The organism is Serratia sp. K1WW1, from assembly GCF_055790865.1.
Genome location: NZ_CM147697.1, coordinates 4032572 through 4147914, shown reverse-complemented (window position 1 = coordinate 4147914; position 115343 = coordinate 4032572). Strand labels below are relative to the sequence as shown.

Annotated in this window: 102 protein-coding genes and 1 pseudogene (2 of these 103 running past the window's edge); 64 read left to right on the top strand and 39 right to left on the bottom strand. The window is 53.7% G+C overall.

Features of this window, described 5'->3' with window-relative positions; all coding sequences use genetic code 11:
- Positions 1-902 carry the 5' portion of an MFS transporter gene (locus ACX9GU_RS18715; RefSeq protein WP_473192526.1) on the bottom strand. Its footprint begins 283 nt before the window's first position, so only the first 902 of its 1185 coding nucleotides appear in the window; its start codon is at positions 900-902; its stop codon lies off the left edge, out of view.
- 550 nt (positions 903-1452) lie between these two features.
- Here ACX9GU_RS18715 and ACX9GU_RS18710 point away from each other — a divergent pair.
- Positions 1453-2730, top strand: coding sequence for a PTS ascorbate transporter subunit IIC (locus tag ACX9GU_RS18710; RefSeq protein ID WP_473192525.1), 1278 nt, complete (start codon positions 1453-1455; stop codon positions 2728-2730).
- Here the strand turns inward: ACX9GU_RS18710 and ACX9GU_RS18705 are convergent.
- The gene (locus ACX9GU_RS18705; protein ID WP_473192524.1) at positions 2723-2860 is read right to left on the bottom strand and encodes a hypothetical protein; all 138 of its coding nucleotides are present in this window, start codon (positions 2858-2860) and stop codon (positions 2723-2725) included. The genes ACX9GU_RS18710 and ACX9GU_RS18705 overlap by 8 nt on opposite strands.
- A gap of 339 nt (positions 2861-3199) precedes the next feature.
- On the opposite strand from ACX9GU_RS18705, the gene ACX9GU_RS18700 reads away from it, so the two are divergent.
- The 5 genes and pseudogenes from ACX9GU_RS18700 to ACX9GU_RS18680 all read left to right on the top strand — a co-directional run bounded on the left by ACX9GU_RS18700 (position 3200) and on the right by ACX9GU_RS18680 (position 14131).
- Entirely contained in the window at positions 3200-3850 is a 651-nt protein-coding gene (locus ACX9GU_RS18700) for a LuxR C-terminal-related transcriptional regulator (RefSeq protein WP_473192523.1), read from the top strand.
- A 616-nt stretch (positions 3851-4466) separates the two neighbouring features.
- Positions 4467-9395: pseudogene (locus tag ACX9GU_RS18695) on the top strand (ESPR-type extended signal peptide-containing protein); the annotation flags it as partial.
- Positions 9396-12341, top strand: coding sequence for a YadA family autotransporter adhesin (locus ACX9GU_RS18690; RefSeq protein ID WP_473195215.1), 2946 nt, complete (start codon positions 9396-9398; stop codon positions 12339-12341).
- 149 nt (positions 12342-12490) lie between these two features.
- Positions 12491-13240, top strand: a complete 750-nt coding sequence (locus ACX9GU_RS18685; RefSeq protein ID WP_473192522.1) for an OmpA family protein — start codon at positions 12491-12493, stop codon at positions 13238-13240.
- Between the two features lie 18 nt (positions 13241-13258).
- On the top strand, positions 13259-14131 hold the full coding sequence (locus tag ACX9GU_RS18680; RefSeq protein WP_473192521.1) for a hypothetical protein: 873 nt from the start codon (positions 13259-13261) through the stop codon (positions 14129-14131).
- A 44-nt stretch (positions 14132-14175) separates the two neighbouring features.
- On the opposite strand, the gene ACX9GU_RS18675 is transcribed toward ACX9GU_RS18680, so the two are convergent.
- On the bottom strand, positions 14176-15108 hold the full coding sequence (locus ACX9GU_RS18675) for a LysR family transcriptional regulator (RefSeq protein ID WP_473192520.1): 933 nt from the start codon (positions 15106-15108) through the stop codon (positions 14176-14178).
- A 434-nt stretch (positions 15109-15542) separates the two neighbouring features.
- On the opposite strand from ACX9GU_RS18675, the gene ACX9GU_RS18670 reads away from it, so the two are divergent.
- The 3 genes from ACX9GU_RS18670 (at position 15543) to ACX9GU_RS18660 (ending at position 17541) form a co-directional block, all read left to right on the top strand.
- Positions 15543-16187 carry a response regulator transcription factor gene (locus ACX9GU_RS18670; protein ID WP_473192519.1) on the top strand — a complete coding sequence of 215 codons (645 nt, stop codon included), beginning with the start codon at positions 15543-15545 and terminating at the stop codon, positions 16185-16187.
- Between the two features lie 35 nt (positions 16188-16222).
- On the top strand, positions 16223-16840 hold the full coding sequence (locus ACX9GU_RS18665) for a hypothetical protein (RefSeq protein ID WP_473192518.1): 618 nt from the start codon (positions 16223-16225) through the stop codon (positions 16838-16840).
- Positions 16841-16947: 107 nt separating this feature from the next.
- Entirely contained in the window at positions 16948-17541 is a 594-nt protein-coding gene (locus ACX9GU_RS18660) for a LysE family translocator (protein WP_473192517.1), read from the top strand.
- Here ACX9GU_RS18660 and ACX9GU_RS18655 read toward each other — a convergent pair.
- Positions 17517-18332 carry an AraC family ligand binding domain-containing protein gene (locus tag ACX9GU_RS18655; RefSeq protein ID WP_473192516.1) on the bottom strand — a complete coding sequence of 272 codons (816 nt, stop codon included), beginning with the start codon at positions 18330-18332 and terminating at the stop codon, positions 17517-17519. The genes ACX9GU_RS18660 and ACX9GU_RS18655 overlap by 25 nt on opposite strands.
- Positions 18333-18410: 78 nt before the next feature.
- Here ACX9GU_RS18655 and ACX9GU_RS18650 point away from each other — a divergent pair, with 78 nt between their 5' ends.
- On the top strand, positions 18411-18875 hold the full coding sequence (locus ACX9GU_RS18650) for a methyltransferase family protein (protein ID WP_473192515.1): 465 nt from the start codon (positions 18411-18413) through the stop codon (positions 18873-18875).
- 326 nt (positions 18876-19201) lie between these two features.
- Here the strand turns inward: ACX9GU_RS18650 and ACX9GU_RS18645 are convergent, their stop codons facing one another.
- The gene (locus ACX9GU_RS18645) at positions 19202-20053 is read right to left on the bottom strand and encodes a PA4780 family RIO1-like protein kinase (protein WP_473192514.1); all 852 of its coding nucleotides are present in this window, start codon (positions 20051-20053) and stop codon (positions 19202-19204) included.
- A gap of 123 nt (positions 20054-20176) precedes the next feature.
- Complete coding sequence (gene amyA, locus ACX9GU_RS18640) at positions 20177-21667, bottom strand: alpha-amylase (protein WP_473192513.1); 1491 nt, start codon at positions 21665-21667, stop codon at positions 20177-20179.
- A gap of 247 nt (positions 21668-21914) precedes the next feature.
- Between amyA and ACX9GU_RS18635 the strand changes: the two genes are divergently transcribed.
- Positions 21915-23213: an SLC13 family permease gene (locus ACX9GU_RS18635; protein WP_473192512.1), complete on the top strand. Its 1299-nt coding sequence runs from the start codon at positions 21915-21917 to the stop codon at positions 23211-23213.
- 51 nt (positions 23214-23264) lie between these two features.
- On the opposite strand, the gene bhsA is transcribed toward ACX9GU_RS18635, so the two are convergent.
- The gene (gene bhsA, locus ACX9GU_RS18630; RefSeq protein WP_021805178.1) at positions 23265-23522 is read right to left on the bottom strand and encodes a multiple stress resistance protein BhsA; all 258 of its coding nucleotides are present in this window, start codon (positions 23520-23522) and stop codon (positions 23265-23267) included.
- Positions 23523-23954: 432 nt separating this feature from the next.
- Between bhsA and ACX9GU_RS18625 the strand changes: the two genes are divergently transcribed.
- Positions 23955-24602 carry a TetR/AcrR family transcriptional regulator gene (locus tag ACX9GU_RS18625; RefSeq protein ID WP_179249677.1) on the top strand — a complete coding sequence of 216 codons (648 nt, stop codon included), beginning with the start codon at positions 23955-23957 and terminating at the stop codon, positions 24600-24602.
- Between the two features lie 47 nt (positions 24603-24649).
- On the opposite strand, the gene ACX9GU_RS18620 is transcribed toward ACX9GU_RS18625, so the two are convergent.
- Complete coding sequence (locus ACX9GU_RS18620) at positions 24650-25093, bottom strand: acetyltransferase (RefSeq protein WP_473192511.1); 444 nt, start codon at positions 25091-25093, stop codon at positions 24650-24652.
- 107 nt (positions 25094-25200) lie between these two features.
- Between ACX9GU_RS18620 and ACX9GU_RS18615 the strand changes: the two genes are divergently transcribed.
- From ACX9GU_RS18615 to trpS, 4 genes are all read left to right on the top strand, one after another.
- Entirely contained in the window at positions 25201-26085 is an 885-nt protein-coding gene (locus ACX9GU_RS18615) for an oxygenase MpaB family protein (protein ID WP_473192510.1), read from the top strand.
- A gap of 127 nt (positions 26086-26212) precedes the next feature.
- Positions 26213-27316: a suppressor of fused domain protein gene (locus tag ACX9GU_RS18610; protein ID WP_473192509.1), complete on the top strand. Its 1104-nt coding sequence runs from the start codon at positions 26213-26215 to the stop codon at positions 27314-27316.
- Positions 27317-27362: 46 nt separating this feature from the next.
- Positions 27363-27890, top strand: coding sequence for a cysteine hydrolase family protein (locus tag ACX9GU_RS18605; RefSeq protein WP_418348955.1), 528 nt, complete (start codon positions 27363-27365; stop codon positions 27888-27890).
- Positions 27891-28093: 203 nt separating this feature from the next.
- A complete protein-coding gene (gene trpS, locus ACX9GU_RS18600; protein WP_021180458.1) occupies positions 28094-29101 on the top strand; it encodes a tryptophan--tRNA ligase in 1008 nt (335 codons plus the stop codon).
- Positions 29102-29137: 36 nt separating this feature from the next.
- Here trpS and ACX9GU_RS18595 read toward each other — a convergent pair whose 3' ends face one another.
- Together ACX9GU_RS18595 and ACX9GU_RS18590 are read right to left on the bottom strand one after the other, a co-directional pair.
- Entirely contained in the window at positions 29138-30367 is a 1230-nt protein-coding gene (locus ACX9GU_RS18595; RefSeq protein WP_438272322.1) for an MFS transporter, read from the bottom strand.
- Between the two features lie 317 nt (positions 30368-30684).
- Entirely contained in the window at positions 30685-31590 is a 906-nt protein-coding gene (locus ACX9GU_RS18590; RefSeq protein WP_473192508.1) for a GntR family transcriptional regulator, read from the bottom strand.
- A gap of 149 nt (positions 31591-31739) precedes the next feature.
- Here ACX9GU_RS18590 and ACX9GU_RS18585 point away from each other — a divergent pair, with 149 nt between their 5' ends.
- The 9 genes from ACX9GU_RS18585 to ACX9GU_RS18545 all read left to right on the top strand — a co-directional run bounded on the left by ACX9GU_RS18585 (position 31740) and on the right by ACX9GU_RS18545 (position 41636).
- Positions 31740-32765, top strand: a complete 1026-nt coding sequence (locus ACX9GU_RS18585; RefSeq protein ID WP_473192507.1) for a zinc-binding alcohol dehydrogenase family protein — start codon at positions 31740-31742, stop codon at positions 32763-32765.
- Between the two features lie 71 nt (positions 32766-32836).
- Positions 32837-34291, top strand: coding sequence for a tagaturonate reductase (locus ACX9GU_RS18580; protein WP_473192506.1), 1455 nt, complete (start codon positions 32837-32839; stop codon positions 34289-34291).
- Positions 34292-34440: 149 nt separating this feature from the next.
- A complete protein-coding gene (phnC, locus tag ACX9GU_RS18575) occupies positions 34441-35274 on the top strand; it encodes a phosphonate ABC transporter ATP-binding protein (protein ID WP_473192505.1) in 834 nt (277 codons plus the stop codon).
- 37 nt (positions 35275-35311) lie between these two features.
- Positions 35312-36244 (top strand): phosphonate ABC transporter substrate-binding protein, encoded by a 933-nt coding sequence (gene phnD / locus ACX9GU_RS18570; protein ID WP_422528055.1) that lies wholly within the window; start codon positions 35312-35314, stop codon positions 36242-36244.
- A 336-nt stretch (positions 36245-36580) separates the two neighbouring features.
- Positions 36581-37716, top strand: a protein-coding gene (locus tag ACX9GU_RS18565) for an IS3 family transposase (RefSeq protein ID WP_473192504.1) whose coding sequence is annotated in 2 segments (ribosomal slippage) — positions 36581-36842 and positions 36842-37716 — 1137 coding nt in all. Because the reading frame shifts where the segments join, the coding sequence is not laid out codon by codon here.
- Positions 37717-38216: 500 nt separating this feature from the next.
- Positions 38217-39080: a phosphonate ABC transporter, permease protein PhnE gene (gene phnE, locus ACX9GU_RS18560; protein WP_024486430.1), complete on the top strand. Its 864-nt coding sequence runs from the start codon at positions 38217-38219 to the stop codon at positions 39078-39080.
- On the top strand, positions 39080-39967 hold the full coding sequence (phnE, locus tag ACX9GU_RS18555) for a phosphonate ABC transporter, permease protein PhnE (protein WP_202670800.1): 888 nt from the start codon (positions 39080-39082) through the stop codon (positions 39965-39967). Before phnE (ACX9GU_RS18560) ends, phnE (ACX9GU_RS18555) begins: the two co-directional genes overlap by 1 nt.
- A gap of 130 nt (positions 39968-40097) precedes the next feature.
- Positions 40098-40562, top strand: a complete 465-nt coding sequence (locus ACX9GU_RS18550; RefSeq protein ID WP_021180467.1) for a YehS family protein — start codon at positions 40098-40100, stop codon at positions 40560-40562.
- Positions 40563-40697: 135 nt separating this feature from the next.
- Positions 40698-41636, top strand: a complete 939-nt coding sequence (locus ACX9GU_RS18545) for a cation diffusion facilitator family transporter (protein ID WP_473192503.1) — start codon at positions 40698-40700, stop codon at positions 41634-41636.
- Here ACX9GU_RS18545 and ACX9GU_RS18540 read toward each other — a convergent pair.
- Both ACX9GU_RS18540 and sseA read right to left on the bottom strand, forming a co-directional pair.
- The gene (locus ACX9GU_RS18540) at positions 41631-42143 is read right to left on the bottom strand and encodes a GNAT family N-acetyltransferase (RefSeq protein ID WP_473192502.1); all 513 of its coding nucleotides are present in this window, start codon (positions 42141-42143) and stop codon (positions 41631-41633) included. The genes ACX9GU_RS18545 and ACX9GU_RS18540 overlap by 6 nt on opposite strands.
- Before the next feature lie 13 nt (positions 42144-42156).
- Complete coding sequence (gene sseA, locus ACX9GU_RS18535; RefSeq protein ID WP_473192501.1) at positions 42157-43017, bottom strand: 3-mercaptopyruvate sulfurtransferase; 861 nt, start codon at positions 43015-43017, stop codon at positions 42157-42159.
- A 94-nt stretch (positions 43018-43111) separates the two neighbouring features.
- Between sseA and ACX9GU_RS18530 the strand changes: the two genes are divergently transcribed.
- Complete coding sequence (locus ACX9GU_RS18530) at positions 43112-43534, top strand: NUDIX hydrolase (RefSeq protein WP_473192500.1); 423 nt, start codon at positions 43112-43114, stop codon at positions 43532-43534.
- On the opposite strand, the gene ACX9GU_RS18525 is transcribed toward ACX9GU_RS18530, so the two are convergent.
- Positions 43505-44017 carry a 2-thiouracil desulfurase family protein gene (locus ACX9GU_RS18525; RefSeq protein ID WP_473192499.1) on the bottom strand — a complete coding sequence of 171 codons (513 nt, stop codon included), beginning with the start codon at positions 44015-44017 and terminating at the stop codon, positions 43505-43507. The two genes, ACX9GU_RS18530 and ACX9GU_RS18525, sit on opposite strands and share 30 nt — an antisense overlap.
- 256 nt (positions 44018-44273) lie before the next feature.
- Here ACX9GU_RS18525 and ACX9GU_RS18520 point away from each other — a divergent pair, with 256 nt between their 5' ends.
- The 7 genes from ACX9GU_RS18520 (at position 44274) to ACX9GU_RS18490 (ending at position 51753) form a co-directional block, all read left to right on the top strand.
- A complete protein-coding gene (locus ACX9GU_RS18520) occupies positions 44274-45404 on the top strand; it encodes a Gfo/Idh/MocA family protein (RefSeq protein ID WP_473192498.1) in 1131 nt (376 codons plus the stop codon).
- A gap of 162 nt (positions 45405-45566) precedes the next feature.
- Positions 45567-46598 carry a fatty acid desaturase gene (locus ACX9GU_RS18515; protein ID WP_473192497.1) on the top strand — a complete coding sequence of 344 codons (1032 nt, stop codon included), beginning with the start codon at positions 45567-45569 and terminating at the stop codon, positions 46596-46598.
- A gap of 29 nt (positions 46599-46627) precedes the next feature.
- Complete coding sequence (osmF, locus tag ACX9GU_RS18510) at positions 46628-47557, top strand: glycine betaine ABC transporter substrate-binding protein OsmF (protein ID WP_473192496.1); 930 nt, start codon at positions 46628-46630, stop codon at positions 47555-47557.
- A 554-nt stretch (positions 47558-48111) separates the two neighbouring features.
- Positions 48112-49266: an ABC transporter permease gene (locus ACX9GU_RS18505; protein WP_473195214.1), complete on the top strand. Its 1155-nt coding sequence runs from the start codon at positions 48112-48114 to the stop codon at positions 49264-49266.
- Entirely contained in the window at positions 49263-50198 is a 936-nt protein-coding gene (locus ACX9GU_RS18500) for an ABC transporter ATP-binding protein (protein WP_473192495.1), read from the top strand. The genes ACX9GU_RS18505 and ACX9GU_RS18500 overlap by 4 nt, the downstream gene beginning before the upstream one ends.
- The gene (locus ACX9GU_RS18495; RefSeq protein WP_473192494.1) at positions 50195-50965 is read left to right on the top strand and encodes an ABC transporter permease; all 771 of its coding nucleotides are present in this window, start codon (positions 50195-50197) and stop codon (positions 50963-50965) included. The genes ACX9GU_RS18500 and ACX9GU_RS18495 overlap by 4 nt, the downstream gene beginning before the upstream one ends.
- A gap of 5 nt (positions 50966-50970) precedes the next feature.
- Positions 50971-51753, top strand: a complete 783-nt coding sequence (locus tag ACX9GU_RS18490) for a phosphate/phosphite/phosphonate ABC transporter substrate-binding protein (protein ID WP_473192493.1) — start codon at positions 50971-50973, stop codon at positions 51751-51753.
- 6 nt (positions 51754-51759) lie between these two features.
- Here ACX9GU_RS18490 and ACX9GU_RS18485 read toward each other — a convergent pair whose 3' ends face one another.
- The 3 genes from ACX9GU_RS18485 to ACX9GU_RS18475 form a co-directional block, all read right to left on the bottom strand.
- On the bottom strand, positions 51760-51936 hold the full coding sequence (locus tag ACX9GU_RS18485) for a hypothetical protein (RefSeq protein WP_164721870.1): 177 nt from the start codon (positions 51934-51936) through the stop codon (positions 51760-51762).
- 186 nt (positions 51937-52122) lie between these two features.
- Complete coding sequence (gene yedA / locus ACX9GU_RS18480; protein WP_473192492.1) at positions 52123-53034, bottom strand: drug/metabolite exporter YedA; 912 nt, start codon at positions 53032-53034, stop codon at positions 52123-52125.
- Positions 53035-53174: 140 nt separating this feature from the next.
- On the bottom strand, positions 53175-53828 hold the full coding sequence (locus ACX9GU_RS18475) for a helix-turn-helix transcriptional regulator (protein WP_473192491.1): 654 nt from the start codon (positions 53826-53828) through the stop codon (positions 53175-53177).
- A gap of 103 nt (positions 53829-53931) precedes the next feature.
- Here ACX9GU_RS18475 and ACX9GU_RS18470 point away from each other — a divergent pair, with 103 nt between their 5' ends.
- Positions 53932-55377 carry an MFS transporter gene (locus tag ACX9GU_RS18470; RefSeq protein ID WP_473192490.1) on the top strand — a complete coding sequence of 482 codons (1446 nt, stop codon included), beginning with the start codon at positions 53932-53934 and terminating at the stop codon, positions 55375-55377.
- Between the two features lie 28 nt (positions 55378-55405).
- Here the strand turns inward: ACX9GU_RS18470 and ACX9GU_RS18465 are convergent, their stop codons facing one another.
- Complete coding sequence (locus ACX9GU_RS18465) at positions 55406-55624, bottom strand: hypothetical protein (protein ID WP_473192489.1); 219 nt, start codon at positions 55622-55624, stop codon at positions 55406-55408.
- A 6-nt stretch (positions 55625-55630) separates the two neighbouring features.
- Positions 55631-55999, bottom strand: coding sequence for a hypothetical protein (locus ACX9GU_RS18460; RefSeq protein WP_473192488.1), 369 nt, complete (start codon positions 55997-55999; stop codon positions 55631-55633).
- 511 nt (positions 56000-56510) lie between these two features.
- Here ACX9GU_RS18460 and ACX9GU_RS18455 point away from each other — a divergent pair.
- The 3 genes from ACX9GU_RS18455 to ACX9GU_RS18445 all read left to right on the top strand — a co-directional run bounded on the left by ACX9GU_RS18455 (position 56511) and on the right by ACX9GU_RS18445 (position 58442).
- Entirely contained in the window at positions 56511-57356 is an 846-nt protein-coding gene (locus ACX9GU_RS18455; RefSeq protein ID WP_473192487.1) for an AraC family transcriptional regulator, read from the top strand.
- Between the two features lie 70 nt (positions 57357-57426).
- The gene (locus tag ACX9GU_RS18450; protein ID WP_074028029.1) at positions 57427-58134 is read left to right on the top strand and encodes an AzlC family ABC transporter permease; all 708 of its coding nucleotides are present in this window, start codon (positions 57427-57429) and stop codon (positions 58132-58134) included.
- On the top strand, positions 58131-58442 hold the full coding sequence (locus ACX9GU_RS18445) for an AzlD domain-containing protein (RefSeq protein ID WP_021805142.1): 312 nt from the start codon (positions 58131-58133) through the stop codon (positions 58440-58442). The genes ACX9GU_RS18450 and ACX9GU_RS18445 overlap by 4 nt, the downstream gene beginning before the upstream one ends.
- A 45-nt stretch (positions 58443-58487) precedes the next feature.
- On the opposite strand, the gene ACX9GU_RS18440 is transcribed toward ACX9GU_RS18445, so the two are convergent.
- Positions 58488-59324, bottom strand: coding sequence for a GNAT family N-acetyltransferase (locus tag ACX9GU_RS18440; protein WP_473192486.1), 837 nt, complete (start codon positions 59322-59324; stop codon positions 58488-58490).
- A gap of 192 nt (positions 59325-59516) precedes the next feature.
- Positions 59517-60611 (bottom strand): porin OmpC, encoded by a 1095-nt coding sequence (gene ompC, locus ACX9GU_RS18435; RefSeq protein WP_473192485.1) that lies wholly within the window; start codon positions 60609-60611, stop codon positions 59517-59519.
- 365 nt (positions 60612-60976) lie between these two features.
- Between ompC and dinG the strand changes: the two genes are divergently transcribed.
- Complete coding sequence (gene dinG / locus ACX9GU_RS18430; RefSeq protein WP_473192484.1) at positions 60977-63178, top strand: ATP-dependent DNA helicase DinG; 2202 nt, start codon at positions 60977-60979, stop codon at positions 63176-63178.
- On the opposite strand, the gene ACX9GU_RS18425 is transcribed toward dinG, so the two are convergent.
- Positions 63179-64009 (bottom strand): helix-turn-helix transcriptional regulator, encoded by an 831-nt coding sequence (locus tag ACX9GU_RS18425; protein WP_473192483.1) that lies wholly within the window; start codon positions 64007-64009, stop codon positions 63179-63181. It lies immediately after the preceding gene.
- A 98-nt stretch (positions 64010-64107) separates the two neighbouring features.
- On the opposite strand from ACX9GU_RS18425, the gene ACX9GU_RS18420 reads away from it, so the two are divergent.
- Entirely contained in the window at positions 64108-65526 is a 1419-nt protein-coding gene (locus ACX9GU_RS18420) for an MFS transporter (protein WP_473192482.1), read from the top strand.
- Between the two features lie 39 nt (positions 65527-65565).
- On the opposite strand, the gene ACX9GU_RS18415 is transcribed toward ACX9GU_RS18420, so the two are convergent.
- From ACX9GU_RS18415 to ACX9GU_RS18405, 3 genes are read right to left on the bottom strand one after another with little or no spacing between them, the layout of a single operon-like run.
- Complete coding sequence (locus tag ACX9GU_RS18415) at positions 65566-67566, bottom strand: DUF2207 domain-containing protein (RefSeq protein WP_473192481.1); 2001 nt, start codon at positions 67564-67566, stop codon at positions 65566-65568.
- A 43-nt stretch (positions 67567-67609) separates the two neighbouring features.
- Positions 67610-69694 (bottom strand): DUF2207 domain-containing protein, encoded by a 2085-nt coding sequence (locus tag ACX9GU_RS18410; protein WP_473192480.1) that lies wholly within the window; start codon positions 69692-69694, stop codon positions 67610-67612.
- A 4-nt stretch (positions 69695-69698) separates the two neighbouring features.
- Positions 69699-70241 carry a LemA family protein gene (locus ACX9GU_RS18405; RefSeq protein ID WP_473192479.1) on the bottom strand — a complete coding sequence of 181 codons (543 nt, stop codon included), beginning with the start codon at positions 70239-70241 and terminating at the stop codon, positions 69699-69701.
- 182 nt (positions 70242-70423) lie between these two features.
- Between ACX9GU_RS18405 and ybiB the strand changes: the two genes are divergently transcribed.
- From ybiB to ACX9GU_RS18340, 13 genes are all read left to right on the top strand, one after another.
- The gene (ybiB, locus tag ACX9GU_RS18400) at positions 70424-71377 is read left to right on the top strand and encodes a DNA-binding protein YbiB (protein ID WP_473192478.1); all 954 of its coding nucleotides are present in this window, start codon (positions 70424-70426) and stop codon (positions 71375-71377) included.
- Between the two features lie 444 nt (positions 71378-71821).
- Positions 71822-72355 carry a hypothetical protein gene (locus ACX9GU_RS18395; protein ID WP_473192477.1) on the top strand — a complete coding sequence of 178 codons (534 nt, stop codon included), beginning with the start codon at positions 71822-71824 and terminating at the stop codon, positions 72353-72355.
- Positions 72346-73152 carry a cellulose biosynthesis protein BcsQ gene (bcsQ, locus tag ACX9GU_RS18390; RefSeq protein WP_473192476.1) on the top strand — a complete coding sequence of 269 codons (807 nt, stop codon included), beginning with the start codon at positions 72346-72348 and terminating at the stop codon, positions 73150-73152. Before ACX9GU_RS18395 ends, bcsQ begins: the two co-directional genes overlap by 10 nt.
- 17 nt (positions 73153-73169) lie before the next feature.
- Entirely contained in the window at positions 73170-75281 is a 2112-nt protein-coding gene (bcsA, locus tag ACX9GU_RS18385; RefSeq protein WP_473192475.1) for a UDP-forming cellulose synthase catalytic subunit, read from the top strand.
- Complete coding sequence (gene bcsB, locus ACX9GU_RS18380) at positions 75278-77716, top strand: cellulose biosynthesis cyclic di-GMP-binding regulatory protein BcsB (protein WP_473192474.1); 2439 nt, start codon at positions 75278-75280, stop codon at positions 77714-77716. Before bcsA ends, bcsB begins: the two co-directional genes overlap by 4 nt.
- Before the next feature lie 36 nt (positions 77717-77752).
- On the top strand, positions 77753-81742 hold the full coding sequence (locus ACX9GU_RS18375; protein ID WP_473192473.1) for a cellulose biosynthesis protein BcsC: 3990 nt from the start codon (positions 77753-77755) through the stop codon (positions 81740-81742).
- 2 nt (positions 81743-81744) lie between these two features.
- Positions 81745-82230, top strand: a complete 486-nt coding sequence (gene bcsD, locus ACX9GU_RS18370; RefSeq protein WP_473192472.1) for a cellulose biosynthesis protein BcsD — start codon at positions 81745-81747, stop codon at positions 82228-82230.
- Positions 82231-82232: 2 nt separating this feature from the next.
- On the top strand, positions 82233-83327 hold the full coding sequence (locus tag ACX9GU_RS18365; RefSeq protein ID WP_473192471.1) for a family 8 glycosyl hydrolase: 1095 nt from the start codon (positions 82233-82235) through the stop codon (positions 83325-83327).
- Positions 83328-83495: 168 nt separating this feature from the next.
- Positions 83496-84455: an IS110 family RNA-guided transposase gene (locus ACX9GU_RS18360; protein WP_473192326.1), complete on the top strand. Its 960-nt coding sequence runs from the start codon at positions 83496-83498 to the stop codon at positions 84453-84455.
- 484 nt (positions 84456-84939) lie between these two features.
- Positions 84940-85905, top strand: coding sequence for a 23S rRNA (adenine(1618)-N(6))-methyltransferase RlmF (gene rlmF / locus ACX9GU_RS18355; protein ID WP_473192470.1), 966 nt, complete (start codon positions 84940-84942; stop codon positions 85903-85905).
- A 284-nt stretch (positions 85906-86189) separates the two neighbouring features.
- The gene (locus ACX9GU_RS18350; RefSeq protein ID WP_473192469.1) at positions 86190-87494 is read left to right on the top strand and encodes a methyl-accepting chemotaxis protein; all 1305 of its coding nucleotides are present in this window, start codon (positions 86190-86192) and stop codon (positions 87492-87494) included.
- A gap of 207 nt (positions 87495-87701) precedes the next feature.
- Positions 87702-88235, top strand: a complete 534-nt coding sequence (locus ACX9GU_RS18345; RefSeq protein ID WP_473192468.1) for a hypothetical protein — start codon at positions 87702-87704, stop codon at positions 88233-88235.
- Positions 88210-88440 (top strand): hypothetical protein, encoded by a 231-nt coding sequence (locus tag ACX9GU_RS18340; RefSeq protein WP_473192467.1) that lies wholly within the window; start codon positions 88210-88212, stop codon positions 88438-88440. Before ACX9GU_RS18345 ends, ACX9GU_RS18340 begins: the two co-directional genes overlap by 26 nt.
- Before the next feature lie 33 nt (positions 88441-88473).
- On the opposite strand, the gene glnQ is transcribed toward ACX9GU_RS18340, so the two are convergent.
- From glnQ to ACX9GU_RS18310, 6 genes are all read right to left on the bottom strand, one after another.
- The gene (gene glnQ / locus ACX9GU_RS18335) at positions 88474-89196 is read right to left on the bottom strand and encodes a glutamine ABC transporter ATP-binding protein GlnQ (protein WP_021180508.1); all 723 of its coding nucleotides are present in this window, start codon (positions 89194-89196) and stop codon (positions 88474-88476) included.
- Entirely contained in the window at positions 89193-89852 is a 660-nt protein-coding gene (gene glnP, locus ACX9GU_RS18330; protein WP_021805129.1) for a glutamine ABC transporter permease GlnP, read from the bottom strand. Before glnP ends, glnQ begins: the two co-directional genes overlap by 4 nt.
- A gap of 114 nt (positions 89853-89966) precedes the next feature.
- Complete coding sequence (gene glnH, locus ACX9GU_RS18325) at positions 89967-90710, bottom strand: glutamine ABC transporter substrate-binding protein GlnH (RefSeq protein WP_141131717.1); 744 nt, start codon at positions 90708-90710, stop codon at positions 89967-89969.
- Between the two features lie 337 nt (positions 90711-91047).
- The gene (locus tag ACX9GU_RS18320) at positions 91048-91314 is read right to left on the bottom strand and encodes a DksA/TraR family C4-type zinc finger protein (RefSeq protein WP_473192466.1); all 267 of its coding nucleotides are present in this window, start codon (positions 91312-91314) and stop codon (positions 91048-91050) included.
- Between the two features lie 154 nt (positions 91315-91468).
- Positions 91469-91972: a DNA starvation/stationary phase protection protein Dps gene (gene dps / locus ACX9GU_RS18315; RefSeq protein ID WP_024484568.1), complete on the bottom strand. Its 504-nt coding sequence runs from the start codon at positions 91970-91972 to the stop codon at positions 91469-91471.
- A 362-nt stretch (positions 91973-92334) separates the two neighbouring features.
- The gene (locus tag ACX9GU_RS18310) at positions 92335-93342 is read right to left on the bottom strand and encodes a LacI family DNA-binding transcriptional regulator (RefSeq protein WP_473192465.1); all 1008 of its coding nucleotides are present in this window, start codon (positions 93340-93342) and stop codon (positions 92335-92337) included.
- Positions 93343-93587: 245 nt separating this feature from the next.
- On the opposite strand from ACX9GU_RS18310, the gene ACX9GU_RS18305 reads away from it, so the two are divergent.
- From ACX9GU_RS18305 to ACX9GU_RS18285, 5 genes are all read left to right on the top strand, one after another.
- Entirely contained in the window at positions 93588-94829 is a 1242-nt protein-coding gene (locus ACX9GU_RS18305; RefSeq protein ID WP_473195213.1) for an oligosaccharide MFS transporter, read from the top strand.
- 18 nt (positions 94830-94847) lie between these two features.
- Positions 94848-96281 (top strand): glycoside hydrolase family 32 protein, encoded by a 1434-nt coding sequence (locus ACX9GU_RS18300; RefSeq protein WP_473192464.1) that lies wholly within the window; start codon positions 94848-94850, stop codon positions 96279-96281.
- A 181-nt stretch (positions 96282-96462) separates the two neighbouring features.
- On the top strand, positions 96463-97830 hold the full coding sequence (locus ACX9GU_RS18295; protein ID WP_473192463.1) for a carbohydrate porin: 1368 nt from the start codon (positions 96463-96465) through the stop codon (positions 97828-97830).
- Between the two features lie 23 nt (positions 97831-97853).
- The gene (locus tag ACX9GU_RS18290; protein WP_473192462.1) at positions 97854-98816 is read left to right on the top strand and encodes an aminoimidazole riboside kinase; all 963 of its coding nucleotides are present in this window, start codon (positions 97854-97856) and stop codon (positions 98814-98816) included.
- Between the two features lie 66 nt (positions 98817-98882).
- Complete coding sequence (locus tag ACX9GU_RS18285) at positions 98883-99452, top strand: (d)CMP kinase (protein ID WP_473192461.1); 570 nt, start codon at positions 98883-98885, stop codon at positions 99450-99452.
- Positions 99453-99467: 15 nt separating this feature from the next.
- Here the strand turns inward: ACX9GU_RS18285 and nanQ are convergent, their stop codons facing one another.
- Both nanQ and rhtA read right to left on the bottom strand, forming a co-directional pair.
- Positions 99468-99935 carry an N-acetylneuraminate anomerase gene (nanQ, locus tag ACX9GU_RS18280; protein WP_473192460.1) on the bottom strand — a complete coding sequence of 156 codons (468 nt, stop codon included), beginning with the start codon at positions 99933-99935 and terminating at the stop codon, positions 99468-99470.
- A 133-nt stretch (positions 99936-100068) separates the two neighbouring features.
- Entirely contained in the window at positions 100069-100956 is an 888-nt protein-coding gene (gene rhtA / locus ACX9GU_RS18275) for a threonine/homoserine exporter RhtA (protein ID WP_065686855.1), read from the bottom strand.
- 393 nt (positions 100957-101349) lie between these two features.
- Here rhtA and ompX point away from each other — a divergent pair, with 393 nt between their 5' ends.
- The gene (gene ompX / locus ACX9GU_RS18270) at positions 101350-101868 is read left to right on the top strand and encodes an outer membrane protein OmpX (RefSeq protein WP_473192459.1); all 519 of its coding nucleotides are present in this window, start codon (positions 101350-101352) and stop codon (positions 101866-101868) included.
- A 112-nt stretch (positions 101869-101980) separates the two neighbouring features.
- On the opposite strand, the gene ACX9GU_RS18265 is transcribed toward ompX, so the two are convergent.
- Positions 101981-102982 (bottom strand): nitrilase family protein, encoded by a 1002-nt coding sequence (locus ACX9GU_RS18265; protein WP_473192458.1) that lies wholly within the window; start codon positions 102980-102982, stop codon positions 101981-101983.
- A gap of 93 nt (positions 102983-103075) precedes the next feature.
- Between ACX9GU_RS18265 and ACX9GU_RS18260 the strand changes: the two genes are divergently transcribed.
- Positions 103076-103951, top strand: a complete 876-nt coding sequence (locus tag ACX9GU_RS18260) for a LysR family transcriptional regulator (protein ID WP_473192457.1) — start codon at positions 103076-103078, stop codon at positions 103949-103951.
- Here the strand turns inward: ACX9GU_RS18260 and ACX9GU_RS18255 are convergent.
- From ACX9GU_RS18255 to ltnD, 6 genes are all read right to left on the bottom strand, one after another.
- Positions 103934-104464, bottom strand: coding sequence for a GNAT family N-acetyltransferase (locus tag ACX9GU_RS18255; protein ID WP_098928031.1), 531 nt, complete (start codon positions 104462-104464; stop codon positions 103934-103936). The genes ACX9GU_RS18260 and ACX9GU_RS18255 overlap by 18 nt on opposite strands.
- Positions 104465-104563: 99 nt before the next feature.
- Positions 104564-105934, bottom strand: coding sequence for a GntP family transporter (locus ACX9GU_RS18250; protein WP_166734556.1), 1371 nt, complete (start codon positions 105932-105934; stop codon positions 104564-104566).
- Between the two features lie 111 nt (positions 105935-106045).
- Entirely contained in the window at positions 106046-106822 is a 777-nt protein-coding gene (locus tag ACX9GU_RS18245; protein WP_473192456.1) for an HPr family phosphocarrier protein, read from the bottom strand.
- A gap of 3 nt (positions 106823-106825) precedes the next feature.
- Positions 106826-107458: a 3-oxo-tetronate 4-phosphate decarboxylase gene (gene otnC, locus ACX9GU_RS18240; RefSeq protein WP_037375203.1), complete on the bottom strand. Its 633-nt coding sequence runs from the start codon at positions 107456-107458 to the stop codon at positions 106826-106828.
- A gap of 2 nt (positions 107459-107460) precedes the next feature.
- The gene (otnK, locus tag ACX9GU_RS18235) at positions 107461-108723 is read right to left on the bottom strand and encodes a 3-oxo-tetronate kinase (protein WP_473192455.1); all 1263 of its coding nucleotides are present in this window, start codon (positions 108721-108723) and stop codon (positions 107461-107463) included.
- On the bottom strand, positions 108723-109637 hold the full coding sequence (gene ltnD, locus ACX9GU_RS18230) for an L-threonate dehydrogenase (protein ID WP_473192454.1): 915 nt from the start codon (positions 109635-109637) through the stop codon (positions 108723-108725). Before ltnD ends, otnK begins: the two co-directional genes overlap by 1 nt.
- A 260-nt stretch (positions 109638-109897) precedes the next feature.
- Between ltnD and ygbI the strand changes: the two genes are divergently transcribed.
- From ygbI to ACX9GU_RS18205, 5 genes are all read left to right on the top strand, one after another.
- Entirely contained in the window at positions 109898-110662 is a 765-nt protein-coding gene (gene ygbI / locus ACX9GU_RS18225) for a DNA-binding transcriptional repressor YgbI (protein WP_422528102.1), read from the top strand.
- Between the two features lie 727 nt (positions 110663-111389).
- The gene (locus tag ACX9GU_RS18220; protein WP_473192453.1) at positions 111390-112178 is read left to right on the top strand and encodes a winged helix-turn-helix domain-containing protein; all 789 of its coding nucleotides are present in this window, start codon (positions 111390-111392) and stop codon (positions 112176-112178) included.
- A gap of 960 nt (positions 112179-113138) precedes the next feature.
- Positions 113139-113729 (top strand): common pilus major fimbrillin subunit EcpA, encoded by a 591-nt coding sequence (gene ecpA, locus ACX9GU_RS18215; RefSeq protein ID WP_447877987.1) that lies wholly within the window; start codon positions 113139-113141, stop codon positions 113727-113729.
- A gap of 77 nt (positions 113730-113806) precedes the next feature.
- Entirely contained in the window at positions 113807-114475 is a 669-nt protein-coding gene (locus tag ACX9GU_RS18210) for an EcpB family pilus assembly chaperone (protein ID WP_473192452.1), read from the top strand.
- A 115-nt stretch (positions 114476-114590) separates the two neighbouring features.
- On the top strand, positions 114591-115343 hold the start of the coding sequence (locus ACX9GU_RS18205) for a CS1-pili formation C-terminal domain-containing protein (protein WP_473195212.1). The gene runs 1731 nt beyond the window's last position; the window shows 753 of its 2484 coding nt (coding positions 1-753); its start codon is at positions 114591-114593; its stop codon lies off the right edge, out of view.

The window sequence follows — 115343 nt, the reverse complement described above, 5'->3', positions numbered from 1 at the left end:
GCTCCAGGGATCCCGCTGAGGAAGGGGGAAACAATCAGGATACTGGCCAACATGGCGGTGATCAGGATAAAGGTGGCGCGCAGGCTATGTTCCGCCAACCGCTCACCCAGGAAAGTGCCAAGCAGGCCGATAGCGCCATAAGCAAGGAGTTGTAACGAAATCGCTGAAGGGCTGAGGACAAACACCTGCTGCAACAGTGGGCGCAGGTAGGTATAGGCGGCAAAATGGCCGATAAACAGCAGCACGATGGCAATTAATCCTATGCGCGCCATTGGCAGGCGCAGCGGTGATAGTAGATCGCTCGGGGTCACCGGGCGGCTTGCAGGCACCGACGAGAGCAGACGCATTTGTGCCAACAATACGATGCCAGCCAACACCGAGCTGCCAAAGAACGCCGCACGCCAGCCGAACAAATCGCCGATCAATGCCCCGGCGGGTACGCCACAGACAGCACCGACCGAGATGCCGCTCAGGATCAGCGCTGTCGCCCGGCCCTGGCTGGCAACCGGCACCAGATGGCGGCCATAGTTGGCGGCGAAGGACCAGAAACCACCAACGCAGACCCCCAGAAGCACGCGGCCAAGCAGCATCATCGGGAAGTTCACCGCCAATGCGGAAACCAGGTTGGAAATAATCAGCAGTGCGGACAGGCCCAGCATCAGCAACCGCCGATCGAGTCGCCCAGAGAGCAGGCTTAGAACCGGAGCGGCCACGGCGGCAACCACGCCGGGGATGGTGACCATCAGACCCGCTTTACCGGTGCTGACATCAAGGGAAGGGGCGATATTGGTGAGTAGCCCGATGGGTAGAAATTCGGTGGTAACCATGACAAAACAGGCGACCGTCAGCGAGAAGATCGCCAACCACGGTGATGATGCAGGTTTATCTTTATTATTCAGCATAGTAGCACTCATCTCAGGTGAATATGCACGTCGTACGACAGTTGTACGAGTGATCGGGATCACAATTTACGCAGCGATACCCGGCGGATAAATCCATCAGTGGTGGTTACACTGTTTCCACAGGGGAATAATCATCTGAAGCAAGTGTTGGCGTGGGTTTTCGGGTGGGGGAAGGGAAAAAGACATTTTCGCATAAGCTTATACTCTGAGCGACTAAACCGCTGCCAGGATGGTTAGTTAGACACACCATGCTCAAATCTGTCACAAGGCTTCTCATCGGTAAAAACTAAAAATGAAAAGCCGTTTTACAAATATAAAACAATGTTTCATTTTTCGTGATTGAGATCTCGAATCAATCATGTGACAGCAGTAAAAAAAAAGCCTGCGTGGTATCACTGTGCCTATCGAAGGCTCATTGCTCCCTTCACCTTTCAAGCTAAAGCACCGTAGGTCAGGGCGTGTTTTGTCCTTGCAAACTGCGGCTTGGGATCTATTGGGTAACAAGAAATTCGTCCTTCCTGCATAAATAATGTAAATATTGAGGGATATCGTGGACATATTGCTTAGTTTGGTAAAAACACCATCGGTCATCATTGCGATCGTCGCCTTCCTGGGGCTGATTTTTCAACGAGCACCGATTTCAAGGATAATCACCGGGACCTTACTCTCCTTCATTGGCTTTACCATGATCAAGGTTGGCGGCAGCATATTGATGAAGGTGCTGACCGCATTTAGTTCACTGTTTTCTAACGCATTTAATATTGTTGGCGTGGTGCCGAGCAACGAAGCTATCATGGCGGCGACCATCGATAAACTGGGGGCGACAGCGGCGGTGATCCTGCTGTTCTCAATGGTGCTGAATATTCTGCTGGCGCGTTTTACCCGCTTTAAAAATATCTATCTTTCCCTGCACCTGGTGCTGTTTATGGCCTTTGCGCTGACGGCGGTGCTGGCCGAACTGGGCTATAGCCATGTTGCTATCGTGACCATCGCTTCAATCTTCATTGGTTGTTACATGGCGATATCACCGTATATCTTGAGCAAGTTCAGCCGGGATATTATTGGTTCGAATGATTATGCCATTTCCCATGCGGCGATCTCCTCCTATATTATCGGTTCTTATATGGGGAAATGGTTCGGTAATAAAAAGCACGATACCGAACACGTGGTGATCAGCAACAAGTTTGACTTTATCCGCGAGCCTAACGTCGCTACGCTATTGACGATGTTAATCCTGCTGGTCATCTCCAGCATCTTCGCCACACAACCGCAGGTTAAGGATGCCATGGTCATGGTTTATGGTGCCGGGGCTGCGGATAAAAACGTGCTGATCTTTGTGTTGGAACAGTCGGCGATTTTTGCTTGCGGCCTGTATATGGCCAAGGCTGGCGTCAACATGTTTACCGCAGAGATCGTGCCAGCGTTCAAAGGGTTTGCCAAAGTGTTCGCCCCAGGAGCTGTGCCGGCAGTGGATGTGATGGTGCTGTTTACCAAAGCGCCTAATGCCACCCTGATCGGCTTCCTGGTCAGTTTCCTGGTAGAACTGATTTGTATCCTGATTTTCCCGTTTATCGGTTTGCCGATTATCGTGCCCGGCATTATGGCCAGCTTTATTACCGGCGGCGCGGCGGCGATATTCGGTAACGCGACCGGCGGGTTCCGTGGGGCCATCATTGCCAGTACCATCAACGGCCTGCTGTTGTGCGTATTCCCGGCGCTGACGCTGCATCTGTTTGCGGGCCTGGGGGCCAATGGCGTGACCTTTGCCGACCCGGACTTCACCATTTCATCGCTGTTGGTCAACACCGTGTTTGGGTGGTTTAAGTAATCATCCCCTCTAGCTTCCCTTCTTGCAGCAAACTTGCAACCACCCTTTCTGGGTGGTTGCTGATATCTAGCCAATCGGCAACATATAAGTTATTAAAACGTTGCGTCAGCATAGAGATGATGTTACTCATGCTATTCTTAAGTGATATTAGCTACCATTCTGATTGGCATTTTATTAGTGAATTAAGAGTAGATGAGTGAAACCGAACTTTATTCCTAATTTTCAATAAGATGCATCTTAAATGAATGTTTTAAATGATGTTGATTAAATAGGTAAAAAATACATTTTAGAGACTTTTCTTATAAATTATAAACTTTGTCTTACATATTCCTAAAGTGTCTTCCTATCTAATAACTTCAGTTGCACAGGTGGCTAAGGCATCATCTAACCAGATAGCTAAGAAAACAGGCTACCAACACTGCTGAAGGATCTCTGCTTTTGAGAATTGCACGAAAAAATGGACTTTATTATGAACCAGCTAAGGATTGCTTGTATTACCAGTAATTACTTTTTAAAGTTGGCATTACTCTATACTTCGTCAAAGTTAACAAGAGAACGTGTTTATTTACCAGAGGTAAAGCTCGTTTTTTTCAGTAACTACCGTGCGTTTAAAACCCGGCTAAATAACAACTATTATTATAATGGCGTCGTGATTGATAGTTGCGGTAATTTCTTTGACTTAGTCAGGCTTTTTGAAAGCCTTCCTCAGCAGTTTATTGATGAAGAAGCAATCAGTCATTGTGCCTTTTTGCATGATAAAAAATATCTGACGTCATTAATGAATGATACTCAGGATGAGTCTATCGTTTGCATCGATAAAGATGATGATATTGTTTTATTTGGACGCCAATTCTTTGTCTTTATAAGAAGATTAGAACAGGCAATGAGCGCTGGAATACGACCTGATCGCTACAATAGCCTCAGGTGCTGCGATTTTTATAAGCGTAAGTTGACCTCCTCGGAATTAAATACCTTTAACGATATAATGAGGGGGATCCCTCTCATTGAGATTGCCTTTACACGTAACCGCAGTGTTAAAACTATCAACAATCATAAAATAAACGCTTTAAAAAAGTTGGGTGTGAAAAGTATGTCTGATTTGTTAGTTAGGCGCCAATGACGAGAAGACTGATTTCACATGAAATTGTTAGTAAGTGAGCACTGGGTGTCTAGGTAGCTATCACTGAGTTCGCATCGGCAAAGCTAAATAAACATGAAAAAACGTAGCGTTTCTGATAATAGAACAAGGACGTTTTCATAATTTTTTTGTTTAACCATATGATTTTTAATCTTTTTTTGTAAATTCAAAAACACATTTCTACCTACTGGTTTGCCGTAAAGGTCTTTTTTCCGTTTAATCAAATCATCGAAAACGGTAACTGATGGGGGGGGTAATACCGATGTTATGAATTTATAAAATAAGAGTAATCATGTCTAAATTGATTTTCTTGAATGATTGCATGCGAGATGTATCTATGGTCGATGTCTTATTAACACGTAATTGAAGTGTTAAAGCTATAACCAGCCCTAAGGTAAGCGCCTTAAACAAACTTGGAGTAAAAAGATGCCAAGTTTTTAGTAGGACGCTAACAACGTGATGGGAGGATTTAAGAAGGAATTTAGAGTGAGTGATCTACATCCAGGGAATCTAATCTGAAGAACAATCTTGATTGTACAGTACTAGATAATCACGCGAGTCACTGCGCGTACAAAATACTTTTTATTGGAACAAGCTTATGAATACGATATACCGTTTAGTTTGGAGTGCCGCACAGCAGGCCTGGGTTGTTGCCAGCGAATTCGCGTCGGCCAAAGGTAAAGGCAAGGATGGCAGTTCCACCCGTCGCGCTCGTCGTGCATTGATGCGTGCTGGTGGTATGGCCGGTGCGTTTGCAGCTGCTTTAGTCAGTATCGAGCCAGCAGAGGCCTGGACAGTTGACCCTACCAATGTTCTCAACGGTGGCACCGCAGCTTCTGATAGTACAGTAGCAAGCAATACGGCGATTGGGAATGCGGCTGTTGCAAGTAATAATGGCTCGACTGCTATAGGTTCAAGCGCTCAGGCGCTGGGATGGAATAACGTAGCAGTGGGGGCTGGTAGCTTAGCTAATGGGGTCGGATCCTCTGCATTCGGTAACCTGGCCAGCGCAACAGGGGAGGGTTCCCTGGCTACAGGTCTCTCCGCCAATGCGTCTGGTGGTAGTTCAATCGCGAGTGGCGAAAACGCAAGTGCGACAGGTTATGGTTCAGCGGCTATTGGCCGTGGCGCTCAAGCTCTGAGCGTTGGTGCTTATGCTTTCGGGTGGGACTCCAGTGCGACAGGTTTAAGTTCTCTAGCATTTGGTTCAATTGCTAGAGCCGTGGGTAACTATTCGGTAAGCATAGGTCCTGGTTCCTCAGCGAATAGCTATGGTGCCACTAGTGTTGGTAATAATACTTCCGTCGAAATTAATGCCGATTTTGGTACCGCTCTGGGAAACAACTCGAGTGTTAGTGCTGCCAATGCTGTGGCTGTGGGCCATACTGCGGTGGCAAGAAACATTGATGCCGTTGCGCTAGGCACGGATTCTTGGACTTCAGACGCGGTGGCTACAACCAGCATGACTATCGCTGACAAGACCTATACCGATCTTGCAGGGACGGCACCAACCAGCACTGTCAGTATTGGTAAACAATACCACGAACGCACCATCACTAACGTCGCCGCAGGTCGCGTTAACACCACCAGTACCGATGCCATTAACGGTTCACAACTGGCAGCGACCAATCAGGCCATCAACGATAATAAAACCCACTACTACAGCTTGAACGATGCTGAGACTCAAGAAGGCAATTACAACAATGACGGTGCTACGGCCGCTAGAGCGCTTGCGGCTGGTGTTAATGCCAGCGCCGCAGGTATTTCCTCAACGGCGATTGGCGAAAACTCTCAAGCCTTGTTGGGGGCGGATATTGCAATAGGCGCGGGCAGTTTGGCCAGTGGCAGCAACAGTGTAGCATTGGGGACATTTGCCAAAGCGACGAACGGTAATGATGTGAGTGTCGGCTTTAATGCCAAGGCATCTGGAGGAAATTCCGGGGCCTTCGGTAATGCATCCAATGCCTCCGGTCAGTCCGCATTTGCCTTGGGCGGCGCAGCACAAGCATCAAATAATTACTCTCTGGCAGTTGGCGTGCTGGCAAATTCCTCAGCGTCCAAATCTGTCGCCCTTGGCTACAATGCTGTCGCCGATGTGGAGAGAAGTGTTGCGCTGGGTGATGGAGCAAAAACCAACGCTGTCGTCGCGACGACAGGGGCACAGATTGCAGGGAATGACTATGCGTTTGCGGGTGTATCCCCTGTTGGAACCGTCAGCGTGGGTGATGCCAATGCAGAACGTACCCTCACCAACGTAGCCGCAGGCCGTCTGAATGCGGACAGTACTGATGGGGTGAACGGTTCACAATTGTTTGCCACCAACCAGTCCATCGATACGTTGGGCACTCAAGTTGATACTAACACGACCAACATCGCCAACAACACCACCAACATTAATGGGTTGAAGGAGGATGCGCTGCAGTGGGATGCGTCGCTGAATGCCTACAGCGCCAACCATAAAGGCAATGGACCGGCCAAGATCACTAACGTGAGCGCCGGTGATCTGACAGATACCAGCACCGATGCGGTGAACGGCTCACAGTTGTTTGCCACCAATAAGGCGATTGAAGATTCAGCAAGCCATTACTTCAGCGTTAACGATGATGGGACGCAGGGGGCCAACTACAATAACGACGGTGCAACGGGCGCTAGAGCGCTTGCCGCTGGCGTTAATGCCAGCGCCTCTGGTGTTTCCTCGACGGCTATTGGCCATGACTCTCAGGCATTATCGGGAGCGGATATTGCAATAGGTGCGGGCAGTCTGGCCAGTGGCAGCAACAGTGTAGCATTGGGGACATTTGCCAAAGCGACGAACGGTAATGATGTGAGTGTCGGCTTTAATGCCAAGGCATCAGGAGGAAATTCCGGGGCCTTCGGTAATGCTTCCAACGCCTCTGGTCAGTCCGCATTTGCCTTGGGCGGCGCAGCACAAGCATCAAATAATTACTCTCTGGCAGTTGGCGTGCTGGCAAATTCCTCAGCGTCCAAATCTGTCGCCCTTGGCTACAATGCTGTCGCCGATGTGGAGAGAAGTGTTGCGCTGGGTGATGGAGCAAAAACCAACGCTGTCGTCGCGACGACAGGGGCACAGATTGCAGGGAATGACTATGCGTTTGCGGGTGTATCCCCTGTTGGAACAGTCAGCGTGGGTGATGCCAATGCAGAACGTACCCTCACCAACGTAGCCGCAGGCCGTCTGAATGCGGACAGTACTGATGGGGTGAACGGTTCACAATTGTTTGCCACCAACCAGTCCATCGATACGTTGGGCTCTCAAGTTGATACCAACACGACCAACATCGCCAACAACACCACCAACATTAATGGGTTGAAGGAGGATGCGCTGCAGTGGGATGCGTCGCTGAATGCCTACAGCGCCAACCATAAAGGCAATGGACCGGCCAAGATCACTAACGTGAGCGCCGGTGATCTGACAGATACCAGCACCGATGCGGTGAACGGCTCACAGTTGTTTGCCACCAATAAGGCGATTGAAGATTCAGCAAGCCATTACTTCAGCGTTAACGATGATGGGACGCAGGGGGCCAACTACAATAACGACGGTGCAACGGGCGCTAGAGCGCTTGCCGCTGGCGTTAATGCCAGCGCCTCAGGTGTTTCCTCGACGGCTATTGGCCATGACTCTCAGGCATTATCGGGAGCGGATATTGCAATAGGTGCGGGCAGTCTGGCCAGTGGCAGCAACAGTGTAGCGTTGGGGACATTTGCCAAAGCGACGAACGGTAATGATGTGAGTGTCGGCTTTAATGCCAAGGCATCTGGAGGAAATTCCGGGGCCTTCGGTAATGCATCCAATGCCTCCGGTCAGTCCGCATTTGCCTTGGGCGGCGCAGCACAAGCATCAAATAATTACTCTCTGGCAGTTGGCGTGCTGGCAAATTCCTCAGCGTCCAAATCTGTCGCCCTTGGCTACAATGCTGTCGCCGATGTGGAGAGAAGTGTTGCGCTGGGTGATGGAGCAAAAACCAACGCTGTCGTCGCGACGACAGGGGCACAGATTGCAGGGAATGACTATGCGTTTGCGGGTGTATCCCCTGTTGGAACAGTCAGCGTGGGTGATGCCAATGCAGAACGTACCCTCACCAACGTAGCCGCAGGCCGTCTGAATGCGGACAGTACTGATGGGGTGAACGGTTCACAATTGTTTGCCACCAACCAGTCCATCGATACGTTGGGCACTCAAGTTGATACTAACACGACCAATATCGCCAACAACACCACCAACATCGCGACCAACACCACCGATATCACCAATCTGGGCGATACCGTAGACAACATCTACAACACCGGGACCAAGTACTTCCACGCCAACTCCACCGGTACCGACTCTGTCGCGTCTGGTTTGGATGCGGTTGCGATTGGTATGGGTGCTATCGCCAGTGCCGATGGCAGCATCGCTCTGGGTGCCGGTTCGCTGGCAGACGGCAGCACCTTGTCGCATGAAGCTTATCTGGTTGGTGGGATTGCGAAGGGTGAATTGAACGTGGGCGATCGTCGTATCACCGGGCTGGCTGCCGGTGCGGACGATATGGATGCGGTCAACGTAGCACAGTTGAAAGCCACGGCTGCGAGTTCTGTCGCTGATGCGGTGATGTATGACAACAGCACCCACAACAACATTACCCTAGGTGGCAATACTTACGACAACAATACGCACACCGGTGGTACCACTATCACTAACGTGGCGGATGGCGTCGCACCAAGCGATGCGGTGAACTATTCACAACTGACCGAAACCAATAATCAGGTGACTACCAACACCACCAACATCGCCAACAACACCACCAACATTAATGGGTTGAAGGATGATGCGCTGCAGTGGGATGCGTCTCTGAATGCCTACAGCGCCGACCATATGGGCAATGGTCCAGCCAAGATCACCAACGTGGCAGCCGGTGACCTTACGGATACCAGTACCGATGCGGTCAACGGTTCACAGCTGAAAGCGACCAACGATCAGGTGGATATCAACACTACCACTATCGCGGGTAACACCACGGCGATCACCAACCTGGGCGATACCGTAGACAACATCTACAACACCGGGACCAAGTACTTCCACGCCAACTCAACCGGTACCGACTCTGTCGCGTCTGGCCTGGATGCGGTTGCGATTGGTATGGGTGCCATTGCCAGCGCTGATAACAGCGTAGCCTTGGGTGCGGGTTCTCTGGCCAACGGCAGCACCTTGTCTCACCAGGCTTATCTGGTCGGCGGAACCGCAAGAGGTGAAGTGAACGTGGGCAATCGTCGTATTACCGGGCTGGCTGCCGGTGCAGACGCAACGGATGCGGTGAACGTAGAGCAACTGACCTCGGTCATGAACCACTACTACAGCTTCAATAACGTTTCAATGTCTGATGCCAACTTCAACAACGACGGTGCTACCGGAGCCAACTCCATTGCGGCAGGTATCAACGCAGCAGCGAGAGGGGTAGGTGCTGTTGCGACCGGTGTGAATGCAATGGCAAATGGCGATCATTCAATCAGCCTGGGCTACAGCACCGTGGTTAACGGTGCACGTTCGGCGGCGATTGGTGACCCAACGGTGGTCAACGGTGATGACAGTTACTCACTGGGTAACGATAACCGCATCGACGCCAACAAAGTCTTTGTCATAGGTAGCAACGTGACGGTCGACGCTGGATTAGATGGCTCGGTCGTCCTGGGTGATGGCTCAACTGCCAGCGCTGCTGTGGCGACGGCGGGTGTAACCCTGAATGGTAAAGACTATGTCTTCGCCGGGACTACACCGACCAGTTCGGTTAGCGTAGGCGCAGTTGGGGCGGAGCGTACTATCACCAACGTGGCCGCAGGTCGTCTGAATAAAGACAGCACTGATGCCATCAACGGTTCACAACTGTTTGCCACCAACCAGGCGATCGATGGCCTGCAAGGAGGCAGCGTTCAGTATGATAAAAATACTGATGGTACCGTGAACTACAACAACGTGACCCTGGGTGGCGACACTTATGACAACAGCACGCATACCGGTGGCACCACTATCACCAACGTGGCTGATGGCGTAGCGCCAAGCGATGCGGTGAACTACTCACAACTGACCGAAACCAATAACCAGGTAACGACCAACACCACCAACATAGCGGGTAACACCACGGCGATCACCAATCTGGGCGATACTGTAGACAACATCTACAACACCGGGACCAAGTACTTCCACGCCAACTCAACCGGCACGGATTCTGTGGCCTCGGGTATTGATGCGGTGGCAATCGGCATGGGTGCAGTGGCCAGTGCGGATGGCAGTATTGCTCTGGGTGCAGGTTCGCTGGCCGACGGCAGCACGCTGGCGCATGAAGCCTATCTGGTTGGCGGCACGGCGAAGGGTGAAGTAAACGTGGGGGATCGTCGTATTACCGGGCTGGCTGCCGGTGCGGACGATGCGGATGCTGTTAACGTGGCACAGCTGAAACAAGTGGCCACCGAATCGGTAGCCGATGTTGTCAAATATGACAACAGCACCCACAACAACATTACCTTGGGTGGTGATACCTACGACAACAGCACGCATACCGGTGGCACCACTATCACCAACGTGGCTGATGGTAGCGCGCCAAGCGATGCGGTGAACTACTCACAGCTGACCGAAACCAACACCAATATCACCAACCTGGGTGATACGGTGACCAACATCAACAACAAGGGCACCAAGTACTTCCACGCCAACTCTACCGGCGCGGATTCTGTGGCCTCTGGTCTGGATGCGGTAGCAATCGGTATGGGCGCAGTGGCCAGTGCTGATGGCAGCATCGCCCTGGGCGCCGGTTCTCTGGCCAATGGCAGCACCTTGTCTCACCAGGCCTATCTGGTTGGCGGCACGGCGAAGGGTGAAGTGAACGTGGGTGAGCGTCGTATTACTGGGTTGGTTGCCGGTGCAGACGATATGGATGCGGTGAACGTGGCGCAGTTGAAGCAGGTGGCCACCGAATCGGTAGCCGATGTCGTTAAATATGACAACAGTACCCACAACAGCGTGACCCTGGGTGGCGATGCTTACGACAACAGCACGCACACTGGCGGTACCACCATCACTAACGTGGCGGACGGTAAAGCACCAAGCGACGCGGTTAACTACTCTCAACTGACCGAGACCAATAACCAGGTGGCCATCAATACCACCAATATCACCAACAACACCAATGATATTAATGGATTGAAGGATGATGCGTTGCAGTGGGATGCCAAAGCCAACGGGGGCAAAGGGGCTTACAGTGCCAACCATATGGGTAATGGCCCCGCCAAGATCACCAACGTCGCTGCAGGGGATATCAGTGCCACCAGTACTGATGCGGTGAACGGTTCGCAACTGTTTGGCTTGCAGACTGAAATCACCAACATCACTAACAATGGTGTCAAGTACTTCCACGCCAACTCAACGGCGGCTGACTCCAAGGCTGTGAGTGCCGAGTCAATTGCGGTGGGTGGTAATGCACAAGCTTCCGGTGTGAGTTCCATCGCCATGGGCAGCAATGCTCAGACTAGCACTGACCATTCAGTGGCTATCGGTGGTTCAAGCAGCGTGACCGGTAAGACCGGTACGGCAATCGGTGATGGTTCCATTGTAACGGCGGATAACGCTGTGGCGTTGGGTGCTGGCTCGGTTGCGGATCGTATGAACTCGGTTTCTGTGGGTTCCAAAGGTCACGAGCGTCAAATCACCAACGTGGCTGCTGGGACTGAGGATACCGATGCGGTGAACCTGGCTCAGTTGAAAGAGGTATCGGGCAATATCACCAATATCGACAACTCAGTGAAGCAGAACAGCACGGATATCACCAATATCCAGAACGGTACCGACGGCATGTTCCAGGTTAAAAATACTGACAACCTGCCGAAACCGAGTGTGACCGGAAATAACTCGGTAGCCGGTGGTGCGGGCTCCAAAGCGTCAGGTAACAGCAGCATGGCGGTGGGGACATCATCCACTGCGTCAGGTGCCAACTCCGTCGCGCTGGGTAACTCGTCTTCTGCGACTGCGGATAACTCGGTTGCTCTGGGCTCTGGCTCGGTCGCCGATAGAACCAACAGCGTATCCGTTGGTTCTGCGGGTAACGAACGCCAGATCACTAACGTGGCAGCGGGTACCAAAGGCACGGATGGCGTTAACGTCAACCAGTTGACCAGCGGTATCAGCGAGTCGAAAGACTATACCAACAGCAAGTTTAGCGACCTGAAAAACCAGGTTGATAAGCAAAACGACAAGCTGGAAGGCGGGATTGCCGGTGCGATGGCGATGGCGAGTATGCCACAGCCATACTCAGCAGGGGCCAGCATGTTCAGCATGGGCGGAGCCAGCTACGGTAGCCAGGGTGCAGTAGCAATGGGCGTGTCAACTATTTCCGATAACGGCAAGTGGGTGACCAAACTGCAAGGGACCACGACCACGCAAGGGGATGTAGGTGTCGCAGTAGGGGTGGGTTATCAATGGTAACAAGTTGATTTAATCGATAACCGTAATGTGCAAGCTCTGGTGGCAGTAACGCCACCAGAGCAACAGTAAAAACTCCTAAACTAGGCGGACTTATGTTTTCTCGTGCAAAAAGTACTCGTGTTGTTCTGGCAATTGCCATTGTGCTCTCCATGTCAGCATGTACTAGAAGTATCAGCCAGGTAGACGATGCCGGGCATACCGCAAGCCCGGTATTCCCACAGCTGGACAAGGCAACCCGTAAAGAGGGCAGCTACGTGAATCTGGATAACCTCAATATGATCAAGCCGGGCATGACCAAAAACCAACTCTATCAGTTGATCGGCACGCCTCACTTCTCTGAGGGCGTGTTCGGTGTGAAAGAGTGGGATTACATCCTGAAGTTCAGAATGGCTAGCGGTAATGACTTGGTTTGTCAGTACAAAGTGGTGTTCGATAAGGAGCTTATTGCTCAGTCATTCTTCTTCCAACCAGAAAACTGCCTGGATAAGTTGAAGGCGGCTCCACCTGTAGTTAAGCATAAGGCTCCATCCTCACCGGTGACCTTCAATGCCAACATGCTGTTTGGTTTTAACAGCGCGGTATTGTCGGCGGCAGGGGTTAATGAACTAACGGGATTTGCTAACAAAATCAAGCAAACCAACCTGAATGAAAACAGCATCATTATTATCGGGCATACCGATCGTCTGGGTAGTGCAGCTTACAATCAGCGGCTCTCTTTGAAGCGTGCCGAGTCTGTGCGCGATCTGTTGGTATCAAACGGCATCAGCCGCCAGATTATTCAGGTAGATGGCGCGGGATCCTCTCAGCCGTTAGTCGCTTGCCCAGGTAAAAAATCGGCGCAGGTGGTCGAATGTTTGGCTCCCAACCGTCGGATCGTGATTGAGTTCACCAGCAAATAAGCTATTCAGGACAGAAAGATGAAATCGAAATTTTTAGCCAGGTCTGTCGTATTATTACTAGCCAGCGTTTGGGGTTTTAGTGCTCAGGCAGCGAGCAGGGATTATGTTGTTTCTTATCCTACGTCATCATTAATCAGCGAAACGCTGCTGGAAATGACGCCATCGGTCAATAATGAGCGTAATGATCTGATGATGAAGTTGGTGTGCGATCTGGCTAGAAATGAGAAAAGTCAGGCTGAGGTAGAGACCTTCCTGCAAAGAAACGGTGTCGACGTCAGCCAAATTCCTGCAAGCGGTAACGCCTTGTCGTTGCTGGTTAATGGTGAAACCCAGAAACAGAAAGCCGCGTGTGCCAGCTATATTGCTACTTCGGTGATCTTGCCAGGGGATAATAAAGACTTGTTCAAAGAGGTCAATGTCACCAATAAAGAAAAGAAGATTAGTGTTAAGCAAGAGGTTGATCAAGACAAACTCAATCAGATCATGCGTACTCGGATGTCTGTTGCTGAAGCCAATGCCGAGTTTTATTCGTTGATGGCCAACGCTTTGGCTGATAAGGGGAAGGTGAGCTACGCTACGTATAAAAACCAGATATTCGACATGTTTACCGAATTAGCCCCGTTCTACCTGGATCGTGTTAAACAACTCTATGCTGGCAAGAAAGGAAATATTACCATACTCAGCCTGTCAAACACTGATTACCGTGTGATGGATGACAAGGGCTACGTAATGTCTTTCTCACAAGGGGCGTTTGAATTGGATGTTAAAGGCGTTAGCTGGTTTGGCAAAGGCAAAATGTTAGGTAAAGCATATTACGTTGATGTGCCCTACTTTAGTCAACCGGCGGCTAATGCTGAGCCTAAAAGTAAGTCATTAAAAAAACGGAAGTGAATTCAGGTTTATCGAGATGCGGTGATTAATCGCCGCATCGCTGTCTATCTATTGGTCATAATATTGATGATATCATTGAGTATGGGGTCATCTTTATTTTTTTTATGGATGTGGCAGTAGACGGTGTATTTGTCATTTTCGAAAACATCACAATATAGGAATTGCATAGAAAATAAATCACAAAATAGAGGCGCAACAAACTCAGGGACAATAGTGATGGCATCAGAGTGGGCTGTGTGTAAAACGGCGTTAATCAGTGATTCACTCAGGTAGGCTCTACGGATATTTTTTTCCGTAAACCAGGAAAGTAAAGGGTTTTCTGCCATGTTTCTACCATTACGACTAATCCAGCCAATTTTTTTTTCCTGCGCTAATTGTTCTATAGTGACATCTTTATGAATCCTGGGATGCCCTTTCCTAAACAACACGACTAATTTGATCGCGGGTAAAGGTTTTTTGATGATAGCTCGGTCATTGCCTAGATGAAACCCAATATCCATATCGATCTGTTTATTTCTTAAAAGTTCTAGGCATTGTTCTGCATTGTTAGGTAGGGAATAGAATTCAAAGTTAAGGTTATTTTGATATTTTTTATGATTAATCAAATGATGGGAAAGCCAAAAATCAAAAACTGAATTGGTTCTGATACGGATAGTTCTTGAGTTGTGCTGCGGGTTGGCACTTTCTACAACATCGATCGTTTTCAACGTCATGTTGAGTTCATCAAGTAATGGCTGAGTGTTGTTGTAGAGGTTCATCGCCAGTAAGGTAGGCTTTACACCACTATTGGTGCGGATGACGATAGGATCGGAAAAATGTTGCCTGAGTTTGTTGAGCGCGTAACTGATTGATGAACTGCTAAGCCCAAGCCGTTCTGCTGCGAGCGTGGCACTACCCATTTCTATCACCGCATTCAGGATGGTTAACAGGTTCAAGTCTAATCCAGGATTTTTATCACTGTTTGTATTGATCACCATAGACCTTACTTTGTTATTGCTGCGAGATCTGCTCGCACGCGGTTGACGAAAAAAAAGTATAGCATCAAAACTGGTAACTTTATGAAATTATTACTTACATCCTAAGGCTGTAACGGATGGCACTGAGAAGAAGGATTTTAGGATGTTTGCATGGGTGAGGATTATCAGTCGTTATAGTTGATGTTTTAATATCTAAGTAAAGGTTAGATACATATTTTATTATCTTGTTTTCCGTTGGAGGCACTTTGACGTTTAATGATGTCATCAAATATCCCGACTAATAGTAGTTTTATTTATGGGATTTTACTTATTTTTAATAAATTAATTCTTACTGACTATTTTTACTAATTAAGAGATAGTGTCGAAAATGAAGGATATACTGCAATGAAATTTCTTCGTTAGCCAGGATGCACAGTTTTACGGAAAATGGAAAGATGATGATAAATATTATCATATTCAGTGATTGTGAACTCATTCGCTATGCATTTAATAAGCTTGTTGATGATTTAGTTTCCTCAAGTAATTATCTTGGCAAAGAGGTCAATCTTACTCTTTGCAAGAGTATCTCCAGTGTGACTGATGAAGTGATACAAAAAGAGAAATCCATGGTTATTTTAGATATGGATGAAATATTTTACTCAGAACGTATTGACTTTATTAATAAGCTAAAAGGCAACAACCAAGGTAGTGTTATTGTAACACTATGTAAAGATGAAGATGAGAGTGATAATTATCAAATTTTGTCACTTTTCTCTGATGTGGTATTGAAGAAAAAATCTGATATTGAAACTATTACACGTACCATAGAAAAAATCCTGACTAAAATGGGTAGCCAATTTGGCGAGATTCATAATGTTATCAGTCACATAGGAAATATGCGTTTCTTCGCGTTGACGAAGAGGGAAAATGACATTTTGAAAAGGATTTTATCTGGTATGAAAAATAAGGAAATTGCTGAGGAGTTATTTATTAGCAGCAAAACAGTGGGGACGCATAGGTCTAATATTTATAGTAAATTTCATGTTAGAACTATCACCGAGCTTTATTTTAAATTGAAATCAGATTCATTGATTAGGTAACCAGTGATGTTATTGTTAATCCGAGAGGAAAGGAAATGAAAAGCCTGATGATCTTCAGTCGTTGCCAATACTTATCACTAGGCATGAAATGTTTATTTCAAAATAATATCGAAGGGGGTGGTGGGATTATTGTATACCATTCATTAAAAGGATGTAGGAAATGTAACATTAAAAATACACTGGTGATCGTTGATATTCGTGATGACTACTTTGAATCTTTCTGTTTGCTGCAGGCTTTTCGTTGTAAGAATCCCGATGCGAAAATTATCGTGATTTTATCCTGTCATTCAAGTGTTTACTTTAAACTGACCGGTAATGGGCTGGCCAACGGAATTGCTACCATCAAAGATCCGATCGATGAACTAGTTGAACTGATTTTCTGCTTATCGAAAAGCGAAAGCATGATAACCAAGGGTATTTTGCAAGAGAGAGACAGTTCCATTTATGAACAAGTGGATAAAATCTCTATAACACATTGCGAAATGACGATTTTTGACTGTGTGATGAAAGGCGTTAGTTTAACTACGCAGGCATATATTGATGGCCGGAGCATAAAAACACTCAGTCATCATAAACGTAGCTTGATGAGAAAGTTCGGTATTATTACCAATATGGAGCTGTATCGCTTGGCAAAGGATCGCTTAAGAATCTGAACGCCTCAGCAGGGAACCAAGGCGAAGAAGAAGGGCGATTTTGTTCAATACACTTCCGCTGTAACCCGGCACGCTGGCACCTGTAACCCACTTTACAGGTGCTGACTATGACGCTTTACCTCTCTATGGCCGCTTTTGCGTTGGCCTCCTCTATTACTCCCGGTCCGGTAAACATCGTGGCACTTAGCTGTGGAGCGCAGTTTGGTTTTACGACCAGCCTGCGGCATGTAACCGGTGCGACCTTGGGTTTCACGTTATTACTGGTGTCGGTTGGCTTGGGAATGCATGAAGTGCTTACCTTATGGCCGGGGCTGACTACCGTGATCCTCTGGGGTGGCGTGGCCTTTCTGCTCTATATGGCCTATCAGCTTGCAGCGGATGACGGGAAACTGAGCCAGGGCAATCGACAACAAACGCCTTCTTATTGGTATGGTGCCTTGCTGCAATGGCTGAACCCCAAGGCTTGGCTGGCTTCTGTTGCCAGTATGGGGGCCTTTGTTGGCGATGGAGACATGCATCTGTTGTGGCAATTTGCCGGGCTCTATTTTGTGATTTGCTTCCTGTCGATAGCCTGTTGGGCCTACGCTGGGGCGATGCTGAGCAGCCTGTTGCAGCGGGCGCACAATCTGCGGCGCTTCAACCGCCTGATGGCGCTGCTGCTGGCGTTCAGCGCCTGTTACTTGCTGGCAGAGGGGATCTGATACTGGCCGGGGGTAGCTGCCAGCAGCTGTTTGAAGGTGCGCTGAAAGTGCGCCTGATCGGCAAACCCGCTTTCGTTGGCGGCGGCGGCAATGGAGAAGCCCTGTTTCAGTAGCCGCTGGCCGTGTTGGACGCGCTGATTGACCAGATAGGCATGAGGCGTCATGCCGTAGCGCTTCTTGAATGCGCGGATCAGGTAGGAAGGGGAGAGGGCAGATGCTTGGCAGATCGCCTCTAACGTCAGCGACTGGGTACAATGAGTGCGGATAAACGCCGCAGCCATTTCCAATTTAGGGGTCATATCCTGCTGTGGAACCGGAGATTCGCCGAGTAACTGCGGCAGGTTACTGAAGTAATCCACCAGGGCGATCTGCTTTTCCAGATGGCAACAGAGCGGATCGATCAGTACCCCATACAGCTGATTCAGACCGTTAAACAGCGCCTTATCCTGGCTGATAATCTGCTTGAATGGCACAAAGCCTGCGCCAGGGTCCTGTTGAAGCGTTGCCAACCAGTGCTGGTCAATATAAAACATGGTATAGGCCCAGCGTTGGTCGCCAATGGGATTGCAGCCGTGCGCCTGCTGCGGGTTGATGATCACCACGTCACCGGTTTTAACCTGTAGGTGTTGGTCGCCGTTAACATAGGTGCTGGTACCGGCGGTGATGGTGCCAATACAGAAGAACTCGTGGCTGTGCAGCGCATAACAGAGCTTGCGGCCATCTTCGACGGCGCGGGCCTCTACGAACGGCAGGCGTTCATCGCGCCAGAATTGTGGGGCATATTGGCTCATCGTCTCTTCTCTGGCGTCGTTACAGGGAGAGTTTGTTATATCGCAAATAGCATTGCGTGGTCGAGAGGGAATAGGAAAATGGTAGCGTGGTTGCAGCGGCTGGCTTTGCCGCCGGTGGTGATGGCGGTTTGTGCTGCGGGGATGGCGGCAACCCGCTGGCTAACTGGGAGGGACTGGCAAGATAGCCTGCTTATTCTCTTGGCCGCAGGCGTATTGGCGGTAGCTTCTGTGATGATTATGTTTAGTGCCAGTTATGCTTTTCACCGGGCTGGCACTACGCTGCATCCACAAAAATTTCAGCGGGTCAGCGCGTTGCTGGTTAACGGAGTTTTTCGTTTCAGCCGTAATCCGGTGTATCTGGGGCAGATCCTGCTGTTGGCGGCCTGGGGGCTATTGCTGGGCGGTATCGGCGTCTGGTTATGGTGGGGGCTGTTTTTTGCCTATCTGGATCGCGTGCAGATCCCGCGCGAAGAGGCGTTCCTACGTACCAACTTTGGGCAAGACTACGAGGCGTTTTGCCGTCGGGTAAGGCGTTGGCTTTGAGGCCCCTCACCCCAACCCTCTCCCACAGGGAGAGGGAGCTGATTCTGCGTTGTCGTCAGGTACTGCGAACAAGCTATTTCACTGCAACAGAGAGCTGATTTAGTGCCGTGATTAGGACTGATAGCGAACTCGATCGGTCCCCTCTCCCACAGGGAGAGGGAGCTGATTCTGCGTTGTTGTCAGGTACTGCGAACAAGCTATTTCACTGCAACAGAGAGCTGATTTAGTGCCGTGATTAGGTAAATTTCTATACTGATAGCGAACTCGATCGGTCCCCTCTCCCTGTGGGAGAGGGTTAGGGTGAGGGGTCATTTTGATGCTGAATATCAATCTTCTTCTTCGTTACGAGCCATCAGTTGCCGCTGGTGCTCATCACTGGCCGCCTGGATCTCTTCCAGCACCGAGCCAACATCGGCCCGCTTGCTGGTTTCAACAAACTTACCGGTCAACTCCGTCTCTGGCGTCAGGTTGCCTTCCTGGTACAGCGCCCAAATCTCTTTGGCATACTTGCTGCCCAGCAGCTGCGGCGCATATTGGCCGTAGTAGTGAGTCATATTGTTGATATCGCGTTCAAACATGCTTTTGGCATGGTTGTTGGCGGCGGCATCTACTACCTGCGGCAGATCGATAATCACCGGCCCGTCTTTATCCATCAGCACGTTGAACTCTGACAGATCGCCGTGAACCAGCCCAACACAGAGCATGCGCACGGCATAGTTCATCATCAAGGCGTGATCGTTCAACGCCTGTTCCGGCGTTAACGTGACGTCGCTCAGGCGTGGGGCTACCAGCCCTTCTTCATCGGTGATCAGCTCCATCAGCAATACACCGTCCAGGCAGATATCCGGCTGTGGCACACGTACGCCAGCCTTGGCCAGCAGGTATAGCGCGTCCACTTCGGTATTCTGCCAGGCCTCTTCCTGCTGTTGGCGGCCAAATTTGGAGCCTTTACTCATGGCGCGAGCGTCGCGGCTATTGCGCACCTTGCGGCCTTCCTGGTAGTTCACGGCCTGCTTGAAGTTGCGTTTATCGGCTTCTTTGTACACTTTGGCGCAGCGGATCTCTTTACCGCAACGCACGATAAATACGTCGGCTTCTTTGCCACTTTTCAAACGGCGGATGACGTCGTCGATTAAACCATCATCTACCAATGGCTGGAGTCGTTTTGGAATTTTCATGCAGCCTTGTACCCTATTTAGGCTCCGCTGTGAATATTTGCTTATGGTCTTAATGAAAAATCAGACCAAAAAGGCAAAAATGGGTTTTGCCGCCGGGGTGGTACATTGCCTCCCCGGAGGTCCTTATTCTGCTTCGGCCATGACCCAGACGCTAACGCTGCCGCCGTTGACCGGGAAGGCTGCGCTGCCGTGCTCATCCGTCATGATATCGTCCTGGCGGTTGCCGAGGAAGTCACGCCAGGATTTATGCGCAAAATTTTCGCCCAGCGCGACGGTTTTACTGCTTTCGGCCCCGTTGGTCATCACCACCACGCAACCTGGTTGCTCGGCAGTGCCACTGCGGCTGAAGGCGATGCAGTGCGGATCGTCAAAATAGTCGTGCTGTTCGCCGTTGGCAAAGCGTTGACGCGCCTGGATCAGCTTCTCCAGTTCGGCAATCACCGGCATGTCAATCTGGTATTCCTGGCCGTCATCGCCTTGATCGCTATAGCTGGCACCGTACAGATCCGGGTAAAACAGGCAAGGAACGCCTTGTTCACGCAGCAGGATCAGGGCATAGGCCAGCGGTTTGAACCAGGGTTCGACCGGCGCTTCGAGCGATTGCAGCGGCTGAGTATCATGGTTTGCCACCAGAGTTACCGCATGGGCAGGATCGACGGCGACCAGCGTATCGGTAAACAGCTGCGACATATCGTAACTATCGCCCTGTTTTGACGCCAGATGGAATTTCAGCTGTAGCGGCACGTCGAACAGCATCACCTTACCATCGACCAGTGCTAAATACTGTTGTAATGCCGCCAGATCGTGTGACCAGTATTCGGCCACGATAAACAGATCGCGCTGTGCCGCATCGCGCACGTGATCTGCCCAGTCTTTAAAGAACCAGGCTGGGATATGTTTGGTGGCATCCAACCGGAACCCGTCGCAAGGCAGGATTTCCATCAACCAGCGTGCCCAGTATTTTAGCTCCTCGACGACGGCTTGGTTACGAAACTCCACGTTGGCGCCCATCAAATAGTCAAAGTTGCCGTTTTCGTCGTCAACCTGATCGTTCCACCCCTCTTCGCCGTAGTCATTGGCAATTTTGAAGATGCCTTTGTCATCCGGTTGCTCGATGTAATCGACGCCGCTAAAGCAGGTGTAGTCCCAGATAAATTTGGAATAGGCCCCTTGCCGTCCAGGGAAGGTAAAGCGAGTGTAGGCCAGCGCGTCGATGCCAACCTCTGCGATATCGTTACGGTTATCTTCATCTACCTTATAGACGTGCACCTGCTCTTTTTCATCGGCGCCAATCTTGTGGTTGAACACCACGTCATAGATCACCCGGATTTGCTGTTCGCGCAGGCTATTAACGGCCTGCGTCAACGCCTCTTTGTCGCCATATTTGGTGGCGCGGGTGCCTTTTTGATCAAACTCCCCCAGATCGAACAGATCGTAGCTGTCATACCCCACCGAATAGCCACCCGCAGCCCCTTTATAGGCCGGTGGCAGCCAGAGATCGGTTACGCCCAGCTCGGCCAGGGCAGGGGCACGTTCGGTGACCTCCTGCCATAGCTTGCCGCCATCCGGGTAGTACCAATGGAAAAACTGTAACAGCGTGGTCTTTTTCGTCATCAGTCAGTACCCCGGTTCGTCAGTAAACGTGTGCCAAATGCTCGACCCCTCTAAGCATGGGCCACTTTTGGCAAAAGGGAAAATAGGTGGCGTTAGCCTGCAACCAGAGTAGCCTCTTGGCGCAGGGAGAGTATGGCCGATTTGGCCGCCGCCCGTGAACTGTGAGCCGTTTCACCGTTCGGGCGTTTGCGATATGTGAAGATATAACCAGTTGATAACAAAAAACTAACGATGACAGGGAGTGGGGATGATGGATTACCCGATGGGCGTTTCCGCGCTGGTGACTTTGGTGGTGATCGCTTTATGGGCAACGTCGCGTTTGCCGGAGTATCTGGTTGCGCTGCTGTTTTTTGCTGCGGTGATGGTGTTACAGCTAGCGCCGACGGCCGTGGTGTTTTCCGGCTTTGCCTCATCGGCATTCTGGCTGGTATTGAGCGGCTTTGTGCTGGGAACGGCCATTCGCTCTACGGGGCTGGCCGATCGGTTAGCCAATCGTATTTTGCCGCTACTGGCAGGATCCTGGCCGCGGTTGGTGGGCGGAGTGGTGGCCATCAGCTATGCGCTGGCCTTTGTCATGCCGTCGAATATGGGGCGTATTACCCTGTTGATGCCGATCATCATGGCGTTGGCCGAACGTGCCGGGTTGTCTGAAGGATCGCGTGGCCGTTATGGCCTGGCGTTGGCGGTGGGGTTTGGCACCTTCCAGCTTTCGGCAAGTATTTTGCCTGCCAACGTACCTAATCTGGTGATGAGCGGGGCGGCAGAAAGCGCCTATGGCATTCACTTCACCTATCTGGCTTACTTGCTGCTGCACGCGCCGATCCTGGGGTTGGCAAAAGGCGCGTTGCTGACGTTATGCATCTGCTGGTTGTTCCGCGCCAAGCCGCAGCCGGTGGAAAAAACCGCCGAGCAGAGAGCACTTAGCGTGGCGGAGTGGCGGTTGATCGCGCTGTTGCTGGTCACGGTGCTATTGTGGATCACCGATAGCTGGCACGGCATCGCTCCCGCCTGGGTGGGGTTGGCTGCCGCCTGCGTTTGCCTGTTGCCGCGTATTGGTTTCCTGACGGGGGAGCAGTTTGCAGCCGGTGTCAACATTCGCACCTGTCTCTATGTGGCGGGGATCCTTGGGTTGACGGCTTTGGTGAGCCACTCCGGGTTGGGGGATTGGTTAGGCAATGCATTGCTGAACGTCATACCGCAAACCCAGGATCGGCCATTTACCGCTTTTGGCATGTTGATCGGTATTACGACGCTGTTGAATTTTGTGGTGACGGCCAATGGCGTACCCGCGTTGTTCACGCCGCTGGCGCAGGTTCTGTCAGAGGGGAGCGGCTTACCGCTAACCACGGTATTGATGACGCAGGTGATTGGCTATGCCACGCCGCTACTGCCGTACCAGGCATCACCGATTGTGGTGGCAATGGGGATGGGGAAAGTTCCTCCGCGCGAAGGACTGAAACTGTGTCTGCTGCTGGCCCTGTTAACCTTTGGGCTGTTGGTACCGTTGGATTATCTGTGGTTCGGGTTATTGGGCTGGTTTGGCTGACGAGCAAAAGGCGGCACCAGGGCCGCCTCTTTGCATAAAACCGTTTAACGATTAGTTATAGATAATCGCGGTGCCGTGCAGTTTGTTGCTGCCGGTTGTTGCGATGATCTGGAAGGATTTGGCGCCGGCTGCATCCGCTTTTGCCGCCAGTTTATTTTCCAGCGATGACAGGTCAGAAGCGCCACTCACGGTGATCACGCCTGATTGTTGCAGATCGGCCGGTTGGCTGCTGACCAACTCTGCGGCGAAGCTACCGAAAGAGACAGAAGCTAGTGCGATGGCGGCGAGGGTCATTTTCAGGTTTTTCATAATGGTTTCCTATCTCTAGATGAGCAATAAAAGTTTTTGTGTTATCCCGTTTAATTACTTAACGGTCGATAACTTAATGTTAGGCTCCTGCCCGAACGATTGCAAATGTTTTTTTAGTGGTCGTTAATTAATTCGTGCTATTCCACTTAAGCCGTAAGCTGCCAGGTAAGGCGTTTTATGGCTTTATTTTAATATAATTAATTGTTATTTAATGGTTTTAGTTGAAAGTGGTGACAGATATCGCCTGCTTTGTAGCCAGACGCAACCCGGATTGGATGCTGTTTTTTGCCCGACAGGGAGCGCCATTGGCGGCAATGCTTACCGATCGCTAATTAAAAGTTGCTCGCTTATCATCGGCGGCGTACTATTTTTTGTACCGATCGATAATTTATTTATTGCGCCCGAGTTGGGCTGCCGGGAAAGTGAGGGTCTATGAGTATCAATAATGAAGACGCATGCGCGAAGAAATCACGCGGCAGGCCGAAGCAGTTTGATCGCGATCAGGCCGTTGAGCAGGCGCTTGAGCTGTTCTGGCGCCATGGCTATGATTCCACCTCGTTGGCCGATCTGGTGGAGGCGACCGGGGCTAAAGCGCCTACGCTGTATGCGGAGTTTGGTAACAAAGAGGGGCTGTTTCGCGCCGCGGTTGAGCGCTATCTGAGCCGCTACGTGGAATGTTACAACCGCCTGCTGGCCCAGGAGTTACCGATCGCCGATATCGTCGAAGCCTATCTGCGCACCTCGGCAGAGGTATTTACCGATCCGGAAAACCCTAGCGGCTGTTTTATGGTATGTGCCAACGCCGCTTTGTCCTCCTCTTCAAACGATCTGGCCGAGATGCTGCGCAACAAGCATTTTGCGCAGGAAACCAGCCTGAAAGCCTGCTTTGACCGTAAGGTGCAGCAAGGGGAATTGCTGGCTCGCACCGATACCGCATTGTTGGCGAAATACATTATTTGCCTGATTGAAGGCATGTCCGCCCAGGCGCGTGAAGGGGCCAGCCGTGAAGATTTGCTGCGGCTGCTGGATACCACCATGATGGTGTGGCCGCGTTTGAGCCAGGTGGGTAACAAAGTCTGATCTGCCGCTAGACAGCCCCTCTCTCATTGCGGGAAAGGGGCCAGTTTTTACCGCGTTGCCCGCATCATATGCAGTAATGGGAAAGGCTTGCCTTGGCCATCCAGCTCGCTGCGGCCCGTCACCACAAAACCGTAATGCTGATAAAACGCCAATGCCTGCGGATTCTGCTCGTTGACGTCCAGCAGCAGTTCCTGATGCATGGGCTCAACCTCAGCCAGCAGGGCCTTGCCAATACCTTCGCCACGCCGATCGGCATCAATAAACAGCATTTCCACTTTGTTGCCATCCAGGCCGATAAAACCGCATAGCTGCCCGGCAACATCTTCGGCAACCCAGACGCTGACCGCCGGGAGATAGTCGTTGAGGATCAGCGGATACAGGCGCGCAATATCCTCTTCGGCCAGGAAGTGATGGGTGGCGCGCACCGAACGCTGCCAGATTTCTACCAGCTGCGCGTTATCTGTAGCCACGCGTGTTCTTATCGTTATCATCGAAATTCTCAATCTATTGTCATTGTTCGTTAAGCTATCCACCTGGCGAGTTGAGCAGTCTCAGCCCCTCACTATGATAAACTGCGCCATAGGCCGTGGACAGGGGGATGGAAGTGATACGCGCAGCGATAGAGAAACAGGTGCTCAGCCTGACCGGGCTGGCACTCGGCGGGATTGATTTTGAAAATCCGGCTGGCGATCCGGGGCTGTTTGGCCCGCAGTCGGTCACCTGGCAAGTGCATGGTGACTTTACCTCCATGCTTTGTGGCGGCGTCAGTGCGCTGCTGTTGCAGATGCTGCACCCGTTGGCCTTGGCGGGCGTGTGGGATCATTCCAACTTCCGCGAGGATATGCTGGGCCGCCTGCGTCGTACCAGCCAGTTTATCTCTGTCACCACGTTTGGCCCCAGTGCAGAGGCGCAACGCCTGATCGCCAAAGTCAAAGCTATCCATTTACAGGTCAACGGCACCGACAATAACGGACAGCCTTATGCTGCCAGCGATCCGCATCTGCTCACCTGGGTCCATGTCGCCGAAAGCAGTCGTTTCCTGGCCTCGCACCTGCGTTACCGCAATCCGCATCTGTCTCTTGCTCAACAGGATGCCTATTACCGTGAAGCGGCTCGCGTCGCGGAAGCCTTGGGCGCGCGCGATGTCCCAAAATCCTGTGCGGCGGTTGACGATTATCTGCAACAGATGCGCCCGCAGTTGGTCTGCGATGAACGCACGCTGGAAGTGGCAAGCATTCTGCTGGCGGCCCCGGCTCCCAGCACACTGGCGCGGCCATTCGGTGCATTGGTGATGCAGGCAGGGATCGATCTATTGCCGGATTGGGCACAGCAACAGTTGGGATTCGCCCCTGGGGCGACCCGGCGGCGGTGCGTGCGTATTGGCGTTGGCGGCGTTGGACGGGTGCTGCGCGCTTCGGTGCGTAATGGCTCTTACCATCGGGCTATGCGGCGCATGAATAAGAGCGTATCAGCGCAATGTTAGCCAGCGCTGCCACTTTTGAGACTATTGCCCGTGATCCCGATTGATGATGCGTTCTACACTGGCCCAGAGAAATATTCTATTTTTAGCGTACAGCCTATTTGTGCGCCAGCAACCCCCTTGAGGTGATATGAACGAGTCAAACGTACTTGCTGAAGTGAATAACGAGAATCAAACGCTGGTCGCGGTGGTTCAGCAAGATAGCCGGGCCGCCTATTTTTATATCTACCCAACGGAAGAGTACAGTGAACGTTTTCAGGTGCGCGCCTGCTGGCTGCGCAACCTGGCTACGGCTCCGCAGCAGGAAGATCGCGCCGCTATGGAAGCCGGTCTTCCCCCGATGTTGGCGGCCGAGTATTGCCGTAATCTGGAAGGCGAAGCGCCATTGGATCCCGCAGGGCTGATGGTGATCTGGACGGAAAGCGACGACGGGGCTGCCCTGTGGTATCACGGGCAACTGCTAGCGGTGATCCCCGGCTGGAGTTTATATATCGATCACTCGGTCTGCTATTCCGCCAGCTGCATCAAAGAGAACCCATTGGCCTACCCGCTCGGCTCCGCATCTACCAATACGCAATATGCGCTGGCGGAAAATACCCGGCAGTTCTGGCGTAGCTGGCAGCGGGAAGAGGGGAATCCCTGGCCAAAAATGCAGAGTGAGTTCCAGGCACAGTACGAACAACACTTTGGCCCTTCGGTGAAGTATTACGCTATCGATCAGGGGAAATGGCCGCCGATGGCCATCACCCAGCATGAGCGCGACGGGGTTTACTATTTCCTGACCATGGGGGCCAGCATCCGGCCGATGCCGTGGGTAGAGATTTTGTTCAACGACGATGCCGCCAGGTTCCGCCGAATGGAGATGGCAATCGCCATTGATGGGCAGTATATGACCGAAGAGAACGCGGTGCAGATGGCCAGCGCGTTAGCGGGATTTGCCCATGTACCCTGGGCGAACATCACCTGGTTTGGCGAAGGGCATACGCTGGCGTCGGCGGTGGCTCCGCAGGGCTATGAAGGCTATGTACTCTCTTCGTCATTTTATCCCTATAGTGAGCACTTGGTATTGCCTAAACAATACGGTGATACGGTGAATATTTTCTGGGCCAGCCCGGTGTTTGCCACCGAGCGGGAATTGGCGCAGGCCACGCCCAACGGTGGCCACGATTTGGTAACCAGGCTGCGTGAACAGGGCGTTGACCATATCTTCCGTCCACGCCAGCCTCTCGTTTAACGAGGGTGGGGTACTGTCTATTTAACGATCGCTTTTGGAGCCAGCTATGAAGTCAGCGTTGTTAGTTATCGATGTGCAGCAGGGCTTGTTTAATCCCCCGCCAGCAGAGGCAGAACAGGTCCTCACGCGGATTAATCAACTGAGTGAACGTGCTAGACAGGCTGGTGTGCCGGTGATTTTTATTCAGCATCAGACAGCTCATGAAGAGCTATCAGCAGGCAGCGCAGCCTGGCAGATCCATCAGGGATTACAGGTAAAACCGGGGGATCATCGGGTTGATAAAACCACGCCAGACTCCTTTTTACGTACCAATCTTGGCAAGCTGCTGATTGCTGAAGGGGTGACACAGTTGGTGATCTGCGGCTATTCCACGGAATACTGCGTCGATACCACCACCCGCCGGGCCGCTGGCCTGGGTTACCCGGTGGTGCTGGCGGCAGATGCACATACCAGCCATGACAAACCCCACGCCAGTGGGCTACAGATCCGTACTCACCATAATGCCACCTTGTCGAGTATCGAAAGTTTTGGTGTGGCGATCCGCGCCGTGCCTACAGCCGAAGTGAGTTTCTGAGCCAGATGTCGCCCTTGACGCGGTTCTGAGCGGGGTGTACCGTAGCCGAATGAATATCTTCCCGCAGTTCACATCTTGTTTTAGCTGGTGGCGCCTTTTCTAAGGGCGGCACGGGTATTCATCCCTCTTTTTTAATGCCGCCGGTTTTGGCGGCATTTTTATAGCGTTGATCCGGCGGTCTGTTTACTTCCAGGAGCAAGGCTATGAGTTACACCATTCTGACTGGCGATCGCGCCACCGGTTCACTGCATTTGGGTCATTACGTCGGTTCACTGCGCCAGCGCGTTGAGCTACAGCATCATCATCAGCAAACGGTAATGGTGGCCGATCTGCAAGGGTTGACCGATAACGGCAGCAATCCGCAAAAAATCAGTGCCAACGTGCTAAACGTGGTGGCCGATTATCTGGCGGTGGGGATCGATCCTGCCAAGACTACGCTGTGCCTGCAATCGGCGCTCCCGGCGCTGGCAGAACTGACGATGTATTACCTGAATCTGGTCACCGTCGCCCGGCTGGAACGTAACCCAACTGTGAAAAGTGAAATCATCGAGAAAGACTTTTCACGCAGCCTGCCTGCCGGATTCCTGATTTACCCGGTCAGCCAGGCGGCGGATATCACCGCTTTTGGGGCGACTCACGTGCCGGTCGGCGAAGATCAGTTGCCGATGCTGGAGCAGACCAACGAGATTGTCCGGCGCTTTAACCGTATCGTCGATCGCGAGGTGCTGGTGGAGTGCCAGCCGTTGCTGAGCCGCGTAGGAAGGCTGCCGGGGCTGGACGGGCAGGGCAAGATGTCGAAATCACGCGGCAATACCATCATGCTGGGGGCCAGCGCTGATGAAGTGCACAAGGCGGTAATGAGCATGTTTACCGATCCCAACCACCTGAACGTCAGCGATCCCGGCCAGGTGGAAGGCAATATGGTGTTCACCTATCTGGACGCGTTTTGCGAGGATGCCGCGCTGGTGGCACAGCTGAAGGATCACTATCGTCAGGGTGGGTTGGGGGATGTGAAGATTAAACGGTTGTTGGAGGATTGCCTGCAAACCCTGCTGGAGCCTATCCGCACCCGGCGGGCCGAGTATAGCGCCGACAAGGGCGAGCTGATGCGCATTCTGAAAGAGGGCAGCCAGCGGGCCAATCAGGTGACCCAGGGCACCTTGGCACAGGTCAAGTCTGCTCTGGGTCTGGATTTTTTTGCCTTGGATTGACTATCCCTCTCCGGTTGGAGAGGGATAGTCTGACGATCAAGCCGCGCTGTCGGTGATCGGGTGTTTGACGATAAACACGTAAGACAGCGCCCCGATCAGGGTAACGCAGGAACAAATGGTCAGTGCCAGGCTGAATGAGTTGGTGGTATCCAGGATCCAGCCGGTGATCACCGGGGCAAACGAAGCGAACACAAAGCTGGCAAAGTTTTGAATGCTGCCCACCGAGGCGGTCATACGGGACGTGACCGCCACGTGGATCAGCCCCCAGCAGGAGGTGCCGGCAAAGTGGATACAGAACAGCGCCATACTGATTAATGCCACCGCGCTGGTGGTGGTGGTGGCCTGTGCCACGACGGAGGTAAAGCCTGCGGAAAGCAGCATACCGGCAACGATACAGATTTTACGGCTCTTGAGCGGAGCCATGCCTCGGCGTACCAGGAAGTCGGTGACAAAGCCGTTTGACAGCATGCCCGCCGCACCAAACAGGAACGGGATTGCCGCCAGCATACCGGTACTTTTCAAATCCAGATGGTAAGTGGTCTGCAGGTAGCCCGGCAGCCAGGCCAGATACAGCCAGGCGGTGTAGTTGATGCCGCTAAAGCCGATCATCATCCCCCACATGGTGCGGTTCTTGAACAGCGAACGCCATTCCTTGAAGTTCATCGGTTCACGGCGCGCGCTGACGCTACCGGCGTTGAGATAGCTTTGCTCCTGCTCGGTGAGTTTGATGTCTTCACGGTTGCGATATAGCATGTACCAACCAATGGACAAGGCAATGCCAAGTAAACCAATGGTGATGAACATCCCGCGCCAGCCTAACACTAGCATCATGGCGGTGAGGATTGGTGGGCTGATGGCTAACCCGATGGTGGAGGCCGAGTTAAAGATCCCCATCGGCATGCCGCGATCTTTGATGTTGAACCAATCGTTGATGACTTTCACGCCGCAAGGGTTCATTGGCGCTTCGCCGATCCCCAGGCCGATACGCACCCAGATAAACTGGGTAAAGTTGTGGATCATGCCCGACATCGTCTGGAACGCAGACCAGATAAACATCCCCAGACCCAGCATGATACGCGGGCCTTTGCGATCCAGCAGCGGTCCACAGGGTAATTGAGCAATCCCATAGGCCAGCGAAAAGGCGGAAAGTAGCAGGCCGATCTCGGTACCGCTCAACCCCATTTCTTCACGAATGGTGGAGTTGGCGACGGACAGCGAACTGCGATCGAGAAAATTAATCACGGCAGCAAAAAATAACAGGATCATTGCCGTAGTCTGGATTTTTTTAATTCTTGCAGAGCGCTCCGCTATGCCGCCTTTAGGTATAGGATTAATGCTATCTGAATAACTGTCCGCCGGTTTTTTTCCAGTGCTCACGGTGGTTATCTTTTCCATCACTCGCCTCTATATTCCGTATTAATAATAGTTATTCTTCCGGGGCATAGCCCTGGTTCGGTGTTAACAACGGTATGTCTTTCGGCAGTGAGCCTAGGCGGCGAAAATGTTTTATGGTGTCTTTTTTAACCGGTTCCGTGCGACGGTTACGATTTTGCTGTTTTTAATCGGTTTTTTATCAATAAAAATCAGCAGGCGTCCTGTTTGATGGAACGGATCATCGACTGTTTGGCAGTATCAAGATGGCGGTGCAGCTCACGGGCGGCCTCCTGATCGCTGCGGCAGATCAGGGCGCTTAAAATGGCCATATGTTCTTCAATTGCAATAATATTTCTTTGCTTCAGGTCGGTTTCATCCCATTGATAATGGAAGTGAAAAATCACCGATATGATTTCCAGCGACTGATTGAAAAACGGATTGTTGGCGGCCGACAGGATCAGGGTATGGAAGTCACGATCCAGCTGAGAGAACAGCCGATAATTGTCGCTGATGGTGTCGCGCAACTCGCGATGGCGGTTCAACAACTCCTTGGCCTGCAACCAGCGGCTATCCTGTGCGGGCAGGTTGATAAAGCGTGACAGCGCGTGGGTTTCCAGCATTTGCCGTAGCTCAAATAGTTGCTCGGCATAGTTCAAATCAAACTTTTTCATGCTCCATTGGCCGCGGCGCACGTTGTCGATAAGGTCAAAGCGGCTGAAGCGCAGCAGGAATTCCCGCACCACCACTGGGCTGACGTTAACCGCGCGTGAAAGTTGCAACTCGGTGAATGAATCCCCCGCGCGCAGCTGCTTTTGGTTAATCATCTGATAGAACGCTTTCTCAAACAGCTTGCCTTGCTCGTCCAGCGAATGGCTTATACATTCAAAGCCGTCTTCCGCCAGCGGTAAGCGCACAATCACATAATCATCATTGACCTTCTCCAGAACCCCACGTTGATGGAGGTGCGTCAGCGTGTGGCGCACGGTGGTGCGGCTGATGTTATACATTTCCGCCAGCCCCGCCTGGGAAGGCAGCGGTGAGCGGATATGGCCCTTGATGATGCCGTCGATCATCTGATTAACCACGTTCTGGCGGAGGTTTTGCGTTCTGCTCATGGGATCCCTCTGTAGGTTTAGATGTTTTTTAAGCATTTAAAACCCATTTAAACCGGTTTAATTTGTGCTGACTCACAAATTCTCTTCATCAGTGCAATACACTTGTTCTTTTTGCGGGATAACAGCTCCACATCACAGGAGGAGGGATCATGACCACAATGAATACGCTAGTTTGCCTGGAGCCGACCCGGCTGGTTTACCAACAGAGGCCGGTGCCACAACCTGCGCCAGATGAGGCCGTACTCAAAATACTGACGGTAGGCATTTGCGGTACCGATATCCACGCCTGGTCTGGTCAGCAACCGTTCTTCAGCTACCCGCGGGTGCTGGGGCATGAAATATGTGGTGAGGTTGTCAGCATCGGTGTCCAGGTTAGTGAATTGCGCGTCGGGCAGCGTGTGGCGGTGATCCCTTATGTTTCCTGTCATCACTGCGGGGCATGCACCAGCGGCAGGCCCAATTGCTGTGAAAATATCTCGGTGATTGGCGTACATCAAGACGGCGGTTTTAGCGAGTTTTTAAGCGTGCCGGTGAGCAACCTGCTGGCCGTGGATGATGTGGAGCCCCAAGCGGCGGCGCTGATTGAACCGTTCTCTATCAGTGCTCATGCCGTGCGCCGAGCGGCCATCGAACAGGGCGATCATCTATTGGTGGTAGGGGCTGGGCCGATTGGCCTGGGGGTTGCGGCTATCGCCAAGGCGGACGGGGCAACCGTGATCGTGGCCGATACCAGCGCAGAGCGACGTGCCCATGTGGAAAACATGCTTGGGCTGACCACACTAGATCCGTCGGACGCCGGTTTTGACGCGGCTTTAAGAGCTCAATTCTCTGGCATGCTGGCGGCAAAAATCATTGATGCCACCGGCAATCAGCATGCGATGAACCATAGCGTCAACCTGATCCGCCATGGTGGCAGCATTACCTTTGTCGGCCTGTTCAAAGGCGATTTGCAGTTCTCCGATCCGGAATTCCATAAAAAGGAAACCACCATGATGGGGAGCCGCAATGCGACCAAAGAAGACTTTATCAAAGTTGGGCGCTTAATGGCTGCCGGAAAAATAACGGCCGGGATGATGCTTTCCCATCAATTTGAATTTGCCACGTTGGCAGATATTTATGAAGCGGAAGTGATTAATAATAAACAGCTGATTAAAGGCGTGATTCATTTTAACTAACTCGATTACTCCCCCAGGTCTTGCCGATATTATTTTACGACCTGGGAGATCACCGGATGCAAGGAGCAATAATGAAACAACTCAATCGCAGTGAATTTCCTGGCGCGCAGTATCCCGACCGCATTATCCAATTCGGTGAAGGTAATTTCCTGCGCGCCTTTGTCGATTGGCAAATCGACCTGCTAAACCAGCATACCGGGCTGAATGCCGGCGTGGTGGTGGTGCGGCCAATTGACAGCCAGCAGCCGCCTTCGCTCAATACTCAGGATGGCTTGTACACCACCATTATCCGTGGGCTGAATGAGCAGGGGGAAGCGGTTTGCGAGCCGCGCCTGATCCGTTCGGTCAACCGGGAAATCAACGTTTACCAACAGTACGACAGTTATTTGGCCTTGGCACGGGATCCGGCGATCCGCTTCGTGTTCTCCAACACCACCGAAGCGGGGATCAGTTATTTACCGGACGATAAGTTTACCGACGCTCCGGCGGCCAGCTTCCCGGCCAAGCTGACGCGGCTGCTGTTTGAGCGTTTCAGCCATTTTGACGGAGCCAAAGACAAGGGCTGGGTATTGCTGCCGTGTGAGCTGATCGATTACAACGGCGAAGCGCTGAAAGAGTACGTATTGCGCTATGCGCAGCAATGGCAGTTACCGCAGGCATTCACCGATTGGCTGAACGATTGCAACACCTTCTGTTCAACGCTGGTCGATCGTATCGTCACTGGCTACCCACGTGATGAAGTAGAACAGTGGCAACAGCAGTTGGGGTATCAAGATAGCTTCCTCGACACGGCGGAACATTTCTATCTGTTTGTGATCCAGGGCCCGCAGTGGCTGGCGCAAGAGCTGCATCTGGATAAGTTGGATCTGAACGTCCACATCGTCGATGACATCAAACCTTATAAAGAACGCAAGGTAGCGATCCTCAACGGGGCGCATACGGCACTGGTGCCGGTGGCATTCCTGGCCGGTTTGAATACCGTGGGCGAGGCCATGAGCGACGAGCAGATCGGCGGCTATGTGGCACGCACCATTGCCGAAGAAATTATGCCGGTGCTCGATCTGCCGCAGGAAGAGTTACGGCCATTTGCCGAAGCGGTACAGAACCGTTTCCGTAACCCGTTTATTCAGCACCAGCTGCTGTCGATTGCGCTGAACGGCATGACCAAATTCCGCACGCGTATTTTGCCGCAGCTGCTGGCAGGCCAACAGAAAAATGCCGCGCTGCCGAAACGGTTGACCTTTGCTTTGGCGGCGTTACTGGCCTTTTATCGTGGCGAGCGGCAGGCGGGCAGCTATGCGTTGCAGGATGATGCCCATTGGCTAGTGCGGTTTGAAACCCTGTGGGTTGCGGTTCAGCACCGGGATATGACGCTCGCGGCGTTGGTAGAAAACGTGCTGGCGGATGAGGCGCACTGGGGACAAAATCTCAACGCCGTTCCTGGGCTTACCGCTGCCGTGACCACCGATCTGCAAGCTATTCTTGACCAAGGGATGCGAGCGGCATTGGGTGAAATAGAGCGCTGATAAAACCTCCGTCCACTTATCTTAATCCTACCCACCATGGGAAATGGCGTTGAACGTCATTTCCCGGCCATAAAATCATCATCTGCGTGTCATACAGTTATTCGTTAATAGGTGCCCATAAGATTAGCCACTGAAATCAGAGAAATCATATGGCGCAGGCACTGTTAAAACTGGCACCGACCGACTATCCAGGGCAGCAACCGTTCCCTCTACGCAAGGTATTAGCGGTCAAAGGCCTGGGCAAGGCTTACCAATCTCAGCAACGCGTCCTCGACGACATCAATTTTGATCTGCACGCCGGGGAGTTTGTGGCGGTGATCGGCCGCTCCGGGGCCGGTAAATCTACCCTGCTGCATACGCTTAACGGCACCATCCCTTCCAGCTGCGGCGAGATGCTGCATTTTGCGGACGATGGGGTGGCACAGGATATCGCACAACTCTCGGCCCGCCAGATGCGCCAGTGGCGCGCCCGCTGTGGCATGATCTTCCAGGATTTTTGCCTGGTTCCCCGGTTGGATGTGATCACCAACGTGCTGCTTGGCCGCCTCAGCCACACCTCGACGCTGAAATCCTTCTTCAAAGTGTTCGACGATGCTGACCGTGCGCGGGCTATCGAGCTGCTGCAATGGCTAAATATGCTGCCGCATGCGCTGCAACGTGCCGAGAACCTGTCCGGCGGCCAAATGCAGCGCGTCGCCATCTGCCGTGCGCTGATGCAAAATCCCAAAATTCTGCTGGCCGATGAGCCGGTCGCCTCCCTCGATCCGAAAAACACCCGCCGCATTATGGATGCGCTACAGAAAGTCAGCGAAAACGATATCGCGGTGATGGTCAACCTGCACTCGGTCGAACTGGTGAGGGAATACTGCACCCGGGTGATTGGCATCGCCCAGGGCAAAATCATTTTCGACGGCCACCCGTCGCAGCTTAACGATCGTATTTTGCAGCAGCTGTATGGCGAAGAAGCCAATCAGATCCATTAATCACTTGAACGTCACTTTTACACACAGGGCATGCGCAATGAAAAAAGTATTCACACTGACCACCATGATGGCCGGCGTAATGATGGTATTTAATGCAGGTGCAGCGGATGCGCCGAAAGAGTTGAACCTGGGGATCCTGGGTGGGCAGAACGCCACCCAACAGATTGGCGATAACCAGTGTGTGAAAGATTTTCTCGATAAAGAGCTGAACGTAGACACCAAGCTGCGTAACTCTTCCGACTACTCTGGCGTGATCCAGGGCCTGCTCGGGGGCAAGATCGATCTGGTGTTGAGCATGTCGCCTTCGTCGTTTGCTTCGGTGTATATCAAAGATCCCAAAGCGGTCGATCTGGTGGGGATCGCGGTGGATGATACCGATCAGTCACGCGGTTATCACTCGGTGGTGGTGGTGAAAGCCGACAGCCCTTACAAAAAGCTGGAAGACCTGAAAGGGAAATCCTTCGGCTTTGCGGATCCGGATTCGACCTCCGGTTTCCTGGTGCCAAACCAGGTGTTCAAGAAGCAGTTTGGCGGCACGCCGGATAATAAATACAACAACTTCTTCTCCAGCGTCACCTTCTCCGGTGGCCATGAGCAGGACGTGCTTGGCGTGTTGAACGGCCAGTTTGAAGGTGCGGTCACCTGGGCCTCGATGATTGGCGATTACAACACCGGCTATACCAGCGGAGCCTTCAACCGGATGATCCGTATGGATCATCCGGATTTGATGAAGCAGATCCGCATTATCTGGCAGTCGCCGCTGATCCCGAATGGCCCGATCCTGGTGAGCAACTCCCTGCCTGCGGATTTCAAAGCCAAGGTGGTTACCGCCATCAAGAAGCTGGATACCGACAACCATCAGTGCTTTATCAAGGCGATGGGCGGCAAGCAGCACATTGGCGACGTCAAGCTGGCGGAATATCAGACCATTATCGATATGAAGCGTGAGCTGACCAAGGGCGATCGCTAAGGCGGCTTCGTTCCCGACCCCTCACCCTAACCCTCTCCCAAAGGGAGAGGGGACTGACCGAGCCACAAATTAATTACCGTATTCAACCTGTACCTTGGACGTGCTACAGATTGGCTTCATGTCCTTGCCCATAACACCGAGCTAGCTTCCTCTCCCTGTGGGAGGGTTGGGGAGAGGGGAATGGCATATCTGAACCTGCTCCTTCAACTTCTAATCGAGTTGCGTAGGAAAGGGCCAAAGATCGAGCTCTGTTCCTGATTACAGCACTGATGTGGCTTAATGATCTTGGACACCGAATAAGGGTGATAAACTTCCCTGATACAAAAGAGGTGTCCAATGAAAGGCAGACGTACTTTTTCTCCAGAATTCAAATGTGAGGCTGCAAGCCTTGTTCTCGACAGGGGGTACTCAATTGTACAAGCCTGTGAGGCAATGGGAGTGGGCAGTACGGCTATGCAGCGCTGGGTACACCAGCTCGCCAGTGAACGAGGTGGAGTAACACCAACTACCGGAAAAGCCCTGACTTCTGAGCAAAAACGCATTCAGGAACTTGAAGCTCAAATCCGTAGGATTGAACGCGAGAAAAATATCTTAAAGGAGGCTACCGCTCTCTTAATGTCGGAATCGTTCACTCGCTTGAAATGATTAAGATATTGAGCGAGCGTTATCCTGTTGTTGAACTGTGTGTTCTCTTTGGTGTTGCACGTAGCCGCTATTACTACCGACGGCTTCCAGAGAAGACGGTGAGAAAAGTTCAACGAGAGCGCGTGTGTGCGCTTCATAAAGAAAGTCGTGGCTCTGCAGGAGCTCGGACATTGTCAGCGTCACTCACTGCTGAAGGTCATGTGGTAGGCCGGTATAAAGCTCGTCGGTTGATGAAAGAAGCCGGGCTGAGAAGTACACAACAACGCAAACACAGTTACCGGTTAGCGACAGATGAAGCGAGGTATGCCCCCAATCACCTGACGCGCGCCTTCAATGTTGAACGACCGAATACAGTCTGGTGTGGGGATGTGACTTATATCTGGGCGGGTCGATGCTGGCTTTACCTGGCGGTGGTGTTGGATCTCTATGCCAGAAAGGTAGTGGGTTGGTCTTTATCGTTATCACCGGATAGCGTACTGACTGGGGATGCGCTACGTATAGCTTATGAATCAAGAGGATGTCCTACGGGAGTGATGTTCCACTCAGACCAGGGCAGCCATTACAGTAGTCGAGCGTACAGGCACAAGTTAGAGCAATATCAGATAAAACAAAGCATGAGTCGGCGTGGTAACTGTTGGGATAACGCGCCAATGGAGCGGTTCTTCAGAAGCCTGAAGTCAGAATGGATCCCGGAGTATGGTTACGAGACAGTGGCCGAAGCCAAAGCAGATGTCCTGAGCTACATAACGCATTACTACAACCATCGAAGAGTACATAGCTTTAATGATGGCCAGACGCCGCATGCCAAAGAGAGGCATGCGGCGTAAAAAAACCTTAATCGGTGTTCGATATTACTAGACCATTACACTCTCCCTGTGGGAGGGTTGGGGTGAGGGGAATGGCATATCTGAACCCGTTCCTTCAACTTCTAATCGAGTTGCGTGGGAAAGGGCCAAAGATCGAGCTCTGTTCCTGATTACAGCACCGAGCTAGCTCCCTCTCCCTGTGGGAGAGGGTTGGGGTGAGGGGAATGGCATATCTGAACCTGCTCCTTCAACTTCTAATCGAGTTGCGTGGGAAAGGGCCAAAGATCGAGCTCTGTTCCTGATTACAGCACCGAGCTAGCTCCCTCTCCCTGTGGGAGGGTTGGGGTGAGGGGAATGGCATATCTGAACCTGTTCCTTCAACTTCTAATCGAGTTGCGTGGGAAAGGGCCAAAGATCGAGCTCTGTTCCTGATTACAGCACCGAGCTAGCTCCCTCTCCCTGTGGGAGAGGGTTGGGGTGAGGGGACAATACTCTCCACTACAAGAAGATGGAAAGCGATTTTGAATACCGACTTTGCACACTACTACCAACGGATCCGCAGTAAGCAGAAGCGTGAAACCTTGCTCTGGTCGCTCGGGCTGGTAGCGCTTTATCTTGGCGCAGGCAATATTGCCGAGTTCAACCTGCATACCGTCTGGGTGTCGATCCCCCATTTCTTTGACTATCTGGCAGAAACCATCCCGGTACTGCACTGGCCGCTGCTGTTCGCCGACGGCCATACCGAAGGCTCCTTCGCCTATTGGGGCTACCGGTTGCATATCCAATTACCGTTGATTTGGGAAACTTTACAGCTGGCGCTGGCGGCGACCATCCTCTCCGTGCTGGTGGCGGGCGGGCTGGCCTTTCTGGCGGCCAATAATACCCACAGCCCGGCGACGCTGCGCTTTGCCATTCGTACGCTGGTGGCGTTCTTGCGCACCATGCCGGAGCTGGCCTGGGCGGTGATGTTTGTGATGGCGTTTGGCATCGGTGCCATTCCCGGTTTTATGGCGCTGGCGCTACACACCATCGGCAGCCTGACCAAGCTGTTCTATGAATCGATCGAAACCGCCTCCAACAAGCCGGTGCGCGGGCTGGCCGCCTGTGGGGCTACGCCGTTACAGCGTATGCGTTTCGGCCTGTGGCCGCAGGTCAAACCGATCTTCCTGTCCTACAGCTTTATGCGGCTGGAAATCAACTTCCGCCAGTCGACCATCCTCGGCCTGGTAGGGGCAGGCGGAATAGGTCAGGAACTGATGACCAATATCAAACTCGACCGTTACGATCAGGTCAGCATGACGCTGCTGCTGATTATCGTGGTGGTTTCGTTGCTGGATTACGCCTCCGGTGAATTACGTAAACGCGTTGTCGAGGGGAAAGCCTAATGTCCGTTCAGCCGATCTCTGCCACCAATTTGCAGCAGCTCAAGCAGCAGAACCCGGAAATCTTCTCACGCCAAGGGCGCTATCTGCGCACCCTCGGCATGATTACCGTGGCGATTGTGTTGTATTACGTCTTCTTCTTCCTGGTATTTGGCATTTCCTGGCCGCAGTTTGCCAACGGTTGCCAACAGATTAGCCGCTACTTTATGCGTATGTTTGTCTGGCACGACTTTGCCAACTGGCCGTTTGGCTATTATTTCCAACAGATCTTTATCACCCTGGCGATCGTGTTTGCTGGCACCATTACGGCAACGCTGCTCGCTTTACCGCTGTCGTTTCTTGCCGCGCGCAACGTAATGTCCTCGCCTGTGCTACGGCCAATTGCGACGCTGGTACGCCGCCTGCTGGATATTCTGCGGGGCATCGATATGGCCATCTGGGGCCTGATTTTCGTGCGTGCCGTTGGTATGGGGCCGCTGGCCGGGGTGCTGGCTATAGTGATGCAGGATATCGGCCTGCTTGGCAAACTGTATGCCGAAGGCCACGAAGCGGTGGATAAATCCCCCAGCCGTGGGCTGACGGCGGTGGGTGCCAATGGGCTGCAAAAACACCGTTATGGCATTTTCACTCAATCCTTCCCGACCTTCCTGGCGCTGAGCCTGTACCAGATTGAGTCCAATACCCGTTCGGCGGCGGTGCTCGGTTTTGTCGGGGCAGGGGGGATCGGCCTGGTCTATGCCGAGAACATGCGGCTGTGGAACTGGGACGTGGTGATGTTTATCACCCTGATCCTGGTGGTGATCGTGATGCTGATGGACAAGATCTCCGCCATCCTGCGTAACAAATATATCGTTGGCGAAGAAATTCCGCTTTACCCGAAAAATCATTAACCTCTGCGGGTAAACCCTGGTTTGCCCGTGGAAATTCCATTGAGAAACCCCCGCCGGATCCCTATACTGCCGCCATGCAAGGTGTGCAACGCTGCACGCCTCTCCTGATTGACAAGCGAAAGGCTATTCCATGATTAACAATGATGTGCTGCGCAGCGTGCGCTACATGCTGGCTATTAATGACGCGAAGATGGTAGAGATCGTCAAGCTGGACGGTTTTGACGTCGATGTCGCAGCCATGGGGACCTACATGATCAAGGAAGGCGAGCCGGGTTTTGCCAACTGCCCCGACGAAGTGATGGCCCATTTCCTCAATGGCCTGGTGTTCTTCAAGCGTGGCAAAGACGATAAATTCCCGGCACCGGCGGTAGAGCTGCCGATCACCAACAACCTGGTGCTGAAAAAGCTGCGGGTGGCGTTTGAACTGAAAGATGTCGATCTGCACCAGATTTTTACCGCGGTGGAATTCCGTATCTCCAAGCCTGAGCTGAGCGCGCTGTTCCGCAAAGAAGGCACCAAAAACTATCGCCCATGTGGCGATCAGATGCTGCGCTACTTCCTGAAAGGGCTAACCCAGCGCATACGCGGCGCATAATCCTGCGGATCACGGCATCAGGCGTCCTCATCGAGGGCGCTTTTTTTTGTGAGCCCCGCATTTGTCGATCATACTCAGTATGATGCCGCCTGGCGGTAGAACGTGCCCGAACTTTCCGACTGAAATAAGAGAATTATGACGACAGCACCCACCACGTTGCCACCGGTGTTAACCAGCACGGCAATAGAACAAAAAATACTGCGCAGGTCGATTTTCTGCACGCTGTTTATTGCCAGTGCCGGGATCGTGTTTGGGATTGTCTGCGGTTCCATGTCGATCGTGTTTGACGGCATGTTCTCGGCGTTGGACGCGGGCATGTGTTCATTATCTCTGCTGGTGTCACGCCTGCTGGGGCAACCCCATAGCCGCCGTTTTCAGTATGGGTTCTGGCATGTCGAACCGCTGGTGCTGGCATTTAATGGCAGTTTACTGACGTTGCTGTGCCTGTATGCTTTTGTGAACGCTGTCAAAGGCATTGCCGACGGAGGGCGCGAACTCGAATTGGGCTGGGCGATTGTCTATGCCGTTACCGTCAGCGTGTTCTGCTTTACCCTCTATATTAAGCAGAGCAGGCTGAATAAGCAGGTCAAGTCGGAACTGATCGCGCTGGATAACAAAAGCTGGCTGATGTCGGCCTGCATCAGTTCGGCGTTATTGGTGGCTTTTATTCTTTCCTGGCTAATGGAAGGCACCCGTTATGAATACCTCAACGTCTATGCCGACCCTGTCGCGCTGGCACTGTTGACGCTGGTCTTGATCCCGGTGCCGATCAAAACGGTAAAATCTGCCATTCAGGAGGTATTGCAGATGACGCCGGACAGCCTGGATGCCAAGGTGGAATCTATTATGGCGCAGCTGACGCTGGAGTATGGCTTCCTGGATTATTCCAATTACGCCACCCGCGTTGGCCGTGGGTTGTTTATTGAGATCCACATCGTGATCCCGCCAGAGATGGAACACAGCGGCGTACACAAGCTGGATAAAATCCGTGACCAGATAGCCGACGCGATTGGTGAAGATAGCCCGCACCGATGGCTGACCATCTCCTTTACCCATAACGCCAAGTGGCTATAGGTTTTTCGCCATCACCCACATGGCCACGGATTGGCTGACGCTGGTATAGCTCTCCTCACCCACGATCGCCATGCCTTGGCGCTGATAAAAGCGTTGGCCAGCCACGTTGCTTTTCAGCACGTCCAGCCACAGGATTGGTTGCTGCCTCTCAATGGCACGTCGCTGTACTTCGGCATATAGCAATTCCCCATAGCCGCGTCCGGCAAACTGCGGCAGGAAATAAATCTTCTGCAGCTCGGCCCCGAGGGTTGCGGTCGCTACCTGCAGGCTGTCGAAATTAAGCTTGGCAAAGCCTACCGGCGTCTCCCCCTCATAGGCAAGCAGCCAGCAGGTATCGCGGTCTTGCAATGAGGGCTCCAACGCTTGTTCTGCAAAATCCTTGGACAGAAACGCCTGCAACTCCTGCTGGTTTTGCCAAAGTTCGGCAAAGTGAGCGAGGTAGCTGGCAATCCCGATTTCCCGCACGGTCGCTAAATCAGCGGGCAACGCTTGACGGATCGTGAACACGATAGCCTCTCTGTTAGTGGCCAGTTGACTCATCTTCGGCGATCGGCTGCTTGCCGCTCAGTGCACCCCATTCGCTCCAGGCACCGTCATAGAGTTTCACCTGCTTGGCACCCAGTGATTGCAGGCCAAAGGCCAGCACGGCGGCGGTGACCCCAGAGCCACAGCTGACGATGGTGGGCGCGTCGATATCGACCCCTTTTTCATCGAAGGTTTTTTTCAGCGCCTCGAGTGATTTGAAACGCCCGTTCTCCAGCAGATCGCCATAGGGAATATTGATGCTGCCCGGAATATGGCCACGGTGCAGGCCAGGGCGCGGTTCCGGGGCTTGGGCATAGAAACGCGGTGCGGCACGGGCGTCGAGGATCTGCCGCTGGTCGTTCATCGCCTGTTCCACCTGCTGCATATCCACCACCGCTTCGGCATTAAAGTGCGCGCGGAAGGTGGCGGGGGTAGGCTGTGCGGTGCCGGTTTCCAAGGCGTTACCGCGTGATGTCCAACCCTGCAAACCTTCATCAAGCACGAATACGTTCTGCGCGCCGAAATTACGGAACGTCCACCAACCGCGTGGGGCAGAGAACTGATTGCCTCCATCATAGAAAACAAGGGTCTGTTGGTCATTAATGCCCAGTTTACCTACGGCGGCGGCAAAGGCTTCTGCCGTGGGCAGCATATGCGGCAGCGCCGTATTTTTATCCGCGACGTCGTCAATATCGAAATACACCGCACCGGGAATATGGCCCCGCTCAAATTCGGCTAACATGTCTTGCTTCGGCACCTGGCCGACAGGCGCCATACGCACGTCAACCAGCGTCAGATTCTCATCGTTGATATGTTGCTCAAGCCATTGCGCGGTCACTAAAAAAGCAGAGTTCATGATTATTGTTCGCCTGTCAGGACAAAGAAGGTTTTCACTATACCTCAACGATCTTGCATATTGGTATGCTGCGGTTTGAAAGGGAGCGGGGCAGATGATTGAGCAAGACTTTGGCGGGGCGAAAATCGCCTTGCTGTACGGTGGCCAGGTGCTGGTTTACCAGCGTGATGACAACCCGGCGATCCCCTGGCCCGGCTGCTGGGACTTGCCCGGCGGCGGACGTGAGGGGGATGAAACCCCGGTGCAATGTGTGCAACGGGAAACCGAGGAGGAGTTCGGTATTCTATTGCCCGCACGGCAAATTGTCTGGCAGCAGCGTTACGCCGGGAGCAAGCCTGGCTCGCCGCCCACCTGGTTTATGGTGGGGGAAATCACCCTCGCACAGATTGCGGCGATACGCTTTGGTAATGAAGGGCAGCGCTGGCAAATGATGCCTGCGGATGAATTTGTGCGGCACCCGCAGGGCATTGCCCATCTGCGTCAGCGGCTAGCGGATCGCCTGGCCCAGCTCGACTAGCCGGACACGCTCGATCAACGTGTCGACCTGGTGCTCGGAAAATACTTCGATGCCATGTTGGCGTAGCAGCTCAGCGGTGACGCCGCTGCCGGGCTGGGTTTGACCGTTGAATGCGCCGTTGTAAATGGTCTGGCTCCCGCAGGAAGGGCTGCGATCGCTCAATAGGGCAAAACGACAGCCATGCAGGCGAGCGGTATCCAGCGCCAGATGGGCACCCAACAGATACAGGTCGGTGACGTCGTTCCCTTGTGCGTCGATCACTCTGGCCCGGTTGGCTATCACTTCAGCGCCATTAGCTGCGGCCGCAATCTCTGCTGGTGGGCGCGGCGTAGAGAAACCTGCGGCCAATTCGGGGCAGCACACCACTAATCGTCCCTCCTTTTGCCACTGCTGTAAGGTGGTATCGATAACGGTTTTGCTGGAGGCGTTATAACGTACGTTGAAACCGGCCAGGCAGGCACTGAGCAAGATTTTCGGCGGCATGAGGAGTCTTCTGTTGAGGGGGCGAAAGTGTGGCATCAAGGCCACACGCTCGGCTTTATGATAGCAGCTGGGTTTAGCTTAATGCCAGCCGTACCTTCCCACTATTTTGCTTACCTTGTGTTCTTTATCCACCGCGTTTTATGAGGGCAGTCACGGATCCGTGGCAAAGTTGATTATCGGCTTGTTAATGAAATTTAAATTTCATATAAATACATAATGATTTTTATTTTCCAAAAAATAAGTAAGGGAGAAAACGATGAAACAGGTGCGCGTTGGATTGATCGGTACCGGCTATATTGGCCGCTGTCATGCTATCGCCTATGCACAGGCTGGCACGGTGTTCCCGCTGAAAGGGGGGTTGGTGTTGGAGATGTTGGCGGAGGTCACACCCGAGCTGGCAGCCCAGCGTGCGGCGGAGTTTGGCTTCGTTCGTTCAACCGGTGACTGGCGCGAACTGGTGGCCGACCCCGCCATAGACGTGGTGGATATCTGTGCCCCGAACTTCCTGCATAAAGAGATGGCCCTGGCGGCCATTGCACAGGGCAAGCATGTTTATTCCGAGAAGCCGCTGGCGCTGAATGCGCAAGACGCCGCCGAGATGGTGCAGGCCGCGCGGGCCAAAGGGGTCAAAACCCTGGTTGGGTTCAACTATATGAAAAACCCAACCAGCCAGTTGGCACGGGAAATCATCGCCAACGGTGAAATTGGTGAGGTGGTGCATTTTTACGGTACGCATAATGAAGATTATCTGGCCGACCCGCGTACGCCGATCGACTGGCACTGCCGCAAAGCCACCGCTGGATTGGGGGCGTTGGGCGATCTGGCGGCGCACATCGTGAACATGGCGCATTATCTGGTGGGCGATATCGTCGCGGTATCGGGCGATATGCAAACCCTGATCAAACAGCGGCCCGATCCGGACAACGCGGCCAAGATGTGCCAAGTCGAAAACGAAGATCAGGCTAGCGCGCTGGTGCGCTTTGCCAATGGCGCAATGGGCACCATAGAAACCTCACGTATTGCCTGCGGGCGCAAAATGGGCCTGACCTATGTGGTGACCGGCACCAAGGGCACCCTGAGTTTCACTCAGGAACGCATGGCCGAACTGAAACTGTATCGTCATGACGAACCGGCCGAGCGGCAGGGCTTCAAAACCATCATGGTAGGGCCGAAACACCCGGATTACGCCGCATTCTGCATCAGCGCCGGGCATGGTATCGGCTTTAACGATCAGAAAACGGTGGAGATCCGCGATCTGATCAATGGCATTGCCGCGGGTGATCGGATGTGGCCAGATTTTGAGGAAGGCTGGAAGGTATCCTGCGTGCTGGATGCGATTGCCGCCTCTGCCGAGCAGCGCCGCTGGCTGGATATCAATCGGGATTGACTCTGTTAGCGGGGGAAACCTCAACCGATGTGCTATCTCGTGGGGCGCCGTCATGTGCGCCCATTTAGTTGCTGATTTTTAACTTTGCTTTACCACTTTTGTTATTTTGAGCGCCGATCCGCTTCGCTGATACTGAGAAAAATAGCCTTAGCGAGCCGGAAAATGCCTTCAGACAAACCCCATAGTCACTATCTGCACGGCGAACAACGTGCCTGGATCCAACAGCTTAACCAGCAATGGGTCTGGAGGCTGGAGCTACCGACCTGGGGCATTATGCTGCTGGTTTACGGTAGTTGGTTCGGCGTGGTGCATTTCTGGCAGCAGCTCGGCCCCTGGCTGGGCGCACCGTTGCTGACGTTGGCGACTACCTGGTATCTCTCGTTGCAGCATGAGCTGATCCATGGCCATCCCACTCGCTGGCCACGGCTCAACCAACTGTTCGGCCTGCTTCCCCTGGCGGTGTGGTATCCCTACGGGCTGTACCGCGACAGCCATATTCAGCATCATCGTGACGATCATCTGACTCAACCTGCCGAAGATCCGGAAAGTTACTATTTTAGCCGGGCGCAGTGGCAACGGTTTCCTGTTTTGCTGCCTCTGTTGGCCAAGGTGCGTAACACCCTGATTGGGCGGGTCACGCTTGGCCCTGCATGGGATATTGCCTTTACGCTGGCGAATGCCCTGAAAGCGATACTGGCCGGAGATCTTCGGACCTTGACGATGTGGCTGGTACACGGCGCACTGTTGGTGGCTCTGCTTGCCTGGCTGCAAACACAGGGCATTTCTGCCGCCTTTTATCTGCTGGCGGTAAGCTATCCGGCGCTGGGGCTGACCAAGATCCGCTCGTTTTATGAGCATCGTGCGGTGGACGCTCCGCAGGCACGTTCTATTATTAATGAGGCCTCTTGGCCGTGGCGGCTGCTGTTTCTCAATCTGAACTATCATTTAGTGCATCATGATTTACCCGGTTTGCCTTGGTATGGGCTGCGAAAAGTCTATCTGGCAGAGCAGCAGGCCTACCGGCAACGCAGCCAGGGGTTTGTGGTGCAGGGCTATGGCAACTGGTTTGTCGATCATGCCGTGACACCGATTGCCGTTGAAGTACACCCGTTTGAACAGGAGAGAGTCGAGAAGCAGCATGTGATAGGCTGGACCCATACCGCGCAGGATTTTCCAATCGATCTGGCGAAATAGCCGGAAAGCATCATCAAAGAGGATAAAGCATGGCTATTACCCCATTACGCGCACGTTTTTTGGCATTGGCTTTGACCGTTCTGGCGGGAGCCTGCGGTGTTGCACAGGCGGCCGATACGGTACGCGTGGGTTCTAAAATTGATACCGAAGGCTCGTTGCTTGGCAATATCATTGTGCAGGTGCTGGAAGCCAACGGCATCAAAACGACCAACAAACTGCAATTGGGCACCACCAAGGTATTACGTGGTGCCATCACTTCCGGCGAGATTGATATCTACCCGGAATACACCGGTAACGGTGCCTTCTTCTTCTCCGATGAAAAAGATCCGGCGTGGAAAAACGCTCAGGCCGGATTCGAGAAGGTGAAAAAGCTCGACTATGACCAGAACAAGATCGTCTGGCTGGATGCCGCCCCGGCTAACAACACCTGGACGATCGCCGTTCGCCAGGACGTGGCGCAGGCCAATCATCTGAAAACCCTGGCAGACCTGGCCAAGTGGATCAACGACGGTGGTAAGTTCAAACTGGCGGCATCGGCAGAGTTTATCGAACGCCCGGACGCGCTACCGGCCTTCCAGAATGCTTATGGCTTCAAGCTTAATCAGGATCAGTTGCTGTCACTGGCTGGCGGTGACACGGCGGTGACCATCAAGGCGGCGGCGGAACAAACCTCTGGGGTGAATGCGGCGATGGCGTATGGGACCGATGGCCCGGTGGCCGCGCTGGGTCTGCAAACGTTGGAAGACCCCCAGGGCGTACAGCCAATTTATGCCCCGGCTCCGATTGTTCGTGAGGCAACGCTGCAACAGCACGCCAATATCGCCGAACTGCTCAAACCGGTATTCGCTACGCTCGACGGCCCAACCTTACAGCAGTTGAACGCGCAGATTGCCGTAGAAGGCCAGGATGCCAAACAGGTGGCGGCCAATTACCTGAAACAGAAAGGGTTGATTAAGTAACCTAGATTCGACGACTGAATCTGATATTGCCCCTCACCCCAACCCTCTCCCACAGGGAGAGGGAGCTGATACGGAGCATCGATTGAGGGTGGGATTCAATCTGTGGCATGGTTAATCCTCTCTTCATTTGGGAGCTGATGTTGAGCAGGATTCAATCTTTAAAACGTTTAATCCCCTCCCCGCAGGAGATGGAACGGATGCGGCGTTGGGGTTAGGTGCTGGAGCCCATTTGTGGCACGTTCAGCCCCCTCTCCCACAGGGAGAGGGGGCTGATAAGGAGCATCGATTGAGGGCGGGATTCAATCTGTGGCATGGTTAATCCTCTCTTCATTTGGGAGCTGATGTTGGGCAGGATTCAATCTTTAAAACGTTTAATCCCCTCCCCGCAGGAGATGGAACGCATGCGGCGTTGGGGTTAGGTGCTGGAGCCCATTTGTGGCACGTTCAGTCCCCTCTCCCTGTGGGAGAGGGTTAGGGTGAGGGGACGCCAGATTACGCGTAGCTATGCATTCTGCGCTTAACTGGCTGATAAGACCCTGGGAGTGATTTTGATTATTTTTTTGAAAAACCGCGTATTACTGACTCTGTTTGTTTTGCTGCTGCTTGCGGCCTTTGGCCTGCCGTTCCTCAGTTATGCCCCTAATCGCCTGCTGTCTGGCAAGAGTATCTCTCTGATTTCACTGTTGCATGGCCCAGCGCTGTGGCTGCTGCTGCCATTACTGGCGTTGGCCGTGCTCAGCCTGTTGACCCCCACGCGCAATCGGGCGCGGCTGACCGCCTGCGTTGCCGCTGTGCTATTGGCGATGATCTTTTGGTTGAGCGGCTTTACCGCGCAGCAACTGGCATTGCAGGGCTCGCCGTTGGCACGCACTTCCTGGAGCAGCGGCTGTGCGCTAATGGCAGCATTGAGCGGCTTGATCGCCGCGGATGCCATGACGCGGATCACTCCCTCGCACCTGTGGCGCATTCTGGGTAACGTCTTGGTGCTGCTACCTGCCGCGCTGCTGCTGTTTACCCATCAGTTGGACCAGCTTTCCCTGCTGAAGGAGTACCACAACCGGCAAGAGGTATTTGACGCTGCATTACTACAGCATTTGACCATTTTGCTGGCTACCTTGGTACCGGCTCTGCTGATTGGCGTGCCGCTGGGCGTACTGTGTTTTCGTTCAACCCGCTGGCAGGGCCCGATCTTCTCTACGCTGAATATCATCCAAACCATACCTTCCATTGCGCTGTTTGGCCTGTTAATCGCCCCGTTGGCCGGGCTGGCGGCGGCGCTACCTTGGCTGGCTAACTTGGGCATCAGCGGTATCGGCATGGCCCCGGCGATTGTGGCATTGGTGCTCTATGCCCTGTTGCCGCTGGTGCGCAGCGTGGTCGCTGGTTTGCAAAGCGTGCCCGCCAGCGTGATTGAGTCCGCCAGCGGCATGGGAATGACGCGCGGGCAGATTTTCTTTGGCGTACAGCTGCCACTGGCAATGCCACTGTTCCTGACCGGCGTGCGGATCCTGGCGGTACAAACCGTGGGAATGGCGGTGGTAGCAGCGCTGATTGGTGCCGGGGGTTTTGGCGCGATCGTGTTTCAAGGATTACTCAGCAGCGCGCTGGATCTGGTGCTGCTCGGGGTGATCCCGGTGATCGCCATGGCGGTGATCGTCGATTCGCTGTTTAAATTCATAATTTCAATGTTGGAAGTGACTGCCAGATGATTAACTTTGACCGGGTAAGCAAGATTTTTCAGGGGAAACCGGCGGTGGACGATCTCTCGTTGAGCATGGCGGAAGGGGAGTTTACCGTGCTGATCGGCACTTCCGGCTCTGGCAAATCCACCACTTTGAAGATGATCAACCGCCTGATCGAACATGATCAAGGCAAGATCAGGTTTGCCGGCGAGGAGATCCATAAGTTCAAGCCGCAGGATTTGCGCCGCCGAATGGGCTATGCCATCCAGTCGATCGGCCTGTTCCCCCATTGGACGGTAGAAGAGAATATCGCCACGGTGCCGCAGTTACTGAAGTGGCCACGGACACGGATCCGCGACCGGGTGACTGAGCTGATGGAGCTGCTGCAACTGGAGCCGGAACAGTTCCGCCGCCGCTATCCACATCAGCTTTCAGGTGGACAGCAACAGCGGGTTGGGGTGGCACGGGCGCTGGCCGCCGATCCTGAGGTGTTGCTGATGGACGAACCCTTTGGTGCGCTAGATCCGGTGACCCGGGCCTCGTTGCAGGCTGAGATAGCCCGCATTCATCAACTTTCTGGCCGCACCATCGTACTGGTGACGCACGATATCGATGAGGCGCTAGGGTTGGCCGATCGGATCGTGCTGCTCGATCAGGGGCGAGTGGTGCAGCAGGGCACTCCGTTGGAGTTGCTGACCAACCCGGTGAATGATTTTGTGCGTGACTTCTTTGGCCGCAGCGATAGGGGGATCAAGCTGTTGGCGTTGGGCACGGTAGCCGAAAGGGTGCGGGCGGGCGAGGCGGAAGGGGAACCCATCCAGGCCATGATGAGCCTGCGTGAGGCGCTGTCGGTGTTTGTTGCCCGAGGCAGCGAACGTTTGCCGGTGGTTGACGAACAGGGGCAAGCGCTTGGCGTGTTGCATTTCAGCGATTTGATTACACACAAGGCGCTATCATGAACATCAGGCGCTGGTGGCGCGATCCGCTGCCGTGGACTTTTGCACTGCTGGTGGCGTTGGTCTTCGGCATGAACCATCTGCACGGCCTGTTTGCCGCTTGGTTTCCGCAGTTGGAGCGGCCAGTGTATCAGCAGGACAGCTTCTTCTCGCTGGTTGTTGCGCACTTATCGCTGGTAGCCGTATCGAGCCTGATTGCGGTAATGATTGGCGTAACCGCTGGCATTGCGGTGACGCGTGGTGCCGGGAGGGAGTTTCGCTCATTGGTGGAAACCGTGGTTGCCGTTGGGCAGACTTTTCCACCGGTTGCGGTATTGGCGGTGGCGGTACCGGTAATGGGCTTTAGTGAACAGCCAGCGATTATTGCGCTGGTGCTGTATGGTTTATTGCCGATCCTGCAAGGCACCTTGACCGGGATAGAGTCGGTTCCGGCGGGCACGCGTGAAGTGGCTCAAGGGGTGGGGATGAGCCGCTGGCAAATTTTGTGGCGCGTTGAGCTGCCGTTGGCGGCCCCGGTGATCGTCGCGGGGATCCGTACTTCGGTGATTATCAATATCGGCACGGCGGCGATCGCCTCGACGGTGGGCACCAAAACGCTGGGAACGCCGATCATTATTGGCCTGAGTGGCTTCAATACGGCGTATGTGATCCAGGGAGCGGTGGTAGTGGCGTTGTTGGCGATCATTACCGACATGCTGTTCGAACGCTGGGTATGTTACCTCACCGCCTGGCGCCAGCAACGGCTGACTGTCTCATCTTCTGCGGGGTAACTTCCATGGCGATAGTCTCTTTACCGATGTACGGCGTTAGCCACCAACAGGTGGAACCTTTCTGGCAGGCGTTACGCGATAAGCTGCTGCAACTGGGTATGGCGGAGGTTCCCCAGACGCTGAGTTGGCCGCAGGATTTGCCGCAACACTGGCAACGGCCGGATCTGCTACTTAGTCAGGCCTGCGGTTATCCATTGGTGACGGTGTTACCACAGGTACAGCTGGTGGGGACTTACCATTACCGCGTGGAGGGGTGCAGCGGAGCGAACTACAGCAGTTGGCTGGTGGTGCGTGAGGATGAACCGGCTGACCGTCTGGAAGATTTCCGCGATCGCGTGGTGGCGTATAACAGCCGGGATTCACAGTCGGGATATAACAGCCTGCGAGCCTTGATTGCACCGTTGGCGCAGGAAGGGCATTTTTTCCGTCAGTCGATCGCCTCTGGCAGCCACTATCGCTCAATGGAGATGATCCTGGAGGGGCAGGCGGATATTGCGGCCATCGACTGTATCAGCTTTGCCCTGTTGAAACGGGCACGGCCACAGGCCGTTGCTGGTCTGAAGATTATTGGCCGTACTGCTGCGGTACCGGGCTTGCCGTTGATCACGGCGGCCGGAACGCCAGACTCACAATTGGCAATCCTGCGCACCGCGGCCAGTGCCATGGTCAACCATACGGCCAGTGAAAGCCTGCTGATCGGCGATTTTAGTCTGGTGCCGCGTGCCGCTTATCAGCCGGTGGCCGAACTTGAAAGGCTGGCGGCCAACGCTGGCGTCACGGCGTTATAAAGCGGGTTATTTCGCTTGGATAGTGGCCGTTGGGGCGCTATCGGTAGCGGCATCGTTGGTGGTAGTGGTCTCTTCTTGTGGCGTGGTGGAACGGGTGTACATATTCAGCCCGGCCAGAAACACGCCGCTCAGAGAGCCGAAGGCGCATAAGGCGATGACGATGAGGAACGCTTTTTTCCGCATAATGATGATTTCGCAGGTTGTCCAGAACAGCGGGAATTATAGCCCCTTCAGCGGGTGAAACAACACTCGTTTAATTGGGGGTATGTGGCTTCAAGGTTTGTTGCGGTGTAGTGCTCAGACGCGGGAGTTGATAGGTAGCACATTTGGTCCCCTCTCCTTTTGGGAGAGGGTTAGGGTGAGGGGCATTTAGTTGACCTGTTGTGCCTTGGCCGGGCGGGCAAACAGGTATTTACCCAGCGTCACCAACACCACCGCCGAGACGATAATCACCAAAGCCAGCCACTCGCGCGGGCCCAGGGATTCGCCAGCAAAACCGACGCCGAGCAGCACCGCCACCACCGGGTTGACGTAGGCATAGCTGGTCGCTACCGCCGGGCGTACGTTTTTCAGCAGGAACATATAGGCGCTGATCGCCAGCATTGAACCGAAAACAATCAGATAACCGAGCGCCATAAAGCCGCTGAAGGTGGGCATTGTATCCAAATGCTCACCGCTCAGTTGGCTGGCGATGGTCAGCACCACGCCGGCCACCAGCATTTCTGCGGCACCTGCCATTGGCCCGGCAGGGAGCGAAATGCGTGAGCCGAGTACCGAACCAAAGGCCCAACTGGCGGAAGCCAACAGGATTAACAGCGCGCCGGTCGGGTTACCCACCAGGTTATTGCCGGTGTTGAGCAACACAATGCCCACCAGTCCAAGGGCGATGCCGGTCCATTCCAGCTTGGTATTGCGGATACCCCAAAACATGCTGAAGCAGAGGGTGAACAGCGGAACCGTAGCGACCATCACCGCGGCAATGCCGGAAGGCACATCCTGATGCTCGGCTACCGTGACCAGGCCGTTACCCACGGCCAGCAACAGAATGCCAATGGTGCCAGCGGCGACCCACTGTTTCAGAGTGGGCAGGGCATGGCCCCGCAGCAACAGGAAAACGAACAGGATGATACCGGCAATCAGAAAGCGAATGCCCGCCATCATCAAGGGGGGCCAGCTTGCCACCCCCACTCGGATAGCGAAGTAGGTCGATCCCCAGACAATATATAACGTAAACAGCGCCCCGATTAACGGCAGGAGATGACGATTTTGTTGGCTCAGCATGGGTTTTTATTCGGTAGGGTGAAAAATCGTTAGGACACTCAGTAAACCTTAAGGCATGGCCGAGAAGCAATGCTTTTCTACCCGTTTATTGGTGTCGTGTTACCGGGGCAGGCTGCCAGTCCCTGGCCTAAATCAAGGGATTACGACTCGGAGATCTGGTAGGCGCAGCGGCGGGCACCGGTAAGAATATGTTCGCTGCGCTCCACCTTGGCTTGCAGCACCTCGGTAAATACGTTCAGCTCGGCGCGGCAAAATCCTTGGCAAACCGCTGCGGCGCTACAAATGGGGCAATGATTTTCCACCAGCAGAAACTCGCCGTCTTTCTCTTCGCGCCACTCGGCCATATAGCCTTCACGGCAACGGATGGCCGCCAGTCGAGCAACACGTTCACGTAAATCGGCTGCACCGACCATCGCCTGTTTATAATTAATTCGGGTCTCCTGCTCTCGGCTGTCGATCAGCAGGTCCATCGCCTGTTCACCCAGTTTGTCACGCACCGTGCGCAACAGTTGGGCGGTTAATTCGGCATGGGCGTCGGGAAAGTGGGCGTTACCTGCGGCGGTCAACTGCCAGAGCTGTACCGGGCGGCCAACGCCGCGGGTTTCGGCCTTGGCTTCCACCAGACCCTCTTTTGCCAGCTTGACGAATTGCTGACGAGCGGCTTCACCAGTGGTGCCGAGGACCTTTCCCGCTTCTGAGGCTTGCTGCGGACCGTGGGTTTTCAACAGCTTCAGCAAGCGGTCACTGACCGAATGTGCGGTGCATTCGCCATTTTCCAAGTTAATTCTTGACATATTACAGCGCCTCGCCCTTAATTATTCCAAGATATTGCTTGTTAAATTTAGCCTAATAGCAAGATCAACTCAATGCCATTCCTCTGAAAACAGGACGATAACCGTGATAACCGATGAGAACAGCCGTTGGAGCGATCTCTTTTCCGGCAAAAATGCCGCCAGTGCTATCGCATTGTCGCTCGGCGTCGCTTTGCATGCGATCAATATTCTGGTGGCGACCACCATTTTACCTTCGGTGGTGCAGGACATCGGTGGGTTGGATCTTTATGCCTGGAACACCACCCTGTTTGTGGTGGCCTCGATATTGGGCTCGGCGCTATCGGCACGTTTGCTGAGTGGCTACGGGGCGCGTAGTGCTTATCTGGTGGCGTCGCTGTTCTTCATCGTGGGCGCGATGCTTTGTGCGCTAGCCCCTTCCATGCCGGTGATGTTGATTGGCCGCACGGTACAGGGGTTTGGCGGCGGCCTGATCTTTGCACTGTCCTACGCGATGATTAACCTGGTGTTTGAACAAAAACTCTGGCCACGCGCCATGGCGTTGATCTCCGCAATGTGGGGGATCGCCACGTTGGTGGGGCCAGCCGTCGGCGGGATTTTTGCCGAATTGAACGCCTGGCGCTGGGCGTTCGGTATTCTGTTGCCGATCATGGTGCTGTACGCCGCCTTTACGTTCCGTATCCTGCCCAAAGGTAAACCGCAGCAGCGGCCAACGCCGTTACCGCTGATGCAGTTGCTGCTGCTGGCTGGCGCGGTATTGGTGGTATCGGCTGGCAGCCTGGCAGAGAGCGGTTGGCTAAACGTGGGCGGTATTGTGCTGGCGTTGCTGTTGTTGATTGGGTTAATCCGGCGTGAGGGACATTCCCGCGCTCGCCTGCTGCCACATCAGGCACTGCGTCGTGGTTCAGCGTTGGCTTCGCTGTACGCTACGGTAACTCTGTTGGTGATCGGCATGACCAGCGAGATCTTTGTGCCTTACTTCTTGCAAACCCTGCATGGTCAGTCCCCGCTGATTTCCGGCTATATCGCTGCCACCATGGCAGCGGGTTGGACACTGTCAGAAATCCTTAGCTCCGGTTGGCGCGGCGTGGGGATCCGTTTGGCGATAATCAGCGGGCCGATCCTGGTGCTGCTTGGTTTGCTGGGGTTGGCAGTGCTGATGCCAATTCCTTCTAACGGCCACTGGCAGGCACTGTGGCCGATCGTGCTGGCTTTGACGTTGGTGGGTTTCGGGATCGGTTTTGGTTGGCCGCACCTGCTGACGCGTATTTTGCAGGTGGCTCCTCAGGCCGATAAGGATATCGCCGGGGCCTCGATCACCACGGTGCAGCTGTTCGCCACGGCGTTTGGCGCGGCGCTGGCGGGGATGGTCACCAACCTGGCCGGATTTACCACGCCGGGTGGCATTGAGGGCGCGGCTTGCGCTGCTCATTGGTTGTTCCTGCTGTTTGCCTTGGCCCCGCTGTTGGCGATCTACAGCGCCTGGCGCAGTGCGGCCATTAGCCAGCCTTCCGAGGAGTCTAGCCATTCTCCGAGCACATCGACTTCCTGATAACGAAACGGTGAGCGAGCTAAATTAATCAGCCGCCATCTATAGATGGCGGTTTTTGCAAGATGGCGCAAATAAACTTATGTATCACGATGATCACGGCAATTGAAAAAAATACTGAGACGATAAGTTTGGATATTCTCTCTGGAGCCGAGAAGAAACGATTAGCCTCAATTCCGGCGCCGGACAGAAAAATTGAGGATAAAACCAGCCCGATGACGACAGAGACGATCCAATAGAGTTTATTCATTTTTTCTTACCAGCTGCAACCGCCGCTGCCATTTTTGCCACTGCAGCTGCCAGAGCTTTTATTTCCGCCAGGGCCAGTGCCGACATTACCACCTCCTCGGCCACCATCTTTGAAACAGCCGCCGGTCGCAGCGCCATAAGCCAGGCCAGCAGCCATACCTCCCGGACCACCAACAGCGCCTTTAGCCATGTTTGCCAGCATGCCTTCGATACAATCGGTATTGCCATACTTGTTATAGAAACCACCGGAGCTATTTCCGGCACTATTATTGCCACGGTTGTTGCGCTTTCCTCCGCCGTTATCCGAACGATCGCCACCATTATTACCTCGTCCGCCAGCTACATAGCCTAATAACGACAAGTCAATAACTTCCATAGGAAACTCCTTTTGATTAGGTGTTTCTTGAATGTATTTTTTCTAAATGCAAGTTATTATTAACCCATCCATAATCGTATATCAATGTTTTTTGAGAAAATGATTATGATATTTTTGTTTGTAATGGTTATCGTAAGTTTAAAATGTAATATGTTTTTAAATTCCGTTGATAATCTAACTTTCTATTATGATGATACTAAGGTCGATAATATTATTAGAAGGTTTAACTTAATAGACTAAAATAGATATTTTAATTTTATCATTTAGCCGTTTAATACTCATTTAAGTGTGAAACCGGTGGCAAGCGTGCAGGTTAGACGACCGTTAAGCGCATGGAGGCGCGGTACGAGCCTTCATGGACGGAGCCACTGCGTGTCGGCGTTCTGCATGCTTCCTAGTTGTCGCACCATTAAACCCAGCTATTTAGCTGCAGGGGGATATGGGCAATTTTGTACAAACGGCCGATCTTGCCGAGTGCTAGAATGAGTTTCAATCCGCGTGGAAGGTAAGTATGGCAGAGAGCGTGAGCAGGAAAGGGCGTCAGGAACAGGCTAATTTCATGCACGTCGACGATCTCGGCGGGCTGGAAGTGTTGCAGGCCACCTATCGCCGCCAGACCTTCTCCCGCCACAGTCACGAGGGTTTCTGCGTAGGCGTGATTGACGAGGGAGCCCAGCGTTTTTACCGTACTGGCGGCGAGCACGTCGCGCCGTTGGGCAGTGTGATCCTGGTCAACGCCGATGATATCCATACCGGCAGTTCCGCCAGCGAAGACGGCTGGTCCTATCAGGCCATGTACCCCAAACCAGAGCTGCTGGCATTCTTATCCCGCGACCTGAAAACCGTCGCCGGGGCCACGCCTTATTTCCCAAATCCAGTGGTGCAGGACGCCGGCCTAGCCGGGCAATTGCGGTTAGCCTTCGGCATGATGCGCAGTAATGAAAACCCTCTGGTGAAAGAGACATTGGTGTTTTCGGCGCTGACCTGGTTAATGCTGCGCCACGGCAAAAGCCGCATAGAGCCTGCCACCCAAAGTAAGGCGCAAAGCCAGATAGCGCGGATCAAAGCCTTCCTGGATGATTTCCCCGAGGCCAATATCTCCCTGCTGGAATTGGCAGAGAAAGCCGGGCTGAGTCCTTATTATTTGCTGCGTCAGTTTCAACAGGTGACCGGGTTGCCGCCCCATGCCTATCAGATCCAGGCGCGTTTGCGTAAAGGGCGCCAGCTGTTAAAGGCGGGCAATGGCGTGCTGGAAACGGCACTGGCCTGCGGTTTTCACGATCAGAGCCATTTCCACCGTCATTTCCGCAAGTCCATCGGCGTGACGCCCGGTGACTACGTCAAATCGTTGAGATAAATACGCAAGCGAATACAATACTCGCCCTCTTTCCTGCGCTATTCTACTCCTTCGTTCCAAGGAGAAAAGAATGACTTACCAATCAACACTCACGGAGCCGCCAACGTTGCGCCTGCGCCCGGCCTTGCAAGGGGCGGTGGCGATCCTGCCGCTGTGCCTGGCGGTATTGCCCTGGGGGATCCTGGCGGGGTCAATGGCGATCCAGAGTGGCCTGACGGCGGCTGAGGGGCTGGGGATGTCGGCGATCGTTTTTGCCGGGGCCTCCCAACTGGTGGCGATGGGGATGATCAAGACCGGTGCCGGTATGCTGGCGATCCTGATCTCCACCTTTTTTGTCACCGCCCAGCACTTCCTTTATGGCCTGCGCCTGCGGGAATGTATTGCTCCGCTACCGCTGAGGTGGCGTGTCGCACTGGCATTTTTGCTGACCGATGAGCTGTTTGCCCTGACCGGGGATCATGGCCCGGCGCGTTTTAACCGTTGGTATGCACTGGGGGCCGGGCTGGCGTTTTATCTAAGCTGGTTCTTTGCCACCTTGCTCGGCGTAGTGGCGGCCAGCAGCATCGATCTGGATAGCTACGGGCTTGATTTCTCGATCGCCGCGACCTTTATCGCCATCATTGTGCCGCTGGTGCGCAACCTGCCGGTGCTGGCCTGCGTGTTGACATCCTTGGTGCTGTCGATTGGTTTGCACCATTATCAGGTGCCGGGCGCTTTGATTATTACCACCGTGGTGGCGATGTTGGTTGGGCTGCTGTGCAGCAGGGGGAAAGAATGATCTGGCTGACCATTGTGTTGATGGGCGTGATCGTCTTTTTCAACCGCTACTGTTTCCTGGCACCTGGCTTACCGGTGCGCTTATCGCAACGGATGAGAACTTTGTTGAGCTTCTCGGTACCTGCGGTACTGACCGCCATCTGTGGGCCAATCATCGCCTTCAACGGGGATGAATGGCGCGCACTGCCCGAAAACCCTTATCTGTGGGGCGCCGTGTTCGCCATTGTTCTGGCCGTTTTCCTGCGCAATACGCTGGCGGTCGTGGTGCTGAGTATGCTGATGTTTATTTTGCTACGTACACTGCTGTAATCCGTTCCCCGCAATATTCCCCCTGAAGCATTTAGGGGGAGAGCATCACATCGCCATTGTCATTTCAAACTGACGCAACGGATCTTCACGCCAGCCAAGGTGCTGGAAGAAGGCAGCGACGTCGTCTGGGACAAACACATTGGCCGACAACGCCAGTGGGGCAAACTGTGCTTGCAGCGCTTGCAACAGACGGCGCGCCTGGCCTTGGCCGCGAAGCGCTGGCGGCACATAAATCATGCGCAGATGGCACTGCTGTGCGCCTGGTATCACCAAAGCAAAAGCCTGCTTTTCCAGAGTGAAGGCGCGCGGGGTACCGGGCAGCTTGTACAGCGACTCTGGGGCGATCAACCACGGTAAGCCACGCTGGCCGTCGGCGGTCATCTGCTGGGCAAGTGCCAATGGGTCGATCGGTTGCAAGGTTGCCGAGGGTTCCGGGGTTGCCAAGGGGGCGTGAAATCCCAATAGCGTGCGGGTGATGGCTAAGCCAGCCTGTTGATACAGCGCCAAGGCGGCTTGATTACCGGCGATCACCTCCAGCGAAAGCTGGCGATCGCCTCGCGTACGGGCATCCGCGATAATGCGTTGCATCAACGTCCTGCCTAACCCTCTGCCACGCATTTCCGGGCGGATAGATAAGGCCGCCACACGGCTATGTTGGCCCCGGCGCGCGATCAGGGCCAGTGCCACCGGGTGCTGCTGGTGGGTGACGATAATGCTGTGATTCAGGCTGAGATCTTCGGCGGCAAAGCGGCTGCTAAAGGTTTCGCCGTCGATCACAAAGGGAACAATGTAGTTCTCAAAACAGTGGCTGAGTATTTGCGCCAACTGCATACTGCTGTAGTACAAGGCGGAGTGAAACTCGAACTGGCTATCGATAGGCATGGCGGTTCCAAAGGAAGCGATAAGACCTCTATATCTAGCTGCGATTGGCCAATCAGGCAAGTATTAAGCTGTTTGTGTCGGATTTGTGAGCAACAATCGTGATGAAAAAGCCGGGCGAATTCGCCCGGCGAAGTCATTTCAGAAATAGCCGTAGCTATAAATTGCAGTAGTGGTTATGTGTCACAGCGTAAATCAGAACTGATAGGTCAGAGCTACGGCAATCACGTCGTCGGTTTTCAGACCTAGCTTGTTGTTGTCATCGAGTTGGTTGATTTTATAATCCACATAGGTGGACATGTTTTTATTGAAATAATAGTAAGCACCCACATCAATATATTTCACCAGGTCGGTGTCACCGATATTTTCAATATCTTTAGCCTTGGACTGGATATAAGCCAGTGACGGGCGCAGGCCAAAGTCGAACTGATATTGCGCAACCACTTCCACGTTCTGGGTTTTATTGGCAAACCCGCTTACGGAGGTAGGGGCATTATTAATGGTCGCGGTGCCGGAAATTGGCGTCAGGTTGTGGGTTTCAGCATAGGTGGCGGCCAGATACACGCTGTTGGCGTCGTATTTCAGGCCGGTTGCCCATACGTCGGCTTTATCGCCCTTGCCATAGCTGCTCTGTTTCTGGCCGGTAGTCCGGTTAGAAGAGGCATAGGCGGCCGTAACGCTGACGCCATCGATGATTTCGTAGCTGGAAGACAGACCGAAGCCGTCGCCGTTAGCTTTGCTGTTGGCGCGGGCATCGTTTTCGTTCTTGCCCTGGTACTGCAACGCGAACTTCAGGCCGTCGACCAGGCCGAAGAAGTCGTTGTTACGGTAGGTGGCCACGCCGTTGGCGCGCCCGGTCATAAAGTTGTCGGTTTTGATATAGGTGTCATCGCCAAATTCCGGCAGCATATCCGTCCAGGCAGCAACGTCGTAAATAACGCCGTAGTTGCGGCCATAGTCAAATGAACCAAAGTTTTTCACTTTCAAGCCAGCAAAACCAAGACGGGTTTTAGTGTCTTTAGTGCCATCCGCTTCGCTATGATTGGCGGCGATCTGATATTCCCACTGGCCGTAGCCGGTCAGCATATCGTTAATCTGGGTTGCCCCTTTAAAGCCGATACGCACGTAGGTTTTATCACCATCATTGCCGGTATCGTCAGAGAAATAGTGCAGTGCTTTTACCCGGCCATAAAAATCAAGCTTATTGCCATCTTTATTGTAGATCTCTGCTGCCTGTGCAGTCTGGGCAATGAAAAGTGCCGCAATAACGGCAAGAAGATTAGGTTTCATGGTGTTCCCTGCTTTGTAAGATTGAAAGACGCTGATCATCTGTTTTATTACGATGCTACTTTGCTGCCGGAGCTAGCGCAGCGCAGATTTTTTACCGCAGTTGTGTGATGTATTTATGACAGGTCAGGTAAATGGATATCGAATGGTGAAAAATAATCCAGGAGATGCATTTTTTGTTTCAGTGGGGCGGGCTTCTGTTGTGCAAACATGCGAGGTTATGCGCAAAAATTTCAAAGTTCCACTGTGTGAGAAGGGTGGGCATTGCGGTGCGTTTCGCAATGTTGGTAAGCCAATCGTAACTCGGGCTGACGCCGCGGGCGGTCTGTGGGACAATAGCGCCATCATTTCGTTTAGATAAGAGTTGAATGGCGCTTTCCCCCGCAGTTAAAGATCAGATCGGCCAGTGGTACAAAGCCCTGCAGCAGCAAATACCGGATTTTATTTCCCGTGCCCCTCAGCGGCAGATGATTGCCGAAGTGGCAAAGACCCTGGCCGGAGATTACCCTCGCCATCTGGCGATCGAAGCGCCAACCGGCGTGGGTAAAACGCTCTCGTACCTGATACCGGGTATTGCCGTTGGCCGTGCCGAAAGCAAACCGCTGGTGGTGAGTACCGCCAACGTGGCGCTGCAGGATCAGATCTACAGCAAAGATTTACCGCTGTTGAAAAAGATCATTCCCGATCTGAAATTCACCGGCGCGTTTGGCCGTGGGCGCTATGTTTGCCCGCGCAATCTGGCGGCGATGAGCACCGACGTGGTCGAGCAGGGCGATCTGATGCTGTACCTGGACGAAGACGAATTGGCGCCGTCCAGTGGTGAAGAGCAGGCGCTGTGCCAAAAGCTGGCGAAAGCCCTGGCGCGCCATGAATGGGATGGCCTGCGCGATCATTACCAGCTATCGATCGATGACCCCCTATGGGGCAAGCTGAGTACCGACAAGGCCAACTGCCTGGGGCGCAACTGCCACTATATTCGTGAATGCCCGTTCTACATCGCACGCAAAGAAATTGAAACCGCCGACGTGGTGGTAGCCAACCACGCATTGGTGATGGCTGCGCTGGAAACCGAGTCGGTATTGCCAAACCCGAAAGAGCTGCTGCTGGTGCTGGACGAAGGCCATCATCTGCCGGAGGTGGCACGGGATGCGCTGGAGATTGACGGTGAGATCACCGCGCTGTCAACCAACCTCCAGCTCGATATGATCGTGCGCCAGGTAGAACAGTGCATGACTCAGTACCGGCCAAAGAATCCGCCGGGGTTGGCCAACAGTGAACGGCTAAAAAACTACTGTGAAGAATTGCGCGAGCTGATCCAGATTTTTGAGCACCAGGCCAACGCCTATCTGCCGCCAGATAGCGGCAACGCCGAATATCGCTTCGCAATGGGCGAACTTCCTGCCGAAATGGTAGAGATCTGTGCGCGCCTGTTCAAGCTGACGGACGGCCTGCGCGGCCTGGCCGAATTCATTCTTAACGACCTCACCGAGCAGACCGGCAAGCACGATATTGTGCGGTTGCATCGTTCCATCATCCAGATGAGCCGCACGCTGGGCTACCTGGAAGCGATGAGCAAGCTGTGGCGGCTGGCGGCGATGGATAAATCCTCCAACGCGCCGATCTCCAAATGGATTGCGCGTGAACTGCGCGATAACGTTACCCATCTTTATCTGCATTGCGTGGGCATCCGCGTCAGCGATCAGTTGGAAAAACTGCTGTGGCGCAAGGTGCCGCACGTGGTGATCACCTCGGCAACGTTACGTTCATTGAATAGCTTTTCGCGGCTGCAAGAGATGAGCGGGCTGAGCGAGAAGGCGGGCGATCGCTTCGAAACGCTGTCTTCGCCGTTTAATCACGTCGAACAGGGTAAAATCGTTATTCCCAAGATGCGTTTTGAACCGGCGATGGCCAACGAGGCCGAGCATCTGGAAGAGATGGCGCGCTTTTTCCGTGGCGAGCAGGCCAGCGGCCAGCATAAAGGGAGGCTGATCCTGTTCAGCAGCCACCGTGCGATGCAGACCTTCCTCAGCTATGTCACCGATCTGCGTCTGATGTTGCTGGTGCAGGGCGATCAGCCACGCTACCGGCTGGTGGAAGAGCACCGTAAGCGGGTAGAGAAGGGCACTGCCAGCGTGTTGGTCGGGCTACAGTCATTTGCCGAAGGCTTGGATCTGAAAGGTGAACTGCTGACCCAGGTACATATCCACAAGATTGCCTTCCCGCCGATCGACAGCCCGGTGATCCTCACCGAGGGCGAATGGCTTAAATCCCTCAATCGTTATCCGTTTGAGGTGCAGAGCCTGCCAAGCGCGTCGTTTAACCTGATCCAACAGGTGGGCCGCCTGATCCGTAGCAACGAGTGCCATGGTGAAATTGTGATTTATGACCGCCGCCTGTTGACCAAGAGCTACGGTTCACGCCTGTTGGCGGCGCTGCCGGTGTTCCCGATCGAACAGCGCGAGGTGCCGGAAGCGGACAAAGCCCATAAGGCGGCATTGAAATCTGCGGCAGAGGCCGCCAAGAAAGAGAAAAAGCGCAAGAATCCGTTTGCTCGCCGCCGTACCCGCTGATTACAGCATTGCCTCAAAGGCGGCACTGGCAGGGCAATCAGGCTGCGCGCTGTACATGACCAACCGCAGGTGGTTGTCTTCATCGACAATAAACGAGGCGTGTTCAAACGTCACTTCACCTGCCCCTGCAACCAGGAAAGTGCGTTGTCCCTGGCAGCGGCCATGAATATCGTGCTGCTGCCACAGTTGGCGAAATTGAGGGGATACCTCGCTCAGTGCCTGAATGCGTTGCAACATGGTGGCATCTTGCGGGGCGCGGGCGTAATCACGGCGAAAGCTGGCCAGGATTTGCGGCGCCTGCTCCTGCCATCCCATCAACCGTTGATTGAGTTCGGGATCGGCAAACAGCATCCACAGCATATTGCGCTGCTGTGGCTGACGCTCAGCGATGGCAAACAGGCGGTCTGCCGCCGGGTTCCAGGCGATAATATCCCAGCTCAGGTTCATCACATAGGCCGGGCGCAGGGTAAGATCGTCCAGCAAGCGGCGTACCAACGGCGTGACCTGGCACCACTGATGGCCTGCTACTATCGGGGGCCGCTGATGCGCCAGTAAAAACAGATGATAGCGTTCGGTCGCATCCAGCTTCAGAACCCGCGCCAAATCCTCCAGAAACCCTACGGAAGCATTGATTTCCCGCCCTTGTTCCAGCCAGGTGTACCAGGTCAGGCCCACGCCAGCCAAGGCGGCAACTTCTTCACGCCTTAGCCCAGGCGTACGCCGCCGCGTGCCGCTAGGAAGGCCAACGGCCTGGGGAGAGAGTTTTTCACGCTTCATACGCAGAAAATCTGCCAGCTCTTGACGGGTGCGGTTAAGGGTACGTGGTGGCATCGGCGGGTCCTGTTACTCTTGGTAATAGTATAATTGGCTATATAGTAACAGTTTAAAGCATGTTCCATACTGCCGCCATCATGTTATCAGGAGGCGTTATGGAGCATACCTTGTCTGACAGAAAGGCCGGATTACCGGGACTGCCGGTGTTGTTACTCGGTGGGTTCGTCACCATGTTCGATTTGTTTGTGGTTAACGTAGCGGTGCCGGTGATCCAGCAACAGTTCAACGCCAGCTTTGCTGAAGTTGGGCTGATTATCGCTGGTTATGAACTGGCCTTCGGCATCTTGCTGATTGCTGGCGGACGCTTGGGAGACCGCTTCGGCCGGCGGCGTATGTTTAGCTATGGCATGTTGGCTTTTGCGCTGACGTCGACGCTTTGCGGTTTGGCAGGTTCGCTGTGGGTGCTGATTGTTGCCCGCTTTTTGCAAGGTGCGGCGGCGGCGGCGCTGTTTCCGCAAATTTATGCCTTATTACGCGTGCTGTATGGCGAAGAGCAGCGGCGGCGAGCCTTTGCTCGTTTGGGGATGACGCTGGGGCTGGCGGCGATTTGTGGCCAGGTGTTGGGCGGTTTTATTATCGAGGCCAATATTCTGGGCAGCAGTTGGCGCATGATCTTTCTGATCAACCTGCCGATTGGCGTACTGGCGGTGATGGCGGCGCGACGTATTCCGGAGTCCAGGCTGGAGCAGGCGCAGCGGCTGGATGCTAAAGGCCTGCTGCTGGCCGCTGGCGGTTTGCTGCTGTTACTGTTCCCGTTACTGGAAGGCCCATCGCGTCACTGGCCTTGGTGGACCGTGCCGATGATGGTGCTGGCAGTGGCGCTGTTAGCTTGGTTTGTGCGTTGGGAACGGCAACTTGCCCGTCACTCCGGTGATGCGGTGCTCGATCCGGCGCTATTTCGCCAAGGTCACTTTGCCCGCGGCACGGTAATTGTGCTGGCAATCTACTCCACCGCATCCTCATTCTTTCTTTGTTTTGCCCTGTTGTTACAGGCAGGAATAGGGTTGACGCCATTCCAGGCGGGTTGCCTGTTTGCTCCGGCCAGTGCCGCCTTTATGCTGGCCTCCTTTTTGGCTCCGGGCTGGGTGCAACGCTGGGGGAATATTGTGTTGGCTGGCGGGGTGGTGGTCTACGCCAGTGGCCTGGTATTGCTGGTGGTGCAGGTGCTATGGGGACGTACGTTCAGCCATCCGTTACAACTTTTACCCGGCCTGATGATTTTGGGCTTTGGCCAGGCATTGAGTATGACGCCATTGCTTAATTGGGTGCTTGGCTTGGCGAAAGAGCATCAGGCCGGTATGGCGGCTGGCTTGGTGTCAACGGTGCAGCAGGTAGGCGGTGCTCTGGGGATTGCGGCCAGCGGCATGTTCTTTGTTCCGTTGCTGGCCGGGGGCGCAGAACCACAGCATTATGCCAGAGCCTTTGCTGGTGCTATGGGTTACAACCTGTTGGCGATGCTGGTTGCCTTGGTCCTGCTGCTCTACACCCACCGTCAGCTAGGAAAGGGCAATTAAGATGTTATCGCGCCGGTTTGCCCGGCGCAGCGTTGCTATTTACCAGCCGCCACCACCTCCGCCGCCGGAACCCCCACCGGATGAGCCCCCACCCGACGATCCAGAACCGCTGGAGCTTGATCCCGATCCTGAACTGCCGCCGCTGGAGGGGGTGGAAGATGATCCACATGATTTGCTGAAGCTGTTCACCCCGTTCCAATCGGCATTGCCAAAGGTTTCCGACCTGACACCGGTATCTCTCAGGAGCTGGGCGAAGGTATTGGCCCAGGTCTTGCCCACGCCTAGCGCCAGCGCCGCCGGTAACAGACTTTCAAAATGGGCGACCCACTGATCGGGTGGATAAAGCGTCTGATAGCGGTGTCTCTCGGCAGTGCCAAGGTATAACTTCAGTCCCCGTGCAATGGCTAGCTCATTCAGCCCCTGCTGAGTGTAGCGTGGGATCGACCAGCCAAAGGCGAGGCATAGCAGAAAACCTGTCAGCAGCGCGCCTAAATAGCCTGCGGGAAATTGGTTGAGGGGCAGCACGGTAAACAGCAAAATTTTGCTGCCAGCGAGGGCAATAGGACAAATTATCAGTGAAAAAACCAAAGTGACAGGTCCCCAGGGTGACCATGTTCTTCCTGGGCTAAATAAAAATACCCACGGTAAAATAAACAGCGTGATGCTGAGCAGTAACAAGAGCAGGGCGGCGATCCCGACCACCGCTGCGGTGGGGTTAAAGAATGCCGCACAGATCCACAGTGTCAGCAATGTGATATACGCAGCGTAGTGAACGGGTTTACCCCATTTGCTGAATAATTTTTCTTGCTGGTCTTCACAGCGCTTTGCCAGCCATGCGCGGGCCTTTTGCATTGGCCGGTGATTGGGTTCGCTGAGATTGATATGGCTGGTATTGAGGCTAAACAACAGATTCATTAATTGTCTATCGTTGGCCGTTAGCCGTTTGTTATTACCAGCGGGTTGGCGCGATAGCCATTGATCCTCCTTCGGCAGGGATTTGGCAAACCAGGGGCCCTGGCTCTTTTTCCCTTTGAGCGTAATTGCCACGGCGCGTCTGGCGATCAAATCCAGCAGATCGCTGCTGAAGGCAACGTGGTCGTACTTACGCTGGGTAATAAAGCGCAGATAACCTGGCGACATCGTCGCGGGCATGGCATACAGCGGTATAACCGGCGGCATTTTCAGCCTGGTGAAGGTCACGTTTTTAAGCCACCACAGCAAGCAAAAGCCAATAAGGATCAACGTGGGGATCCAGATCACGCGGGTTTCTTTTGTGGGCAATAACCATTGCGCCAGCGGCGAATAGGCCTGCGGAGCGCTTGCGCTTGCCAAAATGCTGCGTGGCCAGGTGTAGGCAACGGTCAGGCCTTCGCTTTGGCGGAGTGGTTGTGTGGTTTGGACACTACCATCGGGCAGGATCCGAGCATGGTGATCTTTTGCCCCGAGGACTCCGGTGTAAACGTCAATGGAGCGAAGCCGGGTGTCTTTACCCGCACTATTCAGATAGTGGTTGGCATCAGGCAGTTCCAGTTTGAAGCTGGCTTGATCTATCGGATAGCTCCAGTCGTTACCCGTTACGTTCCAGTAAAGTTCATCCCACTCGCTGAAGCGGCTGAAGTGGTTGTCAATCTGATAGCGGATCTCATAGTGATAGATCCCCGGTTGCAGAATGTGACCGGGGCTGCCAATACGCACGGTCAGCGCTTTCACGGCCTGATCCAGACTGAATGATTCCGGTTCTCCGTCGCGCAGCACCTCTTTGATCTGATAATCGACATTAAAAATCTTGCCGTCCTGGCGATACCAGGTCAGCGGCAAGGTGCGGAAAATCCCACGGCGTATCTCTTGCCCTAAAGACAGCACCTTGATGTTTTCCCGTACCTCCATGCTGCCGTCGGGGTTAAAGTGTGCCACGGTATCGAACGAGAGAATATGTTCTTCTCCCTGTGGCACTTCGCTGTCAGCCGCCTGAGCAACTCCACTTACCAACACCAACAGCAGCCAGAAAATACGCACTGCCTTATCAAACAAACCAGCCATTTATCCTTCCATGCTTAATAGCTTTTCAACTTGATTGGGGCATTTACCAGCCGCCACCACCTCCGCCGCCGGAACCCCCACCGGATGAGCCCCCACCCGACGATCCAGAACCCCGGGAGCTGGAGCCTGATGAACTTGAACCGGATCTTGAACTGCTGCTGGGTGTAGCCATAGACGATGCGGTACAGGAGCGGCTAAAGCGATTCACGCGCTGCCAGTCTGCGTCGGCAAAGGCTTCCGACATTGCTCCGGATTTACTGAGATATTCGGCAAAGGTGTTGGCCCAGGTCTTGCCCACGCCGAGCGCTAGGGCAGCCGGTAGCAAGCTCTCAAAGTGGGCAACCAACCGATCGGGTGGGTAAAGCGCCTGATAGCGATTCCGCTCGGCCGTGCCCAGGTACAGTTTCAGCCCTTGTGCGGTGGCCAGATCATTGAACCCTCGCTGGGTATAACGCGGGATCATAAAGCCAAAGACGATGCATAGCACCATGGCGACCAGCAGCGCGCCAATATAGCCGGCGGGAAACTGGGTCAGGGGCAACATGCCAAACAAGAAAGCGCCACCGCCAAAGGTGGCTAGCGGGCCAAATATCAGCGAAATAACCAAAGGGATGAACCCAAAAGTATTCCAGGCTTTTCTCGGGCTAAATAAAAACCTCAGCGGTAAAGAGAGTAGCGAGATCCCGAGCAGCAGGAATATCAGGGCAGGAATGGTGATCACTGCCGCGCCGAGATTAAACAACGCCCCGCAGATCACCGGGATCAGCAGCATGATATAGACCGCACGGCGCACCGCTTTACCCCATTTGTTGAATAATTTATCACGCTGGTCTTCGCTGCGTTTTTCCAACCATTTACGGGCATTTTGCATTGGCCGCTGATAGGCGAGGCCGAGGTTGATATTTTTTCGGCTGCCGCTAAACAGCAGCCCAAGTAACTGCTTATCTCCGGTGGTCAGCCGTTTGTTATTGTTATCCGATAGGTACGATAACCACTGCTCATCCGCCGATTGAAACCTGGAAAACCACGGGCCTGTGGATTTGCTCGCTTTGAGCGTGATCGCCGCGCCGCGTTTGGCGACCAGATCCAGTAAATCACTGCTGAAGGCCACATCGTCGTACTTACGCTGGGTAATAAACCGCAGATAGCCTGGCGACATAGTGGTAGGCATCGCATATAGCGGCATAACTGGCGGCATCTTCAAGCCGATGGCGGTCACGTTGTTACGCCACCACCACAAACAATAGACAACGAGCAGCAGCACCGGTATCCAGATTGCACTGGTTGCCAGCGTGGGTAATAGCAGGTGTACCAACGGTGAAGAGGCTTGTGGGGCGGCGGCACCTGCCAGAATATCTCGTGGCCAGGTGTAGACAACGGTCAGGCCTTCGCCTTGGTCCAGCGGTTGCGTGGTTTGCACTCCACCGTTGGGAAGTATTCTGGCGTTGTGCTCTTTCGCACCCCGCGTTCCGGTATACACATCAATCGTGCGCAGCCGGGTATCTCTGCCTTCGTTATCCAGATAATTGCTGGCGTCTGGCAGTTCCAACTGGAAGCTGGCTTTGGTGATCGGGTAGGCCCAATCGTTACCCGTGACGTTCCAGTAGAGCTCGTCCCACTCGGGGAAGCGGCTGAAGTGGTTACTGACCTGATAGCGGATCTGGTAGTTATAGATCGCCGGTTGCAGGATGTGCTCGGCGTTGCCAATACGCACCGTCAGCGTCTTCGAAGACTTATCCAGGCTGTAAGGTTCGGCGACTCCGTCGCGCAACACTTCTTTAATCTGATAGTCGACGCTGAAAATCTTGCCGTCCTGGCGGTTCCAGGTGAGCGGTAGGGTGCGGAAAATCCCACGGCGTATCTCTTGCCCTAAAGACAGCACCTTGATGTTTTCCCGCATCTCCATGCTGCCGTCCGGGTTAAAGTGCGCCTGGGTATCAAATGAGAGAATATGCTCATAGGCGCGCACCCAACGGGGAGCACTTGGTTCCGCCGCCTCTCTGTCTGGGGCCACGGCAACGGGGGCTGCCCCAACGGCGATATCATCAGCCGTAGCCAGCGCAGATCCCGTCATCAATAGCGATAACACCCATAAAACGCGTACTACCCAACCAGATAATGCAGTCATGGTGCTAGTCCATCCGTGGAACTTTAGCTTCCTCGGGATCTTCGAGTTCGAAGAACGCATCCGCTTTAAAATTAAACAGCCGGGCCAGGATTAAACTGGGGAACGACTCCACCAGAATATTGAAATCGCGCACCGTACCGTTGAAATAGCGGCGTGCCATTTGCAGCTGTTCTTCGATCTCTGCGAGAGATTGTTGCAGGGAGAGGAAGTTCTCGTTGGCTTTCAGCTCCGGGTAGGCCTCTGCCAGCGCAAAAATGCGGCTCAAGGCACCAGAAAACGCTTTTTCACTCTCGGCAAGCTGAGGGGTGTTGCCAACCAGAGCGCTTCGCTGGCGGGAGAGGCTGTCAAATAGCTCTTTTTCGTGCTCAGCATAGCGCTTCACCAGGCTTAACAGATTGGGGGCCAGATCGTGACGGCGCTTAAGCTGTACCGCTATACCGCTCCAGGCGTCGTCTTTGAAACGGCGCAGTGAGATAAAGCGGTTATAAGTCATCACGGCCCAGATCAACACCACGGCTATCGCGGCCAGAACGAGATAGATTTCCATTTTTCATTCCATGTTTGACGGGGAATACATCATTCCATTGTATGATTACGGATACTATCTTATTCCGCTATAGCGGTAAATCTTGCTATGTCTAGCCAACCTTGGTGCGGGCCAATCTACCGGGGTTGAGCGCCGTCGCGGATAAGGTATGCTTATCGCAAACCGAATCAGCGGAGCGAGCGATGGATTACAGCAAAATTATCAAAGAAATAGGCCGTGGCAAGCATCATGCGCGCGATCTGGATCGGCAAACGGCTTTTGAGCTCTATCAGGCAATGCTGACCGATGCCGTGCCCCCCCTGGAGTTGGGAGCCATCCTGATTGCCATGCGTATCAAGGGAGAGGCCGAGGAGGAAATGCTTGGCTTCTATCAGGCAATGCAGCAGCAGGTGATGCGGCTACAACCCCCACAGGGCCGCCCGATGCCGGTGGTGCTACCCAGTTACAACGGCGCTCGTAAACAGGCCAACCTGACGCCGTTACTGGCGCTGTTACTGGCCAGGGTAGGGTTGCCGGTCGTGGTTCACGGCGTAGTAAACGACAGCACGCGTGTCACCAGCGCAGAGATTTTCCGTGAGCTTGGGGTGCCGTGGTCTGAAGATCCTCAGACTGCCCAACGGCGTTTAGACGGCGGAGATGCGGTGTTTATCCCAGTGTCGGCGCTAGCGCCAGCGTTGGAAAAACAGCTTGGCCTGCGCTGGAAGATGGGCGTGCGTAACAGCGCCCACACCCTGGCAAAATTGGCTACGCCATTTGGTGAGCAGGACGTGCTGCGCATCGCCAGCGTTTCTCATCCGGAATACGTCGAGCGCGTTGCCTCATTTTTCTGCCAGATCGGTGCACGGGGATTGCTGATGCATGGCACCGAAGGGGAGGCTTACGCCAATCCGCAACGCTGTCCAAAAATCCACTATATCGTCGGTGGTGAGCAGCAGATTTTGCTGGAACGGCCAGAACAGGATGCGTTAGCTGAGGTGCCCACCGCCAAGGATGCCGCAACTACGGTGCGTTGGACGGAACGTTGTCTGGCTGGTGAGGTTGCCATTCCTGAGCCTATCGCTCGGCAGGTTGCCTGTTGCCTGATCGCTACCGGCCAAGTGGAGACATTGGAGCAGGGGCTGCTCAAGCTGCGATAATTTGCCTTAGTACCTGCTATTACCAGGGGCGAATACCTTTGCCCCGAGTATTTATCACTGCTGTCTGGGGTGTTTTTAGTTAAAAAAATCTCAAATGACAGACTATATATTACTAACCACTTAAATTATGGCATAAGCTGGTGGGATATGTGATAAGTCGGGGTAAAAGCGTTTAAAACTCAGGTGTATAACTTTAAAGAACTAGATTACACTCAACTCATCAGCTTTGGAGTCTTGCATGACTTTCCATCGATGGCGGAGGTTTGCTCCGTCTTGGTTGTAAAAAAGGACTTGTAAGCTACTCTATCTAAACCATAAGAAGAGAAGCGCTTAAAATACATAGACGGTTTTTTATTATGTATTTGGGTTATAGATCACGTTATTTTACATTCGTGATTTTTATGTATTCATGCGGTGCCAAGTGTAATCTTATAGGTCTGGATTATGAGCAAATATGATGATGTGCAAGGGTTTAAAGATAAGACGAATCTGAAAGATATTGATTATAAAGAATTTCCTCGTGACGATGTGGCATCGGCCCCGCACCGCTGGTCTATTGTTGATCAGGTGGCAGGTAATGGTGGTATCCCTGCCAACGGCTCGCAGCCAACGCCGATCGCTAGTACGGATCTCTCTTCCAATGCGCCTTTAGGGTTCGAGCCTCCTGCACAACCCAAGACGGTGATAACAGAAAATACCGCCTTGCCCGGCCACATTCCTCATAATTTCGATCGTTTTGCTCCCCCGGTGGAGCCTAAACTCACCCAAACCGCCCAGCCGGAAAGTCCGCGCGCCGTTCTTGCTCAGGGTAACCCTTTTAATTCCCCTGCCAGCGTTCTGCCGTCCGCTCCGCAGCCAGAGAACCCACGTTTTAAGCAGATGTTCAGCAAGAAAACGTCCTCTGCCGGTGATGTGATGGACGCTGGTCGTAATACATTACTCAAACCACTTTTAGAGTCTATTGCCTCATGCCGTTAGTCTGTGTTTGTTCTCCGAAAGGAGGGGTAGGGAAAACCACGGTTACTGCTAACCTGGCTTATGCATTGGCCCGTAGCGGCAGTAAGGTGTTGGTTGTCGACTTCGACACGCAGAATGCGTTAAGGCTGCATTTTGGCGTGCCTATTTCCGATAACCGAGGTTTTGTTGCCCAGTCGGCCAATTTATCCGATTGGAGCCAGTTTATTCTCAAAGTTGGGCCGAACCTGTTCGTTTTACCTTACGGTGACGTTACCGATGAGCAGCGCCTTCAGTTCGATGACAATCTGCTCAATGAGCCCATGTTCATTCAACGTGGCCTGAGTGCGGTGCTGAAAATCCCCGGCATGGTGGTGATCGCCGATATGCCGCCGGGGCGCAACGCGGCAGTGCAGGCCATGCAGGCCGCGGCGGACATGCGCATTATGGTGTTGCTCGCCGATACCGCATCGCTCAGTCTATTGCCCAACATTGAGCAGCATAAGTTTATGAGTGCGCCCGCCAGCAATGAAGTCGGCGAGTATTATGTAGTAAACCAGAGTGACATGCGGCGCACCCTGAGCAGGGACGTGACGCAATTCTTTGAGCAGCGTTTGCAAGACAAACTGTTGGGAACCATCCACCGTGATGAGTGTGTCCCAGAGGCCAACGCATCGCAACGGGCGATCATGGATATAAGCCCGGTGTCGGCGGCTGCATTTGATATTGAGCAGATCAGTAAAAAGGTCGCAGTAATTTTAGGGCTTAGTGTGGGAGATGGTACGTATCATCATACTACGTCTATTTATGGTTCTTCGTAAGGATTGTCTGGTTAGTTATGAATAAAATACTCTTTTATTTCTTACTGCTGTTGGCCTTACCTTTTATCCTGTTGATTATCATTGCCCCCATGAGCAGTGATAATCAGTATATCTTTGGCCTGATCTGTATTGCGATCGTGTTTATTTTAGGGGTAAGTAAAAGCAAAAAAGTTACCCTGGTCATGATTGTGATGTCGACCCTGATGTCATTACGTTACATCTACTGGCGCGCGACAGAAACCCTGCATTTCAACAGTACGCTGGAGGCTGTGCTGGGTATCGCCCTGTTTATCACCGAGCTGTATGCCCTGGTGATATTGTTGTTTGGTTATATTCAGACCACCTGGTCGTTAAAACGCACTATTGAACCGCTGCCCGACGACACGTCGCTATGGCCAACGGTAGATGTCTATATTCCTACTTACAACGAAAGTATGGACGTGGTGCGCGATACCATCCTGGCGGCGCAGTGTATTGACTACCCGAAAGACAAGATGAAGATCTATGTGCTGGATGACGGCAAACGTAATGAGTTTGCCGTATTCTGTGCCGATGCGGGCGTAGGCTATATTACCCGCAATAATAACCACCATGCCAAAGCGGGCAATCTGAATAACGCGATGAAAGTGACTCACGGCGAATTGATCACCGTGTTTGACTGCGATCACGTGGCAACCCGCGCCTTTTTGCAGGCGACGGTCGGCAGCTTCCTGGTGGATGAGCGCCTGGCGTTGATCCAGACCCCGCACTACTTCTATTCCCCGGATCCGTTTGAACGCAACCTGTCAGAGGCGAGCAAAGTCCCTAACGAAGGCGCGCTGTTCTACGGGCCGGTGCAGCAGGGTAATGATAACTGGAACGCCACCTTCTTCTGCGGCTCCTGTGCCGTGATCCGCCGTTCGGCGCTGGAAGAGGTGGGCGGCTTTGCGGTAGAAACCGTGACCGAAGATGCCCACACCGCCTTGAAGATGCAGCGCCGGGGCTGGAACACGGCATTCCTGGCATTGCCATTGGCAGCCGGGTTGGCCACCGAACGCTTGGGGCTGCACGTGATCCAACGTACCCGCTGGGCGCGTGGTATGACGCAGATCTTCCGGGTGGATAATCCCTTGCTGGGGCGCGGCCTGACCTGGCAGCAGCGTTTATGCTATTTGAACGCCATGCTGCATTTCCAGTACGGCTTACCCAGGGTGATATTCTGCGTGGCACCGCTGGTTTATCTGCTGTTCAACCTCAATATCATCGCCTCCTCCGCCGGGCTGATTTTTGCCTATGTGTTACCGCATCTGGTGATGTCGATCTATATCAACTCCAGAGCCAATGGACGCTATCGTTATTCGTTCTGGGGGGAAATCTATGAAACGGTGATGTGTTTCCATCTGGTGATACCGACCCTGCTGACGATGATCTCGCCAAAGCACGGCAAGTTTAACGTGACGGATAAAGGCGCGTTGCTGGACGTTAACTATTTCGACTCCCATATTGTCCGGCCGCATATTATCGCCGTGTCCTTGCTGTTAATCGGTACCGCCTGGGGCGCGATCCGCCTGGTGATGCCGGATCACTATGGCGCTAACCCGCAGGTTATCTGGCTAAATATTGCCTGGGCCAGCTTCAGCATGATTATCCTGCTGGCCGCCATTGCCGTAGCGCGGGAAACGCGTCAGGTCCGAAAAACCATCCGTATCGATGCCACTTTGCCCGCGGTGCTGTATTTTGCCAGCGGCGCGGCGATGCGTACCGAAACCCTGGATCTTTCGATGGGCGGGGTCAAATTGAAAACGCCGGACGAACGTTTCCTCAACGATCCGATCGAAGAGGTGGAAATATCGCTCAAGTCCGGCGCCGTCTGTTTCCCGGTTGAGCTGATCGATGTCGACAAGTCGGTGACCCGCTTAATGTTCAAAGAGATGCCGATTGAAAAACGGCGGGAGTTGGTACGGGTGGTATTGGCGCGGGCAGATGCCTGGATCCAGACCAAGCCTTTCCCACAGGATCGGCCACTGCGTTCGTTGCTGGGCGTCCTGCGCTGCATTTTCGAGTTGTTCTATTTTTCCTGGCGCGATCGTCGGGCCAAGAAGCAGCAGAAACGGCCTGAGCTAAAGCGGGATAAGGAACAAGCCCTATGAGCCGGGTGAATACCAAGTTGCCAACAGGCAGATCTACGTTCATTGCCCTGGTCAGCGGCCTGCTGTTGGGGATGGGGCTGTCTGGTCTCGCGATTGCGGCCGATCCACAGCCCGCGCCGTCCTTTTCGAGCGATGGTGCCGAGATGCCAGGTTTTCCTACCTTGCCGCGCCCGACAGATGCGCCACCAGCGGGTACGGTGCCGGGCAGTGCTGAGCAACCTGCTACGCAAGCAGCTCCGCTTGATATCGCAACGCCACCGGTTACCGTCTTCAATCAGTCGCTCGCTTCCACGCTCAGCGTGGGCGAGATGGGGCAAACCACAGGATTGACGTTGAGCAACTGGCAACAGCAGTCCGGCTTCACCTTTACCTTACCCTCGGACTGGGTGGTAACGGACGGCAATCTGGTGCTGGATCTCGACATTTCCCCGGCCCTGATGGGAACCGATACCGAACTGCAACTGATGCTTAATGGACAACCCTTGAGCACCCAGAAGCTGGACCAATTGCATGAAGGCAAGGTTAGTTTGCAGGTGCCGATCCCGGCCGCCATGATCGTAGCGCGCAACAACCTGAGTTTCAGCATCGGCAATGGCAGCAATGCGGCCATGTTGTGCGAAAAGGGGGCGGCTAACAAATATTGGCTCAAGGTGCTGCCAACCAGCCAGTTGCATCTTGAAAACCAGGTGCTGAATATCAGCCCGAACCTCGGCCGTTTCCCCAATCCGTTCTTCGATCCTCAGGCCATGCAACCCACCCAGGTTGAGGTGATCTTCGGCCAGGAAAAACGGCCGGAGGAGGTGGCTGCAGCCGCCATCGTCAGCTCTTATCTGGGGAAAGTAACGCGCCATAACAACCTGAACTTCCAGGTGTTGCAGGACAGCTTGCCTGAGCAGAACGGCATTATCTTTGCGCGCCCCGGCGAGCAGATTGGCCAGTTGACTCTGCCACAGGCCGACGGCCCGACCATTCAGATGATTGATAATCCGCTGAACCCGGTTTACAAGCTGCTGTTGGTGATGGGGCGTAACGCCACCGAGATGCGCCAGGCTGCCTATCGTCTGGTCAGCCAGCCGTTGCCGGAGAAAACGGCTTCGCTGGCGGTGAAGCCGGTGACTATTCCGGTGCGCCAGCCCTACGACGCCCCGCGCTGGATCGATACCAGCAAGCCGGTCAGCTTTGATAAGCTGGTGGCCAGTACTGAGGAACTGACCGTCACAGGCGTTTACCATGACGCGGTGCGCATTGCTTTCCGTGCCGCCCCGGACCTGTTTATGTGGGATGGCAGAAACGTCCCGCTGCAAATCAACTACCGTTTCCCCACCGACAACTGGATCGATGAGAATAAATCCCAGCTCAGTGCCACGCTGAACGGCACCTTCCTGCGTAACCTTTCGGTGAACAAACGCGGACTGCTGGAGCTGCTGTGGCACCAGTTTGGCGGCGATATTCGCCAGGAACAATATACCTTGGCTCTGCCACCGTATCTGATTTACGGCGACAACATGCTGGAGCTTTATTTCTCTATCGTGCCGAAAAACGGCTCCTCCTGCGATCCGGCGGATAGCAACACCCTCAAGAGCCATATCGGGCCCAACTCGTATATTGATCTGAGCGATACCTACCATTTCACCGAGTTGCCCAATCTCTCTTATTACGTCGGGGCCTCCTTCCCATTCTCCAAGCTGGCGGACTTCTCGCAAACCGTGCTGTTAATGGCGGAAAAGCCTACCGTCAACGAAGTGCGTGCGCTGTTGAATCTGACTGCTCGTTCCGGTGCGGCTACCGGCAGCTCGATTGGCAATGTGGATATTCGCTTTGGCCTGCGGGGCAACGAGAGCGAGTTGGACGACTTCAAAGGCAAGGACGTGCTGGTGGTCGCCTCACTGGCTCAGAGCGCCTTCTATCAGCGGCTGTTGCAACAGGTGCCTTTTGCGCTAACTGATAGCGGCGGGCTGGCGGTGAAGGCGCAGTCTACGCTGGAAAAATTGCAGTCCTACCTGAAAGGTAACTGGCGGACCCAGGGTATCGACGCCGATCGCTATCTCTCCTCATTGACGGACTGGCGTGGATTTTTCAGCTTCCGTTCCGGTTGGGATCCGCAACGGGTGGTGGTGGTGGCTAGCGCCTCTTCCGACGATGGCCTGAACAAGATCTATGGCGATCTGAAATCGGCCCGGATCAACGCCGGGGTGCGTGGCGATCTGGCGGTGATCACCGATCAGAATGGCGTACGCAGTTTCCAGGTGGGTGAACAGTTCCCGAGCGGGGAGCTGCCCTGGTATCTGATCTTTATCTGGTATGCCAGTAAACATGTGGTGCTTTTATCCCTGACTGGCTTGGGGATTTCCGTGGTGTTGGGGTTGGGGCTGTATATTTTGCTACGCAAGCATGCCGCCAAACGCCTGGGGAGAGATGCAGAAGATGAAAGTTAACACACGTCTCGACCAGAAGTTAGACAGGAGCCGCCAATGAATATCATGCTGAAAAAGAAACTGTATTGGGTCTCCCTGGCCGGGCTGACGATTTTTTCGGTGTCGGCGCTGGCGGATGACAATAACCCGGCGCTGAAAGCCCTGTTTCAACAGGCGGCTTACTGGCATGAAAAGTCACATGACGAACTGGCCCAGGGGGCGTTGCAGAAAATCCTGCTGATCGACGAGAACAACGCCGAGGCGATGTATCTGCTATCCCTGTATGCCATGCAGGGCGGGGACAAGGCCAAGGCCGAAATCTGGCGCAAAAAACTGAGTGCCGTCGCGCCTAACGATCCCCGCCTCCAGGCATTAAGCAGCACCGAATCGGCTCCGTCGGTCTCCAAGAATCTGTTGGCGCAGGCCCGGCAGCTGGCGGCGAAAGGGGAGTTTGCCCAGGCGGCTGCGGCCTATCAGACGGTGTTCAATGGCAAGACACCGATCGATAACCTCGCCAACGAGTATTACCTCACCTTGGCGGGGTCACCGGCGGGCAGGCAGGAGGCGATTGATGGCCTCAAGCAGCGGCTGGCTATGCAACCCAATGACTCGCAAACTCGCGTGGTACTGGGCAAGGTGCTGACCTATCAGGAATCGACCCGCCGTGAAGGGATCGATATGTTAGCGGCGATGGCCCCGAACAATAATGAGGCGGACCAGGCGTTGAAACAGGCGCTGCTGTGGCTGGCACCTCAACCGGCTGACAAGCCGCTGTATGATGCCTATCAGCAACGGCACCCGGCGGACAAGGCCGTGGCAGCCTATTATCAGCAGAATATTGCTGGCTCGGCCAAAGGCGTTGGGTTCTCCGAACTGAATAAAGGGGATCTGGGCAGCGCCAAGGATCAGTTTGCCGCTATCCTGGCCAGCAACCCGAATGATGCGGATGCTCTGGCCGGGATGGGATTTACGGCGATGCGCAGCGGTGACTTCGCGCAGGCAGAAAACTACCTCACCCAGGCGGCAAAACAGGGCGGCCCACAGAGTGCACAGTGGGGAGCTTTGGCTCAGGAAGCGGCGTTTTATGCGACATTGGACAAAGCCAAGCAGGCTGCCAACGCAGGGCAATTGGATGAAGCCTTGGCGATCAGTGCGCCCCTGAGCCGTGCTACAGGGGATAAAGGCAATGCGGCGACGCTGTTCCGGGCCGATCTGGCACGAAAGAAAGGGGATTTCACGGCGTCTGAGCAGATGTATCGCGGCTTGCTGACGCAAAACCCGCAGAATAATGACGCCAGGCTGGGGCTGTATTATCTGTTGCAGCAACAGCGTGACAAAGGCCCGGAAGCCGCACAGATCCTGCAAACTATTCCAGCCGATCAACGGCCTAAAGTCGCGCAGGCGGTGGTGGGGGTGAATGTCGATCCCCAGCGCAGGCAGGCCGAGGCCGCCATGCAGAATGGCGATCCGCAGCGTGCGATGATGATCCTGCAACAGGCGCTGGAAAAGCAGCCTTCGAACGTTTGGGTGCGGCTGGATATGGCACGCATCCTCAACAAACAGGGGCAAGAGTTGCAGGCGCAAACCTTGATCTCTCCACTGATGCAGGTTGGCGCTTCGCCAGACAGCCTGTACGCCGCAGCGCTGTTTGCCTCAGAACGTAACGACTGGCTGAACGTGTCCACCCTGATGGCGCGTATCCCGCAAGGGAGGCAGAACAGCAGCATGCGGGCTCTGGCGGCCACCGCATCGGCCAACCAGCAGCGGGCCAGCGCAGAAAGTTATCTTCGCCAGGGCAACACGGCCAGCGCAGCGGTCATCTTGCGGCAGCTGGCGCAAAAGCCGCCGACTGAACCGGCAGCCCTTGGGGAACTGGCAAAAGATTTGATGACGGTGGGGGATACCTCGACGGCAGTACAGCTGGTGCGTGACAACATGCGCCTGGGAGTTAAAGGCAATGCGGGTGATTACGCGGCCCAGATCGCGGTGCTCAATCAGGCTGGGTTAAGCCAGGAGGCCGATGCCTGGCTGAATAACCCGGCGTTGCGGGCGCGCAGTTCAACCCGCGAGATTGGCCAACTGCGCAACGGCAGCGTGATCAATGAGGCGGATAAACTGCGTTTACAAGGGCAGTACAGCGCCGCGTATGACAAGCTGATCGGCGCGCTGCAAAACGATCCGCAAAATACCGATATCATGCTGGCGATGGGGCGTCTCTATCAGTCTGGCAACATGAACAAAGAGGCCGGGCAGGTTTACAACTACCTGCTCAGCCGTGACAGCCTGAACCAGGGGGCGCGCGAAGGTGCCGTCGGGGTCGCATTATCAGAAGGCGATGTCGATCGGGCCAAACAGTTGCTGCGCGGCTTGCCTGCGCTTAAAACGCCGGATCAGCTGATGCTGGCAGCGCGCGTTGCTCAAGCGGACGGTAACTATCCACAGGCGATGGTGTTTCTGCGCGAGGCGAAAAACCGGGTCAATGGTGTAACCGGTGCGCCAGGCGGAGGCCCGGCAGTGATTGGCGGTTTGCGGCTGGCGGATAACCCGTTCGCCGAGCAGAGCACGGCCTCGTCGAGCGTGAATACCTCTTCCTCGGCTTACGGTGAGGTACTGCCTTGGCAGGTCGCAGCCCCGGGTTACGCCCGCACTCCTGCGGCGGTGGTGAAAAACCCGACCTTGCAGCAGATTGATAAGTTGATGGACGAGGTGCAGGGCAAGACTGCCACCTGGGTTCAGGGGAATATTTCTCTGCGCGATAACAGCAGTGGTGAAAACGGCCTGAGTAACATCACGGAAGTGAGAAGCCCGATCACTCTGTCAGGCATGCCGTTCGATAATGGCAGGCTCAGTGTTGATGTGACGCCGGTGATGCTGAAATCCGGTACGCCATCCGACAGCGCCAACAGCCGTTTTGGTACCGGGGCGCTGCAACAGGCCAGGGCTATAGAGGCCGCGACGCAGGCTTCCATCGTTGCCTCACAGAACTCGATTGCTGCCGCACAGGCCGCCGATCTGCGTTATCAGCAACTGCATGCCACCCGCGATAGCCTGTGCTCTATTGACGCCACTTCGCCAGAGTGTGCCGCCGCCACGGTGGCACAGGATCAGGCCTTTAACGAAAGGCAGACGCTGGCAGGCCTGGTGACACAGCCGAAGACCTTTGGCCCTAACGATATCTATGCCGATTCACCGGGACAGCAGCAAGATACCGGGGTTGAACTGGCGTTAGCGTTAAGCGGCGACAGCTATAAGCTGGACGTGGGTAGTACGCCAATGGGCAGCGGCATCAGTTCGGTGGTGGGTGGTGTGAAATGGTCACCCAAGCTGACCGAGCACTCAACGCTGGATATGACGCTTGAACGCCGCGCGGTAAAAGATAGCCTGCTCTCCTATGTCGGGACCGAAGATACCATCACCGGCAAGAAATGGGGGGCGGTGACCAAGAACGGCGGCGGCGTAAATCTTGGATACGATGATGGTGTGCTCGGCGCTTACGGTGGCGCGGGATATTACAGCTACGTGGGTGATAACGTGGCGGATAACCATAGCGTGACCGGCATCCTGGGAGCCTACATCCGCCCTTATAAGGATGATGATAGCGAGCTGAAGGTGGGCGTTAACGTCAACTATATGGACTTTGACAAAAACCTCAGCTATTTCAGCTACGGCCAAGGGGGTTACTTCAGCCCGCAGGACTATCTGAGCATCTCGCTGCCGGTGGAGTACACCAAAAAGCAGGATAACTTCACCTATATTCTGAGCGGCAACGTCGGTTATCAGACCTATAACAATCAGGAAAGCCTGTACTACCCGAACGATCCGGAGCTCCAGTCTCAGTTGGAAAGCCTGGTGAGCCAGGGGTACGGCAAAGAGGCCAGATATGCCAGCGAGGACAAGAGTGGCATTGGCTACAGCCTGAAGGCGGGGGGGACCTATAAGGTCACGCCAAGCGTGTTGGTTGGGGGGCAGTTGGGTTATGACACTTTCGGCAGCTATTCCGAGAGCACGGCTTTGCTCTATTTTAAATATCTGTTAGATGGAAAATAACCATGCAAGATATTAACACTACCTGGTATGAGCTTGATTATTATCGCCAGCGCCAGTTTAAGGCGGGTTGGCAGGATCTGATCGAAGTGGTGTTCTCCGGCATTCAGGCTTCTGCTGATGATACGGACAGCCGCGATTTTCTGCGTTTGATGGGGAGTAACCTGGCGAAGAAGCTGCCATTGCCGGAGGCGGAAACGGTGGGAGAGTTGGAGGATGCTCTCAATGCCTTATTACGTCAGTTTGACTGGGGCAGGGTGCAGATAGAGGCGAATGGCGAACAGATGATCCTGACCCATTATGCCTACCCGCACAGTGCCGATCCGGCCAACGAGGACGTCTGGGCACTCTCTTTTGCCACGGTGCTTGAGGGGGCCTATGACACCTGGCTGCTGGCTCAGGGCGGTGAGCCGCATGTTTCCCTGCGCTGGCGCAGCCCGGCCAAAGATAACACCCTGGTCTTTTGCTACAGAAACGAGCAACGCAGGTAAACATGATGACGAAAAGCAGGTTTGGTAGGCTCCGCGTACTCCTGCTTTGGCTGGGGTTGATGTTTTCCCTTGGTGCCCAGGCTGCCGACAGCGGTTGGGCGCAATACAAACAGCGTTTCCTGTTAGCAGACGGACGGATTGTCGATACCGGCAATAACAACGTCAGCCATACAGAAGGGCAAGGGTTTGCCATGCTGTTGGCGGTCTACAATGACGACCGTCCTGCGTTTGACAACCTCTGGCAATGGACCCGTAACACCTTGTATCGCCAGGATATCGGCCTGTTTTCCTGGCGCTATGAGCCGGGGAAGGCGGTGCCGATAGCCGATAAAAATAATGCCACCGATGGCGATATCCTAATCGCCTGGGCCTTGTTGAAGGCGGGGAAACGCTGGAATGTGCCTGCCTACCTAGCCTCCTCGGCGCAGATACAGCAGGCCCTGCTCAAACATACTGTGATCGACTACGCCGGTTATCGGGTGATGTTACCTGGTGCGAACGGTTTCAGGCAAAACGGTTCGGTGATCGTGAATCCTTCCTATTTTGTCTTTCCCGCCTGGCACGCATTTTACCAAGAAAGCCGTTTGCCAGCATGGAAAAAGCTCATCGACGATAGCATGACCATGGTCAGCAGAATGCGCTTTGGCAAACAGCATCTGCCCAGCGACTGGGTCACGCTACAGGCCAATGGGCAGATGGCTCCGGCCAAAGATTGGCCACCGCGCTTTGGTTTTGATGCGGTGCGGGTTCCGCTCTATCTCTATTGGGACAAGGCCGACAGCCTGTCACTGAGTCCGTTTGCCAGCTTTTGGCGCGGCTTTGATCGTCGGGCGACGCCGGCCTGGCAAGATGTGCTGAGCGGCCAGCGCGCCGAGTATAATCAAAGCCAGGGGATGAGGGCGGTCAGGGATCTGACGGTGGGGGATCGGGGGCCGTTGAAAGATAGTCTGGCACCTGATGAGGATTACTATTCTGCCAGTCTGCACCTGCTGGCCTACTGGGCACAGCGCAGCCAACTGGTCCCCTCACCCCAACCCTTATGTCTTGATCTTCTCCGCCTTAGCGGAGAAGATCCCCGACTGATCATCGGGAGATAGTTGGTGAGCTCCTCCTAACCCTAGTGCCTATGAGCCCGTGGGAGAGATTGTGCCCCAACTGTCTATTTCCCTGTCGCCTTGTAGACCGAACGGTATCCTGTGCCTATGAGCACCCACATATAAGGATGGTCCGGCGATAAATTACAGACATGGTTATGGAGTGCCATAATGCGCAGAACCCCTGTCGGCGTTGATATCGCCAAACTCAAGTTTGATGTCGCCGTACTGCTGGAAAATCAGAAGTATAAAACCAAAAAGTTTGCCAATACCCCTTCTGGATGCCGCGAGTTCGCGGCCTGGTTGAGCCGCTTTGGCGACTGTCATGTCTGCATGGAAGCCACTGGGAGCTACAGCACGGAACTGGCCACTTATCTGGCAGACAACAACTACCACGTCAGTCTGATGAACCCGGCGTGTATCCATTCCTTCGGCAATACAGAACTGACCCGGAACAAAACGGACAAAAGCGATGCAGCGATGATAGCCCGCTACTGCGCACTGCATCAGCCTGACCCGTGGTTCCCAGCCCCATTGAGCGAACGCCAGTTGACCGCGTTGGTCAGGCATCTTAAGAACCTGGAAGAGATGCGTCAGATGGAAGAAAATCGCCTGGAGGTGGCAGAAGCGGTCATCGTCCCTTCACTCAATGAACACATCGCCACGTTGGATGAACTGATACGAGAAACGAAGAAGAGAATCAGTCAGCACATCGATGATAACCCTGACCTGAAACGGGACAGCGAGTTGCTAAAAAGCATCCCAGGGGTGGGAGAGATGCTGAGCTCCAGCCTGCTGGCCTTTGCTGGAAACCTGCGTCGGTTCACCAGCAGCAAGGCCCTGGTGGCGTACGCAGGACTGAATCCACAGCGATGTGAGTCGGGGATGTTTAAAGGGAAAAGCCGGTTATCGAAAGTGGGACACAGTGAGCTACGAAGCGCGTTATACATGCCAGCGGTAGTAGCAGGCCAATACAATGTTGTGGTTAAGGACTTGACAGAAAGGCTGAAGTTGCGTGGGAAGTCGGGCAAAGAGAGAGTGTGTGCGGCGATGCGAAAACTGCTGCAACTGGCCTATGGTGTGGTGAAATCAGGAAAGGTATTTAATGCGGAAATACCGCTTGCCGGATAGCCGACAAGACGGTATCTCTCCCACAGGGAGAGGGAGCTGATAGCCCCCGCTCGTTTGGAAGTAAAGAGATAATCTCAGCAAACTAGATCGGGATGTCCATGGGAGGGGGAGCTGATAGCCTCTGCTCGTTTGGAAGTAATGTGGTTTAGTAATATCGATCGCCTTCTCATCTAAGGTGAGTCACGCTAATTTGAAGCCAACTCGATCGGTCCCCTCTCCTTGGGGAGCTGATAGTCCCCGCTCGTTTGGAAGTAATGTGTTTGTTGTGGTCTAGTAATATCGATCACCTTCTCATCTAAGGTGAGTCACGCTAATTTGAAGCCAACTCGATCGGTCCCCTCTCCTTGGGGAGAGGGTTAGGGTGAGGGGTATTCACCCGTTCCGCAATCTTACCATTTTGGCGCTTTTCACCTCAGCGGCAAGCGCCTCGCCGGGCTTTATGCTATCTTACGCGCCAGAAAACCCTTTCAGAGAGCCCGTCACGGTGGAAAAAAAGAAAAGTTTCCCGCAGCAGAAAAGCGGCCTGCATCCGCGCAATCGCCATCGCTCACGCTATGACTTCCCTACCCTGATCGCCACCTGTCCGGGGTTGGAACCCTTTGTGAAGCCCAACGCCTGGGGCGATATCTCGGTGGATTTCGCCGATCCTGCCGCGGTGAAAATGCTCAACCGTGCCTTGCTGATGCACTTTTATGGCATCGAACATTGGGATATCCCAGCCGACTATCTCTGCCCGCCAATCCCGGGGCGTGCCGATTATCTGCATCACCTGGCCGATCTGCTGGCGACCAGCAACGGCGGCGAGATCCCACGTGGCAAAGGCGTGGCGATCCTGGATATCGGCGTGGGGGCCAACTGTATTTATCCAATTATCGGTCAGCGCGAATATGGCTGGCGCTTTACCGGCTCGGAAACCGATCCGGTGTCGCTGGGGGCTGCCAAGATGATCGTGGCCATGAACCCGACGTTAAAAAACACCGTGCGCCTACGCCAGCAGAAACAGCAGGACTGTATCTTCAACGGCATTATCGGCGTTGCCGAGCGCTTCGATGCCACCTTGTGTAACCCGCCGTTCCACGGTTCCGAGCAGGAAGCGCGCGCCAGCACCCGTCTCAAGTTGCATAAGTTGGGCAAAGGGGCGGTGGCAGAAAAGCCGGTGCAGAACTTCGGTGGCAAGAACAACGAACTGTGGTGCGAAGGAGGCGAAGAGGCCTTTGTTCGCAAAATGGTGGAAGAGAGCGTCGGCAAAGCGAAGAACTGCCTGTGGTTCACCTCGCTGATCTCGAAAAACACCACGCTGCCTGCCATTTATTATGCGCTTAAGCAGGCCGGGGCCGCCGAGGTGCGCACCATCGAAATGGCACAGGGGCAGAAGATTAGCCGCTTTGTGGCCTGGACCTTCCTTGATGCCGAGCAGCAAGCCACCTGGGCGGCAGAACGCTGGCAGTAATTGCCCGACCGTTGCCGGCGATCGTGCTGGCAACGATTATTTATTCTTTGGTTCCTTTCATTCTGTCTGGCTTGCGTTATCCTCAATACTGTTAATAAATTCCCACGCTGCTCATTAGTTAAAAAAACAATCATTACATAGCCTAATAACCGTTTTTATCCAGTTAATCTGGAGCATTGTCGTGCGCAATGTTCAGGGCGATAGCGCGCTTACTGGCGAGCAATAGATGCAGAAAAAATAGAGAGTGCTTGCCGTTAACTCCATCTGCCAGAAGGATTTACCCGATGTTTTTAAACCTCCGTCAGTCAAATAGCCCGTGGCATGCTGAATTGGCAGCCATTGAAGACGCGGTAGCGATGATCGTATTTAAACCCGACGGCACCGTATTACGTGCCAACGATCTGTTCTTGCAAACGATGGGGTTTGAGCGCCAGGAAGTCATTGGTCAGCATCATCGTATTTTCTGCGATCAAAGCTATGTCGCCAGCCCAGCCTATCAGCGCCACTGGCAAAGGTTAAATCGCGGCGAAGCCATTACCGATAATATCAGGCGCATTCGCAAGGATGGTGAAGTGGTCTGGCTGCAGGGTACTTATACCCCGGTGTTAAATAAGCACGGTGAGGTGATGGAGATCATCAAGATCGCCAGCGAGGTGACCAGCCGTATCACTCAGGCCCAGGAGCATCAGAGCCTGTTAACGGCGCTGAATCGATCGATGGCGATGATCACCTTCTCACCAACCGGCATCATCCTGGATGCCAACGACAATATGCTCGATCTGATGGGCTATCGGCTGGAAGAGGCACGCGGCCAGGCGCACAGCATACTTTGTACGCCAGAGTTCGCCGATTCTGACGAGTATCATCAGCACTGGCAACGGTTGGCTCAGGGGGAGTTTTTGACCGGGCGTTTCGAACGCCTCAACCGGCGTGGGGAGCGGGTATGGCTGGAGGCCAGCTATAACCCAATCATCGACAATGAAGGGCGGGTATTAAAGGTGGTGAAAATCGCCCAGGACATCACCCGCCAGACTTTCCAACAGCAGCATGAAGAGGAAATGGTGCGAAATGTCCACCATCTCTCCATGGGGACCGATAAAACAGCTGCCCAAGGGGCGATCATTGTGCAGCAGGCGGTGCAGGGGATGCAGCAGGTGGAGATGGCCGCACGGCAGACTTCGGACGTCGTCAGCGACTTGGGGCGCTGTTCGCAACAGATTGGCAATATGGTTGAGGCGATCCGCAAAATTGCCGCCCAGACCAATCTACTGGCGATTAACGCCTCGATCGAAGCGGCGCATGCGGGCGAGCATGGGCGCGGTTTCTCCGTAGTGGCTAATGAGGTGCGTACCTTGGCCGAACAGTCCCGTAAAGCGGCCAGCGAGATTGAGCAAGTCACCAAAACCATTCAGCAAGGGGTGACGGCGGCAATCAACAAGATGGTGACCTGCGTGGAACAGGCGGGCGGCGGCGTGGCGCTAGCCAAGGATGCCGGGGAGGTAATCAATCAGGTCAATGTAGGTATGCAGGACGTGGTCAAGCTGATGCAGGCATTCACTTCGGTAAAGCAGGGTGACGTTTTGCACTGAGGTTCGTACATGCGGTGATGGGCATTGTTATAAGGGAGATTTTTTAGATGATTAGCGAAGGAAATACGCACGTCAATATGTGAAGTAGCGGTGTGCGATCCCGATCCACAGATCATTATCTGAACCCACCTGGCACAGTGATTTAGTTGTGGCTGGTGGGTTCATTTGTTTGAATATGCCATATATTCGCGCTCAGGGAGAGGATCTATGAATCAAGGAGTTCGGTGGCAGTCGCCTTTTAGCGACCCGTTTGGCACCGGGATGGTTTACCGCTTATTTGATGTGGGTGGTGTTCCCTATGCCGTTGGATTTGAAGAAATTCTTACGCTGCATGATCTGAATAGCAACGGTATCGATATTCTTTCTGTTTATCCGAACTTTCGCTTTTCAAGCAACGGGGTATGGGCAGTGGTATTCGACGAAATTGAACCTACCACTATGGATTTTAATGGTTTTCAACATGTGCAGCATACGGGTTTGCTAGGCGGCAAAGTCCTACTCAACGTTGCAAGTATAATTTATGACCATTATACTCTTTGTCACGCAGGAACTTATGTCTTCTCGGCAGCCAACGATCCCCACTATCTGAGGCAAACCGATCTGGCTGACATTTATAATGGGCTTCTTGGCCTTGGTGGTAAACCCAAAAGTCGGTTATTCGGCAGGTTACAGGGATGGGAAGCTTTTAGCGACGTCGCAACAGGAGGAAGAGGCTATGTCGTTACTACTCAAAGTTACTAAACCGCACACTATCTCGGCAGAATCTCTCTCCTATGAGATGGGCATGCGTCTCCAAGCGGCAGCGGCTCAGGGTTTGAAAGATAAGCTGGAGACTGGTGAGGTGAAGTTCATTAATGGCCGCTATGTGTTTGGCGCCAGCATGAAGGTGACTCGCCCGTCGATCTTTGCAGCCAGACCAAAGAAAACTAAATACCCAATAGCATAATGAAAAGCCCCGAAAGGGGCTTTGTATGTTGCTTCAGGAAACGTGCTGCAAGAACTCGCGCAGGCGTGGGCTTGGCGGGTTGTTGATCAGGTCATGAGGGTTGCCATCTTCGGCAATCCGGCCTTTGTCGATGAAGATCAGGCGTGAGGCCACCTTTTCGGCAAAGCCGACTTCGTGAGTCACGATCACCATCGTCATGCCTTCTTCGGCCAGATCCTGCATAACCTTCAGCACCTCGTGGCGCAATTCCGGATCGAGCGCCGAGGTTGGCTCATCGAACAGCATCATTTTAGGCTTCACCGCCAACGCCCGGGCAATAGCTACACGTTGTTGCTGCCCGCCGGAAAGCTCGGAAGGGTAGTGGTGAGAACGCTCGGCCAACCCAACCTTGGCTAACAGCGTGTGTGCCAGCTTTTCGGCATCGGCCTTTTTCAAACCGCGTACGCGGATTGGGCCAAAGGCCACGTTTTCCAGCGCCGTCAGGTGCGGGAACAGGTAGAACTGTTGGAACACCATACCGGCTTCCTGACGGATCAGGCGGTCGTCCACCTTCGGATCGTTCACCCTCAGGCCGTCGACCACCAGTTCACCGCTGGTGATCTCTTCCAGTTTGTTGATGCAGCGCAGCAGGGTTGATTTACCGGAACCAGAAGGCCCGATGATCACCACCACTTCACCCTGTTTGATATGCAGATCGATATTGTGCAGCACCTGGGTCGGGCCAAAGTGCTTGGAGACGTTTCTAAATTCAATCACAGGATTTTCATCCTTCTTTCCAGACGACGCAGCACGAAGCTAAGCATCAGGGTAATAATCAGGTACACCACCGCAACGGCGCTCCAGATTTCCAGCGCACGGAAGTTACCGGCAATAATTTCCTGCCCCTGACGGGTCAGTTCCGCTACACCGATCACGATGAACAGCGAAGTATCCTTGATGCTGATGATCCACTGGTTACCCAGCGGTGGCAGCATGCGGCGCAATGCCAGTGGCATGATCACATAGCGGATGGTCTCGCGGCGTGACAGCCCCAGCGCCAGCCCGGCCTCACGGAAACCGCTGTGGATCGACAACACCGCGCCACGGGTAATTTCCGCAATGTAGGCGCCCGAGTTGATCATGATGGTGACCACGGCGGCGGTGAAAGGATCGATGCGGAAATCGCTAAAGGCCATGGGCAGGGCGAAGTAGATAAACATCACCTGTACCACAATCGGCGTGCCGCGGATCACTTCAATGAATACCAGTGCCACATGGTTGGCGATCCAGCCGCCATAGGTGCGGGCGAAACCGGCAACCAGGCCGATGATCAGGCCGCCAATCAGACCGAGGACCGAAATCCACAGGGTCATCTTGGCGCCTTCTAACAAAATTGGGATGGCGGGCCAAATGGCGCTCCAGTCGAATTGCATAATGTTATCTCCCGGCGATCCCAAGCAAAGGGATCAATAAACAACAAAGCACAGGGGGCGGGTACACCTCCCCTGTGCTCAATTAATAACTTACTGGCTTATTAACTTCATCAGTTACTTAGGTTCGGTACCAAACCATTTTTTGTAGATTTCGTTGTAAGTCCCGTTGTCGCGCAGCGTTTTCAGCGCGCCGTTGACCTTTTCACGCAGCTCGTCGCTGCCTTTCGGGAAGGCGATGCCATACTGCTGGGCTTCCAGGGAGTCGCCAACGGTTTTGAACTTGCCAGCGCCCGCGGTCTTGATGAAGTACAGGATGTTTGGCGTATCGTGCAGCACGGCGTCAGCGCGCTTGGTGCCCAGTTCCATATAGGCGTTGTCGATGTTCGGGAACTGGCGCAGATCTTTGGTTTTGATGTGCTGCTTGGCGTAATCCACCGAGCCGGTGCCGCTCTTCACTGCCACCACTTTGCCGTCCAGATCCTGGATGCCTTTCACGCTGTCGTTGTTAGCGTTGACCATCACCAGCAGGCCGCTTTTGTAGTAGCCGTCGGAGAAGTCGATCGCCTTTTTGCGTTCGTCGGTAATGGTGATACCGGCCAGCGCCAGATCGACGTTCTTGGTTTGCAGCGCAGGAATGATGCCGCTAAAGTCCATTGGCTTCAGGGTGTAATCCAGCTTCAGCTCTTTGGCAATCGCCGCCCACAGGTCGATATCGAAACCGACGTATTGGTCACCTTGTTTGAATTCAAACGGCACGAAAGCGGTGTCCGTGGCGACAACCAGCTTGTCTGCTGCGTGAGAGCTAACGGCGAAGGCCAGGGAAAGTGCGGCCAGGGAAACTTTAAAAATAGACTTCATGAGAGGAATTCCTGTACAGGTTGCGGATTACCCATTTTTTATGTTGCATTTTGTGCTATGGAAGAATCGTGCCAAGTTTGCAATCATTATAAAAACAAGGGGTTGTGTTGTGATGTTGGGTTTGGATAGCCAATTATAATTTTTATGCACCACTGGTGGGCACCAAAATGGTGCAGTGAGACCCTGGTGGTGCAACTGAGCTATCATCAACTAAACAATAGCCGGGAAACAACCGATAATTAACAATTATCGATCAATAATGATAACTAACTCTAACTTTATAGCCATAGTCCGATTTCATTTGGTGCAAACAGGCGTGTTTTGAAGGGAAGTAGGGTTAACGCAGCTGGCTGTCTTTGCTGCCCCGGCGATTGAACAGGCTGCTGGCAGCCTGTTTTTTATCCACTTCAGCCTGGCAGTTAACACAGTAACGCACCCCTTGCAGCGCCAGACGCCGGGCTTCGGGGATCTCTGTGCCACATTCCTGGCAATAGTGTTCGCTTTCGCCGTGGCCAAGCGCCTGACGAGCACGTTGGACGGCATCATCTACCGTTGAGTCGATTTGATCCTGCACCGCGCCGTCAGCTGTCCATCCGCCTGCCATGCCCACCTCACTATTGAACCTGTGAATGCTTGCAATCCTGATTGGATCATAACCAGTGTAATCCAGCCTGTTTTTTATACAACTCGGCTTGCAGATAAAAAAACAGGCTGGGGCAAGGCCCACAACCTGTTGTTTCGCGCCAGGATGGCTGGTTTTATTCGATGTTGGATTCGATAAACCACAGGAACTTGTCCAGATCGCGCGATGCGGCGGTGAACATGTCTGCGGTGTCTTCATCCGGAACTTCCGTGATGGCTTGGCGGATGTCGTTGGCGACGGCTGCATAACGATCGGCCAGCGCTTTCAGGTGATCTTGCACGCTGTGAATATTGGTCGGATAGCTTTTCAGCGGGGTTTTGTCATTCACCACCTGTACCGTACCCAGCGCAACGCCACCGAGCTGTACGACACGTTCTGCAAAAGTATCCTGATGGTCGGTGATGGCGGTGCGGAAGCCGTCGAGCATTTCATGCACGGCAATAAAATTGGCACCACGCATGTTCCAATGCGCCTGCTTGGTGATCAACGACAGATCGATAAACTGCACAACCTGATGGTTCAGCGCCTTGATTGCGGCCTGCTTGGTTTGCTCATCCACGTCATTACGTGTGTACAACAGGTCAGAAGATTTCGTTTTCACCAGTTTAGCGGTACTCATATAGATATCCTCTTGATGGGTGTGATCCTATTTTGTTACGGGACAAATTATAGCAGCTTAAATTTATTTTGCAGGCCGAAAAGGGCGATTAAATAAATAGGTAATAACCGCTGGCTATTTTGCCTGGAAAGGCGTATGGCATATTTGATGATTCGTGAGGTGTTGATAATAAACGTTTTTTAAGCTTTTAGAGGATAAGGGTTGAGATCCCCCACTAATAATAGACACCGATTGAAGGGATATTTCAATGCGCAATTATTGCAGGGTGTTTCTGAGCGTAGAAATAGGGCTTGTTTTTTCTATTAATTCATATTGATAGCCAATTATCCCCAGGGTGTGCGCCGTAGCTATTTTTTGCGCCATCACAGGTTGCCATGGATCGAGTCTCTGTTGAGCAAGGGCGCGGGTATTTTGACCGTATCGGTCTGCGTCTTGCCCTGGATAATATGCAGCGCAGCATGACGACCTATTTCGTAATGTGGCAGTTGTACCGTCGAGAGCGGCGGTAAGAATAGCTCGCCAATGCCAACCATATTGTCGTAACCCACGACAGCCACATCTTGCGGGATGCGCAGACCCTGCGCCAGTAGCGTCTGATAGACCATAAAGGCGATACGATCGTTGCCGCAAATGATCGAGTCGAACATCGGATTACCCTGCTTGATATGTGCTAGCACAATGGCTGGGATATCACGGTAGTGCTCATCGCCATGCTCCATATAGACATGCATGAGAGTGTCAGGGTTTATACCCGCTTGCCGGCAGGCACGCTCCAGTCCCTGACGGCGGCGCAAGGTAGCGAGATGGTGTTTTGGCAGATGCAGGCAGAGTGGTTGACGATTACCTGCAGCGAGCAGAGCCTGCACCGCCTCGAACTGGCCTTGTTCGTCGTCCGGAATATAGCTGGCTACAGGGTCGTGCAAACTTTCACAGTTGGCCAGCACGCACGGGAGGGTGAGCAGTTTGGTTGGCAGCGGCACCTGACGTAGCCCCATGGTGGTGTAGATGATGCCGTCTGGCCGGTGTGAAAGCAGAAGGTCGACAATGGTATCTGGATTATCGTCAGAAAACATATTTACCACGAAACTGTTCCAGCCATACGCCCGGGCGGTCTCTTCGATCGACAAAGTGATTTCCACCGAGAATGGTGTGGTAACCGTATCGAGAGCCAGCACTCCGATAGTATTCGGCGTGGCATGAGCACCGCGTATTTTTTTCGCTGACAAATCGGGAACGTAATTGGTCTCCTTGATGGCGACTTGCACGCGCGCCAGGGTCTCAGGTTTTAGCCTTTCCGGGCTATTGAGCGCGCGGGAAACCGTCATGAGCGACACATTGGCCAGTTTCGCCACATCCTTTAGAGAAGCCATATTTATTACTCCCGTCATTACCTTCAGGTAACAGGCTATACGACGAAGTTACTGATGTAAAAGGTTCAGCGGCTATTGTGTCGTAGAAAGCGAAAGAACCGTAGCGAGAAATTTTTGATCGCGCTCTCACTTTTTCAATGTTAACGTTAACTTTTGTGATTAACATCATGAATCTCAGCAAAACGACAAGCGGTTTTTTATTTGTTAACGTTACCATGCGAGCATTATTCCAATACGAGAATGCCATAATGAAAGCGCATCACTCTCATAGCTACCCACTACTTAGTGCATTACTGTTCTTCTTTTTCGTGTCCTGGTCCTCTACTGGCTCTTTACTCTCGATCTGGTTGCACCAGGAAGTGGGGCTGAAAGCGGGAGATACCGGTATTATCTACGCGGTGTTGTCCGTCTCCGCGCTACTGGCGCAAGTCTTCTACGGCTTTATCCAGGATAAACTCGGCCTGCGTAAAAACCTGCTCTGGACCCTTACCGGGCTGTTGATCCTTTCCGGGCCTGCCTATTTGCTGTTTAGTTATCTGTTACAAATCAATATATTGCTCGGAAGTCTCTTCGGTGGGATCTATATCGGCATAACCTTTAACGGCGGTATCGGCGTGCTGGAATCGTACACCGAACGCGTGGCGCGCCAGAGCCAGTTTGAATTCGGCAAGGCGCGGATGTGGGGATCGCTGGGCTGGGCGGTGGCGACCTTCTTCGCAGGGCTCCTGTTTAACATCAACCCGAAACTCAACTTCGCGGTCTCCAGCTGTGCCGGTCTGGTGTTCTTTATCCTGCTGGCGCGGCTGCGGGTGTCTTCTGCACCGCATGCGATGCAGGAGGCGGTGTCCGGTGGCAAAGTGAAGCTGGATGACGTGCTGCGTCTGCTGACGCTACCGCGCTTCTGGGCGCTGGTGTTTTTCGTCATCGGTACCTGTATTTACGGCGTTTACGATCAGCAGTTCCCGGTTTACTTCTCTTCACAATTCGCCACGTTGCAGGAAGGCAACGCTATGTACGGTTATCTCAACTCGTTCCAGGTATTCCTCGAAGCCGCCGGGATGTTTTGCGCCCCGTGGTTGGTTAACCGCATCGGCGCAAAAAATGGCCTGATTTTCGCCGGGATGGTGATGGCGTTGCGTATGGTGGCTTCCGGGCTGGTGGAAGGGCCGCTGCTGATTTCCATCACTAAACTGCTGCACGCGGTAGAGCTGCCGATCCTGCTGGTCGCTATCTTTAAATACAACAGCTTGAATTTCGACAAACGCCTGTCTGCCACCCTCTATCTGGTGGGGTTCGCCTGCACCAGCTCGGTTATCGCTTCGGTGCTGTCGCCGCTGGCGGGTTATAGCTACGAAAAATACGGCTTTGCCCAGTCCTATCTGATTATGGGACTACTGGTGTTCTGCACCACCTTTATCTCCATCTTCCTGTTGCGCTCCAGTAAGTTATCTTCAGATCCTCTGATGTCGCAACCCTCCGCTATATGATTGAAAAGAGTAAAGACTATGACGTATTCAATATCCAAGGCTGAACAGGAACTGCAGGCTAAAAGTGAAACGCTGAACTTGCGTTGGTATCCGCGCTACCACCTTGCCGCGCGCGCGGGCTGGATCAACGATCCTAACGGTCTGGTCTGGTTTGACGGTTGGTATCACGCTTTTTACCAGCATCATCCGTATTCCACGCAGTGGGGGCCGATGCACTGGGGCCACGCGCGCAGTAAAGATCTGGTTCATTGGGAGCACCTGCCGGTCGCGTTGGCCCCGGAAGGCCCGGAAGATAAAGACGGCTGCTTCTCTGGCTCGGCGGTTGTTGATGGCGATACCCTGGCGTTGATTTATACCGGGCATAAATTCCATGGCGATGCCAGCGATGAGGCTAACCTTTATCAGGTGCAGTGTCTTGCGACTAGCCGCGACGGGGTCAGCTTCGAGCGTCAGGGGATCGTGGTGGATACTCCGCCGGGTCTGCACCATTTCCGCGATCCGAAGGTGTGGCGTGAAGGGGATAGCTGGTACATGATAGTCGGCGCTCGCGATGGCGAGACCGGCCAGGTGCGCCTGTATCGTTCCGCCGACCTGCATCAGTGGCACGATGCCGGAGTCCTTGATGAGGCGGAAACAGAGATGGGTTATATGTGGGAGTGCCCGGACTTCTTCACCCTCGAGGGTAAACGCATCCTGATGTTTTCTCCTCAGGGGATGGCGGCTGAGGGTTTCAACAACCGTAATCTGTTCCAGAGCGGCTATCTGATCGGTGAATGGCAGCCGGGGCAGCCGTTTGTTCGCAAAAGCGAGTTTATTGAACTCGACCACGGCCACGATTTTTATGCACCGCAAAGCTTCCTGACTCCCGATGGCCGCCGCATCGTTATCGGCTGGTTGGATATGTGGGAATCGCCGTTGCCCGAACAGCAAGATGGCTGGGCGGGAATGCTTTCTGTTCCGCGAGAACTGAGCCTCGGCGCAGATAACCGTCTGCAAATGCGTCCGGCCAAAGAGGTAGAGGGTCTGCGCGGCGCATGGTTCCCATGGCCAGTGAGTACGTTGAAAAATCAGCAGACCACGATGGTGGAAAACTGTGAAGCGATGGAGGTGATCCTAAACTGGGATTGTGCTAACAGCAGCGCAGAACAGTATGGCATCAGCTTCGGCGACGGTCTGCGCGTTTATGTTGATGCGCAGATGCAGCGTCTGGTGCTGGAGCGCCGTTATCCGCAGTATGGCCTGTGCGGGGTACGAAGCATACCGTTGACAGCAGGAGCATCGCTGAAACTGCGGTTGTTCTTTGATAGCTCCTCCGTGGAAGTTTTTGCTAATGATGGCGAAGCGTGCCTCAGCAGCCGTATTTACCCGGACGCTGCGCGCCGTGAGCTTATGCTGTTTGCCTGGAGCGGTTCGGCTTCCCTATCCGAGGCGGGGGCCTGGCAGCTAGAATAATCTATTTATATGTCAGGGATGTGGTAAATAAAGTATTGCGCACGCTGATACCGCATCCCGAACGATTTAAAGCATAGGTTTTAAACGTGTTAATAACCCGTTTGTCATGACGGGTGGGTAATTATTGTCTTTATCATCGAGTTTCACCCATAAATATAAATTAAATAATAATGGATTAACGATGAAAAATAATGATGGTTTACAGGTAAAAAAAGTCCGGGTCGGATGTTTTCTCACGTTTTTAGCAAGCGCTTGCGCGAACGCCCAAGCACCGCTATCTATCGAGGAGCGTTTGGCGCAACTGGAACAGCGGCTGAAAGAGACCGAGCAGCGGGCCGTCCGTGCGGAGACGGAGATTCGTGCGCTGAAACGGCAGGATACACCGGTAACGGTGGCCAACGCGACGCCGACCGAGCCGGCATTACGGCTTAATGACTATGGCGAAATAAAATTCTATGGTGACGTTGAGTTTAATATGGATGGCGCTAGCCGTACCGGCAGTCTGACCTCGTTGAAAACCAGCGCAAATAAAAACTGGGCGCCGGGCGATAAAGAACGCTGGGATATTAACGGGCGTATACTGCTTGGCTTTGATGGATTACGTAAAGGGCCGAATGGGAAATATGCCGGTTTCAGCGTACAGCCGCTGGCGGATATGAATGGCAAAATGAATCTTGATGATGCGGCATTTTTCTTCGGCCAGCAGGATGACTGGAAGATTAAAATGGGTCGTTTTGAGGCCTTTGATATGTTTCCGCTTAATCAGGATACCTTTATTGAATATTCTGGTAATACAGCCAATGACCTGTATTCCGACGGCTACGGTTACATTTACATGATGAAAGAGGGGCGCGGGCGCAGCAGCAGCGGCGGCAACTTCCTGCTAAGTAAAACACTTGATAACTGGTATTTTGAAGTGAATACGCTGGTGGAGGACGGCAGTTCGCTGTTTGTCGACCAGAACTATCACGGCAACGCGCTGGATAGCCGTAAAAACGTGGTTTACGTGCGCCCTGTTGCCGCGTGGCAATCCGGCGAGTGGTCGGTGGCTGCAGCGCTGGAGAGCAACCTGGTTAATAATGCCTACGGCTATCAGAATCAGCAGGGCCTTTGGGTCGATCAGTCCAGGCGTACCGGCTACGGTATGACCATGAGCTGGAACACGCTGAAAACCGATGCGCAGAACGGGGCGGTGGTGAACCTGAGCACCGCATATCTTGATGCGACGGATGAAAAGAACTTCAGTGCCGGTATCAATGCGCTATGGCATCGCGTTGAGCTGGGTTACATCTACGCGCACAACAAAATCGACCGTTTCAATATGGACAGTGTGAATGCTGAATGCGACGGCGATTGCGCGATCCTGGCACCAGGAAACTACGATATCCACACCATTCATACTTCATGGCAACTGCCGAATATTATGGATATGCCAAACTTTAATACCTACCTAGGGGCTTATGCTTCCTGGCTGGATGCTTCGACGATAAATCCAGGTGACACCGATATGCGCTATGGCATGAGGGTACGCTTCAAATATTTATTCTAAAATTGGGTGGTTAAGGAAACACTATGAAACTGTGGACAGTTGGCGATGCGGTAATCGATTTATTACCTCAGCCAGATCGGCTATATAAAGCTTGTGCTGGTGGTGCGCCGTTAAATGTTGCTGTGGGTGCAGCTCGTTTGGGATGTGATTGTGGTTTTATTGGCAGAGTCGGTGATGACCCATTTGGTCACTTTCTCCAGCAAACCCTCTATTCTGAGGGAGTCGCAACGCAGTATATACAATTTGATGAGCAATATCATACCAGTACCGTGCTGGTAGCGCTGGGGGATGATGGCGATCGCAGTTTTACATTTCTGGTAAATCCTTCTGCCGACCAGTTTATCTCCTCTAAAAATCTACCCGATTTTGGTGATGATATATTGCACTTTTGTTCGTTGGCTCTGGTTGCCAAGCAGAGCCGTGAGACCTTGGTCAAGGCGATAAGTTTACTAAAGCAACGCGGCGGCATCTTGAGCTTTGATGTTAACCTGCGGGAGAAAATGTGGGGGAATCCACAGGAGATGCTGGCAACGGTAACTGAATTTGCTCATCAGTCCGATATTTTAAAACTCTCAGAAGAAGAATTATACTGGATAACCGATACTACTCATTATGAAAAAGCGTTGGAAAGAGTTAAGCGATTTCCTTCTAGCCTTAAAATTGTCACCCGTGGTATCCAAGGGGCTATCGCCTTATGGCAAGACCTGGTCATACACGTAGACTCGTACAAGGTGAACAGTTTAGATACGACGGGGGCAGGAGATGCCTTTATCGCTGGGCTGTTGGCAAATATCTCTCTTGGAAATGGTTTGCTTGATTTTGAACAATTGAAATTAGCCCTGACGCAAGCCAGCGCCTGTGGCGCGCTGGCGACGACACAAAAAGGAGCTTTATCAGCATTACCCGATGCGGAGGGTGTCAGAAGTTTTATTGGATCTGAGCATAGACTGACATTTAAGGTTAATTCTATAACCCCTCATGAGTGAAATGCAGCAGACCTATTGTAATATAAGATGTCTATAAGTCAGTTAAAGTGGATATCGACGGAAAGCATGAAAATTAACGTGGTGGGCACCAGCGGCAGCGGTAAAAGCACCGTTGCCCGCCAATTGGCGCAAAAGCTGGCCGTACCCTATATCGAGATGGATAAGCTTTACTGGCGGCCAAACTGGCAAAATGCCTCAGTTGACGAGTTCTTGCACCTGGTCGAACAGGCGCTGGTATCAGCCCCTGAGGGGTGGGTATTGGATGGCAATTATAACCGGACTCAGGCAGTGAAGTGGCGGGACGTTGATTGGGTTGTCTGGGATGACTACGGATTTTGTCGCACGCTGTGGCAGGCGGTTCGCCGCGCAGCGGTGCGGGCTTGGCACCAGACTGAGCTATGGCCCGATACTGGCAACTGTGAGAGCTATCGCCGCTCTTTCTTCAGCCGGGAGTCGATCATCCTGTGGACTATCAAAACCTACCGCAAGAATCGTAGAAAGTATCTGGCAGACCGGCAGGACCCAGCCAATCGCCATATTCGTTTTTTCCAACTGCGCTCTCCGGCAGAAACGGCCGATTTCTTGGCCAGGTTGCCAGAGGTGGCAGGAAAAGAAGCTATTGAGCCGATCGGCTGACCGGCTCCAGGATGATTACAACAACAGTTCGTAGTGGACTTTCACCACCACTTTCTTGATGTTTTTCGGCTCAGTTATCTGGCAGCCGGGTTTGTGTGGCTCCAGTGGGAAGAAGATCACATACATGCCCGGCAGTAGGTTCAGGGTTTGCGGGCTGCGTTTGATATCCAGCCATTGCAGATCTTTGCTTTCATCGTAAAGATCGTTGCTTTCCCAACTGTCTGGCAGGCCAAAATCGATCCGCTCTTCACCCCCGATCAGGATCTGGATATCCAGATACTCCTGATGAAGCTCGGCGCGTTTGCTTTCTGCTGGCTCCGTCATCAGCTCCATCACGTTCATAAACACCCGTTCGCCATCGATCTCGTGCCGGCCCAACGGCAGGTTAGGCAAATCATACTGACGTACGGTATTGAGGATATTGGCTAAAGCGGGTGAGAGACCACGCCCGAAGCGCGGGTTGTACAAACTGCCATAGATCATCCTGATTCTCCCTAATAAATAAAAGACCTGCTGAGAGTATGTCTACTATTGTTCAGGAAAAAAGTTAACTGGCTTGCAATCATGCAACCTTTTGAGCGTGGCGCCGGGGACTTTCCGCCAGGCGCCAGCGGGTTCAGGAGAGGCTTTCAACCTGTGGCTTGGGTTTGATGGTTAACGTGGCCCCCATCGAGGCGGTAATGATGGCGGCCAATGCCAACCATTGCGTTTGGTTAAGATGTTCGTTGAGGAAGATCATGCCGGAGAGGGCGGCCATTGCCGGTTCCAGGCTCATCAGGGTGCCAAAGGTACGGGCGGGGATCTTGGGTAACGCGATTATTTCCAACGAGTAAGGCAACGCGGTAGACAGCACCGCGACGGCCAACGCCACCGGTAGAATATCCACGTTCAATAGTGCACTGCCGGTTTGCCAGGCACCGATCGGGCAGAATACGATGGCGGCGATCAGCGACCCTACGGCTACGGTGCCCGGTCCGTGATCTCCCCCGGCCTTCTGGCCGAAAATAATGTATATCGCCCAGCAGGCACCGGCACCCAGCGCACAGGCTGCCCCCACGGGATCGATACTGCCCATATCGTGGCCAAGCGGCAGCAGAAACCACAAACCGGCAATCGCCAGCGCTACCCAGATAAAATCGATCGGGCGGCGGGAAGAGAACATTGCCACCGCCAGCGGGCCGGTAAACTCCAGCGCCACCGCAATGCCCAGTGGCACCGTGCGTAATGAAAGATAAAACAGGTAGTTCATCGCCCCCAGTGACAGACCATAGATCAGCAATGGCAACCGGCTACCGGCGGCGAAACGCATGCGCCACGGACGGAAAATGATAAACAGGATCAGCGTACCGATGCTCAGGCGTAGGGTGGTGATGCCTTCGGCACCCACCAGCGGGAACAGGCTTTTGGCTAATGAAGCCCCGCTCTGGATCGAGATCATGGCAATGATCAGTAAGCACACGGGCACCAGCGTGGAAGACGCTTTAGTGGTTACAGACGAAGACATCCTTTCTGGCCTTATGGAACTCCCCAGCGTCTGGGAAGGTATTGAGTACAGGTGTTGCACAGTGTAAAGGAATTGACAGCAAGGTGTAGGCGAAAAACGGGAAGCCGAGTTGAATCTGTCAAAAATATGCGCCAACTTGGTTCAAGCAACCAATAAGTGCGCTTTTTTTAAGAGTATTCTGGATCTCGGATAGGTGATTAGCGTCACAAAAAGGGGTATAATTCGTGAAAAGTATAGGAAAATTAGCATGCTATAGTGTTCTTGTAATCTTCTGTTACACGATACAAAGATTTAGACACTCATTTAAAGGCAGAGTTTCACGCTAATTTTTGCTATATTTTCAATGTATGAGAAATTGAAGCACTTTAATAATAAAACGCGTTTGAGGTGGTTATGAAAAAAATTGCATGTCTTTCCGCAGTAGCAGCTTGTGTATTGGCCGTAACAGCAGGTACCGCATTTGCTGGTGAGAGCACCGTATCCGCTGGCTATGCCCAGGGCGATCTCCAAGGCGTTGCCAACAAAGCCGACGGTTTCAACCTGAAGTACCGTTACGAGTTCGACAACAATCCACTGGGTGTGATCGGTTCTTTCACCCATCTGGAAAAGAACAACTCTGAAGACGGCTTCTACAACAAAGCACAATACAACTCCATCACTGCTGGTCCTGCTTATCGTTTCAACGATTGGGCGAGCATCTACGGTGTGATCGGTGTGGGCTATGGTAAATTCACTTCCAACGCTCAAGACGGTACTGACCACAACAACACCAGCGACTACGGCTTCACCTACGGTGCTGGTCTGCAGTTCAACCCAATGCAACAGGTTGCTCTGGACGTGGGTTACGAGCAGAGCCGTATCCGCAGCGTTGACGTTGGCACCTGGAACGTGGGCGTAGGTTACCGCTTCTAAGATTTCCCCATGCCTTCGGGCATGAGCGTGTGGCCTTGTTGGTCATGCTCAATGAAAATCCGCCTTTTAGGGGCGGATTTTTTTTGCCGGTAACTCACCGCCGACTGCGTCATTAATCCATCGCTTTATTTGGCTTGCCCAATACCGTGGTCGGCTGCAATGAAAAACGTGCCGTACGGGGATCGCGCTCATATCCCTGCGGCTCGGTGAGCAACCCATAGAGCTCTGGCCGACGACCGTGGATCCAACGCCGCCCACTGCTCATGGGGATTAAGTTCAGATCCAGATCGGCGGTGACCATGGCGTCCTGCGCCGCCCAGGTCTCTGACAGGATACGGCCATAAGGGTCCAGCAGCATCGCATTGCCGGTGCGCACCTCATCATCGTCTCGCCCCACGCCGTTGCTGAACAAAATAAACAGGCCATTATCATGGGCGCGAGAAGGCAGCCAGCGCAGTAGCCAACCGCGGCCAGTTTCGCCACGAAAAGCCTCTTCGATCGCCGTCGGATTTTCTTTACGTTGCTGCCATAGCGCCAGTGGTATCGGCTTCATGCCGTGCGGGCTGCGTGAATTTGTCCCCCCGGTCTGGTGAGGGGCGAACAGAATATCGGCACCCAGCAGCGTGGTGGCACGGGCGTTCTCCACCAGGTTGTTGTCCCAGCAGATCAGGATCCCCATGCGTACGCCCCAAGGGGTGTCAAACACGGTATAACTATCGCCTTTAGCGATGAGTGGATGTTCAAAAGGATGGAGCTTGCGGTGCACATGGGTTTGGCCATCCGGCAGGCAAACCGCATAAGCGTTGTACAGGTGGCCGTCTTCACCCTGTTCAATCAACCCAACGCCGATGGCCATCTGGTACCGTTCTGCCAGTGGGCGGATGCGCGCCAGCGAAGGGCTGGTGGCGATAGGCTCAGCTAAAGCGGTGATTTCGCTGTCGGCCAGATGGCGTACGTGCCAGTAACCGGTAATGCACATTTCCGGGAAGGCGAGGACCTGCACATTATCGGCAGCGGCCTGGGCGATAAAGTCTTCCATAACGCCGAGATTGTAGTTCTTGTCGTTGGCGCGGTGTTGAAATTGTACCGACGCAGCACGAAGGGTCGTGGTCATAGCAAGCTCCTGTGGGTTTTTTGTCCGCTAATTACAGCAGCCGCATCGATTACTGTATAATCAATTAAAATCCTCTTTTGATAACCTAATGGAATGGATAATCGTCAACTACGTGCCTTTGTCGCGTTGGCCGAACTGGGGCGCTATCACCTGGCCGCCGAGCGGCTGTGCATCACCCAGCCCGCGTTGAGCAAGCAAATTCAAGCCATCGAACTACAACTGGGCACTCGCCTGTTTGAACGGGGCCGCCAAGGTGCACAACTGACAGCCAACGGTGCTGCACTGTTCCCCAGAGCGCGGGAATTATTGACCCAACACGAGCAGTTTCATCTTTATGCGTTGCAGGTGGTGAAGGGGGAAACCGGGCGCCTGGCCTTAGGCTTTGGGCTTTCCAGCTTTCATCTGGCCCCGCAACGGGTGGCAGCATTTCGCCAGCGCTTTCCGGCGGTGGTGGTGGGCCTGGAGGATCTTCCTTCGGAACGGCAATGCCAGTTGTTGCTAAGCGGCGATCTACAGGCTGGCTTTGTGCGTTTGCCCGTTGTTGCTCCTCTGCAGGCACTGCCTTTGCTGCACGATCGGCTGGTGCTGGCCGCGCCGCGAACGATGGCGTTGCAGGAGGAGAACCTGTTGGCGGATTTCCACCGTTTTCCTCTGTTGCAGTTGGAACCTTCGCGTGGCCGAGGGTTGAGTGAGCAGGCGCTGCGTTTTATCGCCGCTCAGGGGTTGCGGGCCAACGTGGTGCAGCAGGCAGAGGACATCCAAACCTTATTGGCGCTGGTGGCGGCGGGGATAGGCGTGGCGCTGTTGCCGCAAAGCATTGCGTTTATTGCCCCAACTGGGGTCGATATCCTGCCGTTAAGCGGAGAGCAGACGCAGTGGCAGGTTGGGCTGGCGTGGAACCCGCAGCGGCCTGATGCGCTACGGGATAATTTTATCCAGGGTATCTTGGACTCAGAGCGGTCGGTATAACACCACCGTTGGCAACTGGTGGTATTCGCTGCGGTGGCTTGCCACAAAGCCGACCTTTTTTGCCAGGCCAAGCGAAGGGCGGTTATCCGGCGAGATGATACAAACGACTTTGTCCTGTGAGAAATTCTCTTTGGCCCAGACCAGCGCGGCGTTCAAGGCTTCGGTGGCATAGCCTTTACCGTGCGCAGCCGTGATCAGCGTCCAGCCCATTTCGGGAACATCGAGTGCGGGTTGAATATCCCGGTGAAAATCGGCGAAGCCAATGCCGCCAATATACCTGCCGCTGTTTTTCTCCCGCACCGCCCAGTAGCCGTAACCCAGTAATTTCCAGTGCCCGATGTAGCGTAACAGACGGCCCCAGCTGTCCTCCTTGTCGCGTGGCGTGCTGCCGATATAGCGCACCACCGCAGGATCGGCCCACATGGCGGCCAAATCGTCAAAATCTTCCAGCCGGTGGGCATCCAGGATCAGACGTTCGGTGATCAAGGTGGGGGCAACGGTGTGAGTGGTCATGGCTTCCTTCCTGAACAAGGGAAAAGGCGCTGCCGGAGCAACGCCTCAAGATATTCACCACTGTAGCCGAACTGCTTTGGCTCTAGCAATACCGGGAAGTTACACTACCAGCCACAGCAGCCAGGTAAAGGCGAAACCACTTAAACCGAGCAGGGTGGTTAATACCGTCCAGGTTTTCAGGCCATCAGCCACTGACAGGCCAAGGTATTTGGTGACAATCCAGAAGCCGGAGTCGTTAACGTGGGATAACCCCAGACCGCCAAAGCAGGTGGCGAGCGTGACCAACACTAGCTGCATCGGGTTAAGCCCGATAACCGCTTCGGACAGCAACCCGCCGGTCGTCAGAATGGCGACGGTAGCCGACCCCTGTGAGGCACGCAGTGCCAGCGAGATGATAAATGCAGCCGGGATCAACGGCAGGCCAATGGTGGTCAGCACATCTGCCAGAGCTTTACCTACGCCAGACTCGACCAGCACCTTGCCAAACACCCCGCCCGCACCGGTAACCAAGATCACCACTGCTGCTGTAGGTAATGCACCAGCCATGATGTCGCTGGTGTGTTGCAGGGTCCAGCCGCGGCGGATGGCTAGAAAATAAAACGCTAACCCGAGGGCAATCATCAGCGCTACCGCTGGAGAACCGATTAACGAGAGCGGATCGCGCAATGCCGCGCCAGGTTCCAGCAAGGTGGCAGAAACGGTACCCAGCATGATAATGGCGATAGGAATAGCGATCAGTGCAGCCACCAACCCGGCACTTGGTGGGTTGATCCGATCGCTGAGCGGCGCTTTGTCTTCCGGCGCCGGTTCTGGCGCTGCGAGCTGTAGCTGCTCCAGAACCTCAATGGAAAGCTGATAGTTCTGGCGGTTAAGGTATTTACTCGCAAAGTAGCCAATAACACCGACCGGGATACAGATGAGCAGGCCGATAATGGTCAGCCAACCGATATCGGCGTTCAGCAACCCTGCGGCCGCTACCGGGCCTGGGTGTGGTGGCAACGCGACGTGCACGGCCAGCATCACCCCGGCCACCGGCAAGCCAAACTTGATCGGTGAAACTTTAGCCACCTTGGCAAAACCGTAGATAATTGGTGCCAGGATAATAAAGCCAACGTCAAAGAATACCGGGATACCCAGGATAAACGCGGCAATCGTTAGGGCGGCGATGGTGTGTTTTGGCCCCATGATTTTGCTGAAGCGTTGTGCCAGAGATTCGGCACCGCCCGAGTGTTCGATCATACTGCCCAGCATGGCACCCAGACCGATGATGATTGTCACCGAACCGAGCACGCCGCCCATCCCGGCAGTCATCACTTTCATTACTTCACCGGTGGGAATTCCGCTGGCAAGCGCGACCAGCAGGCTGACTACCAACAGGGCGACAAACGGCTGAATTTTCGCCTTGATCACCATCAGCAGGAGCACCACCACACCTAATACGGCAATAAGCAGGAGCATTGAAGTCGACATAGCATAGCCTTTAATTCAGGTAAGAGTCCGGCACCGCGATCGCTCTGGGGCGATACGGGTGCGTTTATTTTTTATGTTATTGAAACTGGTGTTGGCGCTACGAGTGCTTGATTACAGGTAAGGTTGCACCCAACCCAGACCCGCCGTCGTTTCTCCACGAGGTTTATATTCACAACCGATCCAGCCTTGGTAGCCCACCTTATCCAACTGGGCGAATAGCCAAGGATAATTCAGCTCGCCGTCATCGGGTTCATTACGGTCTGGCACCGAGGCGATCTGGATATGGGCATAGCGCCCGGCAAGCGTTGCGATCAGATTGCCGATATTGCCGTCCACCAGCTGCGCGTGGAAGAAGTCGAACTGAATAAACACGTTCGGGCGATCGATGGCGGCCACCAGCTCTGCCGCCTGATGCTGGCTGGAGAACAGGTAGTTGGGCTTGATCGGTGGGCTGAGCGCTTCGATCAACACCTTGATGCCGTGAGGGGCAAAGGCATCCGCGGCGTAACGGATATTGCTGATAAAGGTTTCCCGATAGCGGGCAATATCTTCCCCTGGCGGCACTACGCCAGCCATCACGTGAACGCTCGGGCACTTGAGGGCAATGGCATATTCCAGAGCGCGATCGATATCCGCACGGGCATCCTGCTCGCGGCCCGGCAATGCCGCCAGCCCCCATTCGCCTGCGCCCACATCGCCCGGCGCGGTATTGAACAACACCTGCTGTAGACCGTTTTGTTGCAGCTTATCCGCCAGTAGATCGGCGGGGTAATCATAAGGGAACAGGAACTCTACCGCTTTAAATCCGGCCGCCGCAGCGGCATCAAAACGATCCAGAAACGAGTGCTCGGTAAACATCATCGATAAATTGGCAGCAAATTTTGGCATGGTTCAGCTCCGTAACTCGGCAATTTCATCATCGGTTAAATAGCGAATTGGGCGGTTGCCGAGGGTGAAAATCAGCTTGGCCGCATCTTCCATTTCTTCGGTATTGTTCGCGGCTTCCCGCAGGCTCTCGCCGGTGACCACGGGGCCGTGGTTCGCCAACAGGAAAGCCTTGTAGCTTGGGGCCAGCTTGCCCAGATCTTCCGCCAGCCGCAGATCGCCGGGGCGGTAGTAAGGCACCACCGGCACCTGGCCGACGCGCATCACCACATAAGGGGTGAACGGCTTGATGGCGTTTGCCGTATCCAGCCCTTGCAGACAGGAAAGCGCGGTCAGATAGGTGCAATGCAGGTGCACTACCGCCTTGCACGCCGGGTTGTTCTGGTACAGCGCGCGGTGAAAGCTGATCTCTTTCGAGGGTTTGTCGCCAGAAATCCATTCACCGCTCAGGCTGACTTTCGACAGTTTGTCTGCCTGCAACTCCCCCAGGCAAGAGCCCGTAGGGGTGGCCAGCAGGGTACCGTCTGGCAACAACAGCGAAAGGTTGCCTGCTGAACCGGTAGCGTAGCCGCGCTGGAAGAACGAAGCCCCCAGGCGTACCATCTCTTCCCTTGCCAGCCGTTCAGTGTCAGCGGTCATCGTCATACTGAAAACTCCGTTTGTGCTCTGGCGAAAAAGTTTTCATCGCCGAAGTTGCCCGATTTCAGGGCCAGTGATACCGGTTGTTCAATTGCGCGTACCCAAGGCACGCCTGGAGAAATACAAGGGCCGATATGGAAGCCGCGGATCCCCAACGCCTGGGTGACCACGCCAGAGGTTTCACCTCCGGCGACGATAAAGCGGCTGAAACCCTGTTGTTGCAGGCGTTTAACCACTTCGGCAAACAGAGCTTCTACCGCCTGGCTGGCGGCTTCGGTGCCGTATTGCTGCTGGGTCTGTTGCAGTTGCTCCGGTTCGGCGGTGGCGTACAGCAACGGGGCCAGTGGCTGTGCGGCCTGCTGTTCTACCCAGGAACTTAGCTCGGCTGCGTAGGCGCTGCGATCGCCTGCGGTGATACAGCGCGAAACATCAATACTCTGTGCCGGAGCCTGTTGGCGATAGCGTGCTACCTGCTTGTTGGTCATGGTGGAGCAAGAGCCGGAAAGGACCACGGCTTTTTTCCCCTGTGGCGCTCCGGCAGATTGGGCTTTTTCCTGGCCCGGCTTCGCCCATTGGCGGGCAATGCCGATCGCCAACCCTGAACCTCCGGTGACCAACTTCATGGTTTTCAGCGCTTCACCCTGTGTCAGCAGATGCTGTTCGTTCAGGGTATCCAATACCGCGTAGCGCACGCCAAGTTGCGCCAACTGTTGCAGTTTTTCCTGCACTGCACCGGCTCCACGATCCATCTCTGCCGCGTTGACCAGCCCGCAACGCCCGCTGGCCTGGGCCTCCATTAGCCGCATCAGATTACTGTCGGTCATTGGCGTCACCGGATGGTTGCGCATACCGGATTCCGACAGCAACTGGTCCATCACGAACAGATAGCCTTGATATACCGTGCGGCCATTAACCGGTAGCGCAGGGGAAATCACCGTTTGCTGTTCGCCAAGCGCATCGAGCAAGGCGTCGGTAACCGGCCCGATATTGCCCTGGGCTGTGCTGTCGAAGGTGGAACAGTATTTAAAGTAGAACTGGCGGCAACCCTGGCGCTGTAACCAGGCTAAAGCCTGCAACGACTGATCGACCGCCTGGTCGACCGGGCAGGAGCGCGATTTCAGGCTGATCACCACCGCCTGCGAGTCGACAGGGGTATCATCCTGCGGTACGCCATTGAGCTGGACCGTAGGTAAACCGTTTTCCACCAGGAAGCTGGCGATATCGGTGGCGCCGGTAAAGTCGTCTGCAATCACTCCGAGCAACATTATGAGTTCTCCTTATTCTTCGGCAGTTCGATCCCGGCGAAGATCTTGATCACTGCGCTGTCATCTTCCTTGCCGAAACCTGCGTTGCTGGCGGAGGTGAACATGTTGAACGCCGTGGAGGCCAATGGCAGCGGGAAGTGCAACGCTTTGGCGGTATCGGCCACCAGCCCAAGATCCTTGACGAAGATATCTACCGCAGATTTTGGTGAGTAGTCGCCATCGACCACGTGGCGCATACGGTTCTCAAACATCCAGGAGTTGCCCGCGGCGTTGGTGACCACATCGTACATCACGTCCAGCGGGATACCGGCGCGAGCGGCCAGCGCCATCGCCTCGGCACCGGCGGCAATGTGTACGCCTGCCAACAATTGATGGATGATCTTGACCGTTGCCCCCAGGCCGATCTCGTCGCCAATGCGGTACACTTTCCCGGCTACGGCATCCAGCACCGGTTGCAACAGGGCAAAGGTGCTCTCACTGCCCGAGGCCATCACGGTCATTTGGCCAGCCGCTGCCTTGGCTGCACCGCCGGAAACCGGGGCATCCAGCATCGGCAGGTTATACGCCAACAGCTTCTGTTCGATCTCCTTGGCATCCGCAGCTGCAATGGTGGATGACACCATCACCGGCGTATTGGGTTTCAACTGCGCCGCCAGGCCATTTTCCCCAAACAGGATCTGTTTCACCTGGTTGGCATTAACCACCAACAGCAGCACCGCATCCAGTTCAGTTGCAAAGTCTGCTGCGCTGGTGGCGGCCTGTTTGGCACCGGCTTGCTGTAGCGCTGCCAGTGCCTGTGGGTTGAGATCGACGCCATAGGTGGTCAGCCCGGCATTGATGCAGGACGTTGCCGCGCCCATGCCCATTGAGCCCAAACCGACGATACAAACTGCGTAGTTTCCTGGTTGTGCCATGATGCACCTCTGTTAATTTTAGTGATTATTTGTTTTGATGTGTTAAATGTAAGCGTTATTGACGCGGATATCGGTGATCATCTTCACAATTATTAACAATGCAACGGACGGTCGAAAAAACGGTTACGCTGGCTAACATAATGCTTTTAAATGTTTTTTATGATTATGACCGACTTCACAGCCTGAAAAGCTTTACTACCGTCGCACGAAAATTGACGTAAAATCACAATTATTATCATCGTAGTCACAGAGGGGGAACCGTGATACCTGTTGAACGCCACCAACAAATTTTGGCGCTGGTGTCCGAGCGCGGCGCAGTCAGCATAGCTGAACTGACCGAAAGGCTGGGGGTCTCACACATGACCATCCGGCGCGATCTGCAAAAACTGGAAGAGCAGGGCAGCGTACTGCCCGTTTCCGGCGGTGTGCAGTCGGCCGAACGAGTGGCGATTGAGCCTTCGCATCAGGATAAGGAAGGGATGTTCAGCCAGCAGAAAGCCGCCATTGGGCAACTGGCCGCGCGGCAGATCCCGGCCAACAGCTGCATCTACCTGGACGCAGGCACCACCACGTTGGCCCTGGCTCGTCAGCTCGGCGATCGTGACGATATCACCGTGGTGACCAACGATTTTGTTATTGCCGCCTATCTGCTCGAACATAGCCAGTGCAAGCTGATCCACACCGGCGGTACGGTATGCCGGGAAAACCGTTCCTGCGTGGGGGCCGCTGCGGCTCAGGCATTAAGGAATCTGTTTATCGATCTGGCATTTATCTCTGCTTCTTCATGGAGTATGCGTGGTTTGTCTACCCCGAACGAGGATAAGGTGGTGGTGAAAAACGCCATCGTTGAGGCCAGCCGCCGCCGCATTTTGCTGAGTGATACTTCCAAATATGGCAAGGTAGCCACCTATCTGGCGCTGCCGATTTCGGTCTTTGAGGTGATCATCACTGACGATCACCTGCCGGAAGCGGCGCGTGAGGCGATTATGCAGGCAAATATTACATTGCTTACTGCGGTGCAGTGACGTTCAATCCCGCTAATCTGAAAAACGTTGGGGTGGTTATCGCTGCCCCAAGATCGTGGCCACAGACTCCACAGCAGATAATACCAGGCATTGAGCCGCAATAATTTCATCATCTCCAGGTGCCAGCCGAAGGCAGAATCAGCCTGTTACCACAAATATTTACCCATAAAAAACTAATGAGTTATTTTTAAGGATCTACCTTAATGTGGTGCCGGTATACATCTTAATGAGTATGGGTAATACCAGGTTATATCGCTATGTGAAGTCAGTGTCATGCTAAGGCGGTTATCTGGCAATGTGACAGGTTAAAACCATTGATTTAAAGATAAAGGTTATCAACGCTAGCCGAAAACACCGACTTTCCCAGCCCTGTAAGATCTTAGCGATGGTTAAATCTACGATATTTTTACATTAAAACAGGCTCCGTAAGGTCATCTGGTGAAATTTTTCGCTAAAAATAAATTTCTAGCAACATAAAAACCTAACCTTATGAAATTTAACGAATCAATATATCAATAATCAGCGTGTTTCGATAATCTTTGTTTTGATAATGAGAAAATTCTTATTCCAGGGAGAAGGAAAAATGCCACAGTTAATGACAATTACCCGCGGTCTATTTACTAGCGATAAAAAGGTTCACGAAGGCTTTTTTTTAATTTCAATTAAATGATTTTATTAACGATTAATGCCTGGGCTGTCTGTTTTTATAGTGAAAGTCGTGAATATAATGAAATATAAGCTTAATGACCGTATTATCTTCGATGTCGATAGCGGAACGCTGAGTTTGAGCGATCTGTTTGACGATACTGTCACCATCTCCAACCCATCCAAGCGCTTGCTGCAGTTACTGATTGTCCACCAGGGCGATGCCGTGAGCCGTGAAGTGATCTTCAAAAAGGTGTGGGATGATTATGGGATGATTTCCAGTAACAATAATCTTAACCAGTGCGTGAGCAAGTTACGTAGAGTGATCAAGGCGCTGGGAATCGATGAGGAGGTGATCGTCACGGTTCCCAAGGTGGGTTTTATGCTGCATAGCGAAATCCAGATTGTGTCTTGTGAGGATGAAAAGGATACGCCGATCCTTGATGCCGAACCGCCGGTATCAGCCGCTAAAACCATACCCGTGCTGGTAGGCAAGGTGTTCTCCCGTGCTTCCTTGCGCTATGGTTGGGGGATGCTGGGCTTCGTGTGCGTGGTGTTGGCTGGCATAGCGTTCTATATTTTCAATCCAAGTATCCGGCAAGAGAGCTATCTGGGTAAATCGGGTAACTGCGCGGTATTTATGTCGTACTCCACGGTTCGGGCAGATCCGGCATTCAGCGATGATGTGCTGGCGCAGGTGGCAAGGCAAAAAATCCAATGCCAGCCGGATGAATACCTGTTGCTGATGCGTGGCAATCAGGTGAAGTCGTATATTTCTGGCATCTCACGGCTATTTATTCTCCGCTGCAAGATTTTGCGAGAGCACAAGATTGAACTTTGCTCTGGTCTGGAAAGCGAATCCTCCCTTTAATTGAATGATGCTGATTGGCTGGCGGGGTATACCACCGACAGCCGGGCATCGTAAGCCACCGCATTAACGTTATCCTTCTTTAAGCACGATCGTTGCAATGCTTTATGCCCCTCATGATCCCGCCAGCTCACTATCTCGAAACAGTATTGCCCCTCACCCTAACCCTCTCCCAAAGGGAGAGGGGACCGAACGTGCCACAATTTTATTACGGCATTCCGGCTTTGCATCAACCCTGCCACAGCCCACCTCTGTACCTGAACACGGCATCGTACCAGCTCCCTAGTTTATTACGGCACTCCGGCTTTGCATCAACCCTGTCACAGCCCAGCTCTGCACCTGAACACGGCACCGCATCAACTCCCTAGTTTATTACGGCACACCGCCTCTGCATTAACCCTCTTTCCGCTCACTTCTGCACCTGAACACGGCATCGTACCAGCTCCCTAGTTTATTACGGTATACCGGCTTTGCATCAACCCTGTCACAGCCCAGCTCTGCACCTGAACACGGCATCGTACCAGCTCCCTCGCCCTTTGGGAGAGGGTTGGGGTGAGGGGACATAGGTTGCCTTAACTGACAGGCATTAAACGTACAGGCTAATTTTTCACCAGAAAGGGCGCCGAATAACGGTAGTTGAAACGCGATTGATATTTGATCGAATTAATCTAGGATAATTCTGCTACCCGCCCGGCGTGATTGGAGTTTTTATCCTTAAGCGAGTATTAAAAAGATTAAGCGCAGGATTTAAATCTAAATATTTCACATTTGCTAGTTAATGATTATCTTAAGATTTATTTGGGTTAAGATTTTTCTCGCCAAGTAGGACGAGGGAAAGACTCTCGTTATCTATCAACACTTGGCGTTATCCCGCTAGCAACTGGCAATACCGGAGTGAGTGGAGATGACAAAGATCGGCACATTTAACGGACAATAGAAATCTATAACTTAGGGAGTTTTACCATGAAAAAGATCACACTTGCTCTGGCAATCGTTTCAGCATTCGCAGTAGTAGGCACAGCTCAGGCAGCAGACGTTACCGCACAAGCCTTGGCTACCTGGTCAGCCACTGCCAAGAAAGATACCACCAGCAAGTTGGTTGTGACGCCAATCGGCAGCCTGTCTTTCCAATATGCTGAAGGCATCAAAGGCTTTAACAGCCAGAAAGGTCTGTTCGACGTGACTATCGAGGGCGAAGGAACCGCCACCGATTTTAAACTGACCTCCAAGCTGGTATCCAACACTCTGACTCAGCTCGACACCTCTGGTTCTACCCTGGAAGTGGGCGTTAACTACAACGGCGCTGCCGTAGAGAAAACCGCTGAAACCCCCATGATCGATGTTAAAGCCGGTATTCTGGGTGGCAACCTGAGCGCACTGTCTGGCGCTTACGACAAAGCTGTTCGTACCAGCGCACAAGATCAGTTCACCTTCAGCATCATCGGCGCAACGGCTGATGGCGCAACTGCTGTGACTGATTTCAGCACCCTGCCTGAAGGTATCTGGAGTGGCGACGTGAGCGTAGAGTTCAACGCTACCTGGACTACCGCATAATCGTTTCCCCAGAGTAATGCGTCTTAACAGGGGGGAAACCCCCTGTTTTTGTCAGCTAAAGAGTTTGGAATACCGCTATGAATCGTTTCTATTTTTCTATTCCCCTGTTGCTTTCCCTATGCCATAGCGCCTTGGCGCTGGATGTTGGCGCGGTCAGTTCCTTTATGCCCAGTAATAGCGCGACGCTAAGTAAAGAAATTAAAAATACGACGGATAGCGGCCGCCTGGTGAATATAAAAATAGAAAGGATTTCCGACCCGACGGGATCCGGTGTGGTGATCCCGATGGCGACGAAAGATGAAATGCTGTTGTCACCGGCCAGCCTGATGATGCCAGCCAACGCCAGGGACGTGATCCGTTTTTATTATAAGGGGCCAGCAGATAATCAAGAACGCTATTACCGGATTGTCTGGTTTGATCAGGCATTAACCGATGCTGGGCAGAATACCGCCAAACGCAATGGCGTGGCCACCACCTCGGCACGTATTGGCACCATTTTAGTGGTTACGCCACGTCAGGTTAATTTTAATCATCAGTTTGCCAATAACAAAGTCGTCAATACCGGCAATGCCACCTTCAAAATGGTGGCCTACGGCCCCTGCAAGAATAAGAAAGAAGGCAGCAACTGCAAGGAAAACTATTTCGTCATGCCAGGTAAAGATCGTGGCCTATCCAAAGTGGATATCAATGATAAGAAAAGCCACGTTGCGCTTTGGTATGGAGAGCAATTTATTCAAGTCAAATAACACCGAGTTGGGCTGCCACGGGATGTTGCAGTAAAGGGATGCATAATCGTTCAAGGAGTTAGACGTGAAACTAGCACTGGATAGTGCATTACTCAAGTTATCAGTAGCGGTGGGGATGAGCGTTATCCCGGCCGTGATGATCCCTGGGCAGTCGGCTCTTGCCGCCGGGTTAACCCAAATTGATGGCGTGTTGATCCCCCAGACTTTCAGCATGGCATTGCGCGAGGGGATGAGCATCCCGTTATTGCTGCATTTTGAACAAAACAGCACCCTGAAAGACGATCAACGTATTGGGCGCGCATTGCTGGTGCTTGATGATAACCATCTAAAAATTAGCGAAATTACCCTGGAAGATAACGAGGGGGGCGCACAGCTGACCCCCGCGATCGTCAAGCAGCTCAATGCGCTCAATGATGCCAACTTTGACGATAAGCAACGCATTACGCTGTCGGACGATGCCTGGCTGGCGTTGGATTTCCGCCAGTTGAACCTGCAATTGGTGGTGAAGCAATCGGCCCTGGGTACGGTATTGCGTGAGCGCGCCAGCGATATTGGTGCGTCGAGTGTTGATGAGATAAGCAGCACGCTGGCCTATAACCTGGGCGTTTACGACAACCGCACCAAAGCCAGTGAAGGTTTTACCTCCAGCTATTTATCGCTGAATAACGTCACTTCTCTGCGTGAGCATCATGTGGAAGTGAACGGTTCTGTCTATGGGATTGGCAGCAGCAACCAGGATTCGACGCTGTATAAGGTGATGTATGAGCGAGACTTCGCTGGCCGACGCTTTGCCGCAGGCATGCTCGACAGTTGGAACCTGCAATCGCTGGGCCCAGTAACCACCATCAATTCGAGCAAAATCTACGGC

What these genes read in the sequence shown, in the direction of transcription:
- ACX9GU_RS18360 (WP_473192326.1), top strand. Translation starts at nt 83,496, where the DNA reads ATGCGCAGAACCCCTGTCGGCGTTGATATCGCCAAACTCAAGTTTGAT.
- ACX9GU_RS18410 (WP_473192480.1), bottom strand. Translation starts at nt 69,694, where the DNA reads ATGACTGCATTATCTGGTTGGGTAGTACGCGTTTTATGGGTGTTATCG.
- ACX9GU_RS18500 (WP_473192495.1), top strand. Translation starts at nt 49,263, where the DNA reads ATGATTAACTTTGACCGGGTAAGCAAGATTTTTCAGGGGAAACCGGCG.
- ACX9GU_RS18665 (WP_473192518.1), top strand. Translation starts at nt 16,223, where the DNA reads ATGAAAAGCCTGATGATCTTCAGTCGTTGCCAATACTTATCACTAGGC.
- ACX9GU_RS18220 (WP_473192453.1), top strand. Translation starts at nt 111,390, where the DNA reads ATGAAATATAAGCTTAATGACCGTATTATCTTCGATGTCGATAGCGGA.
- bhsA (WP_021805178.1), bottom strand. Translation starts at nt 23,522, where the DNA reads ATGAAAAACCTGAAAATGACCCTCGCCGCCATCGCACTAGCTTCTGTC.
- phnC (WP_473192505.1), top strand. Translation starts at nt 34,441, where the DNA reads ATGGCGCAGGCACTGTTAAAACTGGCACCGACCGACTATCCAGGGCAG.
- ACX9GU_RS18250 (WP_166734556.1), bottom strand. Translation starts at nt 105,934, where the DNA reads ATGTCGACTTCAATGCTCCTGCTTATTGCCGTATTAGGTGTGGTGGTG.
- ACX9GU_RS18680 (WP_473192521.1), top strand. Translation starts at nt 13,259, where the DNA reads ATGAAATCGAAATTTTTAGCCAGGTCTGTCGTATTATTACTAGCCAGC.
- ACX9GU_RS18340 (WP_473192467.1), top strand. Translation starts at nt 88,210, where the DNA reads ATGTCGTTACTACTCAAAGTTACTAAACCGCACACTATCTCGGCAGAA.
- ACX9GU_RS18350 (WP_473192469.1), top strand. Translation starts at nt 86,190, where the DNA reads ATGTTTTTAAACCTCCGTCAGTCAAATAGCCCGTGGCATGCTGAATTG.
- ACX9GU_RS18415 (WP_473192481.1), bottom strand. Translation starts at nt 67,566, where the DNA reads ATGGCTGGTTTGTTTGATAAGGCAGTGCGTATTTTCTGGCTGCTGTTG.
- ACX9GU_RS18395 (WP_473192477.1), top strand. Translation starts at nt 71,822, where the DNA reads ATGAGCAAATATGATGATGTGCAAGGGTTTAAAGATAAGACGAATCTG.
- ACX9GU_RS18550 (WP_021180467.1), top strand. Translation starts at nt 40,098, where the DNA reads ATGATTAACAATGATGTGCTGCGCAGCGTGCGCTACATGCTGGCTATT.
- phnD (WP_422528055.1), top strand. Translation starts at nt 35,312, where the DNA reads ATGAAAAAAGTATTCACACTGACCACCATGATGGCCGGCGTAATGATG.
- ACX9GU_RS18345 (WP_473192468.1), top strand. Translation starts at nt 87,702, where the DNA reads ATGAATCAAGGAGTTCGGTGGCAGTCGCCTTTTAGCGACCCGTTTGGC.
- ACX9GU_RS18290 (WP_473192462.1), top strand. Translation starts at nt 97,854, where the DNA reads ATGAAACTGTGGACAGTTGGCGATGCGGTAATCGATTTATTACCTCAG.
- ybiB (WP_473192478.1), top strand. Translation starts at nt 70,424, where the DNA reads ATGGATTACAGCAAAATTATCAAAGAAATAGGCCGTGGCAAGCATCAT.
- ACX9GU_RS18585 (WP_473192507.1), top strand. Translation starts at nt 31,740, where the DNA reads ATGACCACAATGAATACGCTAGTTTGCCTGGAGCCGACCCGGCTGGTT.
- bcsQ (WP_473192476.1), top strand. Translation starts at nt 72,346, where the DNA reads ATGCCGTTAGTCTGTGTTTGTTCTCCGAAAGGAGGGGTAGGGAAAACC.
- ACX9GU_RS18365 (WP_473192471.1), top strand. Translation starts at nt 82,233, where the DNA reads ATGATGACGAAAAGCAGGTTTGGTAGGCTCCGCGTACTCCTGCTTTGG.
- ACX9GU_RS18310 (WP_473192465.1), bottom strand. Translation starts at nt 93,342, where the DNA reads ATGGCTTCTCTAAAGGATGTGGCGAAACTGGCCAATGTGTCGCTCATG.
- ACX9GU_RS18440 (WP_473192486.1), bottom strand. Translation starts at nt 59,324, where the DNA reads ATGCCTATCGATAGCCAGTTCGAGTTTCACTCCGCCTTGTACTACAGC.
- ACX9GU_RS18210 (WP_473192452.1), top strand. Translation starts at nt 113,807, where the DNA reads ATGAATCGTTTCTATTTTTCTATTCCCCTGTTGCTTTCCCTATGCCAT.
- bcsA (WP_473192475.1), top strand. Translation starts at nt 73,170, where the DNA reads ATGAATAAAATACTCTTTTATTTCTTACTGCTGTTGGCCTTACCTTTT.
- yedA (WP_473192492.1), bottom strand. Translation starts at nt 53,034, where the DNA reads ATGCTGAGCCAACAAAATCGTCATCTCCTGCCGTTAATCGGGGCGCTG.
- ACX9GU_RS18490 (WP_473192493.1), top strand. Translation starts at nt 50,971, where the DNA reads ATGGCGATAGTCTCTTTACCGATGTACGGCGTTAGCCACCAACAGGTG.
- ACX9GU_RS18300 (WP_473192464.1), top strand. Translation starts at nt 94,848, where the DNA reads ATGACGTATTCAATATCCAAGGCTGAACAGGAACTGCAGGCTAAAAGT.
- ACX9GU_RS18590 (WP_473192508.1), bottom strand. Translation starts at nt 31,590, where the DNA reads ATGAGCAGAACGCAAAACCTCCGCCAGAACGTGGTTAATCAGATGATC.
- ACX9GU_RS18660 (WP_473192517.1), top strand. Translation starts at nt 16,948, where the DNA reads ATGACGCTTTACCTCTCTATGGCCGCTTTTGCGTTGGCCTCCTCTATT.
- rhtA (WP_065686855.1), bottom strand. Translation starts at nt 100,956, where the DNA reads ATGTCTTCGTCTGTAACCACTAAAGCGTCTTCCACGCTGGTGCCCGTG.
- ACX9GU_RS18645 (WP_473192514.1), bottom strand. Translation starts at nt 20,053, where the DNA reads ATGAAAATTCCAAAACGACTCCAGCCATTGGTAGATGATGGTTTAATC.
- ACX9GU_RS18545 (WP_473192503.1), top strand. Translation starts at nt 40,698, where the DNA reads ATGACGACAGCACCCACCACGTTGCCACCGGTGTTAACCAGCACGGCA.
- ACX9GU_RS18255 (WP_098928031.1), bottom strand. Translation starts at nt 104,464, where the DNA reads ATGACCACTCACACCGTTGCCCCCACCTTGATCACCGAACGTCTGATC.
- bcsD (WP_473192472.1), top strand. Translation starts at nt 81,745, where the DNA reads ATGCAAGATATTAACACTACCTGGTATGAGCTTGATTATTATCGCCAG.
- ACX9GU_RS18495 (WP_473192494.1), top strand. Translation starts at nt 50,195, where the DNA reads ATGAACATCAGGCGCTGGTGGCGCGATCCGCTGCCGTGGACTTTTGCA.
- ACX9GU_RS18245 (WP_473192456.1), bottom strand. Translation starts at nt 106,822, where the DNA reads ATGCCAAAATTTGCTGCCAATTTATCGATGATGTTTACCGAGCACTCG.
- ACX9GU_RS18425 (WP_473192483.1), bottom strand. Translation starts at nt 64,009, where the DNA reads ATGCCACCACGTACCCTTAACCGCACCCGTCAAGAGCTGGCAGATTTT.
- ACX9GU_RS18445 (WP_021805142.1), top strand. Translation starts at nt 58,131, where the DNA reads ATGATCTGGCTGACCATTGTGTTGATGGGCGTGATCGTCTTTTTCAAC.
- ACX9GU_RS18485 (WP_164721870.1), bottom strand. Translation starts at nt 51,936, where the DNA reads ATGCGGAAAAAAGCGTTCCTCATCGTCATCGCCTTATGCGCCTTCGGC.
- ACX9GU_RS18635 (WP_473192512.1), top strand. Translation starts at nt 21,915, where the DNA reads ATGATGGATTACCCGATGGGCGTTTCCGCGCTGGTGACTTTGGTGGTG.
- dps (WP_024484568.1), bottom strand. Translation starts at nt 91,972, where the DNA reads ATGAGTACCGCTAAACTGGTGAAAACGAAATCTTCTGACCTGTTGTAC.
- ACX9GU_RS18705 (WP_473192524.1), bottom strand. Translation starts at nt 2,860, where the DNA reads ATGAGTAACATCATCTCTATGCTGACGCAACGTTTTAATAACTTATAT.
- ACX9GU_RS18265 (WP_473192458.1), bottom strand. Translation starts at nt 102,982, where the DNA reads ATGACCACGACCCTTCGTGCTGCGTCGGTACAATTTCAACACCGCGCC.
- ACX9GU_RS18375 (WP_473192473.1), top strand. Translation starts at nt 77,753, where the DNA reads ATGAATATCATGCTGAAAAAGAAACTGTATTGGGTCTCCCTGGCCGGG.
- ompC (WP_473192485.1), bottom strand. Translation starts at nt 60,611, where the DNA reads ATGAAACCTAATCTTCTTGCCGTTATTGCGGCACTTTTCATTGCCCAG.
- ltnD (WP_473192454.1), bottom strand. Translation starts at nt 109,637, where the DNA reads ATGGCACAACCAGGAAACTACGCAGTTTGTATCGTCGGTTTGGGCTCA.
- ACX9GU_RS18260 (WP_473192457.1), top strand. Translation starts at nt 103,076, where the DNA reads ATGGATAATCGTCAACTACGTGCCTTTGTCGCGTTGGCCGAACTGGGG.
- ACX9GU_RS18450 (WP_074028029.1), top strand. Translation starts at nt 57,427, where the DNA reads ATGACTTACCAATCAACACTCACGGAGCCGCCAACGTTGCGCCTGCGC.
- ACX9GU_RS18525 (WP_473192499.1), bottom strand. Translation starts at nt 44,017, where the DNA reads ATGCCGCCGAAAATCTTGCTCAGTGCCTGCCTGGCCGGTTTCAACGTA.
- ACX9GU_RS18405 (WP_473192479.1), bottom strand. Translation starts at nt 70,241, where the DNA reads ATGGAAATCTATCTCGTTCTGGCCGCGATAGCCGTGGTGTTGATCTGG.
- otnC (WP_037375203.1), bottom strand. Translation starts at nt 107,458, where the DNA reads ATGACCGCTGACACTGAACGGCTGGCAAGGGAAGAGATGGTACGCCTG.
- trpS (WP_021180458.1), top strand. Translation starts at nt 28,094, where the DNA reads ATGAGTTACACCATTCTGACTGGCGATCGCGCCACCGGTTCACTGCAT.
- ACX9GU_RS18615 (WP_473192510.1), top strand. Translation starts at nt 25,201, where the DNA reads ATGGAAGTGATACGCGCAGCGATAGAGAAACAGGTGCTCAGCCTGACC.
- glnH (WP_141131717.1), bottom strand. Translation starts at nt 90,710, where the DNA reads ATGAAGTCTATTTTTAAAGTTTCCCTGGCCGCACTTTCCCTGGCCTTC.
- ACX9GU_RS18675 (WP_473192520.1), bottom strand. Translation starts at nt 15,108, where the DNA reads ATGGTGATCAATACAAACAGTGATAAAAATCCTGGATTAGACTTGAAC.
- ACX9GU_RS18620 (WP_473192511.1), bottom strand. Translation starts at nt 25,093, where the DNA reads ATGATAACGATAAGAACACGCGTGGCTACAGATAACGCGCAGCTGGTA.
- ACX9GU_RS18700 (WP_473192523.1), top strand. Translation starts at nt 3,200, where the DNA reads ATGAACCAGCTAAGGATTGCTTGTATTACCAGTAATTACTTTTTAAAG.
- ACX9GU_RS18285 (WP_473192461.1), top strand. Translation starts at nt 98,883, where the DNA reads ATGAAAATTAACGTGGTGGGCACCAGCGGCAGCGGTAAAAGCACCGTT.
- ACX9GU_RS18595 (WP_438272322.1), bottom strand. Translation starts at nt 30,367, where the DNA reads ATGATCCTGTTATTTTTTGCTGCCGTGATTAATTTTCTCGATCGCAGT.
- ACX9GU_RS18475 (WP_473192491.1), bottom strand. Translation starts at nt 53,828, where the DNA reads ATGTCAAGAATTAACTTGGAAAATGGCGAATGCACCGCACATTCGGTC.
- bcsB (WP_473192474.1), top strand. Translation starts at nt 75,278, where the DNA reads ATGAGCCGGGTGAATACCAAGTTGCCAACAGGCAGATCTACGTTCATT.
- phnE (WP_202670800.1), top strand. Translation starts at nt 39,080, where the DNA reads ATGTCCGTTCAGCCGATCTCTGCCACCAATTTGCAGCAGCTCAAGCAG.
- amyA (WP_473192513.1), bottom strand. Translation starts at nt 21,667, where the DNA reads ATGACGAAAAAGACCACGCTGTTACAGTTTTTCCATTGGTACTACCCG.
- sseA (WP_473192501.1), bottom strand. Translation starts at nt 43,017, where the DNA reads ATGAACTCTGCTTTTTTAGTGACCGCGCAATGGCTTGAGCAACATATC.
- ACX9GU_RS18655 (WP_473192516.1), bottom strand. Translation starts at nt 18,332, where the DNA reads ATGAGCCAATATGCCCCACAATTCTGGCGCGATGAACGCCTGCCGTTC.
- ACX9GU_RS18515 (WP_473192497.1), top strand. Translation starts at nt 45,567, where the DNA reads ATGCCTTCAGACAAACCCCATAGTCACTATCTGCACGGCGAACAACGT.
- nanQ (WP_473192460.1), bottom strand. Translation starts at nt 99,935, where the DNA reads ATGATCTATGGCAGTTTGTACAACCCGCGCTTCGGGCGTGGTCTCTCA.
- ACX9GU_RS18580 (WP_473192506.1), top strand. Translation starts at nt 32,837, where the DNA reads ATGAAACAACTCAATCGCAGTGAATTTCCTGGCGCGCAGTATCCCGAC.
- ACX9GU_RS18455 (WP_473192487.1), top strand. Translation starts at nt 56,511, where the DNA reads ATGGCAGAGAGCGTGAGCAGGAAAGGGCGTCAGGAACAGGCTAATTTC.
- ACX9GU_RS18605 (WP_418348955.1), top strand. Translation starts at nt 27,363, where the DNA reads ATGAAGTCAGCGTTGTTAGTTATCGATGTGCAGCAGGGCTTGTTTAAT.
- ACX9GU_RS18610 (WP_473192509.1), top strand. Translation starts at nt 26,213, where the DNA reads ATGAACGAGTCAAACGTACTTGCTGAAGTGAATAACGAGAATCAAACG.
- ACX9GU_RS18320 (WP_473192466.1), bottom strand. Translation starts at nt 91,314, where the DNA reads ATGGCAGGCGGATGGACAGCTGACGGCGCGGTGCAGGATCAAATCGAC.
- ompX (WP_473192459.1), top strand. Translation starts at nt 101,350, where the DNA reads ATGAAAAAAATTGCATGTCTTTCCGCAGTAGCAGCTTGTGTATTGGCC.
- ACX9GU_RS18295 (WP_473192463.1), top strand. Translation starts at nt 96,463, where the DNA reads ATGAAAAATAATGATGGTTTACAGGTAAAAAAAGTCCGGGTCGGATGT.
- ACX9GU_RS18520 (WP_473192498.1), top strand. Translation starts at nt 44,274, where the DNA reads ATGAAACAGGTGCGCGTTGGATTGATCGGTACCGGCTATATTGGCCGC.
- ACX9GU_RS18685 (WP_473192522.1), top strand. Translation starts at nt 12,491, where the DNA reads ATGTCAGCATGTACTAGAAGTATCAGCCAGGTAGACGATGCCGGGCAT.
- ACX9GU_RS18650 (WP_473192515.1), top strand. Translation starts at nt 18,411, where the DNA reads ATGGTAGCGTGGTTGCAGCGGCTGGCTTTGCCGCCGGTGGTGATGGCG.
- otnK (WP_473192455.1), bottom strand. Translation starts at nt 108,723, where the DNA reads ATGTTGCTCGGAGTGATTGCAGACGACTTTACCGGCGCCACCGATATC.
- dinG (WP_473192484.1), top strand. Translation starts at nt 60,977, where the DNA reads ATGGCGCTTTCCCCCGCAGTTAAAGATCAGATCGGCCAGTGGTACAAA.
- glnP (WP_021805129.1), bottom strand. Translation starts at nt 89,852, where the DNA reads ATGCAATTCGACTGGAGCGCCATTTGGCCCGCCATCCCAATTTTGTTA.
- ACX9GU_RS18670 (WP_473192519.1), top strand. Translation starts at nt 15,543, where the DNA reads ATGATGATAAATATTATCATATTCAGTGATTGTGAACTCATTCGCTAT.
- ACX9GU_RS18420 (WP_473192482.1), top strand. Translation starts at nt 64,108, where the DNA reads ATGGAGCATACCTTGTCTGACAGAAAGGCCGGATTACCGGGACTGCCG.
- ecpA (WP_447877987.1), top strand. Translation starts at nt 113,139, where the DNA reads ATGAAAAAGATCACACTTGCTCTGGCAATCGTTTCAGCATTCGCAGTA.
- ACX9GU_RS18460 (WP_473192488.1), bottom strand. Translation starts at nt 55,999, where the DNA reads ATGGAAGTTATTGACTTGTCGTTATTAGGCTATGTAGCTGGCGGACGA.
- ACX9GU_RS18625 (WP_179249677.1), top strand. Translation starts at nt 23,955, where the DNA reads ATGAGTATCAATAATGAAGACGCATGCGCGAAGAAATCACGCGGCAGG.
- ACX9GU_RS18465 (WP_473192489.1), bottom strand. Translation starts at nt 55,624, where the DNA reads ATGAATAAACTCTATTGGATCGTCTCTGTCGTCATCGGGCTGGTTTTA.
- ACX9GU_RS18530 (WP_473192500.1), top strand. Translation starts at nt 43,112, where the DNA reads ATGATTGAGCAAGACTTTGGCGGGGCGAAAATCGCCTTGCTGTACGGT.
- osmF (WP_473192496.1), top strand. Translation starts at nt 46,628, where the DNA reads ATGGCTATTACCCCATTACGCGCACGTTTTTTGGCATTGGCTTTGACC.